Origin of the sequence: Pseudomonas reinekei (genome assembly GCF_001945365.1) — a bacterium.
Taxonomy (GTDB): Bacteria; Pseudomonadota; Gammaproteobacteria; order Pseudomonadales; family Pseudomonadaceae; genus Aquipseudomonas; species Aquipseudomonas reinekei.
In genome coordinates, this window is record NZ_MSTQ01000006.1 from 1 (window position 1) to 113,945 (window position 113,945).

Annotated in this window: 109 protein-coding genes, 1 tRNA gene and 1 pseudogene (1 of these 111 running past the window's edge); 73 read left to right on the forward strand and 38 right to left on the reverse strand. The window is 58.0% G+C overall.

What is annotated here, in order from left to right; genetic code table 11:
• Positions 1-252: 252 nt before the first annotated feature.
• The 6 genes from BVK86_RS11275 (at position 253) to BVK86_RS11300 (ending at position 6,614) form a co-directional block, all read left to right on the forward strand.
• Positions 253-558 (forward strand): DUF3649 domain-containing protein, encoded by a 306-nt coding sequence (locus BVK86_RS11275; protein WP_075946520.1) that lies wholly within the window; start codon positions 253-255, stop codon positions 556-558.
• Positions 555-2,132 carry a PepSY-associated TM helix domain-containing protein gene (locus BVK86_RS11280; RefSeq protein WP_075946521.1) on the forward strand — a complete coding sequence of 526 codons (1,578 nt, stop codon included), beginning with the start codon at positions 555-557 and terminating at the stop codon, positions 2,130-2,132. Before BVK86_RS11275 ends, BVK86_RS11280 begins: the two co-directional genes overlap by 4 nt.
• On the forward strand, positions 2,133-2,459 hold the full coding sequence (locus BVK86_RS11285; protein ID WP_075946522.1) for a DUF3325 domain-containing protein: 327 nt from the start codon (positions 2,133-2,135) through the stop codon (positions 2,457-2,459).
• 4 nt (positions 2,460-2,463) lie between these two features.
• Positions 2,464-3,036 (forward strand): RNA polymerase sigma factor, encoded by a 573-nt coding sequence (locus BVK86_RS11290; protein ID WP_075946523.1) that lies wholly within the window; start codon positions 2,464-2,466, stop codon positions 3,034-3,036.
• The gene (locus BVK86_RS11295) at positions 3,033-4,022 is read left to right on the forward strand and encodes a FecR family protein (protein WP_075946524.1); all 990 of its coding nucleotides are present in this window, start codon (positions 3,033-3,035) and stop codon (positions 4,020-4,022) included. The genes BVK86_RS11290 and BVK86_RS11295 overlap by 4 nt, the downstream gene beginning before the upstream one ends.
• A 165-nt stretch (positions 4,023-4,187) precedes the next feature.
• A complete protein-coding gene (locus BVK86_RS11300; protein WP_075946525.1) occupies positions 4,188-6,614 on the forward strand; it encodes a TonB-dependent siderophore receptor in 2,427 nt (808 codons plus the stop codon).
• Between the two features lie 115 nt (positions 6,615-6,729).
• On the opposite strand, the gene BVK86_RS11305 is transcribed toward BVK86_RS11300, so the two are convergent.
• Positions 6,730-7,605 carry an AraC family transcriptional regulator gene (locus tag BVK86_RS11305; RefSeq protein ID WP_075946526.1) on the reverse strand — a complete coding sequence of 292 codons (876 nt, stop codon included), beginning with the start codon at positions 7,603-7,605 and terminating at the stop codon, positions 6,730-6,732.
• A 138-nt stretch (positions 7,606-7,743) separates the two neighbouring features.
• Here BVK86_RS11305 and BVK86_RS11310 point away from each other — a divergent pair, with 138 nt between their 5' ends.
• The gene (locus BVK86_RS11310) at positions 7,744-8,646 is read left to right on the forward strand and encodes a DMT family transporter (RefSeq protein ID WP_075946527.1); all 903 of its coding nucleotides are present in this window, start codon (positions 7,744-7,746) and stop codon (positions 8,644-8,646) included.
• Positions 8,647-8,697: 51 nt separating this feature from the next.
• On the opposite strand, the gene BVK86_RS11315 is transcribed toward BVK86_RS11310, so the two are convergent.
• Entirely contained in the window at positions 8,698-9,672 is a 975-nt protein-coding gene (locus BVK86_RS11315; protein ID WP_075946528.1) for a 2-hydroxyacid dehydrogenase, read from the reverse strand.
• Positions 9,673-9,867: 195 nt separating this feature from the next.
• Here BVK86_RS11315 and BVK86_RS11320 point away from each other — a divergent pair, with 195 nt between their 5' ends.
• Positions 9,868-10,104, forward strand: a complete 237-nt coding sequence (locus BVK86_RS11320) for a hypothetical protein (protein ID WP_075946529.1) — start codon at positions 9,868-9,870, stop codon at positions 10,102-10,104.
• Between the two features lie 139 nt (positions 10,105-10,243).
• Here the strand turns inward: BVK86_RS11320 and BVK86_RS11325 are convergent, their stop codons facing one another.
• The 5 genes from BVK86_RS11325 to norR form a co-directional block, all read right to left on the reverse strand.
• Entirely contained in the window at positions 10,244-10,993 is a 750-nt protein-coding gene (locus tag BVK86_RS11325) for a YkgJ family cysteine cluster protein (RefSeq protein ID WP_075946530.1), read from the reverse strand.
• Positions 10,994-11,076: 83 nt separating this feature from the next.
• A complete protein-coding gene (locus tag BVK86_RS11330; protein ID WP_075946531.1) occupies positions 11,077-11,403 on the reverse strand; it encodes a hypothetical protein in 327 nt (108 codons plus the stop codon).
• A gap of 44 nt (positions 11,404-11,447) precedes the next feature.
• Positions 11,448-11,930: a GNAT family N-acetyltransferase gene (locus BVK86_RS11335; protein WP_075946532.1), complete on the reverse strand. Its 483-nt coding sequence runs from the start codon at positions 11,928-11,930 to the stop codon at positions 11,448-11,450.
• A 3-nt stretch (positions 11,931-11,933) separates the two neighbouring features.
• Positions 11,934-12,836: a chemotaxis protein CheV gene (locus BVK86_RS11340; RefSeq protein WP_075946533.1), complete on the reverse strand. Its 903-nt coding sequence runs from the start codon at positions 12,834-12,836 to the stop codon at positions 11,934-11,936.
• Between the two features lie 134 nt (positions 12,837-12,970).
• Complete coding sequence (gene norR, locus BVK86_RS11345) at positions 12,971-14,521, reverse strand: nitric oxide reductase transcriptional regulator NorR (protein WP_075946534.1); 1,551 nt, start codon at positions 14,519-14,521, stop codon at positions 12,971-12,973.
• Between the two features lie 156 nt (positions 14,522-14,677).
• Here norR and hmpA point away from each other — a divergent pair, with 156 nt between their 5' ends.
• From hmpA to BVK86_RS11395, 9 genes are all read left to right on the forward strand, one after another.
• A complete protein-coding gene (gene hmpA / locus BVK86_RS11350; RefSeq protein WP_075946535.1) occupies positions 14,678-15,859 on the forward strand; it encodes an NO-inducible flavohemoprotein in 1,182 nt (393 codons plus the stop codon).
• A 253-nt stretch (positions 15,860-16,112) separates the two neighbouring features.
• Complete coding sequence (locus BVK86_RS11355; protein WP_075946536.1) at positions 16,113-16,622, forward strand: disulfide bond formation protein B; 510 nt, start codon at positions 16,113-16,115, stop codon at positions 16,620-16,622.
• 828 nt (positions 16,623-17,450) lie between these two features.
• A complete protein-coding gene (cyoA, locus tag BVK86_RS11365) occupies positions 17,451-18,386 on the forward strand; it encodes a ubiquinol oxidase subunit II (protein ID WP_075946537.1) in 936 nt (311 codons plus the stop codon).
• Between the two features lie 3 nt (positions 18,387-18,389).
• Positions 18,390-20,420: a cytochrome o ubiquinol oxidase subunit I gene (gene cyoB, locus BVK86_RS11370; protein ID WP_075946538.1), complete on the forward strand. Its 2,031-nt coding sequence runs from the start codon at positions 18,390-18,392 to the stop codon at positions 20,418-20,420.
• A 3-nt stretch (positions 20,421-20,423) separates the two neighbouring features.
• Complete coding sequence (locus BVK86_RS11375; protein ID WP_075946539.1) at positions 20,424-21,047, forward strand: cytochrome o ubiquinol oxidase subunit III; 624 nt, start codon at positions 20,424-20,426, stop codon at positions 21,045-21,047.
• Positions 21,047-21,382, forward strand: a complete 336-nt coding sequence (gene cyoD / locus BVK86_RS11380; RefSeq protein WP_007916940.1) for a cytochrome o ubiquinol oxidase subunit IV — start codon at positions 21,047-21,049, stop codon at positions 21,380-21,382. The genes BVK86_RS11375 and cyoD overlap by 1 nt, the downstream gene beginning before the upstream one ends.
• A gap of 10 nt (positions 21,383-21,392) precedes the next feature.
• The gene (cyoE, locus tag BVK86_RS11385) at positions 21,393-22,280 is read left to right on the forward strand and encodes a heme o synthase (RefSeq protein ID WP_075946540.1); all 888 of its coding nucleotides are present in this window, start codon (positions 21,393-21,395) and stop codon (positions 22,278-22,280) included.
• A gap of 137 nt (positions 22,281-22,417) precedes the next feature.
• Positions 22,418-22,762: a PI-PLC domain-containing protein gene (locus BVK86_RS11390; RefSeq protein ID WP_075946846.1), complete on the forward strand. Its 345-nt coding sequence runs from the start codon at positions 22,418-22,420 to the stop codon at positions 22,760-22,762.
• Positions 22,759-23,073: a helix-turn-helix domain-containing protein gene (locus BVK86_RS11395; RefSeq protein ID WP_075946541.1), complete on the forward strand. Its 315-nt coding sequence runs from the start codon at positions 22,759-22,761 to the stop codon at positions 23,071-23,073. Before BVK86_RS11390 ends, BVK86_RS11395 begins: the two co-directional genes overlap by 4 nt.
• Before the next feature lie 61 nt (positions 23,074-23,134).
• Here the strand turns inward: BVK86_RS11395 and BVK86_RS30115 are convergent.
• Together BVK86_RS30115 and BVK86_RS11405 are read right to left on the reverse strand one after the other, a co-directional pair.
• Positions 23,135-23,260: pseudogene (locus BVK86_RS30115) on the reverse strand (DUF3077 domain-containing protein); the annotation flags it as partial.
• Between the two features lie 48 nt (positions 23,261-23,308).
• Positions 23,309-24,727 carry an aminotransferase-like domain-containing protein gene (locus BVK86_RS11405; protein ID WP_075946542.1) on the reverse strand — a complete coding sequence of 473 codons (1,419 nt, stop codon included), beginning with the start codon at positions 24,725-24,727 and terminating at the stop codon, positions 23,309-23,311.
• 151 nt (positions 24,728-24,878) lie between these two features.
• On the opposite strand from BVK86_RS11405, the gene BVK86_RS11410 reads away from it, so the two are divergent.
• The 10 genes from BVK86_RS11410 to BVK86_RS11455 all read left to right on the forward strand — a co-directional run bounded on the left by BVK86_RS11410 (position 24,879) and on the right by BVK86_RS11455 (position 34,173).
• Positions 24,879-25,979 (forward strand): MFS transporter, encoded by a 1,101-nt coding sequence (locus tag BVK86_RS11410; RefSeq protein ID WP_075946543.1) that lies wholly within the window; start codon positions 24,879-24,881, stop codon positions 25,977-25,979.
• A gap of 42 nt (positions 25,980-26,021) precedes the next feature.
• Positions 26,022-27,302, forward strand: coding sequence for an ATP-grasp domain-containing protein (locus tag BVK86_RS11415; protein WP_075946544.1), 1,281 nt, complete (start codon positions 26,022-26,024; stop codon positions 27,300-27,302).
• Positions 27,303-27,364: 62 nt separating this feature from the next.
• Positions 27,365-27,859 (forward strand): RidA family protein, encoded by a 495-nt coding sequence (locus BVK86_RS11420; protein ID WP_075946545.1) that lies wholly within the window; start codon positions 27,365-27,367, stop codon positions 27,857-27,859.
• An 83-nt stretch (positions 27,860-27,942) separates the two neighbouring features.
• Positions 27,943-28,428, forward strand: coding sequence for a cupin domain-containing protein (locus BVK86_RS11425; RefSeq protein ID WP_075946546.1), 486 nt, complete (start codon positions 27,943-27,945; stop codon positions 28,426-28,428).
• 210 nt (positions 28,429-28,638) lie between these two features.
• On the forward strand, positions 28,639-29,283 hold the full coding sequence (gene yfcF / locus BVK86_RS11430; protein ID WP_075946547.1) for a glutathione transferase: 645 nt from the start codon (positions 28,639-28,641) through the stop codon (positions 29,281-29,283).
• Between the two features lie 32 nt (positions 29,284-29,315).
• A complete protein-coding gene (locus BVK86_RS11435; protein WP_075946548.1) occupies positions 29,316-30,656 on the forward strand; it encodes a KamA family radical SAM protein in 1,341 nt (446 codons plus the stop codon).
• Positions 30,657-30,679: 23 nt separating this feature from the next.
• A complete protein-coding gene (locus BVK86_RS11440) occupies positions 30,680-31,552 on the forward strand; it encodes a branched-chain amino acid aminotransferase (protein ID WP_075946549.1) in 873 nt (290 codons plus the stop codon).
• Between the two features lie 21 nt (positions 31,553-31,573).
• On the forward strand, positions 31,574-32,332 hold the full coding sequence (locus BVK86_RS11445) for a TauD/TfdA family dioxygenase (protein ID WP_075946550.1): 759 nt from the start codon (positions 31,574-31,576) through the stop codon (positions 32,330-32,332).
• Between the two features lie 66 nt (positions 32,333-32,398).
• Complete coding sequence (locus BVK86_RS11450) at positions 32,399-33,358, forward strand: diiron oxygenase (protein WP_075946551.1); 960 nt, start codon at positions 32,399-32,401, stop codon at positions 33,356-33,358.
• A gap of 14 nt (positions 33,359-33,372) precedes the next feature.
• Positions 33,373-34,173 carry an N-acyl homoserine lactonase family protein gene (locus BVK86_RS11455; protein ID WP_075946552.1) on the forward strand — a complete coding sequence of 267 codons (801 nt, stop codon included), beginning with the start codon at positions 33,373-33,375 and terminating at the stop codon, positions 34,171-34,173.
• Between the two features lie 42 nt (positions 34,174-34,215).
• Here BVK86_RS11455 and BVK86_RS11460 read toward each other — a convergent pair whose 3' ends face one another.
• The 4 genes from BVK86_RS11460 to BVK86_RS11475 all read right to left on the reverse strand — a co-directional run bounded on the left by BVK86_RS11460 (position 34,216) and on the right by BVK86_RS11475 (position 39,084).
• Positions 34,216-35,646: an aminotransferase-like domain-containing protein gene (locus tag BVK86_RS11460; protein WP_075946553.1), complete on the reverse strand. Its 1,431-nt coding sequence runs from the start codon at positions 35,644-35,646 to the stop codon at positions 34,216-34,218.
• A 327-nt stretch (positions 35,647-35,973) separates the two neighbouring features.
• Complete coding sequence (locus BVK86_RS11465; protein WP_075946554.1) at positions 35,974-36,678, reverse strand: hypothetical protein; 705 nt, start codon at positions 36,676-36,678, stop codon at positions 35,974-35,976.
• A 169-nt stretch (positions 36,679-36,847) separates the two neighbouring features.
• Positions 36,848-38,368, reverse strand: coding sequence for a sensor histidine kinase (locus tag BVK86_RS11470; RefSeq protein WP_075946555.1), 1,521 nt, complete (start codon positions 38,366-38,368; stop codon positions 36,848-36,850).
• Positions 38,365-39,084, reverse strand: a complete 720-nt coding sequence (locus tag BVK86_RS11475) for a response regulator transcription factor (protein WP_075946556.1) — start codon at positions 39,082-39,084, stop codon at positions 38,365-38,367. The genes BVK86_RS11470 and BVK86_RS11475 overlap by 4 nt, the downstream gene beginning before the upstream one ends.
• Positions 39,085-39,234: 150 nt before the next feature.
• Here BVK86_RS11475 and msrB point away from each other — a divergent pair, with 150 nt between their 5' ends.
• Both msrB and msrA read left to right on the forward strand, forming a co-directional pair.
• Positions 39,235-39,753 carry a peptide-methionine (R)-S-oxide reductase MsrB gene (gene msrB, locus BVK86_RS11480; RefSeq protein ID WP_075946557.1) on the forward strand — a complete coding sequence of 173 codons (519 nt, stop codon included), beginning with the start codon at positions 39,235-39,237 and terminating at the stop codon, positions 39,751-39,753.
• A gap of 42 nt (positions 39,754-39,795) precedes the next feature.
• Positions 39,796-40,503, forward strand: coding sequence for a peptide-methionine (S)-S-oxide reductase MsrA (gene msrA, locus BVK86_RS11485; RefSeq protein WP_075946558.1), 708 nt, complete (start codon positions 39,796-39,798; stop codon positions 40,501-40,503).
• A 110-nt stretch (positions 40,504-40,613) separates the two neighbouring features.
• Here the strand turns inward: msrA and BVK86_RS11490 are convergent, their stop codons facing one another.
• A complete protein-coding gene (locus tag BVK86_RS11490) occupies positions 40,614-41,519 on the reverse strand; it encodes a LysR family transcriptional regulator (protein WP_075946559.1) in 906 nt (301 codons plus the stop codon).
• Between the two features lie 102 nt (positions 41,520-41,621).
• Between BVK86_RS11490 and BVK86_RS11495 the strand changes: the two genes are divergently transcribed.
• Positions 41,622-42,797 (forward strand): aspartate aminotransferase family protein, encoded by a 1,176-nt coding sequence (locus BVK86_RS11495; RefSeq protein WP_075946560.1) that lies wholly within the window; start codon positions 41,622-41,624, stop codon positions 42,795-42,797.
• 213 nt (positions 42,798-43,010) lie between these two features.
• Here the strand turns inward: BVK86_RS11495 and BVK86_RS11500 are convergent, their stop codons facing one another.
• Positions 43,011-44,927, reverse strand: a complete 1,917-nt coding sequence (locus BVK86_RS11500) for an alkaline phosphatase D family protein (protein ID WP_075946561.1) — start codon at positions 44,925-44,927, stop codon at positions 43,011-43,013.
• A 118-nt stretch (positions 44,928-45,045) separates the two neighbouring features.
• Here BVK86_RS11500 and BVK86_RS11505 point away from each other — a divergent pair, with 118 nt between their 5' ends.
• From BVK86_RS11505 to BVK86_RS11540, 8 genes are all read left to right on the forward strand, one after another.
• The gene (locus BVK86_RS11505; RefSeq protein WP_075946562.1) at positions 45,046-45,309 is read left to right on the forward strand and encodes a hypothetical protein; all 264 of its coding nucleotides are present in this window, start codon (positions 45,046-45,048) and stop codon (positions 45,307-45,309) included.
• Positions 45,310-45,416: 107 nt separating this feature from the next.
• A complete protein-coding gene (locus BVK86_RS11510; protein ID WP_075946563.1) occupies positions 45,417-46,397 on the forward strand; it encodes a quinone oxidoreductase family protein in 981 nt (326 codons plus the stop codon).
• 13 nt (positions 46,398-46,410) lie between these two features.
• Positions 46,411-47,259 carry a TauD/TfdA dioxygenase family protein gene (locus tag BVK86_RS11515; protein ID WP_075946564.1) on the forward strand — a complete coding sequence of 283 codons (849 nt, stop codon included), beginning with the start codon at positions 46,411-46,413 and terminating at the stop codon, positions 47,257-47,259.
• An 87-nt stretch (positions 47,260-47,346) separates the two neighbouring features.
• A complete protein-coding gene (locus BVK86_RS11520; RefSeq protein ID WP_075946565.1) occupies positions 47,347-48,399 on the forward strand; it encodes a beta-keto acid cleavage family enzyme in 1,053 nt (350 codons plus the stop codon).
• Between the two features lie 91 nt (positions 48,400-48,490).
• Entirely contained in the window at positions 48,491-49,807 is a 1,317-nt protein-coding gene (locus tag BVK86_RS11525; protein WP_075946566.1) for an MFS transporter, read from the forward strand.
• Positions 49,804-50,466 (forward strand): DsbA family oxidoreductase, encoded by a 663-nt coding sequence (locus BVK86_RS11530; protein WP_075946567.1) that lies wholly within the window; start codon positions 49,804-49,806, stop codon positions 50,464-50,466. The genes BVK86_RS11525 and BVK86_RS11530 overlap by 4 nt, the downstream gene beginning before the upstream one ends.
• Positions 50,463-50,789 (forward strand): Rieske (2Fe-2S) protein, encoded by a 327-nt coding sequence (locus tag BVK86_RS11535; protein ID WP_075946568.1) that lies wholly within the window; start codon positions 50,463-50,465, stop codon positions 50,787-50,789. The genes BVK86_RS11530 and BVK86_RS11535 overlap by 4 nt, the downstream gene beginning before the upstream one ends.
• Entirely contained in the window at positions 50,786-51,796 is a 1,011-nt protein-coding gene (locus tag BVK86_RS11540; RefSeq protein ID WP_075946569.1) for a YeiH family protein, read from the forward strand. Before BVK86_RS11535 ends, BVK86_RS11540 begins: the two co-directional genes overlap by 4 nt.
• Positions 51,797-51,920: 124 nt before the next feature.
• Here BVK86_RS11540 and BVK86_RS11545 read toward each other — a convergent pair whose 3' ends face one another.
• Complete coding sequence (locus BVK86_RS11545; protein ID WP_075946570.1) at positions 51,921-52,928, reverse strand: AraC family transcriptional regulator; 1,008 nt, start codon at positions 52,926-52,928, stop codon at positions 51,921-51,923.
• Between the two features lie 355 nt (positions 52,929-53,283).
• Here BVK86_RS11545 and BVK86_RS11550 point away from each other — a divergent pair, with 355 nt between their 5' ends.
• The 9 genes from BVK86_RS11550 to BVK86_RS11590 all read left to right on the forward strand — a co-directional run bounded on the left by BVK86_RS11550 (position 53,284) and on the right by BVK86_RS11590 (position 65,651).
• The gene (locus BVK86_RS11550) at positions 53,284-53,850 is read left to right on the forward strand and encodes an RBBP9/YdeN family alpha/beta hydrolase (protein ID WP_075946847.1); all 567 of its coding nucleotides are present in this window, start codon (positions 53,284-53,286) and stop codon (positions 53,848-53,850) included.
• 136 nt (positions 53,851-53,986) lie between these two features.
• Positions 53,987-55,990: a DUF1302 domain-containing protein gene (locus BVK86_RS11555; protein ID WP_075946571.1), complete on the forward strand. Its 2,004-nt coding sequence runs from the start codon at positions 53,987-53,989 to the stop codon at positions 55,988-55,990.
• Between the two features lie 41 nt (positions 55,991-56,031).
• On the forward strand, positions 56,032-57,390 hold the full coding sequence (locus BVK86_RS11560; protein ID WP_075946572.1) for a DUF1329 domain-containing protein: 1,359 nt from the start codon (positions 56,032-56,034) through the stop codon (positions 57,388-57,390).
• A gap of 103 nt (positions 57,391-57,493) precedes the next feature.
• On the forward strand, positions 57,494-58,570 hold the full coding sequence (locus BVK86_RS11565) for a WD40/YVTN/BNR-like repeat-containing protein (protein WP_075946573.1): 1,077 nt from the start codon (positions 57,494-57,496) through the stop codon (positions 58,568-58,570).
• A gap of 16 nt (positions 58,571-58,586) precedes the next feature.
• Positions 58,587-61,106 carry an efflux RND transporter permease subunit gene (locus BVK86_RS11570; protein WP_075946574.1) on the forward strand — a complete coding sequence of 840 codons (2,520 nt, stop codon included), beginning with the start codon at positions 58,587-58,589 and terminating at the stop codon, positions 61,104-61,106.
• A gap of 7 nt (positions 61,107-61,113) precedes the next feature.
• On the forward strand, positions 61,114-62,892 hold the full coding sequence (locus tag BVK86_RS11575; protein WP_075946575.1) for an acyl-CoA dehydrogenase C-terminal domain-containing protein: 1,779 nt from the start codon (positions 61,114-61,116) through the stop codon (positions 62,890-62,892).
• A gap of 19 nt (positions 62,893-62,911) precedes the next feature.
• On the forward strand, positions 62,912-64,555 hold the full coding sequence (locus BVK86_RS11580) for a fatty acid--CoA ligase (RefSeq protein WP_075946576.1): 1,644 nt from the start codon (positions 62,912-62,914) through the stop codon (positions 64,553-64,555).
• Between the two features lie 323 nt (positions 64,556-64,878).
• The gene (locus BVK86_RS11585; protein ID WP_075946577.1) at positions 64,879-65,220 is read left to right on the forward strand and encodes a potassium channel family protein; all 342 of its coding nucleotides are present in this window, start codon (positions 64,879-64,881) and stop codon (positions 65,218-65,220) included.
• 62 nt (positions 65,221-65,282) lie between these two features.
• Positions 65,283-65,651, forward strand: coding sequence for a PH domain-containing protein (locus tag BVK86_RS11590; RefSeq protein WP_075946578.1), 369 nt, complete (start codon positions 65,283-65,285; stop codon positions 65,649-65,651).
• A gap of 130 nt (positions 65,652-65,781) precedes the next feature.
• Here the strand turns inward: BVK86_RS11590 and BVK86_RS11595 are convergent, their stop codons facing one another.
• The 4 genes from BVK86_RS11595 to BVK86_RS11610 are packed head-to-tail and all read right to left on the reverse strand — an operon-like array spanning position 65,782 to position 70,908.
• Entirely contained in the window at positions 65,782-65,997 is a 216-nt protein-coding gene (locus BVK86_RS11595) for a formate dehydrogenase subunit delta (RefSeq protein WP_075946579.1), read from the reverse strand.
• Positions 65,994-68,876 carry a formate dehydrogenase subunit alpha gene (gene fdhF, locus BVK86_RS11600; RefSeq protein WP_075946580.1) on the reverse strand — a complete coding sequence of 961 codons (2,883 nt, stop codon included), beginning with the start codon at positions 68,874-68,876 and terminating at the stop codon, positions 65,994-65,996. The genes BVK86_RS11595 and fdhF overlap by 4 nt, the downstream gene beginning before the upstream one ends.
• On the reverse strand, positions 68,873-70,432 hold the full coding sequence (locus tag BVK86_RS11605) for a formate dehydrogenase beta subunit (protein ID WP_075946581.1): 1,560 nt from the start codon (positions 70,430-70,432) through the stop codon (positions 68,873-68,875). The genes fdhF and BVK86_RS11605 overlap by 4 nt, the downstream gene beginning before the upstream one ends.
• Complete coding sequence (locus BVK86_RS11610) at positions 70,432-70,908, reverse strand: formate dehydrogenase subunit gamma (protein ID WP_075946582.1); 477 nt, start codon at positions 70,906-70,908, stop codon at positions 70,432-70,434. Before BVK86_RS11610 ends, BVK86_RS11605 begins: the two co-directional genes overlap by 1 nt.
• Before the next feature lie 779 nt (positions 70,909-71,687).
• Here BVK86_RS11610 and BVK86_RS11615 point away from each other — a divergent pair.
• The 7 genes from BVK86_RS11615 to BVK86_RS11645 all read left to right on the forward strand — a co-directional run bounded on the left by BVK86_RS11615 (position 71,688) and on the right by BVK86_RS11645 (position 77,111).
• Positions 71,688-72,176, forward strand: a complete 489-nt coding sequence (locus BVK86_RS11615; RefSeq protein WP_075946583.1) for an Hcp family type VI secretion system effector — start codon at positions 71,688-71,690, stop codon at positions 72,174-72,176.
• Between the two features lie 7 nt (positions 72,177-72,183).
• Positions 72,184-73,158: a hypothetical protein gene (locus tag BVK86_RS11620; RefSeq protein WP_075946584.1), complete on the forward strand. Its 975-nt coding sequence runs from the start codon at positions 72,184-72,186 to the stop codon at positions 73,156-73,158.
• Positions 73,158-73,547: a hypothetical protein gene (locus BVK86_RS11625; protein ID WP_075946585.1), complete on the forward strand. Its 390-nt coding sequence runs from the start codon at positions 73,158-73,160 to the stop codon at positions 73,545-73,547. Before BVK86_RS11620 ends, BVK86_RS11625 begins: the two co-directional genes overlap by 1 nt.
• Positions 73,548-73,940: 393 nt before the next feature.
• Positions 73,941-74,306, forward strand: a complete 366-nt coding sequence (locus tag BVK86_RS11630) for a hypothetical protein (RefSeq protein WP_092267198.1) — start codon at positions 73,941-73,943, stop codon at positions 74,304-74,306.
• Between the two features lie 294 nt (positions 74,307-74,600).
• Positions 74,601-74,972, forward strand: a complete 372-nt coding sequence (locus tag BVK86_RS11635; RefSeq protein WP_075946587.1) for a hypothetical protein — start codon at positions 74,601-74,603, stop codon at positions 74,970-74,972.
• 325 nt (positions 74,973-75,297) lie between these two features.
• Positions 75,298-75,864 carry a hypothetical protein gene (locus BVK86_RS11640; RefSeq protein ID WP_083659325.1) on the forward strand — a complete coding sequence of 189 codons (567 nt, stop codon included), beginning with the start codon at positions 75,298-75,300 and terminating at the stop codon, positions 75,862-75,864.
• Positions 75,865-76,364: 500 nt separating this feature from the next.
• On the forward strand, positions 76,365-77,111 hold the full coding sequence (locus BVK86_RS11645) for a hypothetical protein (RefSeq protein WP_075946588.1): 747 nt from the start codon (positions 76,365-76,367) through the stop codon (positions 77,109-77,111).
• A 197-nt stretch (positions 77,112-77,308) separates the two neighbouring features.
• Here the strand turns inward: BVK86_RS11645 and BVK86_RS11650 are convergent, their stop codons facing one another.
• Positions 77,309-77,620 carry a DUF3077 domain-containing protein gene (locus BVK86_RS11650; protein ID WP_075946589.1) on the reverse strand — a complete coding sequence of 104 codons (312 nt, stop codon included), beginning with the start codon at positions 77,618-77,620 and terminating at the stop codon, positions 77,309-77,311.
• A 612-nt stretch (positions 77,621-78,232) separates the two neighbouring features.
• On the opposite strand from BVK86_RS11650, the gene BVK86_RS11655 reads away from it, so the two are divergent.
• Positions 78,233-78,526, forward strand: a complete 294-nt coding sequence (locus BVK86_RS11655; protein WP_075946590.1) for a hypothetical protein — start codon at positions 78,233-78,235, stop codon at positions 78,524-78,526.
• A gap of 225 nt (positions 78,527-78,751) precedes the next feature.
• On the opposite strand, the gene BVK86_RS11660 is transcribed toward BVK86_RS11655, so the two are convergent.
• From BVK86_RS11660 to BVK86_RS11685, 5 genes are all read right to left on the reverse strand, one after another.
• Complete coding sequence (locus tag BVK86_RS11660; protein WP_197678087.1) at positions 78,752-79,876, reverse strand: HNH endonuclease; 1,125 nt, start codon at positions 79,874-79,876, stop codon at positions 78,752-78,754.
• A 158-nt stretch (positions 79,877-80,034) separates the two neighbouring features.
• Positions 80,035-80,742, reverse strand: a complete 708-nt coding sequence (locus BVK86_RS11665) for a hypothetical protein (RefSeq protein ID WP_075946591.1) — start codon at positions 80,740-80,742, stop codon at positions 80,035-80,037.
• Complete coding sequence (locus BVK86_RS11670) at positions 80,739-82,349, reverse strand: RNA-directed DNA polymerase (protein WP_157720443.1); 1,611 nt, start codon at positions 82,347-82,349, stop codon at positions 80,739-80,741. The genes BVK86_RS11665 and BVK86_RS11670 overlap by 4 nt, the downstream gene beginning before the upstream one ends.
• 340 nt (positions 82,350-82,689) lie before the next feature.
• Positions 82,690-83,019, reverse strand: coding sequence for a hypothetical protein (locus BVK86_RS11675; protein ID WP_075946592.1), 330 nt, complete (start codon positions 83,017-83,019; stop codon positions 82,690-82,692).
• Between the two features lie 754 nt (positions 83,020-83,773).
• A complete protein-coding gene (locus BVK86_RS11685; RefSeq protein ID WP_075946594.1) occupies positions 83,774-83,989 on the reverse strand; it encodes a hypothetical protein in 216 nt (71 codons plus the stop codon).
• 1,201 nt (positions 83,990-85,190) lie between these two features.
• Between BVK86_RS11685 and BVK86_RS11690 the strand changes: the two genes are divergently transcribed.
• The 4 genes from BVK86_RS11690 to BVK86_RS11700 all read left to right on the forward strand — a co-directional run bounded on the left by BVK86_RS11690 (position 85,191) and on the right by BVK86_RS11700 (position 90,706).
• The gene (locus BVK86_RS11690; protein WP_075946595.1) at positions 85,191-85,793 is read left to right on the forward strand and encodes a hypothetical protein; all 603 of its coding nucleotides are present in this window, start codon (positions 85,191-85,193) and stop codon (positions 85,791-85,793) included.
• Positions 85,794-85,890: 97 nt separating this feature from the next.
• A complete protein-coding gene (locus tag BVK86_RS29320; RefSeq protein WP_139315763.1) occupies positions 85,891-86,082 on the forward strand; it encodes a hypothetical protein in 192 nt (63 codons plus the stop codon).
• A gap of 140 nt (positions 86,083-86,222) precedes the next feature.
• Positions 86,223-87,089: a GIY-YIG nuclease family protein gene (locus BVK86_RS11695; protein WP_231977954.1), complete on the forward strand. Its 867-nt coding sequence runs from the start codon at positions 86,223-86,225 to the stop codon at positions 87,087-87,089.
• A gap of 176 nt (positions 87,090-87,265) precedes the next feature.
• Positions 87,266-90,706, forward strand: coding sequence for an NACHT domain-containing protein (locus BVK86_RS11700; protein WP_083659327.1), 3,441 nt, complete (start codon positions 87,266-87,268; stop codon positions 90,704-90,706).
• 584 nt (positions 90,707-91,290) lie between these two features.
• On the opposite strand, the gene BVK86_RS11710 is transcribed toward BVK86_RS11700, so the two are convergent.
• The 11 genes from BVK86_RS11710 to BVK86_RS11755 all read right to left on the reverse strand — a co-directional run bounded on the left by BVK86_RS11710 (position 91,291) and on the right by BVK86_RS11755 (position 100,140).
• A complete protein-coding gene (locus BVK86_RS11710) occupies positions 91,291-92,133 on the reverse strand; it encodes a coiled-coil domain-containing protein (protein WP_075946598.1) in 843 nt (280 codons plus the stop codon).
• 92 nt (positions 92,134-92,225) lie between these two features.
• Complete coding sequence (locus BVK86_RS11715; protein ID WP_075946599.1) at positions 92,226-95,120, reverse strand: DUF927 domain-containing protein; 2,895 nt, start codon at positions 95,118-95,120, stop codon at positions 92,226-92,228.
• The gene (locus BVK86_RS11720; protein ID WP_075946600.1) at positions 95,117-95,389 is read right to left on the reverse strand and encodes a DUF3077 domain-containing protein; all 273 of its coding nucleotides are present in this window, start codon (positions 95,387-95,389) and stop codon (positions 95,117-95,119) included. Before BVK86_RS11720 ends, BVK86_RS11715 begins: the two co-directional genes overlap by 4 nt.
• The gene (locus BVK86_RS11725; RefSeq protein WP_075946601.1) at positions 95,386-95,667 is read right to left on the reverse strand and encodes a hypothetical protein; all 282 of its coding nucleotides are present in this window, start codon (positions 95,665-95,667) and stop codon (positions 95,386-95,388) included. The genes BVK86_RS11720 and BVK86_RS11725 overlap by 4 nt, the downstream gene beginning before the upstream one ends.
• Positions 95,664-95,822 (reverse strand): hypothetical protein, encoded by a 159-nt coding sequence (locus BVK86_RS29795; protein WP_167371503.1) that lies wholly within the window; start codon positions 95,820-95,822, stop codon positions 95,664-95,666. Before BVK86_RS29795 ends, BVK86_RS11725 begins: the two co-directional genes overlap by 4 nt.
• 374 nt (positions 95,823-96,196) lie before the next feature.
• A complete protein-coding gene (locus BVK86_RS11730; protein ID WP_075946602.1) occupies positions 96,197-96,538 on the reverse strand; it encodes a hypothetical protein in 342 nt (113 codons plus the stop codon).
• Complete coding sequence (locus BVK86_RS11735; RefSeq protein WP_075946603.1) at positions 96,535-97,143, reverse strand: hypothetical protein; 609 nt, start codon at positions 97,141-97,143, stop codon at positions 96,535-96,537. The genes BVK86_RS11730 and BVK86_RS11735 overlap by 4 nt, the downstream gene beginning before the upstream one ends.
• Entirely contained in the window at positions 97,140-97,406 is a 267-nt protein-coding gene (locus tag BVK86_RS11740; protein ID WP_075946604.1) for a helix-turn-helix transcriptional regulator, read from the reverse strand. The genes BVK86_RS11735 and BVK86_RS11740 overlap by 4 nt, the downstream gene beginning before the upstream one ends.
• 78 nt (positions 97,407-97,484) lie before the next feature.
• A complete protein-coding gene (locus tag BVK86_RS11745) occupies positions 97,485-98,405 on the reverse strand; it encodes a hypothetical protein (protein ID WP_075946605.1) in 921 nt (306 codons plus the stop codon).
• A 243-nt stretch (positions 98,406-98,648) separates the two neighbouring features.
• Positions 98,649-99,890 carry a tyrosine-type recombinase/integrase gene (locus BVK86_RS11750; protein WP_075946606.1) on the reverse strand — a complete coding sequence of 414 codons (1,242 nt, stop codon included), beginning with the start codon at positions 99,888-99,890 and terminating at the stop codon, positions 98,649-98,651.
• A gap of 165 nt (positions 99,891-100,055) precedes the next feature.
• Positions 100,056-100,140: transfer RNA gene (locus tag BVK86_RS11755), tRNA-Leu, on the reverse strand.
• Positions 100,141-100,247: 107 nt separating this feature from the next.
• Between BVK86_RS11755 and queA the strand changes: the two genes are divergently transcribed.
• From queA to BVK86_RS11785, 6 genes are all read left to right on the forward strand, one after another.
• On the forward strand, positions 100,248-101,312 hold the full coding sequence (gene queA, locus BVK86_RS11760) for a tRNA preQ1(34) S-adenosylmethionine ribosyltransferase-isomerase QueA (RefSeq protein ID WP_075946607.1): 1,065 nt from the start codon (positions 100,248-100,250) through the stop codon (positions 101,310-101,312).
• 14 nt (positions 101,313-101,326) lie between these two features.
• A complete protein-coding gene (gene tgt / locus BVK86_RS11765) occupies positions 101,327-102,442 on the forward strand; it encodes a tRNA guanosine(34) transglycosylase Tgt (RefSeq protein WP_162130301.1) in 1,116 nt (371 codons plus the stop codon).
• A 43-nt stretch (positions 102,443-102,485) separates the two neighbouring features.
• Positions 102,486-102,824 carry a preprotein translocase subunit YajC gene (gene yajC / locus BVK86_RS11770; protein ID WP_016773317.1) on the forward strand — a complete coding sequence of 113 codons (339 nt, stop codon included), beginning with the start codon at positions 102,486-102,488 and terminating at the stop codon, positions 102,822-102,824.
• A gap of 64 nt (positions 102,825-102,888) precedes the next feature.
• Positions 102,889-104,754, forward strand: a complete 1,866-nt coding sequence (gene secD, locus BVK86_RS11775; RefSeq protein WP_075946608.1) for a protein translocase subunit SecD — start codon at positions 102,889-102,891, stop codon at positions 104,752-104,754.
• Between the two features lie 9 nt (positions 104,755-104,763).
• Complete coding sequence (gene secF / locus BVK86_RS11780; RefSeq protein WP_075946609.1) at positions 104,764-105,678, forward strand: protein translocase subunit SecF; 915 nt, start codon at positions 104,764-104,766, stop codon at positions 105,676-105,678.
• A gap of 119 nt (positions 105,679-105,797) precedes the next feature.
• A complete protein-coding gene (locus BVK86_RS11785; RefSeq protein ID WP_075946610.1) occupies positions 105,798-106,349 on the forward strand; it encodes a glycine zipper 2TM domain-containing protein in 552 nt (183 codons plus the stop codon).
• 247 nt (positions 106,350-106,596) lie between these two features.
• Here BVK86_RS11785 and suhB read toward each other — a convergent pair whose 3' ends face one another.
• Positions 106,597-107,415, reverse strand: a complete 819-nt coding sequence (suhB, locus tag BVK86_RS11790; RefSeq protein ID WP_075946611.1) for a type III secretion system regulator SuhB — start codon at positions 107,413-107,415, stop codon at positions 106,597-106,599.
• Positions 107,416-107,561: 146 nt separating this feature from the next.
• Here suhB and trmJ point away from each other — a divergent pair, with 146 nt between their 5' ends.
• From trmJ to hscA, 8 genes are all read left to right on the forward strand, one after another.
• Entirely contained in the window at positions 107,562-108,332 is a 771-nt protein-coding gene (gene trmJ / locus BVK86_RS11795; RefSeq protein ID WP_075946612.1) for a tRNA (cytosine(32)/uridine(32)-2'-O)-methyltransferase TrmJ, read from the forward strand.
• 2 nt (positions 108,333-108,334) lie between these two features.
• A complete protein-coding gene (cysE, locus tag BVK86_RS11800; protein WP_075946613.1) occupies positions 108,335-109,111 on the forward strand; it encodes a serine O-acetyltransferase in 777 nt (258 codons plus the stop codon).
• A gap of 234 nt (positions 109,112-109,345) precedes the next feature.
• Positions 109,346-109,837, forward strand: coding sequence for a Fe-S cluster assembly transcriptional regulator IscR (iscR, locus tag BVK86_RS11805; RefSeq protein WP_003227911.1), 492 nt, complete (start codon positions 109,346-109,348; stop codon positions 109,835-109,837).
• A gap of 51 nt (positions 109,838-109,888) precedes the next feature.
• Positions 109,889-111,103 (forward strand): IscS subfamily cysteine desulfurase, encoded by a 1,215-nt coding sequence (locus tag BVK86_RS11810; protein WP_008057730.1) that lies wholly within the window; start codon positions 109,889-109,891, stop codon positions 111,101-111,103.
• 83 nt (positions 111,104-111,186) lie between these two features.
• On the forward strand, positions 111,187-111,573 hold the full coding sequence (gene iscU / locus BVK86_RS11815; RefSeq protein ID WP_056721266.1) for a Fe-S cluster assembly scaffold IscU: 387 nt from the start codon (positions 111,187-111,189) through the stop codon (positions 111,571-111,573).
• Between the two features lie 34 nt (positions 111,574-111,607).
• The gene (gene iscA, locus BVK86_RS11820; protein WP_003227904.1) at positions 111,608-111,931 is read left to right on the forward strand and encodes an iron-sulfur cluster assembly protein IscA; all 324 of its coding nucleotides are present in this window, start codon (positions 111,608-111,610) and stop codon (positions 111,929-111,931) included.
• 8 nt (positions 111,932-111,939) lie between these two features.
• The gene (gene hscB / locus BVK86_RS11825) at positions 111,940-112,461 is read left to right on the forward strand and encodes a co-chaperone HscB (RefSeq protein ID WP_075946614.1); all 522 of its coding nucleotides are present in this window, start codon (positions 111,940-111,942) and stop codon (positions 112,459-112,461) included.
• A 51-nt stretch (positions 112,462-112,512) separates the two neighbouring features.
• A protein-coding gene (gene hscA / locus BVK86_RS11830; protein ID WP_075946615.1) for a Fe-S protein assembly chaperone HscA crosses the window boundary here: on the forward strand, positions 112,513-113,945 show its 5' portion. 430 nt of this gene lie beyond the right edge of the window; 1,433 of the gene's 1,863 nt are visible here — the first part of the coding sequence; the start codon lies at positions 112,513-112,515; its stop codon lies beyond the right edge, outside the window.

A 113,945-nucleotide genomic window follows, 5' to 3' on the forward strand; every position in this document is an offset into this window, starting at 1 on the left:
GCTTGGACTGGTCTCAATACTGGATACGATAACTCGGTTTAATCGCATAGCTTGAACCGCCGTATACGGATCCGTACGTACGGTGGTGTGAGAGGACGGCGGATGTAAATCCGCCTCCTACTCGATTCAGGGTTCACCCTATCAAGTGAGCATTGCTTCACTTCTTTTGCGTATAAGAATCTTTATCATTAGTATTGCGCCTTGCTGGCTTCGTGACATTCACGCCGCCTCACCTGTTCCCAAGGTCGCAACATGAAAGCCAACAGCAAGACACTCCCCGTTTCCTATCGACTGGCGGTCACTTCGCGAGTGCTTGCCGCTGTGTTCGGCGGTTATGGGGTCACGGCACTGGCCAGTGTCTGCCTCACGCTGTGGGTGCCCATGGCACGGGCCGAGGCGGTCGTGACCGGGATGACCAGTTCGTTCCTGGTCTATCTGCTGGCGGTGATCTGGTGCTTTGCCTGTCGAACCGCGTGGCGGGCCTGGTCCGGATTGATCCTGTCGAGCCTGCCGCTGGCGGCGTTGGCGGCGCTGGCTTACTGGATGGAGCGGTCATGAAAGAGGGTTTTCGTCAGGCGATGGCCTGGTTGCACACCTGGGCTGGTTTGATTTTCGGCTGGTTGTTGTTTGCGATTTTTCTCACTGGCACGCTCGCTTATTTCAAGGACGAGACCAGCCACTGGATGCAGCCGGAAATTCCCGCGCGCTCGGTGTCCTCCGAATCGAGTCTGAGCCTGGCGCAGGCGTACCTGCAGCGACAGGCTCCCGGCGCTTCCCGCTGGATCATCGAATTGCCCAACGCCCGCGAGCCCGCACTGTCGGTGCGTTGGCAGCAGGCGCCGGCCAAACCCGGTGAACGCGGTCAACTCACGGCAAAACTGCTCGATCCGCAAACCGGCCGTGAAGTGCAGGCCCGGGACACCCTGGGCGGCGAGTTTTTCTACCGTTTCCACTTCCAGCTGCAAATGCCCTATCCGTGGGGGCGTTGGCTGTCGACCCTCGCGGCCATGGTGATGTTCGTCGGGTTGATCAGCGGGATCATCACCCACAAGAAAATCTTCAAGGACTTTTTCACCTTCCGCCCGCGCAAAGGCCAGCGCTCCTGGCTCGACGGGCATAACGCTTTGGCTGTGCTGGTGTTGCCGTTTCACTTGATGATCACCTACAGCAGCCTGGTGATTTTCATGAGCATGGTCATGCCGGCGAGCATCCTGGCCGCCTACAACGGCGATACCAGAGCTTTTTTCAGTGACGTCTTTCCGGCGACCAATACCTTGAATGCCACAGGGCAACCTGCAGCGTTGCCGCCGTTGGCGCCGATGCTGGAAAAAGCCCGGGAGCAATGGTCGGGTGGGCAGGTCGGGCGTTTGACGGTAAATAATCCGGGTGATGCGAACGCCACGGTGGTGTTGGCTCGCAGCGGTGCAGACCGCGTGGTTCACGACTTCGGCAGCGCCGTGACGTTCAACGGCGTGACCGGGCAACTGCTCGCCGCGACGCCGGCGCAATCGCTGCCAATGGCCATTGCCGGTACCTTCTACGGTTTGCACATGGGCCATTTTGCCGGCCCGTTGTTGCGCTGGCTGTACTTTGTCTGTGGGCTGGCAAGCACGGCGATGATCGGCACCGGGCTGGTGATCTGGCTCGGCAAACGCCAACTCAAACATGCCAGGAGCGGCGTGATGCCCTTCGAGCTGCGGCTGGTGGAAGTGCTGAATATTGCCAGCATATCGGGCTTGGTCGTGTCGGTGGCGGCGTTCTTCTGGGCCAACCGTTTGTTGCCGATCGGCATGGCCGAGCGTGCCGGTTGGGAGGTCAACAGCTTCTTCATCGTTTGGGGGCTTAGCCTGCTGCATGCCATGGTTCGCCGGGGTCGCGTGGCGTGGGTCGAGCAGTTGGCGCTGGCCGCGCTGCTGTTTGGCGCCGTGCCACTGCTCAATGCACTGGCCACGCCGTATCACTTGGGCGCCTCACTGAAAGAAGGTGATTGGGCCATGGCCGGTTTCGATTTGGCTTGCCTGGTCAGCGGGCTTTTTCTCGCCTGGGCCGCCTGGAAAATGCAGCGGGCCGGGAAGACCGAACGCGTGGGCCTGCGTGCCCAGTCGATCACCCTTGAGCCAGAGGCGACCTGAATGTTGCTGGCCTGCTTGCTGTGTTACGGCGGTTTTATCGCGCTTTGTTTGTCCATGGATCGTCACCACGCCCAATTGCTGGGGCGCATGCCGACGCGGGTCATGCGTCGTCGGTGGAGGCGTGCGGGATGGGTATTGCTGGCCGTATCGCTGTGGGCGGCGGTGTCGACGACCGGCTGGGCGCTGGGGTTGGTGGATTGGTTTGCGGTGTTGATGCTCAGTGCCTTGCTGCTGGTCTTGCTGATGCCGTATCGCCCGCGCCTGGCCCTGGCCCTGGCCGGAGCGGGCCTGCTGGCCTGCCCGATTATCGTGTTCGTGCAGCGGTGAATCGATGATCAGCCATCCTCCCGAACCTGGTGAAATCGAGCGCGATGGACAGCCCGGCGATCGCGCACATTTTCTTCAGGTGTTCCTGTCGCAACGTTCGCAAATGGAGGCGCTGGTCAGCCGTCGCGTCGGTTGCCGGGCGACTGCGGCTGATTTGGTGCAGGACTTGTTCTTGCGTTTCTGGCGCCGGCCGTTGGTGCAGGTCGAGGAATTGAGCACCTATCTGCTTCGATGCGCGGGCAACATTGCCATCGACCATTTGCGCAGTGAAGGCACACGGGTGCGTGCCAGCGAAGGCTTGATGGCGCAACCGTCGGACAGTGTGGGTGGCGAACCGCAAGCCGCGCTGGAGGCGGGCAATGATTTGCGCCATGTCGAAGCGGCGTTGCGTGCGTTGCCCGAGCGTACGCGGCAGATCTTTTTGCTCAATCGCATTCATGGCCGCAAATACGCCGAGATCGCCAAGGCCATGGGCTTGTCCCAAAGTGCGGTGGAAAAACATATGATGCGCGCGCTCGAGGCTTGCAAGGCAAGCCTGCGGGAGCCCGAACCGCGCACGCCAGGGAAAGCACTGTGAAAACCATCGAATGCACCTTGCCGACGCCTGCCCAGGAACAGCAAGCGCTGGCCTGGCTGAGCGTGTTGCACGACCAGCCGAGCAGTGGCGACCAGGCCACTTTCAGCCAATGGCTGAAAGCTGACCCCGCGCACGGCGAAGCCTATGCCCGTGCGCAAGTGCTGTGGGAATTGAGTGAAGTGCCGGCGCGCACCCTGGCCGATGAAGACGCCTTTGCCCTGCAGGGTTATCTCAATGCCATTAACCGTTCGCGGCGCAGCAATGTACGGCGTTGGTCCGGTGCGCTGGCGATGGCGGCTTGCCTGTTGCTGATGATCAGCCTCGGCAGTGGGTGGCAGCCGTCGCGCTGGGTCGATGATCTGGGGGCTGATTATGTCTCGGCTCCGGGAGAAATCCGTACCGTCACCCTGGCCGATCAATCGCAAGTCACCCTGGATGCCGACAGCGCCATCGCCGTGGATTTCAGTGGCGGTGAACGCCATGTGCAGGTGCGGCGAGGAGCCGGTTTCTTCCGGGTCACTCACACTGGCGAACCGTTTGTGGTCGATGCCGAAAAGGGCCAGGCAAGGGTCTTGGGCACGCAGTTTGAAGTACGCCTGCTACCCCATGGCGCGCAGGTCACCGTGTTGTCCGGGCGGGTGGGTGTGACCGCGGACAAAAACGCCGCGCAGCACATTCTCACGGCGGGCCAGCAAGTAGCGTACGGCAATGGCTCGGCGGAAAAACGCCACGCGGTGGACAGTGAAGCGCAGTTGGCCTGGCGTCAGGGTTGGCTCAATTACTACAAGGCAACGCTGGCCGATGTGGTGGAGGATTTACGCCGTTATTACCCGGGGCGGATCGTGCTGCTTGACGATGAACTGGCCAAGCGGCGGGTCAGTGGCAGCTTTCCGAGCGAGGATCCGCAAGCGGTGCTGAATTCCTTGCAGGGCGTTTTAGGGTTTGAGCAGCATCAAATCTTGGGGCATCTGATTATTTTGCGCTGAGGCAAATGTCCCCATCGCGAGCAGGCTCGCTCCCTCAGGGGAGCGAACAGCGAGCATCTGAAAATATTTTCAACTTTCTGCTGAGGTAAAACCGAACGCCATTCGTGTAGTGACTGAAACTGCGAGTCATTCGCATCCGTTGCGGTTCTACACAGGTCACGAGTCATGAAGTCCAGGGCAAAATCGGGTTCGGTCAAACAATGGTTGGGTGTTACGGCGCTGGGTTTCTCGGCGTTGACCTTGCTGCCGCTGAGTGTGGCGGTGGCCGCGCAGGCCGGTGCGCAGCAACAGACGCAGTTCAACTTTTCCCTGGCCGCCAAACCGTTGCCCCAGGCCCTGAGCGATTTCAGCCGGGTGACAGGCATCAGTGTCGTCTATACCGATGAAGCACCTTACCGCCTCAATGCCCCGGCCGTCAGTGGTCAAATGAGCGCCGAACAGGCCCTGCAGCAATTGCTCAGCGGATCGGGCTTCACCTTCCGGCGCACCGACGGCCATACCATGGCCCTGGAATCGCTGCCTACCGAAGGCGCGCTGAATCTGGGCGCCACCACCATCACGTCGGTGATGGACCCGTCCACCAGCTACCAGCCGCCCCCTGTCAGTTCGGTGATGCGTACTTCGGCGCCACTTCAGGAAATTCCGCAGACCGTCAACGTGGTCGCAGCCCAGGTCATTCGCGATCAGGCACCGCGCAATCTGGATGATGCGCTGGCCAATGTCAGCGGCATCACCCAGGGCAACACGCTGGGCAGTACCCAGGATTCGGTGATGACCCGCGGCTTCGGCGACAACCGCAACGGTTCGATCATGCGCGACGGCATGCCGATCGTGCAGGGCCGTGGCATGAACGCCACGGTGGACCGGGTCGAAGTGCTCAAGGGACCGGCCTCGTTGCTCTACGGCATTCAAGACCCGGGGGGCGTGGTCAACATGGTCAGCAAGAAGCCGGAGCTTGAGCAATACAACGCACTGACCTTGCGTGGCTCGACCTATGGCGAAGGCAGGAATGGCAGCGGCGGCACGTTCGACAGCACGGGTGCGTTGGGTGAGACCGGGCTGGCCTATCGCATGGTGCTGGACCACGAGGACGAAGATTACTGGCGTAATTACGGCGTGCATCGCGAGACTCTGGTCGCGCCATCGCTGGCCTGGTTCGGTGAAAGCACCCAGCTGTTGTTCGCCTACGAACACCGGGAATTCCTCTCCCCGTTCGACCGTGGCACGGTGATCGACCCGCGTGATAACCACCCGCTGGACATCCCCCGTGATCGCCGTCTCGACGAACCGTTCAATGACATGGAAGGGCGCTCGGACCTTTATCACTTCGAGGCCGATCACGAGCTCAATGACAACTGGAAGGCCCACTTCGGCTACAGCTGGAACCGTGAAACCTACGACGCCAGCCAGGTGCGCGTCACCGCTATCGACACCAACAAAGGCACGCTGACCCGCAGCATGGACGGCACGCAGAATGCGCTCAGTACCGACCGCTTCACCACGGCAAGCCTTGAGGGCAACGTTGATGTCGCGGGCATGCGCCATGACCTGGTGTTCGGCATCGATGACGAGTACCGCAAAATCTACCGTGCCGACCTGATTCGGCAGAAAAGCCTGACCACCTTCAGCTACCTCAACCCGGTGTACGGTCGTGAAGTCGAAGGCACCACGGTCAGCCCGGCCGACAGTGCCCAGACCGATATCCTGCGCAGCGATTCGGTGTTTTTACAGGACTCGATTCACCTCACCGATCAATGGATTCTGGTGGCTGGCGGGCGTTTCCAGGAGTACGACCAGTACGCTGGCAAAGGTGTGCCGTTCAAGGCCAATACCGACAGCAACGGGCAGAAATGGGTGCCGCGCGCCGGCCTCGTTTATCGCTACACCGATGAGCTGTCGTTCTACGGCAGCTACACCGAATCGTTCAAACCCAATTCGACCATCGCCCCGCTGAGCGGCAGCAGCACCGTGCTCGATGGCAGCATCGCGCCGGAAGAAGCGAAATCCTGGGAGGTCGGCGCCCGGCTCGACATGCCCGGGCGCGTCACCGGCAACATCGCCCTGTTCGACATCAAGAAACGTAACGTGCTGGTCGCTAATGCCGAAGGCCCGGTGACGCTCTACAGCGCCGCGGGTGAGGTACGTTCCCGTGGTCTGGAAGTGGATTTGAGCGGTCAGTTGAGCGACCGCTGGAGCATGATCGGCAGCTACGCCTACACCGACGCCGAAGTGACCGAAGACCCGGACTACAAAGGCAAGAAACTGCAAAACGTGGCCAGGAACAGTGGCTCGCTGTCAGCGGTCTACGATTTCGGGCGGATCATTGGCGGCGATCAGCTGCGGGTCGGCGCGGGCGCGCGTTATGTCGGGGAGCGGGCAGGCAACGCCGTGAATGATTTCGAGTTGCCGAGCTACACCGTCGCCGATGCGTTCGCCACCTACGACACCCGGCTTGATGGGCAGAAGGTCAAGTTTCAGCTCAACGTGAAGAACCTGTTCGACCGCACGTACTACACCTCGTCGGCGAGCCGGTTCTTTGTGTCGATGGGGGATTCGCGGCAGGTGACGTTGTCGAGCACTTTGGAGTTCTGATCGGCCACCGTGTCATCGTTCATCGGTGGCAAGCCAGCTCCCACAGTTGATCTCCTTCTCATGAAAGGACGCGGTCCCTGGGGGAGCGAGCCTGCTCGCGATGACGGCGGCACAGTCAGCGCAAAAACGCCTGCCGGTATTCGCCTGGCGCCGCGCCCAATGCCTGCCGAAAACGATTGGTAAAGTGACTGGCACTGGCAAATCCGCAGGCCAGCGCAATCTCGCCCAGCGGCTGCGAAGTCGAACGCAACAACTCCCGCGCCCGGTGCAGGCGTCGCGCCAATACATATTGATGCGGTGGCAGACCGAAGCTTTCGCGGAACATCCGCGCAAAGTGGTATTCCGACAACGCGCACAACGCTGCCAGTTGTCCCAGGCTGATGGCCTGGTCCAGGTGACTGTCGATGTACTCCACCAACAGTCGCCGCTGATGAGCCGCCAAACCACCTTTGAGACGTAACCCTGAGCGCGCACTGACCTGGCTGAGCAAGGCATGGCCGAGAATCTCGTGGGCCAGGCTGCTGGTGAGCAGGCGTTCGCCCGGTTCGTCCCAGTTGAGGGTGATCAACTGGCGAAAACGCACGGCCTGCTGCGGGTCATCGAGAAATGTCTGCTCGCGCAGCTGCAACTCCCGTGGCTCACGGTCAAGCAGGGTCACGCAACCCAGGGCAAATTGTTCGGGGCTGAAATACAGGTGGGCCAGGCGAATGTCGCCATTGATCACCCAGCCTGACTGATGGTCGGCGGGCAGGATGCACAACTTGTCCGGGCCGCCCTTGTTGCCGGGCTGGTCGCGGCGGAAGGTGCCGGTGCCGCCAGCGATGTAGCACGACAGCGTGTGATGACTCGGCGCTTCGTAATCCTGGGCATCGTGGTGATTGCGCCACAAGGCGGCGGACAAGCCGTCACCGAGCTCGGCGCTGTGCTCAAGGCGAGCATTCGGCGAGCGGTTGAGGGCTTGAAAGACTTGCAGGGTATCCAGTGCGGCCATGATCGGTTCTCTCTAACGCCTTGCATCCTACTCTGTAGACGTGCGCCTGCCAGCCTGGCATCTGACAAAAGCGCAAGTTTATGCAAGTGCGCCAAGGCGCCGCGCAGGACACTGGGCACCTATCGAGGAGCCTGTGCCATGAACCTGTCGTTATACCTGTTGACCGTGCTGATCTGGGGGACCACCTGGATTGCCCTGAAATGGCAGCTGGGCGTGGTGGCGATTCCCGTGTCGATCGTCTATCGCTTCGGCCTCGCCGCGCTGGTGCTGTTCATCATGTTGTTGCTCAGCCGCAAGCTGCAGGTGATGAACCGCCGTGGACATCTGATCTGTCTGGCGCAGGGGCTGTGCCTGTTTTGCATCAACTTCATGTGCTTCCTGACGGCGAGCCAGTGGATTCCCAGCGGTCTGGTGGCCGTGGTGTTTTCCACCGCGACCCTGTGGAACGCCCTCAATGCGCGGGTGTTCTTCGGCCAGAAAATCGCCCGCAATGTGCTGATGGGCGGTGCGTTGGGGTTGCTCGGGCTGGGCCTGTTGTTCTGGCCGGAACTCGCGGGCCACACCGCCAGCCCGGAAACTTTGCTCGGGTTGGGCCTGGCGCTGCTCGGCACCTTGTGTTTTTCCGCGGGCAACATGCTCTCGAGCCTGCAACAGAAAGCCGGGCTCAAGCCATTGACCACCAATGCCTGGGGCATGGCATACGGCGCGGCGATGTTGTCGGTGTGGTGCCTGGTCAAAGGCATTCCGTTCGATATGGAATGGAGTGCGCGCTACGTCGGTTCGTTGCTGTATCTGGTGATACCAGGCTCGGTGATCGGTTTTACCGCGTACCTGACGCTGGTCGGCCGCATGGGGCCGGAACGTGCGGCTTATTGCACCGTGCTGTTCCCGGTGGTGGCGCTGAATGTCTCGGCGTTTGCCGAAGGCTACCAGTGGACCGCGCCGGCACTCGCCGGGCTGGTGATGGTGATGCTGGGGAACGTGCTGGTGTTCCGTAAACCCAAGGCACCCGTGATGCAGGGCACTGGCAAGTTGGCGTGAGGGCACCGGAGGATTGACGGGCAGGCGTGCCTGGCGCCTGCCCGTTTTGCTTTAGCCCTTCCAGACTTGCGGGTTCACCAGGTCCTGCGGTCGTTCACCGAGCAGGGCACTGCGCAGGTTGGCCAGGGCGCGATTGGCCATCGCTTCGCGAGTCTCGTGCGTGGCGGAGCCGATGTGCGGCAAGGTCACCGCGTTTTTCAGCTGGAACAGCGGCGACTCGGCCAGCGGTTCTTTTTCGTAGACATCCAGCCCGGCGCCACGAATGCGGTTGGTTTGCAGCGCTTCGATCAGCGCTGGCTCGTCCACCACCGGACCACGGGAAATGTTTACCAGAATGGCGTTTGGCTTCATCAGCGCCAGTTCGCGATGGCTGATCAGGTGTTTGGTTTTTTCGCTCAGCGGCACCACCAAGCACACGAAGTCGGCTTCGGCCAGCAGCTGATCCAGGCTGCGGAACTGCGCGCCGAGTTCCTGTTCCAGCGCGGTCTTGCGGCTGTTGCCGCTATAGAGGATCGGCATGTTGAAGCCCAGACGACCGCGGCGGGCGATAGCGGCGCCGATGTTGCCCATGCCGACGATGCCCAGGGTCTTGCCATGCACATCGCAACCGAACAGCTGCGCGCCGACGGTGGCCTGCCATTGGCCAGCCTTGGTCCAGGCGTCCAGTTCGGCAACGCGGCGGGCGCTGCTCATCAGCAGGGCGAAGGCCAGGTCGGCAGTGCTTTCGGTGAGCACGTCCGGGGTGTTGGTCAGCATGATCCCGCGTTCGCTCAGGTACGCCACATCATAGTTGTCGTAGCCCACCGAGACGCTGGACACCACTTCCAGTTTGGCGGCGCTCTCCAGTTGCGCGCGCCCGAGTTTGCGACCGACGCCGATCAGGCCATGGGCGTGGGGCAGGGCTTCGTTGAACTGGGCATTGATGTCGCCGTTTTTCGGGTTCGGCACGATGATATCGAAATCTTGTTGCAGGCGTTCGACCATCTCAGGCGTGACGCGGCTGAAGGCGAGGACGGTTTTTTTCATGGAGGCGGGCTCGTCGGGCGGGAATGCTTAGCAAGCTACAAGTTTCAGCTGTTCAGCCGCAAGTCCAAAAGGCGCCGCGGTTGTTTTTAACTGATGACTCACGGCTTGAAGCTTGTAGCGGCCCTTCCGTTATACTGGCGCCTTTCGCGGCTCGCTGACCGGGCCCGACACTATGCGCAGCACCCCGGAGCTTTCATGACTTCCCCGAAACAACCGCCGGTCGACGACGTCCCGAGCGACAGCATCGACACCGGCACCGACAGCGAAACCAAAGCCGAAATCCCGGCGTTCAAGTTCCCGTTCAAGCCGGGTGAACTGACGTCCGCCAAGGGCTCCAGCCAGCCGTGGTACAAGAACGGCGCCAAGAACGGCCACACCAAGACCCCAGGCATGGCGCCTCCGGGGACTCGGCGTTCGATGGGTAAGCGTTAAGCGCCAGGACTTGCATCGCTCAATCTGCCGCCATCGCGAGCAATCTCGCTGCCACATGTGATCGCATTCTCATGAAAGAACGCGTCACCCTGTGGGAGCTTGCTCGCGATGAGGCCATCATTGGCGCAGAAGTTTTGGTTCAAGCCGCCCGCAATGAAATAAACGCATAGTTCGTCTGCGCATCTGTCGCCACCTGCGCTCCGGCCGCAACAACCTGCCCGGCAATCTCTTCTCCCGAGACATGGAACTGCCACTCGCTGCTCCACTCTGGCAGTGTCTGCCCGGTCAGTTCGTCGATGATCGTTGCGAATTCATTCATGTCCGGCAGATAAGCGGTGAATCCGTCACCTTTCAGCGCGGTGGTTCGAAACCCCAGTAACGCGCAAATCGCGTCCTTCATGTGGATGTCATCGCGATCGGCCTGGCGGGAACGCATGATCAGCTCCGACAGTTCCCGGTCGGCGAGTTCACCGCCGACTATCAGGTCCGGGCCTTTTTCCCAGGACTCGGGCGGGCATTCCTTCAATCCCGTGTTGAGCGCTATGTGCGGATTGATTTCCATCGGATAAATGCGACACACCAGGGGCCGACGCTCATAGATGCGGCAGCGGTTGTCTTCGTCAAGATTCCGGCAGGGGCCGACGTTGTAGGCCGCGAAGGTGATCGCGACATAGGCATCGGCCTCGGCGCTGCGAACCAGGGCCGAGCGGCGTTCAGCGTGTTCACGCTGTTGCACCGGCAAGCCCAGGCCGTTGTTCAGGAAGGCCTCGACCAGCACGATGACTTGGCCACCATCGGCTGCCCACATGCGGGCCTCAGGCAAGGTCAGGGACACATGATGGTCATTGCAGCATTTGCCGCAGCCTACGCAGGAAAACGTCGTATTCATTGAGCGGTCAGTCGCATCCGAGGGTATGAATCGGCGACAGAATGCCGCCGTACAAACCGCTATCGAAGCAAGTTATGCGCCACTCACTGCGCCTTGGCCGCCGGGCGGATGGAGTCCCACTCGGTGACGTAGGCGGTTTTGCTTTTCTTGTTGTACAGGCACAGCTCGGTGCCTTGTGCGCCTTTCATGTGTTTTTGCGGGTACTGGCCTTGCAGCAGAAGCGCGGTGTAGCCCACCCGATCATCGAATTGCGCGGCGTTGCCGACGGGTTTGGCTTCTTTCAGGCCACTGGCCTTGGTGCAGCTGGCGAGCACGGTTTTGTCGTAGGCGGCCCAGGCGTCAGGGCTGGAAGCGTAGGCCTGGGAGGTGAGGGCGGTGAGGCAGAGGGTGATCAGGGTGGCGGCTTTCATGGTTCGCAAATCCTTGGGCAGGTGAGGGCCAAGGTGTGAGTCTGTCAGACCGGCACTGGTTCCCGGTGCACCTCACACATTCCGATACTTTCGTACAAGCGTCGAGCCCGCAGGTTGTCCTCCAGCACCTTCAAATCCACAAAACCTTCTCGCCGCTGCTGAAACACGGTGAAGGCCTGCATCAACAACGCGCGCCCCAGGCCTTGGCCTCGAGCCCGTGGATGCACCACCAGGTTCTTGATGTAAGCACTGGTCCAGCACTGGCACACGCCAACCACGCCTTCGGCATCCAGGGCGACGAAGCACAGGGCGGGATCGTATTCTGGATCGGTTTCAAACCGTTGCTGCCAGCGTTTCAGCGCCGGCACCCGACCGCCACCGTCGCGGTAGCCCAACTCCATCAAGCGATGGACCGCTTCGCCGAGCTCGGGGCAATACTCGATCAATTGAATGCCGCTCGGCCAGTCGAACACAGGCACAACCTCCGCGAGGTCGCGCCGCATCAACCAGCAATAGTCCTCGGCCATGACTCAGTGACCCTGTTCGGCCACAGCCTTGGCCGCGTCGATCAGGCACTTGGTCAGTTCCGGCGAAGAGAACTTGGTCAGCACTGCGTTCGCTCCGGCCAGTCGCGCCTTTTCGCTGTTCATCGCGCTGTCCAGCGAGGTGTGCAGCAGCACGTAGAGGTGCGCGAAGTCCGGGGTTTCGCGCAGGGTGCGGGTGAAGGCGTAGCCGTCCATCTCGGACATTTCGATGTCGGAGACAATCAGGTTGATCTGCTGCGCGGTGCCTTGCAGGTCCAGCAGGCAATCGATGGCTTCCTTGGCGCTGCGTGCGGTGTGGCATTGCAAGCCGAGGTTGCGCAGGGTGTGCACCGATTGCTGCAAGGCGACCTGGCTGTCATCGACCACCAGAATCCGCGCGCTGCCCAATATTTCGGCGTCTTCCATGCTGAGCTCGGTCGGCGCCTGTTCGATCTGCACCGGGGCGATGCCGTGGATGACTTTTTCGATGTCCAGCACCTGCACCAGCGTGCCGTCGACCGAGGTCACCCCGGTGATGTACGAGCGCCCGCCGCCAGAGCCGAAGGGCGGCGGGCGGATGTCGGTGGTCAGGCAGTGGACGATCTTGCTCACCGCCTGAACGTGCAGGCCCTGCTTGGAGCGGCTGACATCGGTGACGATCAGGCAACCGCCGTTCGGATCGTTCAGCGGACGTTCGCCGATGGCACGGCTGAGGTCGATCACCGACAGCGATGCACCGCGCAAGGTGGCGATACCCTTCACGTGCGGGTGCGACTCCGGCAGCTTGGTTAGCGCTGGGCAGGGGATGATCTCGCTGACTTTGAGCAGGTTGATCGCCATCAACTTGCCGCTGCGCAAGGTAAACAGCAGAAGCGAAAGTGAGTCTGCGCGGGCTTTGGTGGAGGACATAAAAACCTTCTGTGGAAAAAGGTGGCGGGCGATCGCGGGGATCGCCAACAGCTATCGATGCCGGGTTATCGACTTGTCGGGCACAGGCTTTAGGTTAATTACCGGCTGCCAGTCAATGGAGCGCCACAGCGGGGTTACTTCATGCCCAACCTTTTGGCCATGCGCCCAAGATTCGCCCGATCCAGCCCTAGCTCACGGGCGGCACTTGCCCAATTGTTGTTGTGACGCTCAAGGCACGCGCCGATCAACTGCCGCTGATAATTCTCTGTCGCCTCGCGCAAATCACCCGTCACCAAGGCCATCGCGGCGGCGGCTGTTTGCTCGGTCGGGGCTTCGATGCTGCCGTTGGGCAGGTCCAGATCAGCTGCGCTCAGGCTGAGAATCTTCGGCCGCTCCTTGCAGTTACCCAGGGCCTTCAACGCGCTGCGGCCGATCAGATGTTCCAGCTCGCGCACGTTGCCGGGCCAGTCGTAGGCGAGCAACGCGGCTTGGGCGTCGCTATTGAGGCGCAGGCTGTTGAGGCCCATGCGCGAACGGTTCTGCTCCAGAAAGTAACCGCTGAGCAGCAGCACATCGCGGCCCCGGTCACGCAACGCTGGCACTAATAAAGGATAAACACTGAGGCGGTGATAGAAGTCGGCGCGATAGCGGCCGCTGCGCACTTCCTCGGCCAGGTCGCGGTTGGTCGCAGCGATCAGTCGTACGTCGACCTGATGTTCCTTGTCCGAGCCCAAGCGCTGCAACTGGCCGCTTTGCAACACACGCAGCAGTTTGGCCTGAACCGTTAACGACAGCTCACCGACTTCATCGAGAAACAACGTGCCGCCGTTGGCCAGCTCGAATTTGCCCCTTCGATCATTCATCGCTCCGGTGAAGGCGCCGCGCACGTGGCCGAACAATTCACTTTCCACCAGCGTATCGGGCAGCGCGGCGCAGTTGAGGCTGATGATCGGCTTGTCGGCGCGCGGGGAGGCGGCATGGATGGCCTGTGCCACCAGCTCCTTGCCGACCCCGGTTTCCCCGGTGATCAGCACCGTCAGGTCGCTGCCGCCCACCAGATTGATTTCCTCCACCAGCCGTTTGAGCGCTTTGCTCTGGCCAATCATTTCGCGGTTCTGCTGGCCGCTGGCCTGGCGATAGACCTCGGCGCGCTGGTGTTCATCTTCGACACGATTGTTCAGGCGTTCGATGCGCTCTACGGCGTTGACCGTCGCGGCGGCGAGGCTGGCGAATGCTTCGAGGGCGTCCAGTTCGATCGGTTCGAATTGCTCCGGATCGAGGGCGTCGAGGGTCAGCAAACCCCATGGGCGCTCGTCGATCAGCAACGGGCATCCCATGCAATCGTGGACTTCCAGATGTTCATCGAGGCCATCGACCAAGCCGTCGTACGGATCGGGCATGTCGCTGTCGGCGGCAAAGCGGGTGGGGCCGGGGTTGCTGAGCAGCGCTTCGAAGCGCGGGTGTTCGCTGACCTTGAAGCGTCGGCCGAGGGTATCGGTGCTCAGGCCGTCGACGGCCAGCGGCACCAGCCATTCGCCATCGAGGCGCAACAAGGCAGCGGCATCGCAGGGCAGGAGGGCGCGCATGGCTTCGAGCAGGCGTCGATAGCGCTCGCCTTCCGGCAGTTCGCGGGACAGGTCCGAAACCAGGGGCAATAGGGCGGTAAGCAATGATTTTGCAGTCATAGTGACTCCATGTAGTCGGTGTGACTATAGGTCAAGCTGTGTCGTTATGACTATCAATTTCTTAAAGTGTTGATTTATAAGGTTTTAATTGTTGGCACGGAACCTGATAAGCATAGGGCAACAGTTAAGAAACCCTCGTTGCTCAGGAGTCACTTTATGCTTAGCGTTCAAGACCGTGCCATCGTTAAATCCACTGTGCCGCTGCTGGAAAGCGGTGGCGAAGCCCTGATTACCCACTTCTATCGCAAGATGCTGTCCGAGTATCCGCAAGTCCGCCCGTTGTTCAACCAGGCCCACCAGGCCACGGGTGACCAGCCTCGCGCACTGGCCAACGGGGTGTTGATGTACGCACGCCATATCGACCAGCTCGACCAGTTGGGTGACCTGGTGGCGAAGATCATCAACAAGCACGTGGCCCTGCAGATTCTCCCGGAACACTACCCGATTGTAGGCACCTGCCTGTTGCAGGCAATCGCCGAAGTGCTCGGCGAAGAAATCGCCACGCCGGAAGTGATCGCTGCCTGGGGCGCGGCTTACGGTCAGCTGGCGGACATCCTGATCGGCGCTGAAACCAGCATCTATGACCAGAAAGAACAGGCGCCGGGCGGCTGGCGCGGGGCGCGGGAGTTCATTGTCGCGGCCAAGATCGAAGAAAGCGCGGAAATCACCTCGTTCTACTTCGAACCGGTAGACAAAGGTTTGATTCTGGCCGCCGAACCGGGTCAGTACATCGGCATGAAATTGATCCTTGATGGCGAAGAAATCCGTCGCAACTACTCGCTGTCGGCCTTGGCAAACAAAGGCCAGTACCGCATCAGCGTCAAGCGCGAGGCCGGTGGTCGCGCCTCCAACTTCCTGCATGATCAATTGCACGTGGGCTCGACCATCGATCTGTTCCCGCCATCGGGCGAGTTCACCCTGACCGCCAGTGACAAACCGTTGGTGCTGATCAGTGGCGGTGTAGGCATCACCCCGACCCTGGCGATGCTCGAAGCGGCGCTGCAGACCGAGCGGCCGGTGCACTTCATCCACTGCGCGCGCAACGGCAGCGTTCACGCCTTCCGCGACTGGATCGATGGATTGGCCGAGCGTCATCCGCAGCTCAAACGCTTCTACTGCTATGCCGAAGATGACGGCGTGAGCCCGGCGGCGCACAAGGTCGGACTGTTGAGCCTGGAGCAACTGGGCGAATGGCTGCCGCAAGAGCGCGACGTGGATGCTTATTTCCTCGGGCCGAAAGGCTTCATGGCGGCGATCAAGCGTCACCTCAAAGCCTTGGGTGTGCCGGAGAAGCAAAGCCGTTACGAGTTCTTTGGCCCGGCTTCGGCGCTGGAGTAACCGGTTTGCCGCGCAGAGCGTCACGGCTCTGCGCGGCACCTTTATCGCGAGCAAGCTCGCTTCCCCCGGGGCCGCGCCGCAAGCAACCCTGGGGAAGCGAGCTTGCTCGCGATTGCTTCACCTCGGTTTCATTTCTTGAAACCTTCAAAAGTTAATCCCTTCTTAACCCGCTTATCGTCTATTCCCCCGACATCCCCCGGCACGCGCCCAGCGTGTAGACTGGCGGGCATTCGATACCTTGAAGGGAAACGCGATGAGCGAGGAAACAATGCGGTTGGGCCGTGAACGGCGCTTTCTGGTGTTGCTGGGCATCATCTGCCTGGCGTTGATCGGCGGCGCGCTGTACATGCAGATCGTACTGGGCGAGGCGCCATGCCCGCTGTGCATCCTGCAGCGTTATGCGTTGCTGTTGATCGCGATTTTCGCCTTTATCGGCGCGGCCATGCGCAACCGTCGCAGCATCACGATTTTTGAGACCCTGGTGGTGATTTGCGCACTTGCCGGCGTCGGTGTGGCGGGGCATCACGTCTATACGCAGTTCTACCCGGCCGTCAGCTGTGGCATTGATGTGCTGCAACCGATTGTGGACGGTTTGCCGCTGGCGAAGATCTTCCCGCTGGGCTTCCAGGTCGATGGTTTCTGCTCCACGCCATACCCGCCGATTCTCGGTTTGTCGCTGGCGCAGTGGGCCTTGGTGGCCTTTGTGCTGGTAGTGATTCTGGTGCCGCTGCTGACCATCCGTAACCGCAAAGCGCTGCACTGAGATTCTCCATCCCATGGTTTTGTAGAACAAAAAAACGCCCCGGTCCTCACAGAGAGGGCCGGGGCGTTTTTGTGTTTTCAAAGGTCCGCGAAAAAGACCCTGACGCGCGGCAATAAGAGGTGCGACATGTGTGCGACATGTTGTCACATCTTGAGTGGCGCAGCAGCGCTCAAGGCAGCGGATTGGCACGCGATGTTGCAATGAAATCGGACTGTTTCGCGGGATGTCGACTTGGCCCGTTACCTGTCTGAAACAGGCAGTTTTAACACGGTCTGGCGATTTGCCGGAGCCCTTGTCAGATGGGGGCTGGGGCCAGGTGGAGTGTCGTCGCCGAGGCATTGATACTGTCTGAAATGGGTGTGGTAGACCTACATTTTTTGGTGTTTTTGTTGAGAATTAATTTCGATAAGATGCGCCGCTTTTACGTATTCGGCGAAGCATTGTTGCGACTCGGGATATAAATTATTTCGGGATGAGACATGGTTTAAAAAACGCTACATAACTACAATCGCCCGCACTGAATTCCCGGCGCTGCTCACCCTTAAAAGTGTTTGAGCAGAATCAGGGTGTCGAGAGGCCGGGCGGCTTCATGCGACTCCCAGGTGTCGGTGCCTCCAACTATCCGCACCAAATGGAATTGGTCTGTAACAAGGCCTTTGACCACGAATTCGAATAAGAACTCACCGCTGGCCCAGGATTTGTCGAAACGCGTCTGACGCTCGACGGGCAGCCCTTATTCAATCCAAAGAAAATGCCAACCCTTGGCAGGGTGAAGTGTTGGCGATCAAAACCCAACTGCATTGCGCAAGCTGCTTTAGAGGTCGTGAGATGAGTAAAAACAGGTACCCCAGACTACTAGGCTTATTGCCGCTGCTCGGCACGTTGTTGCTGGGAGGCTGCAACATGACCTTGCTCAATCCCACGGGCCAGGTTGGCCTGGAACAGAAAAACCTGATCATCACCGCAACGCTGCTGATGCTGTTGGTCGTGGTTCCGGTCATCGTCATGACCTTCCTGTTCGCCTGGAAATACCGCGCATCCAACACCAAGGCGACCTACACGCCCAAGTGGAACCACTCCACCAAGATCGAGATCGCGGTGTGGACTGTTCCGGTGTTGATCATCATTGCCCTGGGTTACATCACCTACAAGTCGACCCACGAGCTGGACCCGTATCGTCCGATCGAATCCGACGTGAAGCCGGTGACCATCGAAGTGGTCGCGCTGGACTGGAAGTGGCTGTTCATCTACCCGGAACAAGGCATTGCCACGGTCAACAAGATCGTGTTCCCGGCACACACGCCAATCAACTTCAAGATCACCTCTGACGCTGTGATGAACTCGTTCTTCATCCCGGGCCTGGGCGGCCAGATCTACGCGATGGCGGGCATGCAGACCAAGCTGCACCTGATCGCTGACCGCAACGCTGAAATGGAAGGCATCTCCGCCAACTACAGCGGTGCCGGTTTCACCGGTATGAAATTCAAGGCTATCGCAACTTCCCAGGAAGATTTCGACGCCTGGGTAAGTGAAGTCAAAAAGGCACCTAAACAGCTTGAACAAGCTGAATACGCAGCCCTTTCCAAGCAGAGCCAGAACAACCCAGTCGAGCTCTACTCCTCGGTGACGCCGAACCTGTTCCAGACCATCGTCGACAAGTACGAAGGCATGAAACCGGGCCCTAAGGTGAAGCACGAGAAGAAAGAGAAAGAAGTGGCCGCTACGGACATGAACTCGCATTCAGCTGCCGGGGCAGAGGAGTAAACGATGTTTGGTAAATTAAGTTGGGAAGCGGTCCCGTTCCACGAGCCGATCGTAATGGTGACCATCGCCATGATCGCGCTCGGTGGTCTGGCACTGTTCGCTGCAATCACCTACTTCAAGAAGTGGACCTACTTGTGGACCGAGTGGCTGACGTCGGTCGACCACAAGAAAATCGGCGTGATGTACATCATCGTCGCCATGGTCATGCTGCTGCGCGGCTTTGCCGACGCCATCATGATGCGTACCCAGCTGGCCATGGCCACCGAGGGTTCGCCTGGCTACCTGCCACCTGAACACTATGACCAGATCTTCACCGCTCACGGTGTGATCATGATCATCTTCATGGCGATGCCATTCTTCACCGGCCTGATGAACCTGGCAGTGCCGCTGCAGATCGGCGCGCGTGACGTTGCCTTCCCGTTCCTGAACTCCCTGAGCTTCTGGCTGCTGGTTTCCGGCGTCGTGCTGATCAACCTGTCCCTGGGCGTCGGCGAATTCGCCAAGACCGGTTGGGTTGCCTATCCGCCGCTGTCGGGCCTGCAATACAGCCCCGGCGTGGGGATGGATTACTACATCTGGGCGCTACAGCTATCCGGGTTAGGTACGACGCTGACGGGGGTCAACTTCCTCGCTACCGTGCTGAAAATGCGTACCCCTGGCATGAAACTGATGGACATGCCGATCTTCACCTGGACCTGCACCTGGGCCAACGTTCTGATCGTGGCTTCGTTCCCGATCCTGACCGCCACCCTGGCACTGCTGACGCTTGACCGTTACATGGATTTCCACATTTTCACCAATGAACTTGGTGGCAATCCGATGATGTACGTCAACCTGTTCTGGGCGTGGGGTCACCCTGAGGTGTACATCCTGATCCTGCCGGCATTCGGCATTTTCTCGGAAGTCATCTCCGCCTTCACCGGCAAGAAACTGTTCGGTCACCACTCGATGATCTACGCCTCGGGCGCGATCTCGGTACTGGGCTTCATGGTTTGGCTGCACCACTTCTTCACCATGGGTTCGGGTGCGAGCGTCAACGCCTTCTTCGGTCTGGCGACGATGCTGATTTCCATCCCGACGGGTGTGAAGCTATTCAACTGGCTGTTCACCATCTACCAGGGCCGTCTGCGTTTCACCAGCCAGGTGCTGTGGACCCTGGGCTTCATGGTGACCTTCGCCATCGGCGGCATGACCGGCGTACTGCTGGCCATCCCGGGTGCTGACTTCGTTCTGCACAACAGCCTGTTCGTGATCGCGCACTTCCACAACGTGATCATCGGCGGTGCGGTATTCGGTTACATCGCAGGTTTCGCCTTCTACTTCCCGAAAGCGTTCGGCTTCAAGCTGCACGAAGGCTGGGGTAAAGCAGCGTTCTGGTTCTGGATCTCGGGCTTCTTCGTCGCCTTCATGCCGCTCTATGCACTGGGCTTCATGGGCATGACCCGTCGTCTGAACGCCACCACCAACCCTGAGTGGGTGCCGTACCTGTACGTCGCCATGTTCGGTGCGGTGATGATCGCCTTCGGTATCGCCTGCCAACTGATCCAGCTGTACGTCAGTGTGCGTGACCGCAACAAGCCAGAAAACATGTGCGAACACGGTGATCCGTGGAATGCCCACACGCTGGAATGGTCGACCTCGTCGCCACCACCGTTCTACAACTTCGCTGTGCTGCCTAAGGCCGACTGCATCGACCCGTTCACCGAAGCCAAGGAAGACGGTACCGCGTACCAGCGTCCGGCCAAGTACGAGCCGATCCACATGCCGAACAACACCGCCACTGGCGTTGTGATGGGCGCGCTGTTGACCGTCTTCGGTTTTGCCATGATCTGGCACATCTGGTGGCTGGCCATCGCCAGCCTGGTAGGCACTGTCGTCTACTTCGCGATCCACGCTGCACGTGACGACCAGGGCTATATGGTCCCGGTTGAAACGATCGAGCGCATCGAAGCCGAGCAGCACAAGCGTCTGGTTGCGGCAGGGAAAATCCCGGCCACCGCCACCCGTGTTGAAACCTCGTTGGAACAGGCTTAAACCATGTCGAACTTAGTGACCAATGTTGGACACGCCCATGGTGACCATGGGCACGATGACCACCACCACGACTCGGGCGAGATGACCGTATACGGTTTCTGGCTCTACCTGATGACCGACTGCATTCTGTTTGCGTCGATCTTCGCGGTATACGCGGTACTGGTTAACAACGTAGCGGGTGGCCCGTCGGGCCACGACATCTTCGAACTGCCCTACGTGCTGGGCGAAACCGCTCTGCTGCTGTTCAGTTCGATCACCTACGGCTTCGCCATGCTGGCGTTGTACAAGGGCAACAAGAAGGCGGTGCTGACCTGGCTGGGCATGACCTTCCTGTTGGGCGCAGGCTTTATCGCGATGGAGATCAACGAGTTCCACCTCTTGATCTCCGAAGGCTACGGCCCTAGCCGTTCAGGTTTCCTGTCCGCGTTCTTTACCCTGGTCGGTACTCACGGTCTGCACGTGTCCGCCGGTTTGATCTGGATGGCGATCATGATGTATCAGGTGCAGAAAAAGGGCCTGACGTCGACCAACAAGACTCGCCTGAGCTGCCTGAGCCTGTTCTGGCACTTCCTGGACGTGGTCTGGATCTGCGTCTTCACCGTTGTCTATCTGATGGGGACCCTGTAATGGCTAATGCACACTCCCATGACAGCCATGATGCTGGCCACGGCAGCGTAAAGTCGTACGCCATCGGCTTCATCCTGTCGGTGATCCTGACCGTCATCCCGTTCGGTCTGGTGATGTACCCGAGCCTGCCGAAGGCCACCACGCTGGCAATCGTTCTGCTGTTCGCAGTGATCCAGGTGATCGTTCACCTGTATTACTTCCTGCACCTGGACCGTTCCATCGCTCAGCGTAACAACGTGATCGCTTTTGTCTTTACGGCCATCGTGATCGTGCTGCTGGTTGGCCTGTCGCTGTGGATCATGTTCAGCATCCACACGTACATGATGGCGAAGTGAGGTAGACCCGATGTCGCTCAAGCACTTTATCCAAATCACCAAACCGGGGATCATTTTCGGTAACGTGCTTTCTGTGGCAGGCGGGTTCTTCCTGGCCTCGAAAGGGCATGTCGATCTGGCCGTGTTTCTGGCTGCCATGATCGGCACTTCCCTGGTCGTCGCCTCCGGTTGCGTGTTCAACAACTGCATCGACCGCGACATCGACATCAAGATGGAACGCACCAAGAACCGGGTGCTGGTCCAGGGCCTCATCTCCCTGAAACTGGCCCTGGTCTATGCGACCGTCCTGGGTGTTCTCGGCGTTGCGTTGTTGTACAAGGTGGCCAACCCGTTGGCCGCTTTGTTCGCCGTGATCGGCTTCGTGATCTACGTCGGCTTCTACAGCCTGTACCTCAAGCGCAAGTCGGTTCACGGCACGCTGGTGGGCAGTCTGTCGGGCGCCATGCCGCCGGTGATCGGTTATGTCGCGGTGAGCAACACCTTCGACATGGCCGCACTGACCCTGCTGGTGATGTTCAGCCTGTGGCAGATGCCGCATTCCTACGCCATCGCGATCTTCCGCTTCAACGATTACCTGGCCGCATCGATTCCGGTGCTGCCAGTCAAGCGCGGGATTCAAGTGGCCAAGAAGCACATCCTGCTCTACATCCTGGCGTTCCTCGTGGCGACCTTGATGCTGACCTTCAGCGGCTACGCCGGCATGAGCTACCTCGCCGTCGCCGCGGCCATGGGCATGTACTGGTTGTACATGGCCTGGACCGGCTACAAGGCAGTGGATGACACGGTCTGGGCACGCAAGCTGTTCGTGTTCTCGATCTTCACCATTACCGCGTTGAGCGTGATGATGTCCCTGGACTTCAAAGTGCCGGCCGAACTGTTGCTGACGTACGCGCCTTAAGCTTCAAAGCTGCACCGAAAAGCCTCGCCTTCGAGAGAAGAGCGGGGCTTTTTGTTGGGGGCTAATCGCTAGGGTGGTTCGTCAGGAAATTGATTTGTAGATTGCTCGACTATAAGCAATTTGCATATAGTTTGCCGGTGCGAACCGTATTCTTCGAAACAACCACCTTCACTGCCGCCGTTGGAAATTATCTGACGGACGATGAGTATCGTGCCCTGCAGTTGTACATGCAGATGAACCCGCAAGCGGGGGATGTTATGCCCCGAACCGGTGGCTTTCGAAAGCTTCGATGGGCGGATGGACGCCGAGGGAAAGGCAGACGAGGTGGCTTGCGAGTTATCTATTATTGGCTTATGAATGATGGTCAATTCTGGATGTTTGCAATTTATGACAAGGATGAGCTTCAGAGTTTGACCGCCGACCAAGAAAAGGCGCTCAAGAAAGCGATAGAAACAGAGCTAAAAAAACGAGGTACCGCATGAAAAAACGCGACCTGTTTGCAGAATTGATGCAGGGCGTTGATGAGATGGCGGCTCAACGCGAAGGCAAAATTACGCTGCGCAATACGTCCATCGAGGACATTCCGGCTCCTGAAGTAGGGGCGCAAGAAATCGTTGCGCTACGGGAAAAGCTGCACATGTCTCAAGCGGTTTTTGCCAAACGTATTCGAACCAGCCCCAGCACCTTGAGAAACTGGGAGCAGGAAAAGTCAAAGCCCAACGCTCAGGCTGCCTTGTTAATCAGGCTGGTGGAGAAGTTCCCGGATATGGTGGATCGACTTGCAGTGGTTTGATTGAGTCAGCGAACACCTGAAAAGCCCCGCCTTCGAGAGAAGAGCGGGGCTTTTTCATGCACGCGCGATTGTTACACGGTGCATCGAGCACCTTCACCACGTCGTCGATGATGGTTTTGCTCATGTCCTGCAAAAAATGCGAGGTCCAATTCTTGTGCTGGCCGGGATCGGATTGGGTGCCGCAAATCCTGTGGGAGCGAGCAGGCTCGGTCCCACAGGGATAGGGGGTTGTCAGTTATTTGTGTGGTTTGTCCAGCAACCGGAAAAACCGCTCCCGCACCTGCACATGATCACTGTGCGCCACGTTGAAACGCAGGAACCGATTGCCCTCCGGCCCTTTGCTGAGCAAGGTGCCCGGCGCCAGTACCAGGTCGATTTCCAGACCCTTGATGGCCAGGGATTCGGCGTTGTATTCATCGGGCAATCGCGTCCAGATGTACAACCCTTCCCCTGGCAGCGAAGACACCGAACACCCGGCCTCGCCCAGCCACGCCGCCACCCGGCTGTTCGACTCATAGAGCCGGTCCACGGTGCGGCGCATGTGTTTGGCATAGCTGCCGTCGCTGAGCATGGTGCAGATGATCTGCTCGGCCATTTCCGAGGTCATGCCGCCGCAGGCCATTTTCAGCGTCACCATGCGTGCCGCCAGTTGCGGCGACAACACCGCGAAGCTGACGCGGCTGTTGGCGGTCAGGGTCTTGGAGAACCCGGAGACGTAAGACACCGTGTCCAGCCCGCCCGCGGCCAGGCGCGGCGTTCGGCGTTGCTGCATGTCGCAGTACAGGTCGTCCTCGAGGATGTGGAAATTGTAGCGATGGCTCAACTCGAGCAAGCGATAAACCTGCGCCGAGGTGAACGAGTGCCCGGTCGGGTTGTGCAGGGCGTTGTTGGTCATGTACAGCACGGGACGGTGGGCGATCAGCAGTTGCTCGAACGCGTCGAGGTCCATGCCGTCGCAATCGCGGCGGATGGTGATGACCTTCGCGCCGTGCCAGGTCAGATTGGTGTGCATCGTGAAGTAGCAAGGGTCGTCGAGCAGCACCGTGTCGCCGGGTTTGACCAGCAGGCGCATCAACATGTCGATGGCTTGGACGGTGTTGGCGGTGGTGATGATCTGCTCCACCGGCGCCTCAATGCCCAGGCTCGCCATCTTCACCCGCAACGCCTGGCGCAGTGGCAGATAACCGCTGGCGTTACCGTATTCGCCCATGCGCAGGGTGGTCGCGCGAAGTGTACCGCGCACAGCTTTGAGCAATTCTTCGGCAGGCAGCCAGGAGGAGGGCAGAAAGCCGGCCCCGGGGCGCAGTGCGCCGTTGTCCAGCAACACGGCGCGGCGGACCACGCTGAGGGTGTCTTGCGGCAGCAGGTCCGGCCCGGCGTTGGCCGGAAGAGTGCTGCTGGAACGGTGCACGTAGTGCCCCGAGCCCTGACGTGAAACCACCAGGCCTTTGGCCCGCAAACGGTCGAGGGCGTCGACCACCGTGGATTTGCCCACGTGCATCAAGTCGGAAAGTTCGCGAATCGGCGGCAGCCTGGAGCCGTGGGGCAGGCCGCCCTGGCTGATCGCTACGGTCAATTGATCGACGATCTGCTGCACCAGCGGCACACCCGGCTGGAACTCGATAGCGGCGATCACTGCGCGCTGAGCCTGCATTTTACTGGTCTCTCTGGCAGTAAAGTTCGTTTGATTCTATACGAACTTGCTCTGATCAAGACAAGCATCTCTTTTTACTATGACTTTGGAGAGTTTTCGGATTGTCGACCTGTTGCCGGTCGTTCAGTCGCCAAGGTTCAAGAGGTGCTGCATGAGCGTAGAAACAACCGCCGCCGTGGCGAAACCGGTGATCAACCTGCGGTTGTTCACCATTCGAATCATCACGGCCGTGGCGCTGTTCGCGGTGTTGGGCAAGGCCAACGTCTGGCTCGATACCGCCACCAACAGCATTCTGGCCCTCGGTTATCGGGCCTTGTTACTGCTTTTGCCATTGACGTTGCTGGTGCTCGGTCGCCGCTCCCTGAGCGTGACGCTACTGTGCGCGGCCGCCGGCCTGGTGCTGCTGGCCGTCACGCATAACCAGGGCGTTGTCATGTTTGCCGCAGCGTTGTTTGCCTACGGCATTGCGATTGCCGGTTACCTGATCAAGAGCGAAGCGGCGCAGACCAAGGAGGGTGCAGCGTATAACCGCGTGGCCATGAACATGGGCAGTCTGCTGGCCGGTCTGATCCTGCTGTCACCGCTGTTGACCCCGGGCATGTTTTTCCTCGGCGCCGCCAGTTTCGTCCTGTTGTGCCTGCCCATCGCCATGGGCGCGACGTTCACCACCGAAGCCGCGGTGGCGCGTCCGGCCAGCAAGGACGGCAGCGGTTGGGCCAACAAACTGCCGTGGGTCATCGCCGGCATCATCATGGGCATCAAGCTGTTTGGTGTGTTCTCGATCCTGCCGCAAGCGATCCTGCTCAAGACCGGCGAACTCCCCGCCTGGTACGGCCTGATGCTGATCCTCAACAGCGCCGTGGTGGTGTTCGCGCAAGTGCCGGTCATGAAGCTGATCGAGAGCACCGGGCGCTTCAAGGTGCTGACTGTGATCGCGATCATCGTCGGCGGTTTTGCAGTGCTGTCTTCGCCTGCGGCATTCCACGTCGAAACCCTGGCCGGCGCACTGGTCTGGGTGGCGCTGTTGTCGATCGCCGAATGCGCGTTCAGTCACCTGGATTACTTCTCGGTCAAGCAGAACAACATGTTCGTCAAGGAAGTGTCCCTGGGCGTCGGCGCGGGTTTGACCGTGTTGATCATGCGGGTCATGCCGCCGCCCTACAACGCGCTGCTGCTGGCCGCCATCGGCGCTGCCGGGATTCTGGTCTGGTACTGGCTCAACCGTAAGTCGATCGCGTCGCTGCATGACTGAGTCATCGCCGTTTCGGATTTTATTTTGCAAGTCGGGGGGTTTATGAATACGACTTCGTGCGTAGTGGTGGTGGGGTACAACGGCAGTCGGGTTCACGACATCCAGAAGCTGCGCGATCTGTGCAAGTCGCTGTACAACGCCCGGTTGATCCTGCTGGTCGAGAAGATCCAGCCCCAGGACGATCAGGTGGCTGATCACGTTTGCACGACATCGCTGGCCGAGCAAGACGTGGCGGCCTCGCTCGAACTGGTGGTCGGTTGCCTGAATGCCGATCGGTGGAAGCTGATCGGCGTGCTGCCGTTTTCCGATCGTGGCGTACTGCTCGGCGCGGCGCTGGCCAGTCATTTCGGCCTGCCCGGCATTACCCCGGCCGAGGCACGGGCCGGGCTGGACAAACAGATTTTCCGGCAGCTCGAAGCATCCGCCACGGAGGCCCCAGAGGATTACCGGCCGATCGTCTCCACCCGCATCGAGAGCCTGCCGGAATTGCGTCAGCGGGTGATCGAACTGGGCGGCAAGGCGTTCATCAAGCCGGCCTGCGAAGGTGCCAGCCGTGGCTGCCGGGTGATCCGTCACCCGTCCGAATGCGACGAAGCCTGGCAAGCGCTCAAGCCCTATCGCGAGGGCGGCATCGTCCTCGAAGAACTGATCCAGAACGCCCGGGAATACAGCTGGGACTACGTCGCCGGGAGCACCTGGATCACCGAAAAAACCACCACCGATGGCGCCTACCGCGCCGAAATCCAGCAAGTGGTGCCTGCGCCATTGCCGGCAGATGCCCAGGCGCGGCTGATGGCTGCAGGCCGACACATGGCGGGCTTGGTTTCGCAGGACAACGGGGCCTGGCACAACGAAGTTTTCCACAGGGCCAATCACCGTACCTCGGCCGTGGAAACCAACATGCGTCCCGGAGGCATGCATATCTGGGACCTGGCCCGAAAGGCGTTTATCGACTTCGACCCGTGGGAACGCTGGGTTCGCTGGGCGGTGGAAGGTCACGTCGCCAGCGATGATCCGGTGCCGCGCGGCTATTGCGGCATACGCCTGTTGCGGGCGAACAGCGGCGGCATCCTGCGCGATGTTCCGGACATTCAGGCGCTGGCACGCTCGCTGAACATCGAACTGGTGGAAGCGGTAGTGACCAAGCGCATTGGTGATTCGGTCAGTGCCCTGGTGAAAGACAACTTCTCGTTCATCGGCCACATCGTCTTGTTCAACGAGCAGTACGAGCGCCTCAGCCTTGACCTGTCGCGTCTGGCCGAAGCCATTGAATCAAGGGTCGGGATCACCAGCCTGGCAACACCGGCCAGGGCGGTGGGGTGAGTGACGGGTCAAGCAGCAACGATCGATGTTTTTTTGCAGTATTGATCAAGAGGGTTCAGTAAATGATTTCACACATGACCTGTGATGAGCGCTTCATCGCTCTGGCGCGGGAATTCGACTATGACATCTACGGCGAGAACACCGCTGGCGGCCATTACGCGCCGTTGATCCGCCATCACGACGAGTTATACATCAGCGGTCTGGTGCCGCGCATGAACGGCAAAATCCACTACCCGGGTCGGGTCGGGCGTGATCTCAACATGGGCGATGCGCAAGCCGCTGCCAGCATCTGTGCGATGCGCGGCCTGGCGTTGATCGTCGATGCCATTGGTTCGCTGGACAAGATCAAGTCGCTGATTCGGGTAACGGTGTATGTGCGATGCACGGAAGATTTTGTCGACCTCAGCGAAGTCGCCAACGGCGCGTCAGATGTGTTCAGTCACGTACTCGGTGATGCCGGTAAACATACACGCACCACCGTTGGTGTTTATCAACTGCCAAAAAATGCGCCGATTGAAGTTGATATGATCGTGGCGCTGCGACCTTCGGCGTTATAAGTGAAGTTGCCCGGCTTTACACTGTTGAAGAGTTAGCCTAAGGTCGGCTAACTCCATTCGGCAGAATAAGTTGGAAGCAGAAGATGAATAACGTTCAGGGTGCGTTTTTTTCATATAAGGACTTTCGCCAGAGTCTGGATCGGCAGCCGATAAAACCCCGGGTGTGGTCAGCTGCCGAACTTGGCGATATGCGCCAGACCCTTGAGGCCAGTGACGTCGATATCGTTGCGCTGGCCCACGATAATTCCCTCGAAGGTTGCCAGCTGACGCCCGGCATGGCGGTGTCCATGCAATGGCTGGTGCCCGGTTCCACCCTCGCTGGCCATGCCCATGCCTGGTGGCATCTGTTCATCATCCAGTCCGGTTGCGGCGCGTTGTCACTCGGCGATGCGGACGCGGTCAACATCGGCCCCGGTGATGTATTACTGGTGCCCGCCTGGACCCGCCACGGCTTCGTCAACACCAGCAGCAGCGAGCCGCTGGCCATGCTCAACCTCAGCAACATGCCGCAAATGGCCCTGCTGGCCAATCACGCCGACAACGTTGGCCTGATCCCCCGCCCGCTGTAATTTCCCGTCTGCTGCACGCCAGGGAGTCCGCTTTTACGGACTCCCTTTTTTGGTTTTGCGCGCCTGCAAATGGTCTGGTCGTGAGTGACGTTTCCTGGATTTCTGTATCGATAGAAACAGGTAATTTCTGTATCTGTTCAGCCGCTGAGCAACTTAATACGATCGCTTCAACTGCAACGGATTAATGTGCTTAGTGCAAGGGAGCGTTCGATGGAAAGTACAAAGTTAAAGCTGTATATCGGTGCAGACTATGTCAGTGCCTTTGCGATGTCGGCTTATGTGGCATTAAAGGAAAAACAACTTTCCTTTGAACTTGTGACGGTGGATTTGAAGGGGCGTGAAAACTATCTGGAAAGTTACCGCGATCTCTCCCTGACCTGCAAAATCCCTGCATTAGTTCACGAAGGCTTTGCTTTGTCGGAATCCTCAGCCATTGCCGAGTACCTGGAAGAGCTCGCACCCGGTGCAAAAAGACTTTACCCGCAAGACATCAAGCAGCGTGCCCGTGCCCGTCAACTGCAGGCCTGGTTGCGCAGCGATTTGCTGGTTCTGCGCAGAGAGCGTCCGTTTGATCTGGTGTATTTCGGCAAGAAAGACACGCCGCTGTCCGACGAAGCCCGGGCCGCTGTCGAGCGCCTGGTGTTCGCGGCCGACCGTTTGCTGGGGGAGGGCGCCGAGCATCTGTTCGGTGACTGGAGCGTTGCCGACACCGACCTGGCGATCATGCTCAATCGCCTGGTGGCCAATGGTGACGCGGTGCCTGCGCGATTGGCGGCATATGTCCGCCGTCAGTGGGATCGCGACAGCGTCCGGGCCTGGATGGACATAGAGCGCAAAGCGCCGGCCATCGTGTAGCAACCGTCAGGGCAAACACCAGGAGCGCTGCCATGCAAGGAATGTCGGAGCAGGAAAGATACAAACCCTACAACGCTCGCACCATCCGCGACACACCTTATTGGGACAGGTTGACCCCGGCATTGCAGGAAGCCATGACCGTCGTGGCCCGGGTCATGCCGTTTCGCACCAACGAATATGTACTGGGCACGCTGATCGACTGGAACAACATTCCCGACGATCCGATTTTCCGCATGACGTTTCCCCACAAAGACATGTTGCTGGCGGAGGAATACGCGTCACTCAAGCACCTGATCGAGCTGGACGATTCAGCCGCGATCAAGCGGTGTATCGAAGCCATCTGGTTGCGCATGAACCCGCACCCGGCCGGGCAACTGACGCACAACAGCGCGACGCTCGACGGCAAGGTCCTCGCGGGCATTCAGCACAAATACCGCGAGACGGTGCTGTTTTTTCCCGGTGCCGGCCAGACCTGCCACGCGTACTGCACCTTCTGTTTTCGCTGGGCGCAGTTCATCGGCGAGGAAGAGCTCAAGTTCAATGCCCGTGAATCCCAAGAGCTGGTGAACTACCTGCGGGTGCACAGCGAAGTCACCGATGTACTGATCACCGGGGGCGACCCGATGATCATGAATACCCGCTCGCTGGCGGGGTACATCGAGCCGCTGCTGGATTTGCCGCAGCTGAAGAGCATCCGCATCGGCACCAAATCCGTAGCGTACTGGCCGCAGCGCTTCGTCAGTGACAAGGACGCCCCCGATCTGCTGGCACTGTTCCAGCGCATTGTGGCGGCGGGGAAAAACCTGTCGATCATGGGGCATTACAACCACCCGGTGGAGATCCGCCAGGACATCGCGCGCCAAGCCGTCGAACGCATTCGCGCCACCGGTGCAACGCTGCGCATGCAGGCGCCTGTGATCCGCCACATCAACGAAAACCCGGCCGATTGGGCGGACCTCTGGACCGAGGGCGTACGGCTCGGGGCGGTGCCTTATTACATGTTCGTCGAACGCGACACCGGCCCCAGCCATTACTTCGCGATGCCGCTGGCCCGAGCGTTCGAAATCTTCCAGGCGGCCTACCGCACGGTGTCGGGGCTGGCGCGCACGGTGCGCGGGCCGTCCATGAGCACGTTCTACGGCAAGGTGTTGATCAACGGCATCGAGACAGTCGCCGGAGAAAAAGTCTTCGTGCTGCAGTTCCTGCAGGCACGCGATCCGCAGTGGGTGTTGCGCACGTTCTATGCGCGCTTCGATCCCCACGTGACCTGGTTCGATGACCTGCGCCCGGCGTTTGGCGAACGGACGTTTTTCTTTCAGAACGAACCCCAGGCAACCCCCGAATTGATACCGGTCCTGCTGCAAACGGCGTAGGACGATTTATAGGAGAGAGGGACATGAGCGGTATCCCGTTTGATCAGCGCGAAGGATTGATCTGGCTCGACGGCGCGTTCGTCGAGTGGTCCCAGGCGCGCCTGCACGTATTGACCCACGGCCTGCATTACGCGAGCACGGTGTATGAAGGGGAGCGCGTGTACAACGGCAAGATCTTCAAACTGCGCGAGCACACCGAGCGGCTGTATCGCTCGGCGCAACTGATGGATTTCGCCCTCCCGTTTGAACCCGCTGAACTGGAAGCGGCCAGCCACGAACTGCTGCGGCGCAACGGCGTGGTCGAGGGGTATTTGCGACCGGTAGCGTGGCGCGGCAGCGAGATGATTTCCACCTCGGCGCGTTTCAACCGCGTGCATGTGGCCATCGCTTGCTGGCAATGGCCGAGCTATTTCGACCCGGCGGCACGCATGGCCGGCATTCGCCTGAAAACCGCGACGTGGCGCCGCCCGCCACCCAGCAGCAGCCCCTTCGAAGCCAAGGCTTCGGGGCACTACCAGATCGCCACGTTGAGCAAGCACGACGCCGAGAACACCGGTTACCACGATGCGCTGATGCTCGACTGGCGCGGTCACGTCGCCGAAGCCACCAGTGCCAATGTGTTCTTCGTCAAAGGCCGGACGTTGCACACGCCGGTGGCGGATTGTTTCCTCAACGGCATCACCCGCCAGACCGTGATCGAACTGGCAAAGGCACTGGATTATCAAGTGATCGAACGCACGATTCTGCCGACGGAACTGAGCGATTTCGATGAGTGTTTTCTCACCGGAACCGCCGCCGAAATCACCCCGGTGCAAAGCATCGACGAGCAGCTCTACCGGCCGGGCAATGCCTGCCGCGATTTGATCGCCGCTTACACCTCAACCGTCAACGCCTGATAAACAGCCAGGAACCTCGCCATGCCAAACCAAGGGATTGTTGCGTCTACACCTTATGTTTCACTGGGCCATCGTCATGAGCAATTATCGGCGCAGGGCTGGACGGTGCTTACCCCCGGGGAATTTGCCCACGATGTTGTAGGAACCCTGCAAGCGTTCGGTTCGGTCATACCGCAGTTCAACGGTCAGGTCGCCTTTGCCATCACCCGCAAGCCAGGGTATGAGGACTTGCCTTACTCCCAGAGCATGAACGGCATCGGCCCGCACACCGAAGCGCCGGTGTATGGTCCGCCACCCCGTTATCTGGCGTTGCATTGCCATAAACAGGCCGCGTGCGGTGGAGGGCACACCGGGCTGGTGGACGGTTATGAGTTTTTAAAGTCGCTGGAGCGGTCCGAACCGGAACTGCGCGAATGGCTCGACGACACGCCCGTGGAGTTCGTCGCCACCGCCAAACCAGGCGAGCCGGCGCAGACCCGGGTCAAGGAGTACATCCTGACACCGACCGAAGAAGGCGACATTTTTCGCTTCAGCTACAACCAGTTTCACTATGGCGACGTGAACCCGTCGAAGGACGCGTTGCAGCAATCGCAAGTGACCCACAGCAGCTCGCCACTGGCCAGGTTTGCGGCGCTGGGTGAAGCCTATTTCATCGAGCACAACACACCGGTGCTGATTCCCGACGGGTGCCTGTTGATTTGGGATAACTGGCGGATGATTCACGCCCGCAGCCGATACACTGACCCGGCGCGCCACCTGACCCGCTACTGGCTGGCCTGACTTTTCCGTCGCCTTTCATTCTTCAGGCGTACCCCTCGCGGGTACGCGTCTTACAGGTATTGCGTCATGCAAACAGCAATCGAGATTGCCGAGGTCGATCATCAACTGATCGTGCGGCTCAACCAGGCCTGGACCAAACGCGCCACGGTGTGTTCGCCGGACAAAGGCCAGATCAACGAAGTGTTCGACCCGGTGCGCCCGGATTACCCGGAGTGCATGGTGCCGTTTTTCCATCACCCGGCATTCCAGGCCTTGAGCGAAGCGCTTAAAAGCAGCGTGGTGACCTGGGGCTGGATTGGCTACAACCTGCGCACCGTGACCGCCGAGGAACACGTGGTGAACCCGGCGCTGAGCGTCATCGCCAACCAGTATCTGGGCAAGGACGACTGGCATTTTCGCGAGGCCATGCAACAGACGCTGATCGACGAGCATTACCACACGCTGATGCACCTGCGGGCCATCGAGCGGACCAGGCTTGATCGCGCGCTGGATCAGGATCTGGACTTGCCGCCCTCCGTCACTTACCTGCGCCTCAAGGCCCTGCGTGAAACGTTGCCCGAGCAATGGCAGCGGGATCTGGCGGCAATCACCTTCGCGGTGGTGGCCGAGATCAGCGTCAATGCCTATCTCGATTTGCTGGCCGATGATCAGACCATCCAGCCGCAAAACCGCCGCGTGGCCGAGCTGCACAACCGTGACGAGTATGCCCACAGCAAAGTGCTGGCCGAGGTGGCCAAGGTGATGTACGCCAACATGCCGCCGGTTCAGCGCGAATTTTTCGCACGCAACCTGTCGGTGGCGCTGAGTGCTTTTATCGCCCAGGACTACTCGATGTGGGAGGCAATTCTGACGCAGCTCGGCGTCGAGGAAGCGGCGTTGATCATTGCCGACACCCGCGAGAGCAACAAGAACGCGACGATCATGCGTGATTACAGTGGCCTGCATAAACTGGCGCACGACCTGGGCATCAGCGAGCTGATCGACTTCGATTTTCGCCCGACCCTCAAAGCCACTGCGGTGGCCTGAATCCGGAGGTGTGCATGTCCGTTCCTGTGTACGAAGTGTTCGCCATCCGCGTCGGCGCCAATGCCCAGCGCACCGCCCGGGAGAATTTTCTCTACGACGCCTGCTGTGGTGATCCGAATGCGCCGATGCCGCTGGATTACTATTTCTGGGTCATTCGCAACGCGCAGCAGGTGATCGTGGTCGACACCTGTTTTCAACCGGCCACGGCGGACCGGCGCAATCGCCAGATGTATCGCCTGCCGGAAGAATCCCTGCGGCAACTGGACATCGAGCCGGCGCAGGTCGAGCACTTGATCCTCACGCATTTGCACTGGGATCATGCCGGCAATCTGGGACTGTTTCCCAAGGCCACGGTGCATCTGCAGGAAGCGGAGCTGCGCTTCTGCACCGGGCCGAAAATGGCCCATCACACGGTCAACAAAACCTACGAGGTCGAGGATGTGATGTCGGCGCTGCCGCCACTGTTCGAAGGGCGGATGCGTTTGCACAACGGCACGGTGCAAGTGATGCCTGGCGTCACGCTGCATGCGGTGGGCGGTCACACGCCGGGCAGTCAGGTGGTGCGGGTCAACACCGCGCGCGGCTGGATTGTATTGGCGTCGGACGCCGCGCATTTGTGGGTCAACATTCGCGAACGCAGCCCGTTTCCGATCATCGATGACCTGGCGCAAAGCCTTGAGGCGTTCAGCGAAATCGATCGCCTGGCCGACAGCGAAGATCACGTCATCCCCGGCCACGACCCACTGATCGCCGAGCGGTTCCCGCACTGGAACGACGACCCGCACATCATCAGCCTGCACCAGCCCCCCATCTGAAGATCACCTCTGACCCTGTGGGAGCGGGCCTGCTTCCACAGGTTAGCCCTGATTTTTTAGCAGGCGTCCCAACGTCTGCAATGCTTCATCGATCCTTGGCGAATACGGTGTTCCACAGCCAATGCGCACAAAGTTCTTGAAGCGCTTGGCGTTGGAAAAGATATCCCCAGGTGAAATCTGGATGCCGACGTTCAACGCTTCCTGAAAAAGCGCCATGGACGAATGCTGCACAGGCAATTCCACCCACAGCAACGTGCCGCCTCGCGGGTTGGTCACTCGGGTGCCTTCGGGAAAGTAGCGCAGGATCGCAGCGCTCATGTGCTGGCGCTGCTGGGTCAGGGTTTTCCTCAGGCGCCGCAGGTAGCGTTCGTACGATGGCGTGCCCATGAAGGCACTGACCGCCAGTTGCGACAGCTTCTCGCAGCCTCGGGTCTGGGTGTGCTTGAGCATTTCCACGCGGTCGTGCCACTTTCCGGCACTGATCCAGCCCAGGCGCAGGCCCGGCGCCAGGGTTTTATTCAGTGAAGCGCAATAGATCACGTTGTCGGTGCGGTCCCAGTGCTTGAGGGTGGACAGCGGTTGTTCGGTGTCCACCAGGTCACCGTAGGTATCGTCCTCGATCAGTACCGTATCGTGCTCGGCACAGAGCTTCACCAGCCGCGCCTTGTGGGTGTCGGGCATGATGCTGCCCAACGGGTTGTGCAGGTTGGGGATGACGATCAGCGCCTTGATCCGCTCCGGGCCTTGCAGCAGGTGTTCCAGCGCCGGCAACTCAATCCCCGCGTGGGCCGAGGCCGCGACTTCCAGCACCCGCAGGTTCAGGCTTTCGAGAATTTGCAGCAGGCCGTAGAAGGTCGGCGACTCCACAGCCACGGTATCGCCGGGTTGGGTCACGGCACGCAGGGCCAGGTTGATCGCTTCGGTGGCGCCGTGGGTGATCACAATGCGATCAGCCGTCAGGTGGGTCTTGGCGGTCAGCATCCGGCGGGCAAGGACGTTGCGTAGCGCACTGTTGCCGCAGGTCGAGCCCGTGGTGTCGAACAAGTGCTGATCCTGGCGCAAGGCCTTGATCATATTGTCCTGCAAGACCTTCAACGGGTAGAGCTGAGGGGCGCAGTAGGCGCTGGCCAGGTTGACCTTGATCGTCGCCTGCTGACTGGCTTTGAGCACCGTCGACACGTGCTCATGTATGCCGACGTAGACGCCTGTATCCAGCGGTGGGGGCTGGATGAGCGCAACGGGTCTGGTCGGCGTGTCGGGCTGACGAATGTAGTTGCCCGAGCGCGGTCGGGCTTCCAGTACGCCATAGTCTTCAAGCTCGCGGCATACCTGCACGGCGGTCGACAGGCTGACGGCGTGTTTTTCCATCATCAGCCGTATCGAGGGCAGGCGTTCGCCGGTTTTCAGGGTGCCGCTGCGGATCGCGTCCAGATAATGATTGGCCAGCTGACGGTAGAGCGGGAGCGTGTTCATGATGACCTCGGCAGTCGCACCACTGAGGTCTTGGGCTGGAAAGTGAGTTGACGCTCCCTGCAGGCGGACCCGTGGTGCTGATGGGTGAAGGGAAGAGTTGTCCTGCTGTCGATACTGGAAGACTAATCATGGTTTTGCTCGAATCGCGGGCAATAAAAAGCCCCGCACGGTGGCAGGGCTGTGTGTGAATCTCTGAGACACCTGTGGCGAGGGAGCGTGCTCGCGCTTGAGTGCGGGGCACTCACAAAAAACGGCGGGTCATGTCAGATTTTTTGGGGCCGCTTCGCCGCCCAGCGCGAGCAAGCTCGCTCGCCACAACGGGATCTGTTACTGCGCGGCGATGCTGTAGCCGTCGAACGCCGTCTGCTGTTGCAGCGCGGTGATGATGTTCTTGCGGTTGACCGCTTGTTCGGTACCGGCATTGTCCAGGAACGTCTCGCTTTCCAGTTCCGCGTCGTCGCCTTCGCCAACGAAGGTGAAACCGAGGAATTCCAGGGCTTCACGGTCCACGCTCAGGCGCGAGCGCGGGGTGCGCAGGGGCAGGGTGACGCTGATGCCGTCCTTGCTGATGGTGAACACTTCGACTTCTTTCTTGGCCTTGGCGGCCTTGCTCTTGCCACCGCTCGGGTTGCTGATGGCCTGGTGGGTCTGGTTCAGCACTTTCAGGGCCAGGCCGTAGACGATTTCCTGGAACGCCGGGTCGTCCTTGAAGCTGGACAGGATACGGCCGATCGAGAACTTGCTGCTCAGGTCTTCGAGGGCGGCGATGTCGGCGGCCTCGGCGTCCTTGAGCTGCTTGAGCTGGCCCATCAGTTCGTAGGCTTTGTCATCGTCGAAGCTGTCGTGGGCCTGACGGATAGCGGCACGCAGTTCGCGGATCTGGTCGCTTTCGCGGGTCGACTGGAAAGCGTCCAGCACCATCTCGCTGATGGTTTTCGCCTGGGGCACGTGTTGTGAAAGATTGATGGAGTTTTCGTATTCCGCTTTGGACGACAAGGTGACTACGGATTCAGCGGTATTGGAATCGGACATTGAAATTTCACTACTTTTTTCAGCTTGAATTGGGTCGATAAAGCTCGGGGGGCTTTTTCAGGTCGCTTAATCTATTGGACCGGGGCAGCGTTGTCACGAACCAACGGGCCAACGGACAAAATCACGCGCATCGCTGCCAGCGATGGCAGCCTGCCAGGCGCCACCGTTCTCAAGCCTGGTTCGGTGTATTGAGGTTCATCGACCGCACCGCCAGTGCCGACGCCGTCTCTTCATCAACCGGCAACGAGAACCGGAATGTCGCCCCACGCCCCGGTACGTCGATCAACTGAATCTCGCACCCATGCAATTGCAGGATGCGGTGCACGATCCGCAGTCCCAAGCCGCCATCGCGCCGTGCGCCGCCGATGTTGAACGGGCGCAGGAACAACCCCTCACGCAGTTGCGGCGCGATGCCCGGCCCACTGTCGCTCACGGTTACTTCGATATACGCACCTTGCGGGCGCAGGCCCAACTCCACCTCGCCCCCCGCAGGCGTATGGCGTAAAGCGTTGTCGAACAGATTGGTCAGCACCCGCTCGATCAGCCCCAGGTCGGCGCAGGCCGCTGAAACGTTCGGCGCGAACGTGGCCTTCAATTCGATCTGACGCGCTTCGGCGGTGAGCTCGAACTTCTGGAAGATGTCCTGGGCCAGATCGGTCAGGGAAAACCGCTCCAGCACCGGTTGCACAAAACCGTGTTCCAGGCGCACCAGTTCCAGCAACGACTGCGCCAGCCCACCCACTTTGTGGCTCTGATCCAGGGCGATGCCCAAATAGCGACGACGGTCGGCGGGGGACAGCGTGGCGTCCTTGAGCGTCAGGGTTTCCAGATAACCGTGCAGCGAGGCCAGCGGCGTACGCAGGTCGTGGGAGATGTTCGCCACCAGTTCACGGCGCTCCTGATCCTGGCGGGTCAACGAGCGCCACTGCTCACCGAGGCGCGCCTGCATCTGCCGGAACGTGGCGTCGAGGATCGCGATTTCATCGTGGCTGGCGGTTTTTTCCACCGTGACGGGCAGGGCGGGGGTGACCGGCACCCCATCAATGTCGAACTGGCTGACGGTGTCCGTCAAACGACGCAACGGCCGGGTGATCAAGGCAAACGCGGTGAGACCGGCAATCAGGCACAACAGCGCCACCAGGCCAATCGACAGCAGGGCGGTATTGAGTGCGGCGCTGGTGGCACCGCGTTCGGCCAGTCGATCGTGGTCTTCACCGAGCAGCACCACGTAGAGATAACCGGCCGGTTTGCCATTGACCTTCAGCGGCGCGGCGCTGAACACCTTGCGCGCATCGACACTGCGCGGGTCGTCGCCGAGAATCGGCAGGGAATCGCCGCGCAGCAGGCGCTGGATAGGCGACAGGTCAACCTTCTCACGGCGAATCCGCCCCTCGGGCGCGGCGCTGCCGACAATCTTGCCCTCGGTGTCCAGCAGGTACACCTCGACGCTCGGGTTGACCTGCATCAGCTTGCTGAACAGATCGCGCACGGCATTGGGCATCAGCCCCTGGGTGTCCATCAGCACCGTGTCATTGGCGATGTGTTGCGCAAGATCCCGGGACAAGCCTTGCACCACTTCCTGTTCATGCAACTGGTTGGAGCGCACCTGCATCCACGCCGACGTGCCGCAGCACACCAGCAGCAGCACGGCGAACACCAGTGACAGGCGCTGCGTGAGGGTCAGCCTCATGGCTGGGGTTCCTCCCCGGTGGCGAATTTGTAGCCCCGGCCCCACACCGTGAGGATACGCACCGGTTGCGCCGGGTCGGCTTCGATCTTGGCGCGCAGGCGGTTGATGTGGGTGTTGACCGTGTGCTCGTAGCCTTCGTGGCTGTAGCCCCATACGGCATTGAGCAGGTCCATGCGCGAAAACACCTTGCCGGGTTGTCGGGCGAAGAAGTACAGCAAGTCGAACTCCCGGGGCGTGAGGTCCAGGCGCCGACCGTCGAGGGCGACTTCGCGGGTGATCGGGTCGATGGCCAGGCCGTCGATGTTCAGGCTGCCGGCGTCCATCTTCAGGTTGCGCGCCATCGCATCGACCCGGCGCAACAGGGCTTTGACCCGCGCCACCAGTTCCAGCATGGAAAACGGCTTGGCCAGGTAATCATCGGCACCCAGTTCGAGGCCGAGAATGCGGTGCACTTCGCTGGAGCGGGCGCTGGTGATGATGATCGGCGTGTAGCGGGCCATGGCCCGGGCACGGCGACAGATCTCCAGGCCATCGACGCCGGGCAGCATCAGGTCGAGGACCAGTGCATCCCAGTTGCCTTGCTGCAGCAGGCGCATGCCTTCAGTGCCATCGGCGCTGTGCACCACCTCGAACTGTTCATCTCGCAGATGCAGGCACATCAGGTCGGCGATGTGCTGATCGTCCTCGACTACGAGGACTCGTTTGGTCTGTTCCATCCAGCTCAATCCTTCGGCGCATTGAGCGCATTGTGCGGGTTTTTCAGCGCCCGAGTTATCACGAATTGTTTAACTTCCCGTGAGGATTTGGCGATCCTCCCAAGCCTAGGCTGTGTTCCATGAAACACCCTGGTTTTTTGGGAGACGAGCATGTTTTCACGACGGCAACTTCTTGTAGCGAGCGGCGGGTTCGGGCTGGCAGCCCTGGCGATTGGCCTGTTGCCGAAGTTTTCCACAGGCGCGGCATTGATCAGCGAAGCCAGCGCAGCCGAGGCGTTCGAAGTCACCCACAGCGACAGCGAATGGCACGCGATCCTCAGTGACGAGCAATACGAAATCCTGCGCGAAGAAGGCACTGAGCGCGCCTACAGCAGCCCGCTTAACAACGAACATCGTGACGGCACGTTCGCCTGCGCCGGTTGCGGCCTGCCGCTGTTTTCCTCGGCCACCAAGTTCGACAGCCACACCGGTTGGCCGAGTTTCTGGGCGCCGCTGGACAAGGCCGTGGCCACCCGGCAGGACCGTAGCTTCGGCATGGTCCGCGAAGAGGTGCACTGTCGACGTTGCGGCGGGCACTTGGGCCATGTCTTCGATGACGGGCCGAAACCGACCGGCCTGCGCTACTGCATGAATGGTCTGGCGATGAAGTTCGTGCCCCGCGACGTCTGATTTTTGCCTGCCTGCCCCTTGGATAACTCTGGAGTTTCTGACATGAAAAACCTGCTCACCTGGCGCCGCACGCTGCTGGCACTGGCCACTGTCGGCGTTATCGGCCAATGTTCCGCGTTCTCGTTGACTGGCGCTGAAGACGCGGTGGTCATTGCGCCGCCGGCCCTCGACGAAATCTCCCACGCTCAAAGCGAAACGGCGGTGTTTGCCGGGGGGTGTTTCTGGGGCGTGCAAGGCGTCTTTCAGCACGTCAAAGGGGTGAAAAATGCGGTGTCCGGTTATGCCGGCGGCGCCGCCGACACGGCTCAGTACGAGCGTGTCAGCAACGGTAATACCGGGCATGCGGAATCGGTCGAAGTGACCTACGACCCGAGCCAGGTCAGTTACGGCACCTTGCTGCAAATCTACTTCTCGGTGGCGCACAACCCGACCGAGCTCAATCGCCAGGGGCCGGACACCGGCACGCAGTACCGCTCCGCCCTCTTCACCAAAAGCGCTGAGCAGGCAAAAGTCGCCCAGGCCTACATCGCTCAGCTCGACGCAGCCAAGTCGTTCAGCCAACCGATCGTGACCAAGCTGGAAAGCTACAACGGTTTCTATCCGGCGGAAGAAGAGCATCAGGACTTTCTGACCGAGCACCCGACCTATCCGTACATCGTGATCAACGACCTGCCGAAGGTGAAGCAGCTCAAGCAGCTGTTCCCGGAGCGCTATCAGGACAAACCGGTGCTGGTGAAGGACGGGATCTGAGGCGTTATCCGCAGATCACGTTTTTGCCAGCGATTTTCGAGCGGTACAGCGCCTGATCGGCCCGGGCCATCAGGCCGGTCTTTTGCATTACGCATGACGCATTTGGCCTGCTAGTGCTTGCCCCACTTCTGCACCGCGAATTCGACGAAACGGCGCAATTTCGGCAAACGGTGGCGATCCTGGGCGTAGACCAGATGCATCGGCCGACTCGGCGGGCAGTAATCGGGCATCAACGCTTGCAGTTTTCCGTCCCGCAGATCCTGTTCGACCAGCGCGTCGGGCATCATCACGATGCCCATGCCGGTCAGCGCCGCCTGATGCAGCCCGGCCGAGCTGTTGATCAGCATCGGCCCGCCGACCCCCACGCTGACTTCGCCATCAGGCCCGGTCAGACGCCATTCCTTTTGCACCGATTGCCAGTCATCCCCCGCCGGATAGGCAAAGGACAGGCAGTCGTGCTGGCGCAGGTCTTCAGGCGTTTGCGGCGTGCCGCGACGGGCCAGATACTTCGGTGAGGCGCACATGGTCAGGGTGTAGTCGATCAATGGCCGGGCGATCAGGTTGGAGGGCTCCAGGGCGCCGAGTCGAAACGCCACATCCAGGCCGTTTTCCACGAGGTCGGGGCGCCGGTTAGTGAGAACCACGTCGAGTTTCACCCGCGGGTTTTGCAGGCTGAACTCACTCAGCGCCGGTGCCAGGCGCTCGGTGCCGAAGGTCAGGGGCGCGGTGATGCGCAGGATTCCGCTCGGTTCGTCGAGGGTCTGCTCGGCCAGCCGCTCGGAATCGGCCACCAGCCCCAGCACTTCCAGGCACCGCTGGTAATACGCGACCCCGAATTCGGTCAGGTGCTGGCGCCGCGTGGTGCGGTGGATCAGGCGCACACCGAGGCGCTGCTCCAGGGCCTTGAGGTGATTGCCGACCATGGTCGTGGACATCTCGCACTGAAAAGCGGCGGCCGTCATGCTGCCGCTCTCCACCACTTTGACGTAGACGTTCATTGCCTGGAACAGATCCATTATCAAACCCAGCTTTTAAATGATTGAAGTTTTTAAGCGTTTATCCAGCTCAGGTGGCTAACCATACTGCAAAAACACCGACCCTTGCTGGAGCTTGCCGTCATGACCGCCGCCTGCCTGATGAGCACTTATCAACCCTTGGCCCTGAGTTTCAACAAAGGGCTGGGCACTCGCCTGTGGGATCAGGCCGGCCGCGAATACCTGGACGCGGTGGCCGGCGTGGCGGTGACCAACGTCGGTCATTCCCACCCGAAAATCGTCGCGGCCATCACCGAACAGGCCGGGTTGCTGCTGCACACGTCCAACCTCTACAGCATCGACTGGCAACAGCAATTGGCGCAGAAACTGACGCGGCTGGCGGGCATGGACCGGGCGTTCTTCAATAATTCCGGGGCCGAGGCCAACGAAACGGCGCTGAAAATCGCCCGGTTGTACGGCTGGCACAAGGGGATTGAAGAGCCGCTGGTGGTGGTCATGGAGAACGCTTTCCACGGTCGGACCCTTGGCACCTTGTCCGCCAGCGATGGCCCGGCCGTGCGCCTGGGCTTCAACAAACTGCCAGGGGATTTCGTCAAAGTGCCGTTCGGAGATCTCAAGGCACTGGAGAAACTGCAACAGGCCCACGGCGCGCGGATCGTGGCGATCCTGATGGAGCCGATCCAGGGCGAAAGCGGCGTACAACTGGCGCCGCCCGGTTATCTCAGGGCGCTGCGCGAACTGTGCAACCGGCGTTCGTGGTTGCTGATGCTCGACGAAATCCAGACCGGCATCGGTCGCACCGGGCAGTGGTTTGCGTTCCAGCACGAAGGCATCGTCCCGGACGTCATGACCCTGGCCAAAGGCTTGGGCAACGGTGTGCCGATCGGCGCCTGCCTGGCCCGTGGCAAAGCCGCCGAACTCTTCACGCCGGGCAGCCACGGCAGCACCTTCGGCGGTAATCCGCTGGCCTGCCGCGTAGGGTGCACCGTGCTGGATATCGTTGAAGAGCAGGGGCTACTGGAAAGCGCCCGGCTTCAGGGCGAACGGCTGCTGGACAGATTGCGCATGGAGTTGGCCGACAATCGCAATGTGCTGGCGATCCGCGGGCAGGGACTGATGATCGGCATCGAACTCAAACAACCGATCCGCGACCTGAGCCTGATTGCGGCACGGGATCATGGGTTACTGATCAATGTCACACGGGGGCAGATCATTCGGCTGTTGCCGCCACTGACCATTGATGAACGGGAGGTGGGGATGATTGTCAGGGGGGTGAGTCGGGCGATTGTTCAGTGGTGATATCTGAGCAGGTTGATTCGTTTGAGCCCGGCCTTGTCGTTTTGCTGAAACCAGATGATCTGAATATCGTCGAATCCACTTCGGGACGTTTCCATGAGCGACACCGATCAAGTGTGGGAGCGAGCCTGCTCGCGAAGGCGGTGTGACAGTGACCACTCAGGTGACTGATAGATTGCTATCGCGAGCAGGCTCGCTCCCACCGTTTTTTTGCGGTCATTCGTCGATTTCCGGGGCAACCATCCGCGTCTTCGGCGCCCCATTCGAGTTGAGCTGAAAAATAGCCTGCGGCTGTCCTTTCTCATTAAAGAACACCTGCCCGATCCCCGCCGAATTCCACAGCCGTTCGCCGGCCTCGGCGTGTTCAGGAACGTGCGGCACGATGCGCATGCGCCGACGTTTGGTCAGCCAGTTGAGCGGCGAACGCGGCGAGTACAGCCAGCGGTTGAGGCGATCGAACCATTCCAGCAGTGAGGGCGGAAATTCGTTCTTGATGCCGCTGCTGGTGATCTGCCAGATGTGCGGCCCAGCCTTGCGATGGCGGATCAGCACTTCGTAGACGAAGGAGTAATGCACGTCGCCGGACAGCACCACGTAATTACCCGGTGTGCGCGAGTGGCGGAAAATGTTCAGGATCACCTGGGCCGCGCCGCGATGGGCCATCCAGTTTTCCGCGTCCACCAGCAGTGGATACCCGAACCAGCTGAACACCCGTTGTACCGTTTCGATCAGTTTCACCCCGAACACCGGCGCCGGCGAAACGATGATGGCGCTGGGGTGATCCAGCAATTCCTGTTGCAGTTCGCTGAGGGCCTCCCAGTCGAGCAGGCCCGAAGGCTGTTTGAGGTTCATCTCGCTGCGCCAGCGCCGCGTTCGGGTGTCGAGCACCACCATGGCCGGCGTGGTGGGCAGCACGTAATGCCAATGCTGGAAACGCAAAAGCTCGTCGATCAAACCGTCCTGGACGTCGCTGTCCAGATAACGGTCGTGCCCGGTGTCGCTGAAGGCGCGGGCCGCTGCCACGACATCGACAAAAGCGTCCGGGTTATTGCCCCAGCCCTGGCACAGCATGTAAGCGATCAACGCATTGCCGATGATGCGTCTGGAGAACGGATGGCCGTAAGCCGTTTCCTCCCATTGCGCGGAAAGATTCCAGTCGTCGGTGATGTCGTGGTCGTCGAAAATCATCAGCGTCGGCACATGCGCCAGCGCTCGCGCGACGTTGCCCAGGCCAGCCTTGAAGCCGTCGATGCGCGTCTGCTCCAGCGCATACCGCTCACGTCGTTCCTTGATCAGTTTTGGCGGCTTTGGCGTAATCAACGTCCAGGGTGTCGGCGACCAGACGAGCAGGTACATGGCCATGACTTCAGCGAAAGTCACCAGGTGATTGTCGGCACTGCTGCTGGTGAAAATCGGCTTGCGCGCACCGCCGAAGAAACGATCGCGCAGGGTTTCGTTGCTCTTGAGGGCCGGCAGCAAATCGGCGCGGTGGTAGTAGCAGGCAGCATGGCCGTACAGCGCGGCGCTGTCGCTGACCACGGCACCTTCGAGGTGCTCGCCGAACAGTTCCAGCCGCTCGATCAAGGCATGAATGGCTCGCAGCATTGGCCCTGCGACATCGTCGGCGTAGACCTGGTCGCCGCTCATCATCAACAGCGCGGGGCGATCCCCGGCTTGGTGTTCTTGCGCCAGCAGGTTATCGACGCACAGCAAACCGTCGGTCGCCGGGTGATGCGGCTTGCGGCAGGAACCGTGGAGCAACTGATCGATGCGCGAACGCAGGACAAAGTTCGGGCAATCGGCCTCGCCGTACAGCAGGTGCGGCGCCCAATCGGCGATGCCTTTCCCGTCTTCCAGTAGCAGGTCGTAGGCGATGCGTTCATCACAGGGCAGGACGGCGTCCAACGCCACATCGATCAAATGCACAAAGGCGTGCGTACCTACCGCAATCACCGTGCATTGCCCGTCGTCGAGACGGATATCGGCGACGCCCTGCAAACGCAACGTCAGCTCCAGCGCACGGGACCCCACCAGCCACATCACCAGTCGCGACGGCTCAAGCCGCCGCAACAGCGGGCCGGCGAGTACTGGAGGCAGGGAATGATCATCAGGCAGTGGCAGCGTTGCGGACATCCGGGTTCCAAACTCTTGGGGCATAGAGGCGGGGGATGATAGCGCAGGTGACGACGGGGCAGGCTAAAGTGAGTCAACGATGCAGCTTCATTCCTATGTCGATCGAAGAGAGGAACCCATGAACAAATTCATCCTGCCAGCACTGGCCATTTTGCTGCTGGCCCAATCCCCGGCCCATGCCATCAACGACAAGTACCGCAAGCAACTGGAGAAGTCCGGCTGTACCCAGATGAGTGAGTTGCAGGGTTGTGATATTCACAAGACCAAGGCCGAAAACGCCAAGGCCGGGTTTACCAACCCGGCCGCCCCAGCCGCCGACGAAAAAACCAAGGAACAGACCCCGGGCACCAAGGAGGGAGCCGCCTCGCCTGTCACCAAATGAAAAGCCATTGTCGTCTGATGAGAAGCGTCTCAACAGGCCTCGTCCTACAGTCCAATCAGCGCAATTCGATGCAGCACGCCCATATTGCAGATTGGAGAATAAGAAAAATGGCTAAAGCCGTACGCTTCTACGAAACCGGTGGTCCTGAAGTCCTGCGTTATGAGGACGTTGAAGTCGGCGACCCCGGTCCGGGCCAGGTGCGTCTGCGCCATGTGGCGGTCGGCCTGAACTACGCCGACACCTACTTTCGCAATGGCACTTACCCGATCCCGATGCCCAACGGCATGGGCGTCGAGGCGTCCGGCGTGGTCCAGGCTGTCGGCGAAGGCGTGACCAACGTCCAGGTGGGGGATCGCGTCACGTACACCGGTTTCCTCAACACCCTTGGCGCCTACAGCACCGAGCGCCTGATCCCGGCCGCGCCGCTGATCAAGCTGCCGGAAACCATCAGTTTCGAAACTGCCGCCGCCATGACCATGCGCGGGCTGACCTCGTCGTACCTGATGCGCCGCATCTACGACTTCAAGCAAGGCGACACGATTCTGCTGCATGCCGCCGCCGGTGGTGTCGGCCTGATCGTTTCGCAGTGGGCCAAGCTGCTCGGCCTGAACGTGATCGGTACCGTGTCCACCGAGCAAAAGGCTGAGATCGCCAAGGCTCACGGGTGCGACCATACGATCAATTACAGCCATGAAGACGTCGCCGCTCGCGTTCGTCAACTGACCGATGGCGTGGGCGTCAACGTGGTGTTCGACAGCGTTGGCAAGAACACCTTCATGGGCTCGCTGGATTCGTTGAAACCCCGTGGCCTGATGGTCTGCGTGGGGACGGCGTCCGGGCCGATCCCGGCGTTCGACCCGGTGATGCTGGCGATGAAAGGTTCGCTCTACCTGACCCGTCCGGCGCTGGCCAATTACATCAGCGACCCGGCGGAAAAAGCCGAGCTGGCGGGCGAGTTGTTTGACCACGTTGGCAGCGGTCGCATCAAGATCGAGATCAACCAGCACTACGCCTTGCAGGATGCGGTGCAGGCGCACCGGGATCTTGAGTCGCGCAAGACCACTGGCTCGTCGATTTTCGTCATTTAAGGAGCGGCCAGCCATGAAAGTCGAACAATTGACCTGCAGCATTGGCGCCGAGCTGATCGGCGTCAACCTGGCTGACGCGGTGCATGACGACGGTCTGTTTGCCGAGATCCGTGCCCAGTTGCTCAAGCACCGCGTGGTGTTCCTGCGTGATCAGGACATCACCCGCGCCGAGCACGTGGCCTTCGCCCGTCGTTTCGGCGAACTGGAAGATCATCCGGTGGCCGGCAGCGATCCGGAGCATCCGGGGTTGGTGCAGATCTACAAGCGACCGGACCAGCCGATGGACCGCTACGAAAACGCCTGGCACACCGACGCCACCTGGCGCGAGGCCCCACCGATGGGCTGCGTGCTGCGCTGCGTCGAGTGCCCGCCGGTGGGCGGCGACACCATGTGGGCCAACATGGTGCTGGCGTACGAGAATTTGCCGGAAGACGTGAAGCTGAAGATCGCCAATCTGCGCGCCCGTCACAGCATCGAAGCCAGCTTCGGTGCGGCCATGCCGATCGAGAAGCGTCTGGGCCTCAAAGCGATGTACCCGGACGCCGAGCATCCGGTGGTGCGCACTCATCCGGATACCGGCGAGAAGGTGCTGTTCGTCAATGCCTTCACCACCCACTTCAGCAACTACCACACCCCTGACCGGGTGCGTTTCGGCCAGGACGCCAACCCGGGTGCGAGCGAACTGCTGCGCTACCTGATCAGCCAGGCGTACATCCCCGAGTATCAAGTGCGCTGGCGCTGGAAGCCCAACAGCATCGCCATCTGGGACAACCGCAGTACCCAGCATTACGCGGTCATGGATTACCCACCGTGCCATCGCAAGATGGAGCGCGCCGGGATCATTGGCGACAAGACGTACTGATCCACCGTTTCTGCATTCGCTCTCGTAAACACGCCTGCCCGGCGCGACCCCGGGTGGGCGGGACAATCATAAGAACTGGAGTAACTCATGCAATTTTTCGACGATTCCCTGCACCCGGAAACGATGGAAAAGGTAGTCATTACCGTGGCCCCGTACGGCCCGGAGTGGATGCCGGAAGATTTCCCTGAAGACATCCCGCTGACCATGGACGAGCAGGTTCAGAAAGCAGTCGAGTGCTATGAAGCTGGCGCCACCGTGCTGCACTTGCATGTGCGTGAACTGGACGGCAAGGGCTCCAAGCGCCTGTCGAAATTCAACGAGCTGATCGCCGGCGTGCGTGAAGCCGTGCCGGACATGATCATCCAGGTTGGCGGCTCGATTTCCTTCGCCCCGGAAAGCGACGGCGAAGCGGCCAAGTGGCTGTCCGACGACACCCGTCACATGCTGGCCGAACTGACCCCCAAGCCGGATCAGGTCACCGTGGCGATCAACACCACCCAGATGAACATCATGGAGCTGTTGTATCCCGAATACCTGGAAGGCACCTCCCTGGCCAACCCGTTGTACCAGGCTGCCTATAGCGAAATGACCGTGCCGGCAGGCCCGGCCTGGGTGGCCGAGCACCTCAAGCGCCTGATGGACAACGGCATTCAGCCGCACTTCCAGCTGACCGGCATGCACGCCCTGGAAAGCCTGGAGCGCCTGGTGCGCCGTGGCATTTACAAAGGCCCGCTGAACCTGACCTGGATCGGCATTGGCGGCGGCTTCGATGGCCCGAACCCGTTCAACTTCTTCAACTTCATCCACCGCGCGCCGGACGGTTGCACCCTGACTTCCGAGTCGCTGCTGAAAAACGTCATGCCATTCAACACCATGTCGATGGCCATGGGGCTGCACCCGCGTGTGGGCAATGAAGACACTATCATTGACCACAAGGGCGATCGCTTCGGCTCGGTGGCGCAGATCCAGCAAACCGTGCGCATCGCCCACGAACTGGGTCGCGAAATCGCCACGGGCAAAGAGGCCCGCGAGATTTATCGCATCGGTGTGAAGTACGACAGTATCGAAGAAACCCTGTTGGCCAACGGCATGGCCCCCAACCGCAAGGCTGGGCAAAAAGGCGTGCCGCAACGCGGCTGACCGACACGGCGAACGAGTGGCCGTGACCGCTCGTTCGGCGCTTTGCTACACGCTTGATAACAACAATAAAACGAAGCTTTGAGGAGGCTGCATGGCCTTTCACCCAATCGCCGACGACGATGACTCCGGTGGAGTTGTGGTTGCGCGCCAATATGCCTGGATCGTCTTCGCCCTGACGTTTGGCCTGTTGATTTCCGATTACATGTCGCGCCAGGTGTTGAACGCGGTGTTCCCGCTGCTGAAAAGCGAGTGGGCACTGAGCGACGGTCAGCTCGGCCTGCTCAGCGGCATCGTGGCGTTGATGGTCGGGTTGCTGACCTTTCCGCTGTCGCTGATGGCCGACCGTTTCGGCAGGGTCAAGAGCCTGGCGCTGATGGCGATGCTCTGGAGCCTGGCGACCCTGGGCTGCGCGCTGGCCCAGGATTACCAGCAGATGTTCATCGCGCGGTTCATGGTCGGCGTCGGCGAGGCCGCCTATGGCAGCGTCGGCATCGCCGTGGTGATTTCGGTGTTCCCGAAACACATGCGCGCCACCCTGGCCAGTGCCTTCATGGCCGGCGGCATGTTCGGTTCGGTACTGGGCATGGCCTTAGGCGGTGCCATTGCCGCGAAGCTGGGCTGGCGCTGGTCGTTCGCCGGCATGGCGCTGTTCGGCCTGGTGCTGGCGATGCTCTATCCGCTGATCGTCAAGGAAGCTCGCATTGCCCCGCAACGCGCCGCCAAGGCGGCCGCAGCGGTCAAGCGACCGCTGCGCACGTTGTGGTCGAGCCGTTCGGTGGTCGCCACCTATGTCGCCAGCGGCTTGCAATTGTTCGTCGGCGGCACGGTGATGGTGTGGATGCCCAGCTACCTCAACCGCTACTACGACATGCCCACCGACAAGGCAGGCGGCATGGCGGCGATCATCGTGTTGTGCAGCGGCGCGGGGATGATCCTGTGCGGCATGCTCAGTGATCGCCTGTGCCGGCACTCGCCGGAGCGCAAGGTCAGTCTGGCCATCGGCTTCTGCCTGGGCAGTTGTCTGCTGTTGTCGGCCGCTTTTGCCTTGCAGGCAGGGCCGTTGCAACTGGCGCTGATCTGCCTGGGCATGTTGATCGCCACCGGCACCACCGGCCCTTGCGGGGCGATGGTCGCCAACCTGACGCATTACTCGGTGCACGGCACGGCGTTCGCCACGCTGACCCTGGCCAACAACATGCTGGGGCTGGCGCCGGGGCCGTTCATCACCGGTCGGGTGTCCGATCTGATCGGCTTGCATGCCGCGTTTCAACTGGTGCCACTGGTCAGCCTCGCGGCAGCCGCGGTGTTCTTTTATGCCAAGTGTCACTACCACAAAGACATTGCCCGACTTCAGGGTCAGTGCGTGCCTGACCCCGTCCATGAAGCCGGGATAGAGGTGAAGTTGTGAGTCGTCGTTTACGTATTGATGTGTTTTTCGATTTTATCTGCCCGTGGTGCCTGATCGGCAAACGCCAGCTGGAGCATGCGCAGGTGCAGTTCCGCAGTCGTCATCCGGATGTGCAGATCACCACGGTGTGGCATGGCGTGCAGTTGCTGCCGCAGTTGCCGGTAGAAGGTGAACCCTTCGCCGATTTCTACCGCAAGCGCCTGGGCAACGCCGACGCCATGACCATGCGTCAGGCCCAGGTGCAGGAGGCGGCCCGTGCGGTTGGACTGCCGATTGACCTGAGCCGCATCGCCACGATGCCCAACACCGCTGACGCCCATCGTTTGTTCCAACGTGCCAGCGAGCTGGGCAATGGGGCGCAGCGGGAAATGTTGCTCGAGCGACTGTTCGCCGCGTACTTCCAAAGACGCGAAAACCTCGGTTGCCGTGAGACCTTGCTGGCCATTGCCCGCTCTTGCGGCATTGACCCGGACGCGGTGGCCGACTGCCTGAAAGGCGATGCCACGCCGTTTGCCGGAGCCCCCGGCGCCACCAGCGGCGTACCGAGCTTCCAGCTCGACAACCGCATGACCGTGATCGGTGCGCAGCCTGCCCAGGCGCTGCTCGGGGCCATGCACGAAGCCCTCAAGGAAAGCGAGCGCGAGCGGCAGCCGGCATGACCCGGCGCATTCCCGTACCTGCCGGCAAATACCCGCAGGCCGGAGGTCGTGCGCTGTTCGAATTCGAAGACAAAAGCCTGGCGTTGTTCAACGTCGACGGGCAGCTGTTTGCCATCGACGACAGTTGCCCGCACCAGGGCGCCTCGCTGTGTGGCGGGCGTCTTGAAGGGCGGGTGATTCAGTGCTGCGCCCATGGCCTGCGTTTCGATTTACGCAGCGGTTATCTGCTCAATTCCACGCTGGTCAAAGTCACGAGCTACCCGGTCGAGATCATCGACGACCAGGCGTTCATCGTTATCACTTGCGAGGAGGTCGCGCCATGAGCGCCATCGCTCTGACCCGTATCCACAGTCGCACGCGCGAACTGGCGCCGGGGTTTATCGTCAGCCTGATCGTGGCTGCCGCTGCGTCGTTTTTGTCCGAACATTACGGTGCGCCGGTCATGCTGTTCGCCTTGCTGCTGGGCATGGCCCTGAATTTTCTCGCCGATGACGGCCCGTGCAAGGCCGGGGTCGAATTCACCGCGCGCACGGTGCTGCGCATCGGTGTGGCGTTGCTGGGGATGCGCATCACCCTGGAGCAGATGGCGGCGCTGGGCTGGAAGCCGATTGCGCTGGTGGTGATTCTGGTGGTGGTGACCATTGGCGTTTCTGTGATCGCGGCCAAGGCCCTGGGATTTCAGCGACTGTTCGGCATGCTGACAGGCGGCGCGACGGCGATTTGTGGGGCTTCGGCGGCGTTGGCGCTGGCGGCGGCGCTGCCGAATCATCCGCAGAAAGAGCGAGCGACGTTGTTCACCGTGATTGGCGTGTCGGCGCTGTCGACCCTGGCGATGATTGTTTATCCGATGATCGCCAACTGGCTGGAGTTGTCGCCGCAGGTGGCAGGCGTGTTCCTCGGCGCGACCATTCACGATGTCGCCCAAGTGGTTGGCGCCGGCTACAGCATGTCTACCGAGACGGGCGACACGGCCACGGTGGTCAAGCTGATGCGCGTCGCCATGCTGCTGCCGGTGATCGTCACTGCCGCGATGATCACCCGCCTGCAGGGCGCCGATCCGACCGGCAAGCGGCCGCCGTTGTTGCCGTGGTTTGCGGTAGGGTTTCTGATGCTGGCGTGCATCAACAGCACCGGTTGGGTCGCCCCGGCGGTGCAGGGCTCGGTCAACGAACTGTCGCGCTGGTGCCTGGTGATTTCGATCAGTGCGCTGGGCATGAAGACCCGTTTGAAGGAGCTGGCAGCGGTCGGGATCAAACCGATTTTGCTGATGGTGGGGGAGACGGTATTCCTCGTCGTGCTGGTGCTGCTCTTGCTGCGCTGGGGATTCTAGGACTCACACAAAACCTGTGGGAGCTGGCTTGCCAGCGATAGCGGTCTGACATTCAGCATTGATGTCGACTGACACGGCCTCATCGCGAGCAAGCTCGCTCCTGCATGGGATTGCTTTTTTTCTGTCAGGACGGTTTCTGCTTCTGCGCGCGCCATGTCGCCGGCGGCATGCCGAACTGGCTGATAAACCACCGGGTAAACGAGCTCGCCATCGAATAGCCCAGCATGTCGGCAATCCGGCTCAGCGGATAATTCGGGTTGTCCAGATATCGCAGCACCAGATCGCGGCGTACGTCGTTGATCACGTCATTGAATGCACAACCATCGTCCTTCAGGCGACGTTGCAGCGTGCGCACGTTCATGCCCTGGCTCTGGGCGACTTGTTCGATGGTGGCGCGGCCCATCGGCAGCAGCAGGTAGATGGCCTTGCGCACTTCGAACAGCATTGAGGTGCCTTGATGACTCTGCAGCGAGTCGAGGTAGCTTTGTGCGTAACGGGCCATGGCCGGGTCAGCGTTGGGGTTGGTCATGTCGAGGCTGGCGTCGGAGCAGACGATGCCGTTGAACTCGCTGCCGAACTCCAGGGTGCAGCCGAACAGCCGTCGATGCAGCTGCAGATTGTCCGGCGCCTGGTGCATGAAGTTGACGCTGTAGGGATGCCAATGCGAGCCGAGCAGCGCCGAGCACAGGCGAAACATCACGCCGATGGCCAACTCGGTGGCCTGGCGGCTGGGCATCGGCGTTTCAGTCACCACCTCTTCGCGAATGATCACCATCTTGCCGGCCTCTTCGATGAAGATCGCCAGCGAGTCATTCATCAAGTGCCGGTAATGCACCACCACCTGCAAGGCATCGCGCAGGGTGCGCTGATGGCTGAGCAACAGGCTGACCACGCCGAAGTCCGAAAGCTGGCGCGACTCGGCCATGCTCAGGCCGAAAGTCTGGCAACCGCTGGCGGCGGCCGAGTCCTCCAGCAAACGCACAGCGGAATCGATGGGAATGCGATGTTCGGGGGCCAGTAATTGAGCCCTGCTCAGGCCAATGGCGGCCAATGCATCGCGCGGGTTAAAGCCCAGATACTGGGTGACCTCCAGGTAGTTGGTCAGTACAGCGGCGCGAACAAGCTTGGGCATGCGTGGGTCTTCCCTGGGCCGATGGCGAATGGCATGAGCGTGGCGACTATATCCAGCGCATCGACTGTTGAACAGTTGTCTTGTCGTCGATGGATTTCACGCTGAGCGCCGTCGAATCAGCGCAGCTGGCGGGAGTAATCCAGCCTCATCCGTTGATTACAGTGACCCTGCGCCAACCTGCGAGGTTTTTCGACCAGCGGTCGAGGCGATAAAGTGTCGGACAATTTGTCATCAAAAGAAAAGTGCCTGACGTCCAATGTAAAGCGCCTCGAGTGGGCGCTCTTTAATGTCGACCCTACAAAAAGCCCCTGGCGAAACAGCCAGTCGAGATATCGAGAAAGCGAAGGTGTTGACCGTGGACAAATTGCAAACTGCCGCCACCGTTCTGATCGTACCGGGTCTGCGCGAGCACGTTGCCGAGCATTGGCAAACGCTGCTGCAAGCGAAACTCGCCAAGGTGCGCAGCGTGCCGCCGCTGGACACCGACAAGCTCGACTGCGGTGCCCGCGTACGCGCTATTCAGCACGAACTGGAGCAGATCGACGGGCCGGTGATTCTGGTTGCCCACAGCGCTGGCGTACTGATGGTCGCGCATTGGGCGGCGCAGTTCAGCCGTCCGATCAAGGGCGCATTGCTGGCCGCGCCACCGGACCTCGATGCGGTCTGGCCGGCCAACTATCCGTCTTCCGAAACCCTCAGCCGCGAGGGCTGGGACCCTCTGCCACAAGGCCCGCTGCCGTTCCGCAGCATCGTGGCCGGCAGCACCAACGATCACCTGGCCAGTTTTTCCGCCGTGTCACGCATGGCTGAAAACTGGGGCGCCGAATTGCTCGATCTGGGCGATGTCGGCCATCTCAATCCGGCCGCAGGATTTGGCCACTGGGCGCAAGCCGAGGCACTGATCCTGCGATTGGACCAATAAAACAGGACCGCTAATACAGGAACCGGCAGGCACCACGCCAGCCGGCATTTGCCCTCACTCCTGAAACGTTGACCCGAAGAGGTCCGCGAGAGGGCGGCTGCGCTTAAAACAAATACAAAAAGGCGGAGACAACGCAATGCACAACAACAAGAGTCACGGGTTGACCCCTTCACGCTACAGCTTGCTGGCCTCGGCCATTCTCGCGGCAACGGTGCCGATGGCCCATGCGGCCGAGATCGAGACAGGAAACCCGGACTGGACCGTTCGCCTGGACAACACCGTCAAGTACAACTACGGCGTGCGCACCGAAAGCGCCGACAAACGCCTGTTGGCCACCCCGAACAACAACGACGGTGACTACAACTTCCGCAAGGCCGGCACCAACATCACCAACCGTGTCGACCTGTTGACCGAGATGGATGTGGTCTACCAGAACCACATGGGCTTTCGCGTCAGCGCCGCCAGCTGGTACGACAAGGCCTACGAAAACGCCGGTTCCAATTCCAACCCGTTCGTCAACGGCAACGGTTCGACCTCGGGCCTGATCGCCAACGATCCGCGTCTGGCGGGCGTGACCCGTGACAACGTCGGCACCGGCAGCCCGCACCTGAGCAACTACGCCCAGCGCTATTACACCGGCCCCTCGGGCGAAATTCTCGACGCGTTCGTGTTCTACAGCACTGAAGTGGGCGAGGAGTCGATACTCAGCGTCAAGGCCGGCCAGCACAACGTGTTCTGGGGCGAGACGCTGCTCAACCCGGTGCACTCGGTCAGCTACGGTCAGTCGGGCCTTGACCTGGCCAAACTCGCCGCATCGCCGGGCACTGAAGCCAAGGAACTGTTCGTCCCGCGTAACCAGCTGTCGATGTCGTTCACCGTCAACCCGGAATTGACCGTTGGCGCCCAGTACTTCCTCGATTGGGACGAAGCGCGCCTGCCGGAAGCGGGCACCTATTACGGCGGTTCCGACCTGGTCGGTTTCGGCGCGCAGTCGTTCCTGCTCGGCAACACCAACGCGGTGGTTCCGGGCAGCCCGCTCGGTTGCGGCCTGGCGCCGTGCAACGGCTTGACCAACGTCCGTCGCGGCCATGACCTGACGCCGGACAAGCGCGGCGACTGGGGCGTCATGGCCAAGTGGTCGCCGGCCTGGCTCGATGGCACCCTCGGCGTCTACTACCGCGAAACCTCGGAAATCCTGCCGCAAGCCTGGCTCGATGCCCGTGGCGTGTCCTCGGCCAATGCCAACGGCACCCGCCCGGCCGGGCAAGTGCCTGCGGTGATCAACACCCTCAACTCGCTGAACACCGCCACCTATCAACTGGCTTACGCCGACAACATCAAGGTCGTCGGCCTGAGCCTGTCCAAGGACGTCGGCGGGGTGAGCGTGGGTTCGGACCTGAACATCCGCCACAACATGCCGCTGGCGAGTATTCCGGCGATTGTCAGCACCAACAGCCCGTTGGGCCTGGGCCAGGGGCTCGGCTTGCTGCCGGCGCGTACCGCCGCCACCGGCGTGGTGTATGACACCCCGGAAAAAGGCGACAGCATGGCCGCCACCGGCGACACCCTGCACTGGACGCTCAATGGCCTGATGACCATTGCCGATACGCCGCTGTTCGATTCCGCGACCCTGCTCGGCGAGCTGTACTACAGCAACCTGCTCAAGCTCGATAGCAAGAACGAGGCGCTCTACAAAGGCAAGGACAGCTATCGCGGCATCGACGCGCCGACCCGGGACAACTGGGGCATCGCAGTCAACTTCACACCGACCTGGTACCAGGTGTTCCCCGGCGTCGATCTCAACGCGCCGATGTCGGTCAACCTCGGTCTCGATGGCGTGTCGCCGGTCTCCGGTGGCGGTGCCAAAGACACCGGCAACTACGCCATCGGCCTCGGGGCCGTTGTGTACAACAAATACTTTGTCGACCTGAAGTACGTGGACTCCTTCGGCAAAACCGACAAGTGCAACGTCAGCGGCGTGAGCACCGGCCCGACCGGTGGCGACGGCTCCACGCCGAACGCCTTCAGCGGCAACGAAAACTACGCCTGTTACGCCGGTGGCTACTCGGCCTTCTCCGGTGGTGGTGCAACGACTGAGGACCGTGGCGCCGTTTACCTGACGATGAAAACCACTTTCTGATTCACCACTGATTTGCTCAATGCAAGCAGGAGAATAACAACATGAAATTCGCACAAACCGTGTTGGCCGTTTCGCTGGCCATGGTCCTTGCCGCCCAGGCACAGGCCGCTGTTTCAACCCAGGAAGCTGCCAAGCTGGGCACCAGCCTGACGATGGTGGGCGCCGAAAAGGCGGGGAACGCTGATGGTTCGATTCCGGCCTACAACGGTGGCCTGACCACGCCGCCCGCCAGTTTCAAATCCGGCGACAGCATGCGCCCGGACCCGTTTGCCAATGAAAAGCCGTTGCTGGTGATCGACGGCAAAAACGTCGATCAGTACAAAAACATGCTCAGCGCCACCACCGTCGAATTGGCCAAGCGCTTCCCGACGTTCCGGGTCGATGTGTTCCCGACCCACCGTACCGTCTCGCTGCCCCAAGCCATTCTGGATAACGGCGTGAAGAACGCCAGCGGTGCCAAGTCCCTGGAAAACGGGTTGGCCATCGACAATGTGCTGCCGGGCGTACCGTTCCCGATTCCACAGTCGGGCAACGAAGCGATGTGGAACTTCCTGCTGCGTTATCAGGGCGTGAGCATCAACTCCAAGTATGACTCCTGGAACGTTGACTCCGCAGGCGTGCCGAGCCTGGCGACCACCGGGCAGGCGTTCATTTCCTACCCGATCTACGAAAACCTGTCGCAGCCGATCAGCAGCGCCGACGTGTACTACCAGATGAAGCTGTCGTACACCGGCCCTGCACGCCGCGCCGGCGAAGCGGTCATGCTCAAGGACGCCGCCAACCCGCTGCAGCAACCGCGTCGCGCCTGGCAATACCTGCCGGGTCAGCGCCGGGTGAAACTGGCACCGAACCTGGCCTACGACACGCCGAACCCGGGCACAGCCGGCGCAGGCACCTACGACGACGTGTTCGTGTTCAACGGTGCGCTGGATCGCTACGACTGGAAGCTGGTGGGCAAGCAGGAAATGATCGTGCCCTACAACACCTACAAGCTGACTTACGCCCAGGATCCGAAGTCGCTGACCACCGCCAACCACCTCGCGCCGGACTTCGTGCGCTGGGAAAAACACCGCGTGTGGGTCGTCGAAGGCACCCTCAAGGCCGGTGCCCGTCACATCTACGCCAAGCGCCGCTTCTACCTCGACGAAGACAGCTGGACCGCTCTGGCCTCGGATCAATATGACGCCCGTGGTCAGCTCTATCGCGGCTCCTTCGCCTTCCTCAGCCAGAGCTACGACAAGCAGGTGCCAGACTCCACGCCTTTCATGATCTACGACCTGGTGGGCGGCTCCTACAACATCAACGGTGTCGTCGGCCCTTACGGCGGCATCAAGTACATCGACCCGCTCTCCAAGGCGCAGTGGTCGTCGGAGTCACTGGCCGGCGCCGGCATTCGCTAAGCCACGATCCACTGTGGGCGCGAGCCTGCTCGCGCCCACAGACGGCATGAACGCCAGGTACACGAAAGTGTGTCCCGGCGAGGTTTTCCGAAGAGGACGCGGTATGTGTTCGTATAAAAATTATCTGCAACTGGCGTTCGGCGTTGTGCTCGGCATCATGCAGGGCGTCACCCACGCGGCGGAATACGTCGACGTGCTGGACCTGCCCGCCAGGGTCAGTGCCTTGGCCATCAACAGCCCGTTGTCCGGCATGGCCCGCGCCGGTGAGCGCGTGATCGCCGTCGGCCAGCGCGGCCATATTGTGTTTTCCGACGACGCCGGCAAGCATTGGCAACAGGCCGCCGTGCCGGTCAGTGCCGATCTCACGGCCGTGAATTTTCCGACCACCACCCAAGGCTGGGCGGTGGGCAACGACGGCGTGGTGCTGCACAGCAGCGACGCCGGCGCAACCTGGCATAAACAGCTCGACGGTCTTCAGATCGGCGCTTTGCTGGTCGAACACTATTCGGCACTGGCCAGTGCCGAACCGGGCAACGAGCAATGGCCGTTGCGGGTCGCCGAGGGCCAACGGTTGACTGAGCAGGGTGCGGACAAACCGCTGCTCGATGTCTGGTTCGCCAACGACAAAGTCGGCTACGTGGTCGGCGTGTTCAATCTGATCCTGCGCACCGACGACGGCGGCCAGAGCTGGGCGCCATTCCAGGATCGCACCGACAACCCGCAAGGTTTCCACCTCAACGCCATCGCCTCCACCGGCGACGCCCTATACATCGCCGGCGAACAAGGCCTGTTGCTCAAATGGGTTGACAACGCCCAACGCTTCGCCGCTGTGCCGACGCCTTACCAGGGCAGCTTCTTCGGCGTACTCGGCAAACCGGGCGAAGTGCTCGTCTATGGCCTGCGCGGCAACGTCCTGCGCAGCACCGATGGCGGCCTGAACTGGACCGCACTCGAGACCGGACTGCACGTCAGCATCACCGCTGGCCTGATCGATGCGCATGGCAATTACCGCCTGTTCACCCAGGGCGGGCAGATGCTGGTCAGCCAAGGCACGGGCGCGCAAATGCGCCTGTTGCGCCAACCGGTGTCGACGCCGGTCGCCGGTGCCACCCAGTCCGCCGCGGGTGCGTTGGTGGTCGCGGGCAGCCGTGGCACCCAGACGCTAGCCCTCGAACCCTAAGAGCGAGAATCCAGACATGGGCAATATCAAACAAGACGCCATGCCGGTGATCCGCGAACTGCGGGATTTCGACCAGCACTCCGGCAACCTCCTCGAACGGTGGGTGTTCAACTATCGGCCGTTGTTCATGCTGCTGATGGCGCTGGCCACCGTGGTGCTGGGCTTCATGGCCGTAACGCGCCTGGAGCTGCGCCCCAGCTTCGAAAAAATGATTCCGCAGAGCCAGCCCTACATCCAGAATTACCTGGAAAACCGCCAGTCGTTGCGTGGCCTCGGCAACTCGGTGCGGGTGGTGGTCGAGAACACCCAAGGCGATATTTTCGACCCCGCGTACCTCGACGTACTCAAGCAGGTCAACGACCAGCTGTTCCTCACCGAAGGCGTCGACCGCGCGTGGATGAAATCCCTGTGGAGCCCCGCGGTGCGCTGGACCGAAGTCACCGAGGACGGTTTCCAGGGTGGCCCGGTGATGCCCGACACCTATTCCGGGCAACCTGAGCAGATCGAACAACTGCGCCAGAACATCTCCCGCGCCGGTCTGGTCGGCAGCCTGGTGGCCAGCGACTTCAAGTCGAGCATGTTGATCGTGCCGCTGCTGGACAAAGCCGCCGCCGGTGGCCAACCCATCAACTATCACGCGTTCTCGCAGATGCTCGAAGAGCAGCTGCGCGACAAGATCGAATACGCCGGCGACAGCGCTGCGCGTCAATCCGGGGAGGAGGGCAAGGGCCAGTACAAGGTGCGGGTGATCGGCTTCGCCAAACTGATGGGCGACCTGATCGACGGCCTGATCCAGGTGATGATGTTTTTCGGCCTGGCGGTGATCACGTCACTGGCAATCATCTACGCCTACACCCGTTGCGTGCGCAGCACTTTGCTGGTGGTCGGCTGTTCGCTGATCGCGGTGGTCTGGCAACTGGGCATCGTCGCCTGGCTCGGCTATGCCATTGACCCGTACTCGGTGCTGGTGCCGTTCCTGATCTTCGCCATCGGCGTGTCCCACGCGGCGCAGAAGATGAACGGCATCATGCAGGACATCGCCCGCGGCACCCACAAACTGATCGCCGCGCGCTACACCTTCCGCCGTCTGTTCATCGCGGGTGTCACCGCGTTGCTGGCGGATGCGGTGGGTTTTGCGGTGCTGATGCTGATCGACATTCCGGTGATCCAGGACCTGGCGATCACCGCCAGTATCGGTGTGGCCGTGTTGATCTTCACCTCGCTGCTGCTGATGCCGGTGGCGCTGTCCTATGTCGGCGTCGGTGCCAAGGCGGCCGAACGCGCGCTGAAAATCGACACCCGCGCCGAACACCACAAAGGCTTCGGCAAACTCTGGGACTTGCTCGACCGCTTCACCACGCGCAAGTGGGCCACGGGTGCCGTATTGGTCGCGGTGCTGATGGGCATCGGCGGTTTCATGGTCAGCCTCAACCTGAAGATCGGCGACCTCGAAAGTGGCGCGCCGGAGCTGCGTGCCGACTCGCGCTACAACCGCGACAACGCCTACATCACCCAGCATTACGCGCTGTCCAGCGACCTGTTCGCGGTGATGATCAAGACCGCGCCGGAGGGCTGCCTGAACTACAAGACGTTGGTGCTTGCCGATCGTCTGGCCTGGGAGCTGCAGCAGTATCCGGGCGTGCAGGCAACGACTTCGCTGGTCAACGCCGTGCGCCAGATCACCGCCGGCACTTATGAAGGCAACCCCAAGCTCAACAGCATCCAGCGTAACCAGGACGTGCTCAACTACGCCGCGCAGCAAGCCTCGGTCAACTCGCCGGAGCTGTTCAACAACAACTGCTCGCTGATGCCAGTGATCACCTTCCTCAAGGATCACAAGGCTGAAACCCTGGACGCGGTGGTGGCCATCGCCGACCAGTTCGCCAAGGAAAACAGCACTGAAGATCGTCAGTTCCTGCTGGCGGCTGGCAGCGCTGGCATCGAAGCGGCGACCAACATCGTCGTGCGCGAAGCCAACCGCACCATGCTGCTGTACGTCTACGCGGCGGTGACGCTGTTCTGCCTGATCACCTTCCGCAGCTGGCGCGCCACGCTGGTGGCGCTGTTGCCGCTGGTGCTGACTTCGATCCTCTGCGAAGCGCTGATGGTCGCCATGGGCATCGGCGTGAAAGTCGCGACCTTGCCTGTGATTGCCCTCGGCGTGGGGATCGGCGTCGACTACGCCTTGTACCTGCTCAGCGTGCAATTGCACTTCCAGCGTCAGGGCTTGCCGCTGTCCCAGGCCTACCGCAATGCGGTGTCGTTCACTGGCCGGGTGGTCGGGCTGGTGGGCATCACTCTCGCCGCGGGCGTGGTGTGCTGGGTCTGGTCGCCGATCAAGTTCCAGGCCGACATGGGCATCCTGCTGACCTTCATGTTCCTGTGGAACATGCTCGGCGCGCTGATCCTGATTCCGGCGCTGTCGTACTTCCTGCTGCGTGAACGGGTGCCGCAAACCGCACCCGTCACGCCCGCCGAAACCACCGAATCCACTGAACGTCCGGGTGTGCCTCATGCCCTGACCACTTCCGAGTAAGCCCACAATGTCTGACTACAAAGCTCCTTTGCGCGACATGCGCTTCGTACTCAACGAGGTTTTCCAGGTGTCCCGGCTGTGGGCCAAATTGCCCGGCCTGGCGGACGTGATCGATGAAGAAACCGCCGCCGCGATCCTCGAAGAGGCCGGCAAGATCAGCGCTGAAGTGGTCGCGCCACTGAACCGCGCCAGCGACGAACAGGGCTGCACCTGGAACAACGGCGCGGTCAGCGCCGCGGAGGGTTTCATCGCCGCGTATCAAGCGTTTGCCGAAGGTGGCTGGGTCGGCGTCGGCGGTGATCCGCAGTTCGGCGGCATGGGCATGCCCAAGGCGATTTCGGCGCAGGTTGAAGAGATGGTCAACTCGGCCAGCCTGTCGTTCGGCCTGTACCCGATGCTCACGGCGGGCGCCTGCCTGTCGATCAACGCCCACGCCAGCGAAGCGCTGAAAACCAAGTACCTGCCAAACCTGTACGCCGGCACCTGGACCGGCTCGATGTGCCTGACCGAAGCCCATGCCGGCACTGACTTGGGCATGATCCGCACCCGCGCCGAGCCGCAGGCGGACGGCAGCTACAAGGTCAGCGGCAGCAAGATTTTCATCACCGGTGGCGAGCACGACCTGACCGAAAACATCATCCATCTGGTGCTGGCGCGTCTGCCCGATGCACCGGCAGGCCCGAAAGGCATTTCGCTTTTCCTGGTGCCCAAGGTGCTGGTCAACGACGACGGCTCACTGGGCGAACGCAACGCGCTGTCTTGCGGTTCCATCGAGCACAAAATGGGCATCAAGGCTTCCGCCACCTGCGTGATGAATTTCGACGGCGCGACGGGCTGGATCGTCGACGCCCCGAACAAAGGCTTGGCGGCAATGTTCACCATGATGAATTACGAGCGCCTGGGCGTGGGCATTCAAGGCCTGGCGCAGGGCGAGCGTTCGTATCAGAACGCCGTCGAATACGCCCGTGATCGCCTGCAAAGCCGTGCGCCGAGCGGTGCGCAGCTCAAGGAAAAAGCCGCCGACCCGATCATCGTCCACCCCGATGTGCGCCGCATGCTGCTGACCATGAAAGCCCTGAACGAAGGCGGTCGCGCGTTCTCCAGCTACGTGGCCCTGCAACTGGACACCGCCAAATACAGCGAAGACGCCGTCGTGCGTAACCGCGCGCAAGAACTGGTGTCGCTGCTGACGCCGGTGGCCAAGGCCTTCCTCACCGACATGGGCCTGGAGACCACCCTGCACGGTCAGATGATTTTCGGTGGCCACGGCTACATCCGCGAGTGGGGCCAGGAGCAACTGGTACGTGACGTGCGCATCACGCAGATCTACGAAGGCACCAACGGCATCCAGTCCCTCGACCTGGTCGGGCGCAAAATCGTCGGCAGCGGCGGGGCGCTCTACCGCTTGTTCGCCTCGGAGATCCGCAACTTCACCGCCAATGCCTGTGCTGACCTCGGCGAGTTCACCCGGCCGTTGAACGCCGCCGTCGACACCCTCGACGAACTGACTTCGTGGCTGCTCGACCGCGCCCAAAGCAACCCGAATGAAATCGGCGCGGCTTCGGTCGACTACCTGCACGTGTTCGGCTACACCGCCTACGCGTACCTGTGGGCACGCATGGCCAAGGCGGCCATGAGCACCCCTTCCACGGACGACTTCTACGTCAGCAAACTGGCCACCGCGCGCTTCTACTTCGCCCGCTTGTTGCCGCGTATTCACTCGTTGAGCGCCTCGGCCAAGGCGGGCAGCGAATGCCTGTTCGCCCTGCAAGCCGAGCAGTTCTGACCGGACAAGGACCCCCCTCATGATGGCGACAAAAATAATTCCACCCGCCGACGGCGCCTATGCCTACCCGCTGCTGATCAAGCAATTGCTGCTGTCCGGCGTGCGCTACGAGCCGGGACGGGAAATCGTCTACGCCGACAAACTGCGCTACAGCTACCAGACGCTCAATAAACGCATCCGCCGCCTGGCCAACGCGCTGACGGCGGCCGGGGTCAAGGCCGGCGATACCGTGGCCTTGCTCGACTGGGACAGCCACCGCTACCTGGAATGCTTCTTCGCCGTACCGATGATCGGCGCGGTGCTGCACACGGTGAACATTCGCCTGTCGCCGGAGCAGGTGCTCTACACCATGAACCACGCCGAGGATGATCTGGTGCTGGTGCATGATGATTTCCTGCCGCTGGTTGAACAGATTCACGGGCGGCTGACCACGGTGAAAGGCTTCCTCCAGCTGACCGATGACACGCCTGCCGCGACGTCTTTGCCGGTGCTGGGCGAGTATGAAAACCTGCTGTCCGAGGCGTCCGACCAGTACGACTTCCCCGACTTCGACGAGCACTCGGTGGCGACCCTGTTCTACACCACCGGCACCACCGGCGACCCGAAAGGCGTGTACTTCAGCCATCGCCAATTGGTCCTGCACACCCTGAATGCCGTCGGCACCCTGGGCGTTTATCAGGGCCAGCCACTGTTGCGCTCCGACGACGTGTACATGCCGATCACACCGATGTTCCACGTGCATGCGTGGGGCGTGCCGTATGTCGCCACCCTGATGGGCATCAAGCAGGTCTATCCCGGCCGCTACGAACCCAACAGCCTGGTGCGTCTGTATCGCAAAGAGAAGGTCACGTTCTCCCACTGCGTGCCGACCATTTTGCAGATGATCCTCCACTGCGAAGAGGGCAAGGCGACCCGTTTCGACGGCTGGAAAATGCTCCTTGGCGGCAGCGCCCTGACCCTCGGCATGGCCAGCGAAGCCAGCGCCAAAGGCATGCTGGTGCACGCCGGTTACGGCATGTCGGAAACCTGCCCGTTGCTGTGCCTGACCTACCTGCGCGACGAAGACCTCGCGCTGCCCCGCGAAGCCCAATTGCCGATCCGCATCAAGACCGGCACGACGGTGCCGATGGTCGACCTGAAAATCATCGACGCCAACGGGAGCGACGTCGCCCACGACGGCGAGTCCCTCGGCGAAATCGTGGTGCGCGCACCGTGGCTGACCCAAGGTTATTTGAAAGACAAGGACAAGGGCGCCGAACTCTGGCACAACGGCTGGCTGCACACGGGCGACATGGCTTCGATAGATGAATTGGGCGGTGTGGAAATCAAGGACCGCATCAAGGACGTGATCAAGACCGGTGGCGAGTGGATCAGCTCCCTGGAACTGGAAAGCCTGATCAGCGAACACCCGGCGGTGATGTCGGTCGCGGTGGTGGGCATCGTCGACGAACAGTGGGGCGAACGCCCGATGGCGATGGTCGTCAGCGAGCCGGGTCAATTCCTGGACCGCAAGATCCTGGAGACCCACCTGCAAGCCTTCGTCGACGGCGGGCGCATCAACAAATGGGCGATCCCCAAGCAATTCAAGTTCGTCGCCGAAATCCCCAAAACCAGCGTCGGCAAAATCAACAAAAAACTGATCCGCGAAAGCGAAGCGAACTAGGCGCTACATCCTCGGCCGTGGCAGGGTCGAGGGCATGCGTTGTTGCGGCGGGATGATCCTGCCACTGTCACTGTTCATGGGCGGCCTCGCCTGGTCGTCCTGGCTGGAATCATGGCAGGACGATCCGCCGAGGGCCACGGCCACCGCGAGCAGGAGCGGCGCGAACAAGTGCTTGGACATGGGGGATTCTCCGGTGCCGGGTCATTGCAGCTTAATCGCTGTTGCGCCGATGCCACGGTCCGTTGGTCCGGCCATCGTTGTCCCATTCCTGTGCCAAGCTGTTGGGATGCCCATTCGCCTGCCGCCCACAGGAAGCCCATGACATGAAACTCGTCCATACGTCGCACATCCGTCGAGAGTTTTACAAAGCCGTTGGTTATTACCTTCGAATCGTCTGGCCGATCCTCTCCACCATGCTGGTGGTCATCGTCGCGTTCGGCCTGATCATCAGCTACCTGGAAGGCTGGGCCCCGTTCGATGGCATTTACTTCGGCTTCGTGACCGGCCTGACCATCGGCTATGGCGAACTCGTGCCGAAGCTGGCGCTGTCGCGGCTGCTGGCAATATTGCTCGGGTTCAACGGCGTGCTGTTGACTGCAATTTTTGCGGCGATCAGCGTGCGGGCGATCGAGACTGCCGTGCGGGTAACAGGCGCAGACAAGTAAAGCAGGCCGAATGCCACGAAGTCGTGGTTAGATGCGGGTTTTGACCCCATAGGGAATGACCCATGATCGACTTCAACAACAAAGGCTTCTTCAAGCTCAAGCAAAACGACGAATACGCCGAACGCGTGACCGCCCTGTTGCTGGATGGCGAGCACGTCATCGACTCCTATAAATCCATGCGCGACGGCGTGGTGTTCACCAACAAACGCATCATCGCCGTCAACGTGCAGGGCCTCACGGGCAGCAAGAAAGACTTCACCTCGTTGCCGTACAAAAACATCGTGGCGTACTCGGTGGAAACCTCGGGCACGTTCGATCTGGATTCCGAGCTGGAAATCTACTTTTCATCGCTGGGCAAAGTGAAATTCGAATTCACCGGCAAGACCTCGATGGTCGAAGTTTCCAAACTGATCTCCCAACACTTGCTCTGAACTGAGCAGGACACACCCAACCTGTAGGAGCCGGCTTGCTGGCGATAGCGGACACAAGGCCAACACAGATATCGCCTGACAAACCGCCATCGCCAGCAAGCCGGCTCCTACAGTTGTGGTTTTTTTGTCGCTACCAACCCGCCCCACTCACCGCCGCCTGCACCAACGGATGCAAATCCGCCCCTTTATGCTCCACCTGCCACGCCAGCAATTCCTTGCGCATGCTCGGCGCCCAGAACATCTGCAGGTGATTGCGCACGCTGAGCACCGCCTGTTCCTGGTCCGGTTGGGTGGCGAAGAATTGGGCGATCTGGTTGGCCATCTTGATCAGGTTGTCCATGCTCATCGGCGCACCTCCGCTTTATCGCCACGGGCGTGGCGGCGATCCTTGAGCAAACGGTCCTGTTCGTCGCTGAACGCCTGGAAGCGCTTCTGCCATTCCGAAGGGTGATACACGCGGCTGACTTCCACGGCCGTGACCTTGTACTCCGGACAGTTGGTCGCCCAGTCGGAGTTGTCGGTGGTGATCACGTTGGCCCCCGATTCCGGGAAGTGGAACGTGGTGTACACCACGCCCGGCGCGACCCGTTCGGTAATCCGCGCCCGCAGCACAGTCTGTCCGGCGCGGCTGCCGATGCCGACCCAATCACCTTCATTGATGCCACGGCTTTCGGCGTCGGTCGGATGGATTTCCAGCCGGTCTTCATCATGCCAGGCAACGTTCTCGGTGCGCCGTGTCTGCGCCCCCACGTTGTACTGACTGAGGATGCGCCCAGTGGTCAGCAACAGCGGATAACGACTGTTGACCTTCTCCTCGGTAGGCACATACCCGGTGAGCATGAAACGCCCCTTACCGCGCACGAACTCCTCGATGTGCATGGTCGGCGTGCCGTCCGGCGCCGCCGCGTTGCACGGCCATTGCAGGCTGCCGTGACGCTCCAGTTCGGCGTAACTGACGTTGGTGAACGTCGGCGTCAGGCTGGCGATTTCATCCATGATTTCTGACGGATGCTTGTAGTGCATCGGATAGCCCAGAGCATTGGCCAGCGCCACCGTGCCTTCCCAGTCGGCCTTGCCACCCAGTGGTTCCATCACCTTGCGCACCCGCGAGATGCGTCGCTCGGCGTTGGTGAAGGTGCCGTCTTTTTCGAGGAACGAGCTGCCCGGCAAAAACACATGGGCGAACTTGGCGGTTTCGTTGAGGAAAATATCCTGCACCACGATGCATTCCATGGCCGACAGGGCCGCGGTGACGTGCTGGGTATTCGGATCGCTCTGGGCGATGTCCTCACCCTGGCAATACAGGCCTTTGAAACTGCCGCCCAACGCCGCTTCGAACATGTTGGGAATGCGCAGGCCCGGCTCGGATTGCAGGGTGACGTTCCACGCCTGTTCAAATTGAGTCCGTACCGCTTGGTTGGAAATATGCCGGTAGCCGGGTAATTCATGGGGGAAGGAGCCCATGTCACAGGAGCCCTGAACGTTGTTCTGCCCCCGCAGCGGGTTCACGCCCACGCCCTCACGGCCGATGTTGCCGGTGGCCATGGCCAGGTTGGCAATGCCCATGACGGCGGTGCTGCCCTGACTGTGCTCAGTCACCCCGAGCCCGTAATAAATCGCCGCATTACCGCCAGTGGCATACAAACGCGCAGCGGCACGGATGTCGGCAGCGGGCACACCGCAGATCGCGCCCAGCACTTCTGGCGAATTTTCCGGCCGGCTGACGAACGCGCGCCAATTGGCGAAATCACTGCCCTCGCAACGGGCGTCGATAAAGGCCTGATTGAGCAAGCCTTCGGTGACGATCACATGGGCCAAAGCATTGAGCATGGCGACGTTGGTACCGGGGCGCAGGGCCAGGTGATATTCAGCGCGGGCGTGCACCGAATCCACCAGATCAATGCGTCGCGGATCGATCACAATCAGCCGCGCCCCTTCACGCAAGCGGCGCTTGAGCTGAGAGGCAAACACCGGGTGCGCATCGCTGGGGTTGGCGCCCATCACCAGAATCACATCGGCCTGCATCACCGAATCGAAACTCTGAGTGCCGGCGGATTCGCCCAACGTCTGCTTCAAACCATAACCCGTCGGCGAGTGGCAAACCCGCGCACAGGTGTCGACGTTGTTGTTGCCGAACGCCGCACGCACCAGTTTTTGCACCAGATAGGTTTCCTCGTTGGTGCAGCGGCTGGAAGTGATCCCGCCAATCGAATCGCGGCCATACTTCTGCTGCAACCGACGGAATTCGCTGGCGGCGTAGGTCAGCGCTTCATCCCAGCTGACTTCCTGCCACGGGTCGTGAATGTGTTTGCGGATCATCGGCTTGGTAATGCGATCCGGGTGCGTGGCGTAGCCCCAGGCAAAGCGGCCTTTGACGCAAGAGTGGCCGTGGTTGGCCTGGCCGTTCTTGTCCGGCACCATGCGCACCAGTTGGTCGCCTTTCATCTCGGCACGGAACGAGCAGCCCACGCCGCAATAGGCACAGGTGGTGATCACGCTGCGCTCGGGCTGGCCCAGTTCGACCACGCTTTTTTCCATCAGGGTCGCGGTGGGGCAGGCCTGCACACAGGCGCCGCAGGACACGCATTCCGAATCGAGGAAGTCATCCCCACCGGCAGCGGCCACCCGGGATTCAAACCCGCGCCCGGTAATGGTCAGGGCAAAAGTGCCCTGGGTTTCTTCGCAGGCACGTACGCAACGGTTGCAGACGATGCACTTGCTTGGGTCGTAGTCGAAATACGGGTTGGACGTGTCCTTCACATCGGCCAGATGGTTGTCGCCTTCATAGCCATAACGCACTTCCCGCAGGCCGACCTGGCCGGCCACGGTTTGCAGCTCGCAGTTGCCGTTGGCCGAACAGGTCAGGCAGTCCAACGGGTGATCGGAAATGTACAACTCCATGACATTGCGCCGCAGGGTCGCGAGCTTCGGCGTCTGGGTGTGCACGGTCATGCCTTCGGTGACCGGCGTGGTGCAAGACGCGGGATAACCACGCATGCCGTCGATCTCCACCAGGCACATGCGGCAGGAGCCGAAGGCTTCCAGGCTGTCGGTGGCGCAGAGTTTGGGAATGGTGGTACCCAGCAGCGCGGCGGCGCGCATCACCGAAGTGCCTTCGGGCACGCTGATGCTGCGGCCGTCGATGTTCAAGGTAACTTGCACGTCGCTGTCGCGGGCCGGGGTGCCCAGATCGATATCGGTTTTCGGGTCGAAGAGAGTAATCATTGCTCGGCCTCCGAGGCTTGCAGACCGAAGTCGGCAGGGAAGTACTTGAGGGCGCTGACCACCGGGAAGGGGGCCATGCCGCCCAGCGCGCACAGCGAACCGTATTGCATCGTGTCGCACAGGTCCTTGAGGATGATCGCCTGTTCATCGCGACCACCCTGGTCCGGCGCGGCCAGCATTCGGTCGATCACCTCGACGCCGCGAGTCGAACCGATGCGGCACGGTGTGCACTTGCCACAGGATTCCTCGGCGCAGAACTGCAAGGCGAAGCGCGCCATCTGAGCCATGTCCAGTGTGTCGTCCGCCACCACCACACCACCGTGCCCCAGCATGGCGCCGATACCGGCGAAAGCCTCGTAATCCAGTGGCGTGTCGAATTGCGACGGCGGTACCCAGGCGCCGAGCGGGCCACCCACTTGCGCGGCCTTCAGCGGCCGGCCACTGGCGGTCCCGCCGCCGTAGTCTTCCACCAGTTCCCGCAGGGTCAGGCCAAAGGCCCGTTCCACCAGACCGCCGTGACGAATGTTGCCCGCCAACTGGAAAGGCATGGTGCCCAGGGAACGGCCCATGCCGTAGTCACGATAGAACTGCGCGCCCTTGGCCAGAATCAACGGCACCGAGGCCAGGGTCAGCACGTTGTGCACCAGCGTCGGCTGGCCAAACAGGCCCTTCAAGGCAGGAATCGGCGGCTTGGCGCGGACCACCCCGCGTTTGCCTTCCAGCGAATCCAGCAACGCGGTTTCCTCACCGCAGATGTACGCACCGGCACCGACCCGCACGTCCATATCGAAGGCCAGGCCGCTGCCGCCGACGTTGGCGCCGAGGTAACCGTTCGACCGGGCAATCTCTAGCGCGTTGCGCAGGATGGCCACGGCATCCGGATACTCCGAGCGCACATAAATGTAGCCGTAGGTGGCGCCGACGGTAATGCCCGCGATGGCCATACCTTCGATCAGCAGGAAAGGGTCGCCCTCCATCAACATGCGGTCGGCGAAAGTGCCGGAGTCGCCTTCGTCGGCGTTGCACACGATGTACTTCTGCGCCGCTTCGGTCGCGCGCACCGTGCGCCATTTGATCCCGGCGGGGAAGGCCGCGCCGCCACGGCCACGCAGGCCCGAATCGAACACCTCAGTCGCAGTCTGTTCGCCACCGATTGCGATGGCTCTTTTCAAACCCTCGAAACCGCCATGATCCCGGTAATCGTCGATGTGCAGTGGCTGGGTGATGCCAGCGCGGGCGAACAACAGGCGCTGCTGAGTTTTCAGATAGGGCAACTCTTCCACCAGGCCCAAGGCCAGTGGATGAGAAGACGGGTCGCCTTTGAGCGCTTCGAGCACAGACGGCACATCAGCATCTGTCAGCGGACCGAAGCCGAAACGGCCTTGCGGCGTGTCCACTTCCAGCAGTGGTTCCAGCCAGTAAAGGCCCCGCGAGCTGGTGCGTTTTATCTCCAGCGGCACAACGCGTCCCCGGGCATGGGTGATAAGGGCTACCACAACTTCTTCTGCACCCACGGCACGGGCGACCGAATCACCAGACACATAGAAAGCTGGCATCACGCGTCCTCCCGGCAAGCATCAAGCAACGCATCCAGCCGCTCGGCACTGAGCCGCGCATGCACCTGCCCATCCAGTTCCAACGCCGGCGAACAGGCACAGGCCCCCAGGCAATACACCGGCCGCAAACTGATGCTGCCATCGGCGCTGCTGCCGTGATCGTCCAGTTGCAGACGCTCGCGCAACTGCGCAGCGAGCTCCTCGGCACCACGGCTCTTGCACGACTCGGCCCGGCACAAACGCAGAATGTGCCGAGCGGGCGGGGCGGTACGGAAGTCATGGTAAAAACTGATCACCCCGCGCACCTCGGCCTGACTCTGGTTCAGCGCGTGGGCAATCTCGGGGACGGCAGTATCGGGGATGTACCCGATGCGTTCCTGAATATCATGAAGAATGGGCAACAGCGCACCCGCAGAGCCTTTGTGGCGCTCCAGCAGGCTGTTGACCACAGACAGGTGCAAACTCTCATCAGGCATTCAGCAATCCTCACGGTCACGGACAAACCAGAAGGTCGTCGGTCGTCCGAAAGTGTCGGCTGCGGCATTCACACCACGTCACGGTATCGTGGCATTGTCAGGCCGATGGCCAGGGCACCCTTGGCGGGCATCTTGTTGTGCCCGACGCAGTCTTCGCCGCGCCTCTACCGGGCATAAAGGGCAGCTTGCCACGCCGCTATTGATCGAACTGCACCAAAACGACGTGTTCGGTTCTGCCTACGACTATCCATTCAGTCTAGATGAGTGCCGCGTGGGGCGTTCATTCACTGGCCAAATGCCCGGAGGGCGTGTCGAGAGGGATGTATAGCAAGCATTACAGGTGAGAAGAAGCATCAGAACCATGGGCATTCTACGGAGCAGATGCGATGAGGCATTCCCTGTGTGCGAGCCTGCTCGCGAATGCACCAGCCCAGCCACCATCAATGCTGAATCAGTTACCTGGCGATACCTGCTCAGTCGGAGTGAAGAAACAACAAAACCGTGGGCATTCTACGGAGCAGATGCGATGAGGTATTCCCTGTGGGAGCGAGCCTGCTCGCGAAGGCGTCAGACCAGCCACCACCCATACTGAAACTGTCCCCCAAACCCACTCCAATGGTTAGTGAGTGGAAACGTCCTACATCCAACTGCCAAAACAGAGTCGGAAACATCTGATTCTGTTTTTTGGCGATGTCTGAATGAGTCAACGCTGATCCCGAATGGCGTAGATTTCCTGCTCCTTTAAAAAGACAAACAACCCACTGCCAAGGAGCGGTTTTATGGCGTTTGACGCTTTTATCAAGATTGAAGGTATTCCGGGCGAAGCGCTGGACGAAAAATACCGTAACTGGATCGAAGTGAGTGGCTACAGCTTTAGCACTTATCAAAGCACCTCAGCCACCGCCAGCTCTGCCGGTGGCGCTACCGCCGGCCGGACAACCCTGAGCCATTTCACGTTTACCAAAACGCTGGACAAATCCAGCTGCAAACTGATGGAAGCCAGTTGCGCCGGTGAGCACCTGAAAGAGGTCACCTTGGTGCTTAGTCGGGCGGGTACCGACAAGCTCAAGTACTACGAGATTGTGCTAGAGGAAGTCATCATCGCCGATTACACGCAAAATGCCGCAGTCGGCATTCCCGTTGAAATCGTGCAACTGAATTACGGCCGCATTAAAACCGTGTACACCCAGCAAAAACGCAGCGATGGTGCAGGCGGCGGCAACATCGCGGGTGGCTGGGATCGCATTAGTAATAAAAGATATTCGTGAGGCGTAGATGACAGAGCCTCTAGCGTTTATCAACTCACGAACCCAGTCTTTCGAATCCCTCAAGGCCGAACTGCGACTGACCGGCATTGCAAGAAGCAAGTTTGATGCACTCAACAGCCATATCGCCAATACTGCGGTGTTGGCGGGTGAATTAGTGATCATCGGTGATGTGACGACCTCATCCAGTACCCATCAAGAGGCGTACTTGATGAGCAAAGCCAGGGATATTCACATCGCCCTGCTGACTAATCAGGTCGACGCCGACGACTTCTTTCTCGACAACTTCGAACTGCTGCAGGAGGTACTCGACTATGGCGCTATCGGCGCCGGGGCTGTCAGTGATGGGTGGAGCAAATACATGGCCGCGATCAAGGCAACGCTAGAGGAGATCGAACAGGCCCATGAGAACTATCTGCGCAGCGGATCTATTACAGCCAGAGACAGGTTCTACAGCGAACGCGCCAGGTTATTCATCAAGTTGGAGAAACAGCTGGACAATGTTGCCTCTTACGGCTCGGGATTGCGTTCCCAAGGTTCGATCAAACGAATGTTGGGAATTTCGACCAAAAGGTACATGAGTACTGGCGAGATTGCCGGCTATGCGCAGAAGGTCAGTGGCGTGGCCAGGGCGGCGAAGTTGATCAAGCGAGGAGTTTATATCGGCACTGCCCTGAGTTTTGCCTCCGCCGGGCTGAAGATTAAGCAGGCATGTACGTTGGGGCGGGAGGATGAGTGTACGAAGGCGAAGTATGTTGAGGGTTCTTCTCTGGTTCTTAGTTTAGCTGGTGGCAGCGGTGGGGGATTACTTGGCGGTCTCGCAGCTTCGTACGGATGTATAGCGATATTGGGTTTGACTACTGGAGGCGGCGGCGCACTGGTGTGCAGCGTAATAGGAGGGGTAGTGGGAAGTAAGGAAGGCGAAAAGCTCGGGAGTGCAGCAGGTGAAAAATTCGGTGAGTTTATTTACGGAGAATTGATGTAATGAGTTCGGTTTCTTTGGGACTCCTAGGATTTTTCATTGGTATGCCACTGATAATTATCCTCGTGTGGCTAATTTATATGGTTCATGTCTATACGGAAAAAGCAGAGGCACTGCTGTCAAACAGTGGTTTTGTAAAAGCTAATTTCAAAGCATTTGATCAAGCTGGCTTATTGGGGAAAGCTATGCGCAATGGCTTCATTACTTTGGTGTTGATAAATCCAGATCTTTTGGCGAAAAGGGGGCTTGTTAATCTGAGTGAGGTCAAAGAATTTCCAAGAAGAATAAAGCGAATTTTGGTTGTTTCATGGGGGTTGTGTTTCCTGTTTACGAGTGCTCTTATGGTTCTAGGGTTTTACATTGAGTATGTTGATAAGTCGGCTGGTGTATAGGTGTTGTTACGATATTTGGTGAGTGAAAGTAAAGTTGTTTGCTGTTTGCTTTTATTGTGTTTGGGGGGGGGCTTTGTGAGGTGAATTAATTAAGAGGGGTGATTGGCATGATTTTTTATAAATTCCTGCTGTGTCGTACTCAAGATGGTCAGATATGTTTTATAAAAAGTCGCTGGGTGGGTATTAGTCCGAGCGTATAGGCCTTCGAGGCGTGGGTGGATTCGGTTGAGCTGTTACAGAGGCAGGATGGTCTAAGCATTATTTGCCGTTAGCGTAAGTCCAGAGACGCTAGCTTCATGACGAATTGGAGCAAATTTAGGTGGTTGGGTTGTGGGTGAGTGCAGTGAAAAGTTTGGAAAGGTAGTGAGAAGTTATTTATGAAATCTTGCCATAATGAATAATGTTGTGCTGGCGATTGTCGTGATATCGATATTTTTCCTTGGGGTTGTATCAACGTTCTGGATTATTTTGTCTTCGTATCGTTTTACTGAGCTGTTAGAAAGTTACCTGGATAAAAGTAAATTTGTAGCGAGTAATCGCAAGGTGCTTTTCCATGCAGGTTTGGTGGGGCTGCTCATCAGAAACTGTGCAATGGCACTGATGTTTCTGATTCCTCGAATCTGTGAAAAGCGTGGACTTATAGAAAAGGATGAGTTGTTGAATCTACCCATTCACCTGAAACGAAAATTGTTGGTGCCATGGATGATTAGCGGATTCACATTATTTGCGGCTTCTATCTACCGTTTTTTTGTTCTTTGATTCTAAGGAATAATTGGATAAGGTTTACTTGGGTTGGCTTTATTGTGTTTGGAGGGGGCTTTGTGAATTGTGTTAAGTAAGTTGGGTTGGTTCAAATATACTATTGGCTAGAAATGACTGAGCGAAAAAAAGCGAAAAAAAAGGGGACGGATTTATTTGCTTGAAAATAAATCCGTCCCCTTTTTTTCTTAGCTTGTGCAATTATTGGGGGCGGGTTAGGTGGATGGGCCGGGGGGAAGTTGGTGGTATCGCTGGAGAGCGAATTGGTGAAATATTATATGAGGGCGCTTTACTATGGCTGAGGTTGTATTGGCCTACACTGCGTTAGTTGCAATGATATGCTTATTTTTTACGTTATGCTGGATATTTATGTTCTCTTACCTATATACCGGGTTAATTGAAAAATATCTTAGTAAAAGTAAGTTTGTTGCGATTAATCGAGAAGGTTTGTCAGGCTTAGGATTACTAGGCACAGTTATTAGAAATTGTTCAATTGCTTTAATGTTTTTGATTCCTAAGTTTTGCGAGAGACGGGGTCTTATTGAAGAGAATGAGTTGGAGAATTTACCGCTTGATCTCAAGAGGAAGTTGTTAGCGCCGTGGATCACTGGTGGCGTATTCTTTTTTGCGATTTTCCTTTATTCGCTTTATGTCGTTTGGTCCTAAAGTGTGTTTTTGAGTCAATTTTCCTCGGGCTGGCGTTGCTTGGATTAGCACATTAGTAGGGGATTAGCGGCAAGTTATAAATGATAAAAAATCGGACAAAAAAAGGGGGTAGATTTCTTTCTTTGAAATAAATCTGTCCCTCTTTCTCGCTTGGCGGTCTCGCAGCTTCGTTCGGATGTATAGCGATATTGGGTTTGACTACTGGAGGAGGCGGCGCACTGGTGTGCAGCGTAATAGGAAAGGGTAGTGGGAAGTAAGGAAGGCGAAAAGCTCGGGGGGCAGCAGGTGAAAAATTCGGTGAGTTTATTTACAGAGAATTGATGTAATGAGTTCGGTTTCTTTGGGGCTCCTAGGATTCTTCATTGGTATGCCACTGATAATTATCCTCGTGTGGCTAATTTATATGGTTCATGCCTATACGGAAAAAGTAGAGGCACTGCTGTCAAACAGTGGTTTTGTAAAAGCTAATTTCAAAGCATTTGATCAAGCTGGCTTATCTCTATGGAAAAATAGAGCAATGAATGACGTTCACATCGGTTTGATATTTTTAATAATACTGAGTCCACTTTTGCTTTTGATGGTGTGGTTGATTTATGTTGTGCAAGTTCACACCGAAAAAGCGGAAGCGTTTTTGTGTAATAGTCATTTTGTGAGCGTTAACAAAGCCGCATTTTCTAATATGGGGATTTTTGGGAAGTTTATGCGTAGTGGGGTTCTCACTATGGTTTTGATTATGCCGGGGATTTCCGTGAGGCGAGGTATCGTCAATGCTGCTGAAGTCGAACGATTTCCGAAAGCTTTAAAAAGGATGCTAGTGATCTCGTGGGGGGGGTTCTGGCTATTAAGTATTGCTTTTATTGTGTTTGGGGTCTTTGTGAAGTGTGTTAAGTAGGTTGGGTGGGTGCAAATAGACTTCTGGCTAGAAATGACTGAGGATAAAATCCTCTAATGATTATTAATCTCTGTCGTGTCGTATGCAAGGTCGTCGAATAAAATAATTTCTGAAAAAAGGGGAGAAAAAAGGGGGCGGATTTATTTGCTTGAAAATAAATCTGTCCCCATTTTTTCCTGCGCCAGCGCTGTCGTTGATTCTGCTCTCAGTTGGTACGTTATCTGGTGCTGTAGTCAATCACTATCGTTCTTCTTGCAAACAGCTATTTAGGGACGTAATGAAAGTCAGTCTGTGGGCTGGGTTTATTTTGTATTTCGTATCTATTTTCTTTGGCAAAGAACTGCGCTATAGGCTGTTTGATTAGAGTTGGTAATGTTCTGCATCAAACCCCAACCCCCATCATGCAGAAAATGGGGCCTACCCCTTGGGCTGCCAGTGGACAGCAAATTGGCAAAATAGTAGCGTCGCGCCACTGTCTTCAACTCTGTAATGGACTACACATGCTCACTGTCGCTCCAGCCTCGCGTCTGTTCTGCGCAATCACTTTCGCCGTCGTGATGACCCCAGCGTTCGCCGACTGGGAAGAATCCCCGGAGTACGCCTGGAAAACCTACCTCTCCGATTGCCAGCAATTACAGCGGGATGTGACCGATGTACAGAACGGGCGCAAGATGGCCATGGATGTCTTGCCCAACATCCAGGGCTTTCTGCGGACCATTACGGTACACCGCAAGAACCTGGCGCAGCCAAGCCTCGGCTCCCCCGATTACGTCCGTTGTGAAAGCGTCGTCTCCCAAGCCAAAGACACAGTGGCCAAGGGCAGTGCTGAAAACGACGAGGCGATGGATCAGCATTTCCGCCAAGCCCAGACCGAGCACCTGAACTCCCCGGAATACAAACGTGCTCGCTCTCTGGGCTTCACCGACGTCGGCGAAATCGGTGACCTCGACCAGCACGCCGAACTGGATGGCGAAGCAAATCTGAAAACCTTGATGCTCACTGTCGACTTTGGCTGCGGCCGCCATTTCCGCGCCGCGCATTACGTCAAACCCTACGTGGTGTACACCGTCCATCGTTCGGATGGCAGCTGCGGCGTCTACAAGCACGTCGCCGTGCTGGGCGGTGAAAAAGTGGAGCGAGGCGACTTTATTGATGAAGAAGGGATTTTTCAGTACGTGGGGTGGAAGAAATTGCCCAGTGCGGATGGCTTTCCCATCGACGTTCGAGTCGTAAAAGCGCTGAAGTAACCCGCAGGTTTTCTCTGGCGCAGGATGGCTGGCGATAACGCCAGCCCAACCACCCACAATGGCGAAAATGCACTGAGAACTCGCTGCCCACCGCAATACCCTGTGGGAGCTGGCATGCCAGCGATAGCGCTCACTCAGCCACCCCAAATGCCGAATCAGCCACCACCCTCACAAACCACCCCCACAGGCCTCAACCACTAACCCTCAGCCTTAGCCCCCGCCCGCTTGGACACCGGCACAAAAGCCCGATCCCGCGTCAGCACCTTCACCGCATCATCCACCAACGCCTTGCTCATCGAAGTCAGATAATGCGCAGCCCAGGCGTGACGGTCAGAGTCTCTGGCATAAGCAGCATCTTCAGTGAGCGTCTTGGCCAGAAACAGAAAGTCGGAGGCCATGGACAACGCATCACCAAGAGGAACCCCGCGAGTGACGTGAAACAACGCTTGATCCGCGCAGTAAATCGCAGGCGTCAGGCCAATGGTTTTGAGTTCAGTTTGGTCGGTCATTGGCCACCTCCGAGGTTGGAGAGGCAATGGGGGAGGGGGTTACGCGATTGGGAATGGCGTAGAGGGGAAAGCCAAATTTTGTACGGATCCATACTGCGCATTGCAAAGCTCCTTAATTTGAAGAGCTGCCACAATTCGTTACCAAGCAAATGGGTGGCAGCTGTGCGCAGGTTGGTAAACCGGGAAATCAAGGAAACCGGCACGTCCGAAGACGTCCCACGCACAGCCGCCATAACGCAGATCGCAGGCGAAAAAAAGCGCCTGCGAACGCATGGCGCTGTTGCGCAGTGATTTTCCTCGGGTTACCAAGCCCGGTCGCTGAATTGGCAGCGACGGTGGGAGGGTAGCGTGCAGGTCCCCTTCCTGCAACCTGGGAAATCTCACACGCATACTGCTTGAGGTGAAAGGAGTGGTCCGTCACCTTTTTTCAAGCCGTTGGATGGATGGTGGCGATAGCTTTCTTTTCATTAGCAGCTAGACAACTCCTTATCCCACTGGTCAAATTCGGGATTGGGTGGGGATTCCTGGCTGTACTTTTGACACCCCGCATGGCGAGATCAATTGCCGCCCTGCATTACCAACGTTTATGTCTCTCATTAGGAGTACGAGATAATGGAACTCAGTTCTTTCTATCTTACCATTGTCTCAATTGCCGTCGGGCTGGTTTCCGCAGCAAGCTGGCTGCGCGCAAGTGTGATTAAGGTCAGCCATGAAAAAGCGATGAAGTCCCGTGAGAAAGAAGCCAGAAAGAGAGGAGAAAAACCAAATTACGCATCCGTAAGCTTGGATGGATGGGATATGTCAGCGACTTTTTCGGCACAGTCAAAGTGGAATGCTACTGGTGCTTTCTTTGCAGCAATATCTATCTTGCTACAAGCTACGGTGCAGATGCTGAGCAACTTCTAACATCGTTTATACCGATATACTCAGTAACGACCACCCAGCCCCGACGAACACGTAGTCGACAGATGAAAGCGGCCGCTATAGTGCTATTGCAGCCCTTTGCGATAGACTGCACTCGGCCAGGAGCTGTCGCTGGTGATAGTATGCAAACAACCAAGATTCGACGTTAACAACTGTCTACGGAGCTAGGTGCGATTACACACGCCTTCGCAGTCCTTTCAATACCTTCTACATAGACAATCTAAAACGTTCTATTTTTCCCGCCAAGATTTCTTCTGGGCGTCTCCCGTCTGATTTAGCCATTAGCATTGCTTTAATATCCTCATCATCCAAAATAATTATGAGCTTTCGATGAATGAGCCATTGTTCTCGCAGGGTATGTTCACATCCAGAGCTGTCGCCGCCTTGTCGAGAAACAATTAAACCAAAGAGGCCAGCTCCATGAGATTTTAGATAATTTGCTAGCTGGAGAACATCTTGCTTCTTGACTTTTCTAGTGTAATTTTTTGCATCAATCACTACATAATCAGCCTCATACTTCTGCCGCATAAAACTCCAAAATCCCTCTTCGGTATAGTTGGGTACAATGAGGTCGCGGCGGTTAGCTTCTGATTTATCCGAAAGTTCTGGTATAGGCTTGGCAAGCGGTGGCGTAAAAAGCAATTCAATAATTTCCCCCACCAGATCTTGGTAAACATAGCAGTCCTTTCGCCCTGGTGCACAGGACTCTAGAGATTTAATTAGCCTTTGTTCCTCAGTTAAACCTTTAGGTCTAGCATTAAGTGCTGAAAATAATGCTTTGTAGTAGCTCGTAGATGTCAAGCATATTTGTGCAGCAAAGTTTCTGGTGATGTAATTCAGATCCCAAATATCAATATTTGCAGCCCTTAATCTCTCGATATCAGACTCGCCCAATGAAACCGGAGTGGCAAAGATCTTGCTGCATTCGCCATAAGCGGCTTGATATTTATCAAGCTGAGAGATTACGTTATCTATAAATAACGATCCGCTTCCAAGCGATGTCTTACATTCAATCAGTAACCGTTTCGTATATTTCGCGCCCTTATGGTCCACCAGAATATCTGCTCGATATCTGGTCTCCCTACCCAATACGGTATCAACCCTCAAGTTACTATACGCCTTGTGGTGTCCAAGCAATTCCGCAAGAAACCTAACAAACTCGGCTTCTCTAGGCTGATGGCCCACCACTTGGTTGCAACTGGCACAAATTGTAAGCAGGTTGTTGAAGACAAGTCCTCCGCCTAAGTTTTTAGGGCGAAAATGAGATAAGCTTGATGTATTGGTGGATGCTAGTGAACCACAGTAAAAGCATCGCTGTTCGTTTTCTGCCAACTTTTTTCTCCGTAATGCTCACTGATTCACCCCTTGCATTGTGGGCGTTGTGATAAGGTCTTCTCGTTCCTACAGCCTCAGTCTAATGAGGCTGTAAGGCGAAAAAAAACAATTACAATTTCCTGCGAAGATAGAGTTTCGGCCAGGTAAGTAATGCCTTATCTAGAGATCGCAAGTTGCGTCATACTTCCTGCGATGTTCGACAGTACATCACTCGCACGCATACCGCTGAGTTCCACGCATAACCTGTCTAGAGTACGCTCCCAGTAGTATCCATTTCGAGGGTTGAACAGGCCAACTTTCGAAAAGCTTAATTCTCCCTTTGAAAAAGCCAGGCTGGAGTATATTAAAAGCTGCTTAACATCGCTCACCCTAAACCCCCGGTCTCCGGCCTTTATCTCATAAAGACAATCTTTATATATGAGGTCTCCTTCGCAAGCAGATACCACACCACAACCAGAGAACTTTGGTCTTATATCAAAGTTCTTATTATCAGGGAAGGATAACATTAAGTTTCGAGTCAATCCAAAAATTTCTTCCTTGCACAAGTCGTCAAGAAATAATGCAGCCGACCCTTCGTTTTTCGTAATTCTAAGGATGTATCCAGCAACACTCTCGATACTCTGCTGAGCAATTGACAGTATCACTTCCCTCTTCGGTTGTAGACCAGCGCATCTAGCTCTGCTGAAAGTTTCAAATGCCAATTCATTTAAAAAGCCTCTTAAGTTTACTGGTGCTACATTATCAATTGGCAGTACTTGGCGAACAACTTTTAAGTTTTCTCGACGCCAATAAGTATCGGCGAGGGGTATGATTTCGTGCCATAGCGATGTAAAGCTGGAAGCAAAATGCTGTTCAGATATCATACTGGAACTCTCCAGCCTTGAGGGTTCTTCTGCTTTGAGTCTGCTGCCCAAGTGAGTATTAGTTTTTCAAAATCATTCAGATCTTGCTTTACAGAGTCGCGCCAATGCTTTCCTTCATCCTCGAGTATATAAGAGCTAATTAACATGGCTCTACGCTCCCATACAGTTAGCGTAGAATAGCTTTTTCGACAGTTTGATACCCAGTGATCCGCACCTCGATGCGCCATCATGAGAATGATGTCTCTCTTTATCATCATACTTAAAGGTTGCTTGTAAAGTAATGATAGCAGCCTTTCCGACTCTTCCGAAAAGTCAGCGGAAAGAACCCTTAATGTATATGATAAGTTTGTGGGTACTTGAGTTATATAAGAGCCAGAAGAAATAAGCCCGCGCAGCTTTAGAAAAAGCTCCTCTTTTACATTGGGTTCTAGAGTTTCAAGCAGTCCGCGGCACAAAAGCATTACCGCTGGATAAATAGGGTACAAAAGATCCAGGCTATTTATAAGTGACTTAACGGCGTCATTTTGCACCGCTGGCTTTAGGTGTTTCAATGCAGATATCAGTCTCCTGGAAAGCCCCTCGTCAATACGGCTCTTAGATAGCTCCCGACCAAGCATGCCAACAATATCAAATTTTGATAATTCAGCCTTAAGTTGCTCGTAGTCGCTTTCAGCAGTTTGAGAGTAAGGATCGAAATAGACGCGAAGTCGTCTAAATGCTCGCTCCTCTGTATCGCGTTCAGCTTCATGTTCCTCAGGAGCCGAAAATTCAGATGTTGATAAAAACTCTTTCGAGGTCATTATTCTTGTTTTCGTTTTTTGCAGCGACAAGCCTTCATTTGTTAAAAGCAGGTCATTAAGCGAAATTAATGCAGAGTATGCTTCTTCTTTGTTTTTCGCAAAAATAACAAAGTCGTCCACAAAACGACAAAAAATGATTGATTCGCTTATTAGAAGTCGATCTACTCTATTCAGTAGAAGCTCGCTGAGAATTCTCGCGGCAGCTCCTCCTACTGGTAAGCCATATGAAACATTGTCAGATATTGATTGGAGTATCGTCATGATGCGCTTGATTATGTCGCCATTATTGGTGGCTTTCTTAAGTGCGTTCTCCAATCGGTGGTGGTAGATTCGTGGGTAAAAATCGGATATGTCGCATCGAAGTACGTAAGAGTTGTCATGCGCATGTGCAACAGATGCATGTTGAAACTTCTGCCAGCCAACCTCCTTATCAAATAGTGACCCTGTATCCTTGTCCGGTTTAAATCTATAAGAAAAGACTATGTCAGAGCCTAATCTTTTGGACTCTATCTCTTCCGCAATCGTTAGCACTAGAGCTAGTAAGTAAGCATTCCAAATCGGATCTATCTGTGTGCCCCATCTGAACCCGCTATACCCGACCACTGAAAGATTTTTTGCCGTCAGGATGGGGATGTTTTTTACTGCGGCATCAAAATCCTTATCAATGCTTTCCAGGACAGCGATAACACCATCAGCTTTGTCATTGAATATGTGATTTTCGATAGGATAAGGAAATATATCTGTGTCACCAAATTTGGCAACATTCTTAACGGCCAGCTTAAAAATATCAGTTTTTATGATTGGCACACTCTTCTCCATGAGTTTGCTGTTGAAGGGAAGCAATGTACGTCTTCAACCTAGCGATTAATTTTATTGTAGCGCCGCTTTTTTTACAAAAAACTGTAAAAACTAAATCTCATCTGGCTAACGCAGAAAGAGAAAAGTGGCTCTTCCCCTTGCGCCTGCATTCGACACAGCCTCACGTACATAGCATAGGATGGGCATTATTCCAATTACTGAACTGTGGAAAAAGGGGATGACTGGAAGGGGGGCTGGAAAGGGTAGGGATTTGTCATTGGATAAGATGCGGCGACTAACGTCGGTCCGGTTCATGGGCGTTCCCGCTTTTTAGGTCACCCGTCTTCGTTCATTGAATGTCTTTCAAATAATCCTTAAGCGCAACGAGCGGAGCATCAAGCTCCTCCATCGCCTGAATCCCGGCAAACTCCCCCGCCAACCTCCCCAACTCCCGCCCCAACGGCTTATCCACACCCCCAACCGCCTCCAACGCCAACCCCACACACTCACCCACCTTCACCTGAATCCCCTCAACATCCCCCCGCCGCACCAGCAACTCAAACACATCCCGCTGGTAATCGCCCATCACCAGATCATCCCGCAAAATCGGGCTCGAACCCTCCGTTTCATAAGCCAGTTTGAGGGAGAAGAGGGCGACGGTTTCCAGGTGTAATTCCATGGGGGGAATCCTTGTGAAATGTTCCGGCGGTGCGGGTGGTGTGTAAGGGCAAGGGGCAAAAGCATCGCCAGCAGGCTGGCTCCCACAGGGGTGTGTGGGGTGTCAGGGGCTTTATTGCGGGCGAAAAAAAAGGCCTTGCTAAGCAAGACCTTTCTTAATGTTGGTGCCCGAGGGAGACTCGTGTGCACTATATAAATCGTGGTCCGCAGCCTATTTTAACCCAAAGGGATACAACTGGGGATACACGCTGGCAACTACTAGACGCCTCAAGGGCGTTTATCTCGGTAGGTATCTCAAAATCAGTTTCGCTTGCTGCTCGTAGCCGTGAGTTTGAAGATACTGGACGAACACGTGCCAAGGCGGAATATTGCTCATGTAAGGATTGGCATCGGCACCCGCAAACATTCCTCCGCCTGGACCTGTAAATAGTCCACCTCCAGGTCCTGTAAATAATCCGCCTCCAGGCCCAGTGAACAGTCCGCCCCCGACACCAGTGAACAGTCCGCCACCAACCCCCGTGAAAAGTCCACCGCCTACGCCGGTAAACATCCCACCCCCGACGCCGGTAAACATTCCTCCACCTACACCGGTGAACGCTCCTCCACCAACGCCGGTAAACAAACCGCCACCGACGCCTGTGAATCTACCGCCACCTACGCCAGTGAACTGATTACGTGGCCATTTGTTTGTCGTCACGTTTCTTCCCTATGTCGTGGTTATTCGCAATGAGAGGTCATGCGGGGCATGCCATCAGTTAGGTTCTACTTTCGGCCGAAAGGGAAATGATTGCCAAGTTGATGAATCCGGCGTTCTCATCAAGGGTATTTAAAGCGCCTCGCACATTTTCAGCTACTTCGGTGGAGCCTCGCTCCTCTACCCACTTTGAAAGCTCTTCGATCGCAGCACCCAATGCGAGCTGGTTGTTATTGAGGCGCCGAAGCAAGGACGGGAGTACAGATTTGTCTTCCATGATAATTCTCCGATTGACGTTGCAAGCGTAGCTGCTTAAAGGAGGTGTGAAGTCCGTTCGTCAAAAGCTGCTGGGGACCCTGAGGTTTTGTTAGGTACACGGGGTCGGAAACCCGCGGGATCTCGGTAGTGGGAGGCCTCCCAGCTTACTGAAATTTCAGTCATTGAAATCGAAAGCATTTGGTTGAAAAAAGACCATCGTTACTGCATCGGTAACGATGGTCTTTTGTGTTGCTGATTCCGCACACCTCGGGCTGTCAACCGAGTCAACCTGTCAACCTGTCAACCAATGTAAAAAAAACAGCCACTACCAAGATCGCGCGGGTTTTATGCCCCGTGTCAGTCAGAAATACTCAGGGTCCCCGGTGACCTCCCAGCATCTGTGCATTTGCACTGGTGAACTGCGTGTTAACCCGGTTCACCTGTTCACTAAGCTGGGCACCTGTCCGCTAACAAAGTCCGGCGGGTTACTCGCCCCGTGTCGAGGGTAATTCCTCAGGGGCCCCGGCACAATTTGGGTGCCTGTTAACCTGAGTTAACTGTTAACCGAATTTTTTCTTTGGCCAGCCCCCTGAGCTCGCGGGTTTCCGACCCCGTGCTCTTAAGCTAACTCCAGGGGCCCCAGCAATGTCGGTGTCTTGATTGCCTCATCTCCCCCTGTTAGTCGTTGGCAGATGGCTCCTTCCAAGAGTCTTGGCGATCGGCGAACCAGCGTTCGAAATTTGCATTGGTCTATACCAAGCCAGTATTGCTTTCGCTGGCGGCGATATACCACACGGGGCGTGGGGGGGGCTAGAAAAGACGTGTTACGGGTGTTACGAGTGTGACAAGTTAAGTTAACTAATTGAATTTATTGAGTTTAAGTGGTGCTACACATCGTTTGTCTTTCACGTGCGTTGGGTGTTACAAGCCAATTGGTGTTGCAGCTGAGCTTTCAAATTTGGGGTAAGCCAAAGGTCGAAACCAGCCAATAGCAGCCAGTAGACAGGATGATGGCAAATCAGTAGCGTTGCATGGGCTGCTACCGAAACGATGGGCTGTCATGATTTTCCGGCCATGTCGCACTTCTCATCGAATGATATGTTGTTTGCAATGACCACTTCTAGGAAAAGAGAGATTTACAGAATCACAAGGACGTTATAGGTCATTACGACTGAAAATGTGAATGGCTTGTCGCCCAATTGGTTTGTTAGGAGCTAAGCATGGAAAAAGTTCCGCTGAATAGGCAACAACTTGAAGAGCTGGTTTCAATTAATGTCAGCTTTTTTGGGTTGGATATATCTAGGTTCAGCATGGTCTTCCTTGCACAGACTATCCAAATGGATATTAATCGAGTAATTAATATCCATCAGATGATGGACGAAATTAGATATCTGGAAGGTCTAGGCGTTAAGTCACAAACCAAAGAGGCCACAGCTTTTAATAAAGAACCTCTCAAAGGATTGATGAAAACTCATTTCACGGATGCGACCTTTATTTTAAAAAACATTGGTATTCATATGGGTTTGCTTAGTGGGGGTGGTAAAAATCTAGATAAGCTAATTCATGAGGCATTTGACAAAAATACGTCAGGTGTAGTTGATGACGAGTTTATCAACTATATTTCAAACGGAATGACTGTCGGCGCGTTGAAGGAACGGGCAGAGAATAAAAAATTAACTGGAGAGTGGATTGTTTTTCAAGAGTATGAAAAGAAAAACTACTATCTCACGCTGGCCGCACACAATGAGGGTGATAACAATATTTATAAAAGAGTGATTGACTGCTATGAGTTGGACTACCCCTTTCTGCGAAGAAAGCTTTAAAGCGAGCGTTTGGCTAAATCCGAAACGTTCGAGACGATAATGCAGACAGAAAGAAGTTAAACGCGCGGATAAGCGCCCACTAATAAAGGAGCCGCACTTGGACGAAGAAATCAGTTTTGAGCATGAAGGAAAAATGTACACCAGCTCCTACTGTGTTCAAGGAGATGATCTGATCGTTTATCTTCCTGATGGTAGCCTGCGGACAACTACACTGCGTGGTCTAGACCCTGAAACTGCGGCATTGACCCATTTACGAGGGTTTGTGCTGCACTCAAAAAATCTGACTTAAAAGATAGGCAACAGTCCCCTTCTAAGGGTGCGCTTGTCGGATGGTCATCCTGAATGGCTGTCTCTGGCCAACGAGTAGCCCTAACCGGCTACACCACCCAATAAGACGACCTAGACGGCTTACGCACTGACATGGAATCCTTGAGCCACGTAGTTCATCCTTTTAAGCAGAGCCAAACCCAAATGCTTATGCAGCTTCTGACCAGTCTCCTGCCTTCACTCACAATCCAAAATACCAAGGTTCATCTTGCACAACACAATGGGGTTGAACACCCAATGGATGTTTACCTTGTAGGCGATTTCGACGATTGGCAGTCGTGGCAGACCCGAAGGAATTTCGAATGCGAGTACTTGATTGGTCTGGTCGAGCTACCCGGCACCAAAAAATGGTTACTGGCGGGTGTTTACGATTCACTCAAAGTCAACGAGTCGAAGGGCATTAAAGAGAATCGTGACTTTGTGTACGACTACCGCCGTGTGCCTGAATTTGTCGACCTGGAAGGTCGTTTGATACTCGACTACACGAAGCCACGAGGGAACTACCTTTGGCTGGAGACGTGCCTGAAAAGCATGGTTGTATCCTCGATGCTGGAAAAGCCTATGACAGTGGGCAGATTTCCCGGCTTCAAGGAAGTAGATATATCCCATCGGGAACTGAGGCTGATCGTCAAGCAAGGATTGGAGTCATGGCAGACAGCGCTTTCCAGCGTAGCAGGCGTGTACCTTATATCTGACCGTACCGAAGGTGAGCATCAACTATACGTAGGTTCCGCGACCGGAACAGGCGGTTTGTGGGACCGCTGGGTTAACTACTCCAATAGCGGGCATGGTGGGAACACCCGCATACGAGATTTGCACACTAAGCGTGGCAATGATTTCGCAGAGAATTTCAGGTTCAGCATCCTCGAAATCGCTGACAAACACACCGGGAAGGACGAAATGATGCAGAAGGAAATTCACTGGAAACGCCGCCTTCTGACCCGCGACAGCGGTTTGAACGGAAACTGAAGGGGCGGGCCGATGATCCTGCTGGCATTTTGGGCAGCGAAAAAAGGGGGGGTGCCCCTTTTTCGACTTAGGAGGGGCGCTCAGTTAGAGTTCAATATGAAAAAAATAGAAAATAAAAAAGCATTAAATACTTGAGTTTGCAACCGCATTTGTTAAATACAGGGAGATAGTCAAAGATGACAACAGTAGGACAGCGAGTAAAAGCGGTTCCATCATTAAGCAAAATACTTGCCCCTGGTACTGAGGGGGGTAAAGAGTTTGGTAGGATAGTTGGATTATTACTGCTCAATGACGCGAAACGTAGGGGGGAAGAATTCAACCTGTTTGATGATGCTTCAGGAGATTTTGAAGGACTAGACGGCTTTTCACGAAAAAACCAATCTGGAAGTGCCATAGGTTATCAATATAAATTTTTCCCATCACCTTTGAGTAGTGATCATCGCCAAGAAATTGTTAAGTCATTGGTGAGTGCTCTAGAGCGCAATGACACTCTGCATCTGGTGAAATGGGTGTTGGTAACTCCGGACGATTTTAAAAATTCAGCTCAGCGGAAGGGAGGAGGAGACGTTGAATGGTTTGAAAAATTAAAGTTGAAGTATAAGGATAAACTGGAGCTAGACCATATTGGTCATTCAAAACTTCAAGATTTGTTCCTTCAGACGCACCACTTATGTTTGTATTACTATCCTGGGCATGTAAATTCAGGTGCCGAAAGGCGAAAAACTATCCATGAGCTAAGAGCTCAGTATGATGAAAATATGCGCCGCAGATATGGGCGAATTGAATTCGTCGGCATGTCTGTATATAAAGAGGAAACATCCAGAAGAATTCCTCTTGAGGATATTTACATTCCATTGTCTTTGATCTCTGAGCGTGAGAGTGAAGAGACAGATGAAACACCGAGGATCGACGCGCTGACACTTTTAAGTCCTGGGGCTCGATCTGTGATATTAGGTGATCCGGGGTCTGGTAAGTCTACTTTATTAGCCTTTTTAGCATTGGCAGGTATTAGTGATGGGCTACAGTCTCGGTGCGGTTATTTGGTAGATGGCAGGTTAACTATAGTCGTCACTTTACGACGCTATGCAGATGAATTGAAGATCAACAAAGATTTATCCATTCTTGAATACGTTAGGAAGGTTGCAGAGGCCGACTTTAATTTGAGTGGTTTGACGCCGGAATTTTATGAGTATTATCTAGAGAGTGGGCAGGCAGTTATCCTTTTTGATGGGCTGGATGAGCTGCCGGGATACCACTTTAAAAATATTGTAAGGCATCGAGTTGAGTCGTTTACATCAAATTTTCCAGGTAACACAATTATTTTATCTTCAAGGATAGTTGGTTATGAAGCTGAGTCGAGATTCGATGATTCGTATAGTCATTTTCGAGTTGCAAAGCTAAAAATTGAAGAAATTAAAAAGTTTATTAGCGACTGGTACTCTGTGAGAGTTGAAGACTCAAACGAGCGGGATCGGAACGCAAATGACTTAATAAAAGTAATCGTGTCTCCTGAAAGTGATTCAATCAGGGCTTTAGCTAGAAACCCATTGCTGCTCACAATTGTTGCCCTTGTACATAGAATTGATGCGGTGTTGCCTGATCAGCGAGTAGTACTTTATCAGAAGTGTACAGAGACCCTGTTGAATACATGGTATAAGGCAAAGCGTAATGATGAGGAAGTGGTTAAGGGGAGAATCGAGCAGCGTAATAGAGTTCGAGTTGAGTCAATTGCTTATTGGATGCATACCAAAAGCATTGGAGCACAAGGGCGTTCAGTTGCGGAGCATAAAGAGCTCTTGGTTTTCTTAACTGACCATATAAAGCAGTATGAGACTTTGAAGGATTCTGATGATCATGCCGAAGATCAAGCTGAGGCGTTTCTTTCTTTCATAAAAAATTCTGCTGGCTTACTTGTTGAGGCCGGTGATGGACTATATAGCTTTATTCACCTTACTTTTCAAGAATACCTGTGTGCAACATATCTTTTGGCCTTCGGAGAGACTAGAGGAGCTCAGTCGATTTGGGATGAATTGCATGGTGCATTGCAAAATCCACGATGGAGGGAAGTAGTTCGATTATTAGTTGCAAGCCTAAAGTCCTCTTCTGGCAAGTCATTTTTTATTGATAAGCTATTAGATGAGCCTAGCACAGCTAACCCGAGGGATACGGCGCTGTTGCTTACTGGACTTCTAAGAGACTCTATTGAAGCCGCAGAGCTTCGTGCTGAGGATATATTTGTCGTGACCCATAATGCTCTCGCCTCATGTGAGGGTATAGAAGATTTTGTAGATTTAAAACAGTCTATTGAAGGGCTTGTTCAAAAAGATGCTGTTAATCTCGCGCACGCATTGTCTGCATTCAATTCGTTATTTGAAAATGCTTCTAGCTACAAAATTCTGAGGCTGGCGTTAATTAACTATTCGTTGGGTTATCCGGCCTTGGAAGAAAGCTGTTCCATTCGTGATGTTTCTTTGTCGGCAGCTAGCAGTCTTGTACTTAATTCATTGGTTTTATCAAAGCCAAGCATGAGAGTTGAAGAGTGTTCATTAAATAAGTTGAAGTATGTCTACAGTAAGTGGGCTACCAAAAATGCTGAGGCAAACGCGGCATCTACTGTGGGGCTTGGCGTTTTGATGCTCCTTGATCCATCTAATCAGGCGGAAAAACTATTTGAGCGGGAACTGTTTCTCATGTTCTCCAAAAATTTTGGCCCACATCATGATCATGGTTTACACCTTGTGGCAATCGCTAGCGCGTCGACTGCTATGCATCCTGCGATGGCCACAGCATTAAACAATTCTCTTCGTGGCTCTAAACATACTACCAAAAGGCAAGTAAGGTCGTTTTTGGAACTAGCCATAAAAATATGGCTTACTGATAACTTAGCGCGACCAACAAGTGTGGCAAAGTTTTTTAATGCTTTAGATCATAGTAAAGCTTCGCAAAAATCAGGGATGATGGTCGATGATGAACGGAAAGTTGTGCGTCCAGGTCGGAGTACATTTTTCCCTATAGCAGATTTAAGAGGAGCACTCGTAGGATTTAATGGTTCGCGCAATGAGTCTTATTGGGAGGGGCTCAGAAAAACGGATGTTTTTTCACATTACATAACACCATCTTTAGAGGTTGCTCTTGATGAAACTTTTGATTTTCATTGGAGCGAAGCTTTTAAGGGGTCACTGAAGTCATCTTTGCCAATGAGTTTTAAGAAGTATTTTGATCCTGATGAGTGGGCAGCTTTAGAGTCTAGGATTAAAAGTGCCGCCTATACCGCTGATGATGTAAATTTCGCTGCGTGGCTAATATTGTTTGATGTATGGGTATACCTACGCAAAGGCTATAGTGAGGAAAGTAAGTCTCCGATTTCAGATTTGATTTCCGTCGCACGTCAATCAGATGAGCCTAAAATAAAGCTAGCAATCGTGCTGCGCGGCTGTTTTCTTAATGGGGTAGAATCTGCTGGGGAACTTTCAAAGTTGCTGGCTTCTGACGAACGAGTGATGGAGATTTTAGCAAAATCGGGGTGGCCTCTCGAAGATGAAATTGTCAAAGCGAAGACCAGAAAGATAGATTTTTTACATGAGAATGAAATGGAGATTGATGTTCTCGAAAATTAGTATTGATCCAAGCTAGCATGTATTGTTAGCTTGGTTTTTTTGTGCTTCGTTAGCTGGAGGAGATTCAAATGAAACGCGAAGCGCCAGCTAAAGGCTAGCGATCACTCGGTGTATACTTGACGGTTTTATTGAGCCGTATCTACTGTGTACTAGAACTGTGTTGGTAGGGATATTGACCAGGGCAGTTTCTGGGGTCGCACCGAGAAGACTAGGAGGGCCAGGTGTTGCCAGTGTATTGATGGATTGCAAGGCTCCACGAATCTCGCTTCTTCATAATGATCAATCTGCCGTGCCTGTAAATTTTTAATACAATGGAAGCTATCGCTTTTTCTCATCTCCGCTGTTTCAATTTTTGCTCGATTAGCCTCATTTCTGCCTTGATCGCAGCGATGGTGAGCCTCTGCATCGCTGTGCTTTTCCCGACTTTGGTATCCATGATCTTGAGTAGGGCAGTAAGGTGAGCTTTTCTCGCTATAGACGTTTCGGATATGGGCGAGCTGTTTTGTGTCGCTGCGTTCATTGCTTCGATCCTTGGCGTGATTTAAACAGCCCGCGAAAGCAGGCTGTTTCAGGTGTGTCGGCAGTTACATCGAAAGCAAATCTCGCGTGCGATGTTGGCTTCCCCGATCTGCGAGATCGCTCCACCTCCAACTGCCAGAGTTTTCACCTTGTTGAGGAATATCGAGCTTGAAGAGTGATACTGGATCCCGGTTGATCATGCGGGAAGCAGCGTAAAGCTTTCCGCCCACGTCGAGCAGCGCTTTGGCCGCTTCATTCCACTGTTCCTCCAAAACGTCATGAGCGAGGTGTAAGGCCTTTTTCTCGATCTTTTGTTGCTCTTTCTGAGCCTCGGTGATGTGTCGATCAATGGTGATCAGCTCCTGCTCCAGGGCAGTGATGATCAGGTGTTGACGACGATGTTGTTCGGTCGCGGCAGTGAGGTTTTTTGCCGCTTTCTGTGCGTCACTGTTGGCAGCTTTTTCGCCCTCCACATCGCCCCATGCCACAGCCTGCGCGTAAGCGGTAGCCGCGAGGGTCTCCGCTTGGCGTGCACTGGCTATTTCCTCTTGCGCTTGCTGACGCACTTCCTCCAAGCGAGTACTGAGGCTTTGCCGTTTTTCATTGAGTTCGATCTCATCCGCCGCCCAGTTCGCCATGCTGGCAATGAAGTCCGCCATCAGGACGTCGCAATTGGCAAGGTCCTCACGGCGACGGATCTTCCGATCTAAAAGTTCAGCGTTGAACGTGCGCGAATCAAAAACCCTTTTTAGCTCGTTGTACTTGTTTTGCAGCTCGCGTTTCCGGTCCGGTTCGATGGGGTCTTCACTTTCCAGCACGACCTCAAGTGGCAGAAGTTCGGCGCGCAGTGGTTCTGCCTCGCTCAGCAATTGATCGCGACGGTCTTTCAGTTCCTGAATCTCGTTCATTTGTCTTATCTCTCTTCAATTCGATTATGGGTTGGTTGAGCGGCTGGCGAGGCCGGAATGAGCCGGCGCTACCTCAGTCAGTAGGCTGGCCGTCAGGCGGCCTGAGCCTCGCTTTCATCCGTACCCGGCACGGTCTTCACCACATAGCAACGCTGTGTGCCCATCCCGGGTAAACGGATGGAGCAGGAGGCTTTGCCGTTGGGACCTGGTTCAAGGACGCCACGGCGGATCAGCTCCTTGTTCACGGCATTGAGGTTCATGCCCTTGAACACTTCGGAGCGCCAAGCTTCGGGCAACACGTAGTAGGTGTTGGTGGTGTGCAATGCATCGCCCAAGCCGTGCTCCAGCGACTTGCGAAAACCCAGGCGGTCGATGGTGCGCGGGCCGTGCTCATCGATCTTCGCGGCCGCGGACTCCCAACGCGTAAAGCGACTCTCACCGAAACGCTCGATGACTTGGCGCAACCGTGCCAGGATCGCGTCCCCTTCGAGATTTCCGGCGCCGCCGCGCTCATTCAGCCAGGCACTCAGGCACACACGAGCGGCAGTGGTGGCGGTGCCGTCTGGCCAGCCAGTGATACCCATAGCGGTGGCCAGCTCGCCTGCTGCGGCAGCCAGACCAAAGCGGGCCGCCGCACGATGCGCCTGACCGCTGGCCGAAGCAGGAAGTGCCTTGGCAATGAAGCCTTCCAAGGTGTGGCGCAGAATCGATGACCAACCATGCAGTTTGCCGGGCTCACAAAGGGCCGACAGGAAGGCGGTGAGTGGTGTGCCGTAGTACTTGGCTACCCGTGCCTTGAGCGCATCGGAGAGGGCCGCCGCATCATCAAAACCGTTCAGTACATCAAACATGCCAAGGCCTTTGCTGGCGTCCGCTGGCACGGCAAGCATCCGCACCTCCATGCCGGCTTTCAGCTCCTTGTTGGCTTCGGCCATGTGCTGCGCCAAGGTCTTTTCGCCGGTCGAAAGAAACAGCAAGCGCCACTCCTGCACCTGCCGGCCCGCTTGTCCTCGATCATTGGCGCGAGCTTTCCCGGTGCCATTGCCGAGCATGTATACCGTTTCACCAATGATGCGCGGGTCGCACATGCCGATTTCATCCAGCACTAGGAGACCGTCCGAATGCGCGGCGGCGATGGATTCCAGCGCGTTATCCGTCGAGCGCCATGAGCGCACCAGCCGCGGCCCGCCGTAAATCGAGGCGGCCACTTGCAGGTGGGTGGTCTTACCGCCCGAGCTGTCGCCATAGAGGTGAAAGCCGCCGGACTCGTGGCCTAGCATGTGCAGCAGTGGGCCGGCGAACGCCACGCTGGCCACAAACGCCAAGCGGTGATTACCGATGCATAGGGCGCCGATCTGTTCTTGCCACTGCTCCAGAGTGCCGGCTTCGCTGATGGGCGGCAGCTGCGCGCCGGCCTCATAGAAGTGCAGGTGTTCGGCGTGTGAGCCGACCTGCTGTTCGGGCAGCAAGAAGGCGCTGTCATGCCAGCCCAAACGGGTGACCAGTCGTGCGCGTTGCGCGCTGTCGAAGCCGCCGAGATAACTCTGCAGGTCGTTGCGGGCATTGCGCCCGGATCGACTGCCGGCCAGACGCAGACCCATGTCCACCAATGGGCCTAGCACGTCTTTGCCGAAGTCGCCGGTCATGGTCCGCGCCGGAATGTTCCAGCGCTTCTTTGCACCGTCCGGATCGTCAAACTCGACCAGCAAACCCCAGTTATGGCCCTGGGCATCACGAGTGCGCGCCAGGATCTCCAGTGGCGAGCACACGGGGCGCGCCTCGCCATCGTCACCGGAATAAAACACCCCGTCCGGCGTCAGTCGGAAGCCGCCGGGCAGCAAATCGTTTTTAGGTTTTGCGGCACGCTTGGTCGTTGGCTTGGCTTTGGCTTCAGGTGGCTCGGCCGGGGCTTTCTCCGGCGAAACACCGAACAGTTCACCGCTGCGTTCCAACTCGGCGATGTGCGCTGCCGTCCAGCCTTTGGCCTGGGCATCGGCCGCGTCGTCGCCCTTATCCCATTGACCCTCCTTCGTGAAAATCGGTTGATTGTTCTTGAGGGTGGGCTTGCGTTTGAAAACATCCAATGCGATCGCGCGCAACGACGCTACACCGATCTGTTGCAGGTGTTTGGCGACGGCATCCATGCAGCTTGTGCCGCTGGTATCGTTGTCTGGCCACAACACCACGGAACGACCTTTGAGCGGCGTCAGGTCAGCTTTGTGCCAAGAGTTCGAGCCGTTCGGCCAGCACGTGGCCACGTAGTCGGGCAGCAGATCCGTCGCAGCGTCGGCGGCCTTTTCGCCTTCGCACAGAATGACCGGAGCCTCTGCGCGTTGCGCCAGTTCATCCAGGCGCAGCAGGGGACGCGGCTCCGGCAGACCTTGCCAACGCCATTGCTGCGTTTGACCGTCGGCCCGTTGGCACCAGGTCAACGGCGCAAACACTTTACGTGATTTGCCGTCTTCATCCGGGCCCAACTCGAAGCGATAGAGCGCCATCACCGGGTGGCCCTGAGCATCGCGATACATCCAGACTTTGGACGGCGCGCCGTGTTGCCGATGCTTGGACGGGCACTTGCTCATGGCCTCGGCCGGGATCGGCTGAATGGCCAGCCATTCCGGAGTTTGGCTTTTGCTGGGGCTCGATTTCGATTGAGTCGCCCCAGCGGTAACGTGCAGCAGATCCGCCAGTTTGTTGCAGGCTTCGACGTCGGTGCCGCCCTCCAGATAGCGCACCAGATCGATCAGGTCGCCACCTTTGTCGCCGGTCGCAAAATCCGCCCACGTGCCCTTGCTCAAGTTGACCTTGAGCGAGCCGGCGCGCTTGTCGGCGCGGGTTGGATTCGGAGCGGTGTATTCCTTACCGCCATCCACACGCTTGCCGTTGGGCAGCCAGTGCGACAGGACGCGATCGACGTCTTTTAGTGCGGCGTTTTTTACGTCGGCGAAGCTAGGCCGTTTTGCAGTGCTAGTCGGGCGTTGGCTCATGTGTCTGCCCTCGATAGGAACAGGGCATCGCTGATGTCATCAATCAAGGCTTTGGCCATCTCGCCCAGGTACACCGCAGGCCAGCTGAAGCGTTCTCCCTTATCGCTCATGGCAGCGTCGAAACTTAGTTCATTGGCGTAGTGCTGCAGCAACGAAGCCATCTCCAACGCTTCCTCGACTGGAACACCGGCATTCACTCGAAAGAGTTTCAAGTTAGTAGCGTTGACGCGCGAAAAAGTGGCGTTCCCCAGCGTGATGGAAGTGCTCATAGCACACCGCCTTTCTGCGCTGCAGGAATCGAGGTGGTGTCACCGTGCAAGGCAAGGGTTTTGATCAGCCCGAGGGTGCCGCGTACATCCCAAATGACGGCGGCGATGACATGGTTGGCTAGGCGCGATTCGCCTTCAAAGTGGTCTTCAAGCAGGGTCAGCACCGAATCGGCACGAGCGATTGCGCAGGTGATGGCGTCAATGGGAACACCAGCTTCTACTCTTGAATCTACGCAGAGCAGGTCTTCGGGCAGGGAAAAATACATGGCGTCGTTCATTGGGCACCACCTGCGGTTTCCAGTGCGCGGGCTTTGGCCATGTGAGCGTTGTAGCGGGTGAGGCGTGTTGCGAGGCTGGAATTGGCGTGTAAAGCGGCGAGAGCCATTGCACGGTGTGCAGCGGCGCGTTTTTTGGACGGATCGATGGTGATCATTTGATGTAGCTCCCGAATCAGAGGAGCCACCACAGCCTGCCGCCAAGCAGGGATGGGTGGCGAATTGCGCAAGATTGGCGGACCGGTGATTCAGGAACCCGGCGCACCCGAAGGTGCTCCTGCGCAACTCGCCATAACGCATAATCGCGGGCACAAAAAAAGCGCCTGCAATTGAGTATATGGCGCTGTTGCGCCTGAAATCATTCGACCCGCCAAGGTCGGTCGCTGAATTTGCAGCGACGCTCAGAGAGTAACGTCCCATTTTGGAAAGCGCAACTGCGCAGAAAGCTTGTGCATTTTTCCGATGCGGCATAACTTGTTTGGGCATGTAGATTTACCTCAACGCCTCCGGATCGCTCCCGGGGGCGTTTTCGTTAGTGCAGGGTAGTGACGGGGCGGACGAGCGTGAGCCATTGCAAGTGGCTACCTTGGTCTGCGCGTTGCCGAATCTGCTGGAGCGCTTCGGGATTGCGCAGCAGGTTGGGAATTAGTTCGCGAGCGTCGTTGATCACCACGTCTGCTGGTGGCTGAACCGCAAGCAGCGTCCACTCCAGGTTCTGCCACAGCACGACCAGCACCTGTGCGCCGGCTGCGATCGCCTGATCACGGAGCGCAAGCAAACGCTGACGACCTTTGATCTCTGCGGTAGAAGACGGAGACGCTTCAAGTGCTCCGAAAAGATCTAAGGCTTGGTGAGGTAGAAAGGTCGGAGTCATGCCGCCTCCTGCGTGCTGGTGAACAGCGGTTGCGGCGTTTCACCTTTGAGCCAAGCCAGGATTTTGCTGTCCTCGACGCACCGTCGGCGGTGTTTTACCGCGAGCAGTTCACGCTGCTGTGCCAGGCATTCGTTCACGTAGCCGGACAGGTCCGAGGTCAACTTCAATTCACGGTGAAGGCGTTCGCTTGCAGTTTTTTCCTCGGCAAGATCCTGCTCAGTGATGCGTTGCCACACCGCCGGATCGTTCGCGTAGCCGGCCGACTGGTCGACCAGCCAGTAAGTGACCCAGTCGGTCAAACCCAGCGATTTCAGCTCGGCGCGGCGGCCCTCCTTCATCGCGAAATGGCCGGTGCCGTGGATGCTGGAAAACTCCCTGCGTACCGCGTTTATGCGGATCAATTCAGGCAATTCCCATGGATTGGGTTTAAGTGGAAGGACCAGGCCATCAGGGTTGAAAAAGAAGGCCTCTTGTTCTTCCCCGTTCCAGCTCACACCCGCAATCGTGCGGTGCCGCCAGTTGATTTCCCCGGTTTGATAGAGGCGAAATCCGATGCTGTAGGAGTCGAGAAATGGCCCTTTGAATGGACTGTAGTTGCGCTTCATGCGGCCACCTGGTCACGCGCCTCGATTCGGCTGCGTGTCCATGCCTGCACTTCGGAAAGAACCCAGGCGACAGGGGCGCCGCGTGCGTTGCTGTTGCTCAATTTGACGGGCAGGGGAAAGTTGCAGTCAGGGCGCTGCATGAGCTTGTAGATGGTTGGGCGAGCAAGGCCTACCATCGCAATGACTTCGTTGATACGAATGAGGGTTGTTGCGGGGTCGCGAGCTGGGGATTTGGTATTAATTGTTTGGATGGAAGAGGTCATAGTCGTGCCTATATGGTGAGAGACAGGCACAGACTAGAGAGGGGAAAAAAAGCAAACACGGTTTGCTTTTAATGAAATTTATCGAGGTAAGTATCCACCCATGATCAGGTATTTTTTGACGGTAGGCTCAGACGCTATGCCCTCCTGTTCGACTAATGCTTTTTTCAGCTCCCGCTCTGAAATCGTAGGATTGGCCAAAATGTGACGATCAGCTGCCTTACAAACGCGCTCGCGGAGATCCGCTGCATTCTGCTGCTTTACCGACTCCGGCTTCCTATTGGCCTTACCCGCCGCCGCGCCTCTTTGCGAGGCTTTGGCGGAAAACGCTTTACTCAGCGCCTCGTTTAGAAAGCTGGCCACATTGAAGTTACCCCTCGATACGTCGATGTCCTCAACTTGTCTGTAGAGGCTCGCCAGCATGATCGCCTTGTCGGCATTGCCCATGAATGTGCGGAAGGATTCACGAGCGTCAATTTCCCCGCCTGGATCCTTTAGTCGCTCCTTTTCGGCCAGTGCGCAATATTTCTTGGGGTCTGTTACTTGCATTTGGGCTATGAGGTCTGCGTCCAGGTCGAAGACGTAGAGTTCCGTTTCAAAGAGCCAGTTGGCGAGAACTTGAACCGCTTGAATGCTCTGCACGAGGGTGTAAGTCGCCACGAGTTGCGAGTCCGCAGCGTTGCGATCAATGCTATGAAACCGTCGTATGACACTCGGCAGTGAGGCTGCATCGGCGTAGCTGGCATGTTCCTCGATCTCGTCGCGTAGTCGAAACATCGTAGCGACCACCGACCCTGCTCGATCAGGATAACGGCCATCCTCAAGCCAGAATGAGGTGGCGTAATTGGCCAGCTCCAGCGCCTCTTTGAAATGCTCGCGAAACGGCGAATACAACGCTAACTCACGCACGGCCTGTTCGATGTCGTCTAGTTCCCACAGCAAATTACTGACATCGAAGCCAGCAATCTCCAGGCGGCCAATCGGCATATTCTCATCGTCCATCCACCGCCCCCTGGCCCCGCTGTGGGTAACGGATGCAGCGTTTTACGACAAGGGCTCCCTCGACCAACAGGGAGATGGCTGGGCAAGTATTGTTACACGATTCGACCGCGTAACACGTCGTGTAGCGTTGAGAATTTTTTGGTGTAGCTCGAGATAAGTCTCTTATATTCAATAACTTACAGGTTGTCGCAACACCTGTAACACGCGTAACACCGTTTTTTGGGGGGGAATGGATAATTGGTTTCATATCACCTTTCCAAATTGGCCTTGCACGACATTGCCAACTACTAGCTCATCAAGATGATCTGCGTACCACTGCATCATGGTTACTCGTTTTTCAAGGTATTGTGCTTTGTTGTACACCCCTGAGATGCCTTCCTCTTTGTGAGCAAGTTGCGCTTCGACGTGTTCTTTTGGCCAGCCATGTTCTCGAAGCAATGTGCTCGCGGTGTGCCGAGTGCCGTGCCCAACGAGGCGGCCTTTATAGCCAATGGTGGCGAAGACCTTATTGATCGTGTTTTCGCTAATGGTCGGATTTTTGGCTCCGACCCCGGGGAAGAGCCAACGACTGCGACCGGTTAAGCAGTGCAGCTCTTTCAGCGCTGCAACAGCTTGGTGGGGAAGGGGGCATACAAAATCCCGACGCATCTTCATCTTGGTGGCAGGCGTGGTCCAAATGGCTTTCTCAAGGTCGAATTCCTTCCATTCAGCCAAGCGGACCATCCCAGGCCGTGATGCCGTCCATACACAAAGCCATGCCGCAGTGCGGGCCGTCAGCCTGCTCGGGGTGTTTTTGAGTGCCAGGAGGAAATCAGCCAGTTCAGGCTCCAGCAAATGGGGATGCTGTTGAGTCTTAGGGGCTTGGGCCGCAATATCGCGAAGGCGGCTGCCCGGATCGTTTTCAGTCAGACCTAAGCCGATGGCTCGCCCGAAGATCTGATTTATCCAGGTGCGACACTTTTCCGCCACGTTGTGTGCGTCTCGGGCTTCGATGGATGCCTGGAGCTCTGCGCAATCGGTACGGGTGATTTCGTCTAAAGGCTTGTCTCCCAGTGCTGGAAGTATGTCCTTGTCGAGGTAGGTGCGGATTTTGTTCAGGGTGGAGGATGCGAGACCCTTTTCCTCTTTCGCCCTCAGCCATGCATCAGCAGCAGCTCGAAAGGTTCGGGTTTTTGCGGCATCGATAGCAGCTTTCGCGGATCGCTTTTGTTCAAGGGGATCGGCACCGCTACTCACTACTTTGCGTAGATCGGCAGCTTTGTCTCGTGCCAACGCACCACTTACTTCCGGGTAACCCCCGAGCCCCATCCAAGCCCAATTGCCCGCCGGACGTTTGTAGCGAAGCTGCCAGGATTTACCACCATCAGGTTTGACCCTGAAGTAGAGGCCATTTCCGTCCAGCTCCCGGTATTCCTTTGATTCCGACTCCAGTCCCGCAAGTGTTGTATCTGCGAGAGGGCGACGCTTGATGTCTGCGCGCTTCATCCTTGTATCCCAAAGTTCGGTATTTTTCTCAGGATACAAGCAGGGATACAGGGATACAACGGATAAGGGGATACAGAGGTAGATAGTCAGACACAAAAAAACCGGCTCAAGTGGCCGGTTTCTTTGGGTCTGAGAGTCTGGTAGAGACTTTCAGATACTGCTATATGGTGCCCCGAGGGAGACTCGAACTCCCACTCCTTTCGAAAACGGATTTTGAATCCGCCGCGTCTACCAATTCCGCCATCAGGGCTCAATGGCGGCGAAGTATAGAGATGAGATTACCGTCGGTCAATCAGGTACATAGAGAATTTTCACTATTTCGGCTAGACTTCCGGCCCCTGCTAGACGAACCCCATCATGCGCGTTGCTGACTTTACTTTCGAACTCCCAGATTCGCTGATTGCCCGCCATCCTTTGGCCGAGCGTCGCAATAGTCGCCTGTTGACCCTGGATGGGGTCAGCGGCGCTTTGGCACACCGTCAATTCACTGATTTGCTGGAGCATTTGCGCCCCGGCGATTTGATGGTGTTCAACAATACCCGGGTGATTCCGGCGCGACTGTTTGGCCAGAAGGCTTCCGGCGGCAAGCTGGAAATCCTGGTGGAGCGGGTGCTCGACAGTCATCGCGTGCTGGCCCATGTGCGCTCCAGCAAGTCGCCCAAGCCGGGGTCGAAGATCCTTATCGACGGCGGTGGCGAGGCCGAGATGCTGGCGCGGCACGATGCGTTGTTCGAGCTGGGCTTTGCCGAAGAGGTGTTGCCGCTGCTCGACCGTGTCGGGCACATGCCGCTGCCTCCTTATATAGATCGCCCGGATGAAGGCTCGGACCGCGAGCGTTATCAGACTGTGTACGCCCAGCGCCTGGGCGCGGTGGCGGCGCCGACGGCGGGGCTGCATTTCGATCAGCCGTTGCTGGAGGCGATTGCCGCCAAGGGCATCGAGACGGCGTTCGTGACCCTGCACGTCGGCGCCGGCACGTTCCAGCCGGTGCGCGTGGAGAAGCTCGAAGACCACCACATGCACACCGAATGGCTGGAAGTCGGCCAGGACGTGGTCGACGCCGTGGCTGCGTGCCGCGCTCGCGGTGGCCGCGTGGTGGCGGTGGGGACCACCAGCGTGCGTTCCCTGGAAAGCGCCGCGCGCGATGGCGTGCTCAAGCCGTTCAGCGGCGATACAGACATTTTCATTTACCCTGGCCGGCCGTTTCATGTGGTCGATGCTCTGGTCACCAACTTCCATTTGCCCGAATCCACGCTGTTGATGCTGGTTTCGGCGTTCGCCGGTTATCCGGAAACCATGGCTGCCTACAAGGCCGCGGTCGGCAACGGGTACCGCTTTTTCAGCTACGGTGATGCGATGTTCATCACGCGTAATCCTGCGCCGACTGCCCCTAAAGAATCGGGCCCCGAGGAAACTGTATGAGTCGCACCTGTCGTATGTCTTTCGAGCTGCTGGCCACTGATGGCAAGGCTCGTCGCGGTCGTTTGACCTTCCCGCGCGGTACCGTCGAGACCCCGGCCTTCATGCCGGTGGGCACGTACGGCACGGTCAAGGGCATGCTGCCACGGGATATCGAGGCGACCGGCGCTGAGATCATTCTGGGTAACACCTTCCACCTGTGGCTGCGACCGGGCACGGAAGTGATCAAGAAGCACGGCGACCTGCACGATTTCATGCAGTGGAAAGGCCCGATCCTGACCGACTCCGGCGGTTTCCAGGTGTTCAGCCTGGGCGCCATGCGCAAGATCAAGGAGGAGGGCGTGACCTTCGCTTCCCCGGTCGACGGCGCCAAGGTGTTCATGGGCCCGGAAGAGTCGATGCAGGTCCAGCGTGACCTGGGCTCCGACATCGTGATGATTTTCGACGAATGCACGCCGTACCCGGCTGATGAAGACGTCGCCCGCATTTCCATGGAGTTGTCCCTGCGTTGGGCCAAGCGTTCGAAAGAAGCCCATGGCGACAACACGGCGGCGCTGTTCGGTATCGTCCAGGGCGGCATGCACCAGGACCTGCGCATGCGCTCGCTGGAAGGCCTGGACAAGATCGGCTTCGACGGCCTGGCCATCGGCGGTCTGTCGGTAGGCGAGCCCAAGCACGAAATGATCAAGGTGCTGGATTATCTGCCGGGCATGATGCCGGCTGACAAACCTCGTTACCTTATGGGCGTTGGCAAACCGGAAGACTTGGTTGAGGGTGTGCGCCGCGGTGTGGACATGTTCGATTGCGTGATGCCAACCCGTAATGCCCGCAATGGGCATCTGTTCATTGATACTGGCGTGCTGAAGATCCGAAACGCGTTCCATCGCCATGATGATTCGCCGCTCGATCCAACCTGCGATTGCTATACCTGCCAGAACTTCTCCCGCGCTTATCTGCATCACCTGGACAAGTGCGGCGAAATGCTGGGAAGCATGCTCAATACCATCCATAACTTGCGTCATTATCAAGTGCTTATGGCTGGTTTGCGCGAGGCTATTCAACAGGGTACATTGGCCGCCTTTGTCGATGCCTTCTACGCCAAACGCGGGTTACCTGTTCCGCCTTTGGACTGAGTTTCCTGACCCCAAGATTCAACATTTGCAACTGGAGTGCTAAATGAGCTTTTTTATCTCTAATGCCATGGCTGACGCTGCTGCACCTGCTGCTGCGAGCCCAATGGGTGGCGGTTTCGAGTGGATTTTCCTGGTCGGCTTCCTGGTCATCTTCTACCTGATGATCTGGCGTCCACAGGCCAAGCGCGCCAAAGAGCAGAAGAACCTGCTGAGCAGCCTGCAGAAAGGCGACGAAGTTGTGACCACCGGCGGCATCGCTGGCAAGATCACCAAAGTGGCTGACGATTTCGTTGTTCTGGAAGTTTCCGACACCGTCGAAATGAAATTCCAGAAAGGCGCCATCGCCGCCACGCTGCCAAAAGGCACGCTCAAAGCGATCTAAGTTTCAACTTCATATTCAATCGACGGGGCGCGCAAGGCGCCCCGCGTCATAAACGGGCGGCGTGATGCTGAACAAATATCCTCTGTGGAAATACATTCTGATCCTGGCGGTGCTGGCGGTCGGTCTGATTTATTCCGCTCCCAATCTTTATCCTGATGACCCGGCCATTCAGGTCAGCGGTGCAAGCACGGCGCTGCAGGTCAATCAGGCTGATCTGGATCGTGTGAGTGCTGCGCTCAAGGAATCCGGGATCAACGTCAAGGCTGCCACGCTGGCAGAGGGCGGCAAGGGGGGTCTGATTCGCCTGACCAAGGCTGAAGACCAGTTGCCGGCCAAAGACGTCGTGCGCAAGGCATTGGGTGATGACTACGTCGTCGCGCTGAACCTGGCGCAAACCACCCCGCCATGGCTGCGCAACCTCGCTGCGCACCCGATGAAGCTGGGTCTGGACTTGTCCGGTGGTGTGCACTTCCTGCTGGAAGTGGACATGGACAAAGCCCTCGACGCACGCCTGAAAGTCTACGAAGGCGACGTCAAGAGCCTGCTGCGTAAAGAGAAACTGCGCTATCGCAGCCTGCCGCAGCTCGATGGCGCCATTCAGCTGGGCTTCACTGATGAAGCTGCCCGCGAACAGGCCCGCAGCCTGATCCGCAAGAATTTCAACGATTTCGACATTGTTCCGGCCGACCTCAATGGCCAGCCGGTACTGCGTCTGGCGATGACCCCGGCCAAGCTGGCGGAAATCCGCGAATACTCCATCAAGCAGAACTTGACCACGGTGCGTAACCGCGTCAACGAGCTGGGTGTTGCCGAACCGATCGTCCAGCGTCAGGGCGCCAATCGCATCGTGGTTGAGCTGCCGGGCGTGCAGGACACCGCCGAAGCCAAGCGTATTCTCGGCAAGACGGCCAACCTTGAGTTCCGTCTGGCGGCTGAGCCTGGCGCTTCGAAAGCCACTTCCGAAACTTTCGAGTTCCGCGAGGGCAATCGTTCGGCGCAGATCGAGCGTGGCCTGATCATCACGGGTGACCAGGTCACCGACGCCAAGGCTGGCTTCGACGAGCACGGCAGGCCGGAAGTGAACATTCGTCTGGATGGTCACGGCGGTGAGCTGATGAGCCGTGCGACCCGTTCGAACGTTGGTCGCAGCATGGCGGTGATCTTCATCGAGCAGCGTCCGGTGACCACTTACACCAAACAAGTGGTCAACGGCGTCGAGAAAGACGTGCCGGTTCAGACTTTCAAGGAAGAGAAGAAGATCATCAGCCTGGCGACCATTCAGTCGCCGCTGGGTGCGCAGTTCCGCATCACCGGCCTGAACGGCCAGGGCGAATCGTCCGAACTGGCGCTGCTGCTGCGTGCCGGTGGTCTGGCTGCACCGATGTACTTCGCTGAAGAGCGCACCATCGGCCCGAGCCTGGGTGCGGACAACATCACCAAAGGTATCGATGCATCGCTGTGGGGCATGCTGTTCGTCTCGCTGTTCATCATCGCCATCTACCGCTTCTTCGGCATCATCGCCACCGTCGCTCTGGCGGTGAACATGGTAATGCTGCTGGCCTTGATGTCGCTGTTGGGTGCAACGCTGACCCTCCCGGGTATCGCCGGTATTGTGTTGACCATGGGTATGGCGGTCGACGCCAACGTGCTGATCTTCTCGCGGATTCGTGAAGAGATCGCTGCAGGCATGACCATCCAGCGGGCAATCAACGAAGGCTTCGGCCGGGCATTCACCGCGATTCTCGACGCCAACCTGACCACCTTGCTGGTCGGTGGCATCCTCTTTGCCATGGGCACCGGCCCGGTGAAGGGCTTCGCAGTGACCATGTCCCTCGGGATCTTTACCTCGATGTTCACGGCCATCATGGTGACCCGCGCGATGGTCAACCTGATCTTCGGCGGTCGTGACTTCAAGAAGTTGTGGATTTAAGGGGCTGCCATGTTACGTACAATCAACTTCATGGGCGTTCGCAACGTTGCGTTCGGCGTCACATTGTTCCTCACGCTGCTGGCCTTGTTCAGCGTAGCGACCAAGGGCATGAACTGGGGCCTGGACTTCACCGGTGGTACGCTCATCGAGCTGACCTACGAGCGTCCGGCCGATGTCACCAAGGTGCGCGAGCAGTTGGTAACCGCCGGTTATCACGACGCCATCGTGCAGAACTTCGGTGCGACCACCGACCTGCTGGTGCGTATGCCTGGCGAAGACCCGCAACTGGGTCAGATGGTAGCCGAAGCCTTGCAGAAGGTCGGCGGCGAGAACCCGGCGACGGTCAAGCGCGTCGAGTTTGTCGGCCCGCAGGTCGGTGAAGAGCTGCGCGACCAGGGCGGCCTCGGCATGCTGATGGCGCTGGGCGGCATCCTGATCTACCTGGCTTTCCGCTTTCAGTGGAAGTTTGCAGTCGGTGCCATCGTTTCCCTGATCCACGACGTGATCGTGACCATCGGTATCCTGTCGTTCTTCCAGATCACCTTCGACCTGACGGTGCTGGCGGCGGTACTGGCGATCATCGGTTACTCGCTCAACGACACCATCGTGGTATTCGACCGGGTTCGTGAGAACTTCCGGGTGCTGCGCAAGGCCAGCCTGATCGAGAACATCAACATCTCGACCACGCAAACCCTGCTGCGGACCATGGCGACCTCGATTTCCACGTTGCTGGCGATCGCGGCGCTGCTGTTCTTCGGTGGCGATAACCTGTTCGGCTTCTCCATCGCCCTGTTCATCGGTGTGCTGGCGGGTACTTACTCGTCGATCTACATCGCGAACGTGGTGCTGATCTGGCTGAACCTGAGCACTGAAGACCTGATTCCTCCGGCGAATACCGAGAAGGAAGTCGACGACCGTCCTTGAAGGAAGTTTCCTCAAGCGATGTAGTCTAAAAAGGCGCGAGTTGAACTCGCGCCTTTTTTTATGCTCCAAGGCTGGGAGAAGCGCGGACATGTTCCGCGGGTGATGGTCAGGAGGTTCATGTGAACAAGTCGATGCTGGTTGGTGCGGTATTGGGTGCTGTCGGTGTGACTGCCGGGGGTGCTGTGGCCACCTACAGCCTGGTTAAAGATAACGGTCCCGAGTACGCGCAAGTGCTCGCCGTTGACCCGGTCAAGACACAAATCAAGACTCCGCGTGAAGTGTGCAAGGACGTCACAGTCACCCGGCAGGCGCCGGTGAAAGATCAACACCAGATCGCCGGTACCGTGGTCGGTGCACTGGCGGGCGGTCTACTGGGTAACCAGATCGGCGGCGGCACCGGCAAGAAGATTGCCACGGTTGCGGGCGCGGTCGGTGGTGGTTATGCCGGTAACAAGGTTCAGGAAGGCATGCAGGAGCGTGACACCTACACCACGACCCAGACCCGCTGTAACACGGTGAACGATATCAGTGACAAGGTCGTTGGCTACGACGTTCGATACTCGCTGGATGGCAAGGAAGGCAAAGTGCGGATGGATCGCGATCCGGGGAATCAGATTCCTGTGGATAAGGAAGGCAAGTTGATCCTGTCGCAGAACGAACCGGCTCAGTAATGAGCGCCGCTTAAAAAGAAGCACCCTGCGGGGTGCTTTTTTACGCCCGCGATTGAAGCATCACGCACGATCCAATGTGGGAGCGAGCCTGCTCGCGAAATCGGTCTGTCATTCAAAACCAATGCTGACCGGTGCACCGCCTTCGCGAGCAAGCTCGCTTCCACATCGGGGGTTGTGGTGTGTCAGGAGGTGGATCGCAGGCATAAAAAAAGCACCCCGAAGGGTGCTTTTTTCTGTCGCTTGAAGCTTAGCGCTTCAGCGAGGCCGGCAGGTGCGGCTGGATCGCCGTCAGGACTGCCTTGAAGCACTTGGTGTTACCGGCAACGACGTGGCCTTTTTCAAGGAAGTCGTGACCACCGGTGAAATCGCTCACCAAGCCGCCGGCTTCCTGGATCAGCAGGGCGCCTGCAGCCATGTCCCACTCGGACAGGCCCGACTCCCAGAACGCGTCGAAACGGCCGGCAGCCACGTACGCCAGGTCCAGGCTCGCCGAGCCAGCGCGGCGGATGCCGGCGGTCTGGCCAACCAGGGCACGGAACATGCCCAGGTAGTTGTCGAGGTTGTCCATCTGGTCGTCACGGAACGGGAAGCCAGTACCCAGCAGGGCGCCTTCCAGGCTGGTGCGGCCGCTGACGCGCAGGCGACGACCGTTCAGTTGAGCGCCGCGACCCCGGCTGGCGGTGAATTCTTCCTGGCGAACCGGGTCCAGAACAACGGCGTGCTCAAGACGACCGCGGTATTTGCAGGCGATGCTGACAGCGAAGTGAGGAATGCCGCGCAGGAAGTTGGTGGTGCCGTCCAGCGGATCGATGATCCACAGGTACTCTTCGCCTTCGATGCCGGAGCCGGCGTGCAGGCCAGTCTCTTCACCCAGGATCGAGTGGTTCGGGTAAGCCTTGCGCAGGGCGTCGATGATTTTCTGTTCAGCGGCGCGATCCACCTCGGATACGTAATCCTTGGCGTCTTTTTCGTCGACCTTGATGGTATCCAGGCGCTCGATGGAGCGGAAGATCAATTCACTGGCGCTGCGGGCGGCGCGCAGCGCGATATTCAGCATGGGCTGCATGGATGTGTCACCTAAGGTTGTTAAAGAAAGCCGGGCATTCTATCAGAAAGTTTCTACAGGAGAAGGACGACGTTCGCTTTCATGGCTTAACGGTAGGTTCAGCTGTAAGATTCCGCTCCCGATTATCGTGTTCGAGAGCGCCTCCCTTGCTGCAAAACATTCGTGTCGTCCTGGTCAATACCAGCCATCCGGGCAACATCGGCGGGGCCGCGCGTGCCATGAAAAACATGGGCCTGTCGCGGCTGGTGCTGGTCGAGCCTCGTCTGTTCCCGCACCACGAAGCCGATGCCCGTGCTTCCGGTGCCGGTGACATCCTTGAAAACGCGCAAGTCGTCGCCACCTTGGAAGATGCCTTGGTCGGCTGCAACCTGGTGCTTGGCACCAGCGCCCGCGACCGGCGCATTCCCTGGCCGTTGCTCGATCCCCGCGAATGCGGAACGAAAGTGGTCGAGGAGGCCGTGCAGGGCGCCCAAATCGCTCTGGTGTTCGGTCGCGAAGATTCCGGTCTGACCAACGAAGAACTGCAGCGATGTCATTATCACGTGCACATCCCGTCAGACCCTGAGTTCAGCTCGCTGAACCTTGGGGCGGCGGTGCAGGTGTTGAGTTATGAAGTGCGCATGTCCTGGCTCACGGCCCAAGGCCAGCCGAGCAAGGTCGAGAAGGAAGAAGTGGCCTCGGTCAAAAGCGCTGAGCTGGCGACCATGGATGAGCTTGAGCGATTCTATGAGCACCTGGAGCAAACCCTGGTGGCTATCGAATTTCTCGATCCGGAAAAGCCACGGCACTTGATGGCGCGCCTGCGCCGGTTGTACGGACGCAGCTCGGTCAGCCGGGCGGAAATGAATATATTGCGTGGCATCCTCACGGAAACCCAAAAAGCGGCCCGTGGTGAGCTTCTAAAGCGGAAGGATTAATGATGTTTGAGCGTTTGCGTGAAGATATCCAAAGCGTATTCCATCGAGACCCGGCGGCGCGTAACGCTTTTGAAGTCCTGACTTGCTACCCGGGCATGCACGCCATCTGGATTCACCGTTTGTCGGCAATGCTGTGGCGCGCCGACCTGAAATGGCTGGCGCGGCTGGTATCGAACTTCGGTCGCTGGTTGACCGGGATCGAGATCCATCCGGGTGCCAAGGTGGGTCGACGCTTCTTTATTGACCACGGCATGGGTATCGTCATCGGTGAAACGGCTGAAATCGGCGATGACGTGACCATTTATCAGGGCGTGACCCTGGGCGGCACCAGTTGGAATAAAGGCAAACGTCACCCGACGCTGGGCGATGGCGTTGTGGTCGGGGCAGGCGCCAAGGTGCTTGGCCCGTTCACTGTGGGTGCCGGGGCCAAGGTCGGCTCCAACGCCGTGGTGACCAAGGAAGTGCCGCCAGGTGCCACGGTGGTGGGCATTCCGGGGCGGATAATCGTCAAGCCCGACGAAGAGCAGAGCGCCAAGCGCAAAGCCATGGCCGAGAAGATCGGCTTCGACGCCTACGGCGTGACTGAAGACATGCCGGACCCTGTGGCGCGAGCCATCAACCAGTTGCTTGACCATCTGCAAGCGGTCGACGGGCGTCTGGAGGGGATGTGCGGCGCGTTGAAAGAACTGGGCAGTAATTACTGTGCGAAAGATCTGCCTGAGCTGCGCGAAGAAGACTTCGCCTGTGTGAAGGATAAGGATCAGAGCCAGGCCAGCTAGGCCGCGTCGATCCCTGCGCGAGGCTCGCTCCCGCATTGGCATGCATTTTCAAGTGTGTGCGAGCCTGCTCGCGAAGAACGATAACGCGGTACTGCTGGCTGTACATGTCCAGCCTTTGCTATGATGCGGCCGCTCTTTTGCGGGTAAACCTGACTAAAGTACTAGGTCTTATAGTTGACTTAAATACTCGGGAATTGCATACTCGCCCCATTCCGAACTCCGTGGTAATTGTCCATGCGACTGACTACAAAAGGCCGATACGCCGTGACCGCCATGCTCGACCTGGCGTTGCACGCGCAGCACGGGCCCGTGTCCCTGGCCGATATCTCCGAGCGCCAAGGCATCTCCCTGTCCTACCTCGAACAGCTTTTTGCCAAATTGCGCCGCAGCAATCTGGTGTCCAGCGTCCGCGGTCCGGGCGGTGGTTACCAATTGTCCCGCGACATGCAGGGCATCCAGGTCGCCCAGGTGATCGATGCGGTGAACGAATCGGTCGATGCAACCAAATGCCAGGGCCAGGGCGATTGCCACTCCGGTGACACGTGCCTGACTCACCACTTGTGGTGCGACCTGAGCCTGCAGATCCACGAATTTCTCAGCGGTATCAGCTTGGCTGACCTTGTGACTCGCCGTGAGGTGCAAGAAGTAGCCCAGCGTCAGGATCAACGCCGTTGCAACAGCAAGGCGCCACGCCTGGACAAGATTGAAGCGTCCGCCGTCGAATGACAGCCACAGAGCTAAGCGGCACGCCAGCCAGCCTGATTTAGGAGATAGTCCATGAAATTGCCGATTTACCTTGATTACTCTGCGACTACCCCGGTTGATCCGCGTGTCGCGCAAAAGATGAGTGAATGCCTGCTGGTCGACGGAAACTTCGGTAACCCGGCGTCCCGTTCCCACGTGTTCGGCTGGAAAGCTGAAGAATCCGTCGAAAACGCCCGTCGTCAGGTGGCCGATCTGGTCAACGCCGATCCGCGTGAAATCGTCTGGACTTCCGGCGCCACCGAGTCCGACAACCTGGCAATCAAGGGTGCGGCACATTTCTATGCCACCAAAGGCAAGCACCTGATCACCACCAAGATTGAGCACAAGGCTGTCCTCGACACCATGCGCCAACTGGAGCGTGAAGGCTTCGAAGTCACCTACATCGAGCCTCGCACCGACGGTCTGGTCACTCCAGAGATGATCGAAGCCGAGCTGCGTGACGACACCATCCTGGTGTCGGTCATGCACGTGAACAACGAAATCGGCACCATCAACGACATCGCTGCGATCGGTGAATTGCTCCGTTCCAAGGGCATCCTGTTCCACGTCGACGCTGCTCAGTCCACCGGCAAGGTTGAGATCGACCTGCAGAAGCTGAAAGTCGACATGATGTCGTTCTCCGCCCACAAGACCTACGGTCCGAAAGGCATCGGCGCCCTGTACGTCAGCCGCAAGCCGCGCGTACGTATTGAAGCGACCATGCACGGCGGCGGTCACGAGCGCGGCATGCGTTCGGGCACCCTGGCCACGCACCAGATCGTTGGCATGGGTGAAGCTTTCCGCGTAGCCAAGGAAGACATGGCAGCCGAGAACGTGCGCATCAAAGCCTTGAGCGACCGCTTCTACAAGCAGGTCGAGCACCTGGAAGAGCTGTACGTCAACGGCAGCCTGACCGCCCGCGTTCCGCACAACCTGAACCTGAGCTTCAACTACGTTGAAGGCGAGTCGCTGATCATGGCGCTCAAGGACCTGGCGGTTTCGTCCGGTTCGGCCTGCACCTCGGCGTCCCTTGAGCCTTCGTACGTACTGCGCGCCCTGGGCCGCAACGACGAACTGGCGCACAGCTCGATCCGCTTCACCTTCGGCCGTTTCACCACCGAAGAAGAAATCGACTACGCCGCGCAGAAAGTCTGCGAGGCCGTTACCAAGCTGCGCGCTCTGTCGCCGCTGTGGGACATGTACAAAGACGGTGTCGACATTTCGAAAATCGAGTGGGCGGCACACTGATTTCAAGTCGCCGCGAACCGGCCCCGCGCACCATGGTGACGGGGCTTAAAGAGCGACTCTCTGATGAGTGAGGATTGAGAATCATGGCTTACAGCGAAAAGGTCATCGACCACTACGAAAACCCGCGCAACGTCGGCAAGATGGACGCGCAAGATCCTGATGTCGGCACCGGCATGGTCGGCGCGCCGGCTTGCGGCGACGTGATGCGCCTGCAGATCAAGGTCAACGATGCTGGCATCATTGAAGATGCCAAGTTCAAGACCTACGGCTGCGGTTCGGCTATCGCTTCCAGCTCCCTCGCCACCGAGTGGATGAAGGGCAAGACCCTGGACGAAGCGGAAACCATCAAGAACACTCAGCTGGCTGAAGAGCTGGCCCTGCCGCCGGTGAAAATTCACTGCTCCGTACTTGCCGAAGACGCTATCAAGGCGGCTGTTCGCGACTACAAGCAGAAGAAAGGCTTGATCTGATTTTCGAGTTTTGGCGACGAGTAAGGAGTCACCGATGGCTATCAGCATGACAGAAGCGGCTGCTCGACACGTGCGGCGCTCCCTCGACGGGCGCGGCAAAGGTGAAGGGATTCGTCTGGGTGTTCGCACCACAGGCTGTTCCGGCCTTGCCTACGTGCTGGAGTTTGTCGACGAGGTGGTGGCAGAGGATCAGGTGTTCGAAAGTCACGGCGAAAAAGTGATTATCGACCCGAAAAGCCTGGCCTACCTGGACGGCACCGAGCTCGATTTCGTCAAGGAAGGGTTGAACGAAGGCTTCAAGTTCAACAACCCCAACGTGCGCGGTGAATGTGGCTGCGGCGAAAGCTTCAACATCTGAGGCTTGTCGTGGGTACTCCTTGTCATTTCGCATTATTTGAGCTGCAACCGAGTTTCAATCTGGACCTCGACCAGCTGGCTACGCGCTACCGTGAGTTGGCGCGCAGCGTTCATCCGGACCGCTTCGCTGACGCTTCCGAGCGTGAGCAGCGGCTGGCGCTAGAGCAATCCGCGAGCCTCAACGAGGCCTACCAGACGCTCAAGAGTCCACCCAAACGCGCGCGTTACCTGCTCGCCTTGAAGGGGGGCGAGCTGCCGCTGGAGGTCACGGTGCATGATCCGGAGTTTCTTCTGCAACAGATGGCGTTGCGTGAAGAGCTCGAAGACCTGCAGGACAGCGCCGACCTCAATGGCGTTGCCGTCTTCAAGCGTCGCCTGAAGGCTGCCCAGGATGAACTGAACCAAAGCTTCGCAGCTTGCTGGAACGATGCCGCGCAACGCGAACAGGCCGAACGCCTGATGCGGCGCATGCAGTTCCTCGACAAGCTCACCTACGAAGTGCGCCAGTTAGAAGAGCGCCTCGACGATTAACCCAGTGCCGCTCCGGTCGCACGCCTGATATACAGATAAGTCCTGATAACGATGGCCCTACTGCAGATCGCCGAACCCGGCCAAAGTCCTCAACCGCACCAGCGTCGTCTGGCTGTGGGGATCGACTTGGGCACTACCAATTCGCTGGTCGCTGCGTTGCGCAGTGGTCTTTCCGAGCCTTTGGCTGACGCAGAAGGGCGGGTCATCCTGCCGTCTGCCGTGCGCTACCACGCCGATCGCGTCGAGGTGGGCGAATCCGCCAAGCTGGCTGCCGCCACCGATCCCTTGAACACCGTGCTGTCGGTCAAGCGCTTGATGGGTCGTGGTCTGTCCGACGTCAAGCAATTGGGCGATCAACTGCCGTACCGCTTCGTCGGTGGCGAGTCGCACATGCCGTTCATCGACACGATCCAGGGCCCGAAAAGCCCGGTGGAAGTGTCCGCCGATATCCTCAAGGTTCTGCGTCAGCGTGCTGAGGCGACTTTGGGCGGCGAACTGGTGGGCGCGGTGATCACCGTTCCGGCCTATTTCGATGATGCGCAGCGTCAAGCCACCAAGGATGCGGCCAAGCTGGCCGGTCTCAACGTGCTGCGTTTGCTCAATGAGCCAACCGCAGCCGCTGTGGCGTATGGTCTGGATCAACACGCCGAAGGCCTGGTTGCGATTTACGACCTGGGCGGCGGCACTTTCGATATTTCGATTCTGCGCCTGACCGGCGGTGTCTTCGAAGTGCTGGCTACCGGTGGCGACAGCGCCTTGGGCGGCGATGACTTCGACCACGCCATCGCTGGCTGGATTATCGAGAGCGCCGGTCTGTCCGCCGACCTCGATCCGGGCGCGCAGCGTAATCTGCTGCAAACCGCTTGTGCGGCAAAAGAAGCGCTGACCCATGCTGCGGCCGTTGAAGTTGCCTATGGCGACTGGAAAGCCGAGCTGACCCGTGAAGCCTTCAATGCGCTGATCGAGCCAATGGTCGCCCGCAGCCTCAAGGCCTGCCGTCGTGCGGTGCGTGATTCCGGCATCGAACTGGAAGATGTGCATGCCGTGGTCATGGTCGGCGGTTCGACTCGCGTACCTCGGGTTCGCGAAGCCGTCGCCGAAGCCTTCGGTCGCCAGCCGCTGACTGAAATCGACCCGGATCAAGTGGTGGCTATCGGTGCCGCGATCCAGGCTGATACGTTGGCCGGCAACAAGCGTGACGGCGGCGAGCTGCTGCTGCTTGACGTGATTCCGTTGTCCCTGGGGCTGGAAACCATGGGCGGCCTGATGGAGAAGGTGATTCCGCGTAATACCACCATCCCCGTTGCCCGCGCCCAGGACTTCACCACCTATAAAGATGGCCAGTCGGCCATGGCGATCCATGTATTGCAGGGTGAGCGCGAGCTGATCAGCGACTGCCGTTCCCTGGCGCGCTTCGAGTTGCGCGGCATTCCAGCGATGGTGGCCGGCGCGGCGAAGATTCGCGTGACCTTCCAGGTCGATGC

Excerpts from the sequence above, each read along its gene's own strand:
- BVK86_RS11275 (WP_075946520.1), top strand. The coding sequence starts at position 253 with ATGAAAGCCAACAGCAAGACACTCCCCGTTTCCTATCGACTGGCGGTC.
- BVK86_RS11280 (WP_075946521.1), top strand. The coding sequence starts at position 555 with ATGAAAGAGGGTTTTCGTCAGGCGATGGCCTGGTTGCACACCTGGGCT.
- BVK86_RS11285 (WP_075946522.1), top strand. The coding sequence starts at position 2,133 with ATGTTGCTGGCCTGCTTGCTGTGTTACGGCGGTTTTATCGCGCTTTGT.
- BVK86_RS11290 (WP_075946523.1), top strand. The coding sequence starts at position 2,464 with ATGATCAGCCATCCTCCCGAACCTGGTGAAATCGAGCGCGATGGACAG.
- BVK86_RS11300 (WP_075946525.1), top strand. The coding sequence starts at position 4,188 with ATGAAGTCCAGGGCAAAATCGGGTTCGGTCAAACAATGGTTGGGTGTT.
- BVK86_RS11305 (WP_075946526.1), bottom strand. The coding sequence starts at position 7,605 with ATGGCCGCACTGGATACCCTGCAAGTCTTTCAAGCCCTCAACCGCTCG.
- BVK86_RS11310 (WP_075946527.1), top strand. The coding sequence starts at position 7,744 with ATGAACCTGTCGTTATACCTGTTGACCGTGCTGATCTGGGGGACCACC.
- BVK86_RS11315 (WP_075946528.1), bottom strand. The coding sequence starts at position 9,672 with ATGAAAAAAACCGTCCTCGCCTTCAGCCGCGTCACGCCTGAGATGGTC.
- BVK86_RS11320 (WP_075946529.1), top strand. The coding sequence starts at position 9,868 with ATGACTTCCCCGAAACAACCGCCGGTCGACGACGTCCCGAGCGACAGC.
- BVK86_RS11325 (WP_075946530.1), bottom strand. The coding sequence starts at position 10,993 with ATGAATACGACGTTTTCCTGCGTAGGCTGCGGCAAATGCTGCAATGAC.
- BVK86_RS11330 (WP_075946531.1), bottom strand. The coding sequence starts at position 11,403 with ATGAAAGCCGCCACCCTGATCACCCTCTGCCTCACCGCCCTCACCTCC.
- BVK86_RS11335 (WP_075946532.1), bottom strand. The coding sequence starts at position 11,930 with ATGGCCGAGGACTATTGCTGGTTGATGCGGCGCGACCTCGCGGAGGTT.
- BVK86_RS11340 (WP_075946533.1), bottom strand. The coding sequence starts at position 12,836 with ATGTCCTCCACCAAAGCCCGCGCAGACTCACTTTCGCTTCTGCTGTTT.
- norR (WP_075946534.1), bottom strand. The coding sequence starts at position 14,521 with ATGACTGCAAAATCATTGCTTACCGCCCTATTGCCCCTGGTTTCGGAC.
- hmpA (WP_075946535.1), top strand. The coding sequence starts at position 14,678 with ATGCTTAGCGTTCAAGACCGTGCCATCGTTAAATCCACTGTGCCGCTG.
- BVK86_RS11355 (WP_075946536.1), top strand. The coding sequence starts at position 16,113 with ATGAGCGAGGAAACAATGCGGTTGGGCCGTGAACGGCGCTTTCTGGTG.
- cyoA (WP_075946537.1), top strand. The coding sequence starts at position 17,451 with ATGAGTAAAAACAGGTACCCCAGACTACTAGGCTTATTGCCGCTGCTC.
- cyoB (WP_075946538.1), top strand. The coding sequence starts at position 18,390 with ATGTTTGGTAAATTAAGTTGGGAAGCGGTCCCGTTCCACGAGCCGATC.
- BVK86_RS11375 (WP_075946539.1), top strand. The coding sequence starts at position 20,424 with ATGTCGAACTTAGTGACCAATGTTGGACACGCCCATGGTGACCATGGG.
- cyoD (WP_007916940.1), top strand. The coding sequence starts at position 21,047 with ATGGCTAATGCACACTCCCATGACAGCCATGATGCTGGCCACGGCAGC.
- cyoE (WP_075946540.1), top strand. The coding sequence starts at position 21,393 with ATGTCGCTCAAGCACTTTATCCAAATCACCAAACCGGGGATCATTTTC.
- BVK86_RS11395 (WP_075946541.1), top strand. The coding sequence starts at position 22,759 with ATGAAAAAACGCGACCTGTTTGCAGAATTGATGCAGGGCGTTGATGAG.
- BVK86_RS11405 (WP_075946542.1), bottom strand. The coding sequence starts at position 24,727 with ATGCAGGCTCAGCGCGCAGTGATCGCCGCTATCGAGTTCCAGCCGGGT.
- BVK86_RS11410 (WP_075946543.1), top strand. The coding sequence starts at position 24,879 with ATGAGCGTAGAAACAACCGCCGCCGTGGCGAAACCGGTGATCAACCTG.
- BVK86_RS11415 (WP_075946544.1), top strand. The coding sequence starts at position 26,022 with ATGAATACGACTTCGTGCGTAGTGGTGGTGGGGTACAACGGCAGTCGG.
- BVK86_RS11420 (WP_075946545.1), top strand. The coding sequence starts at position 27,365 with ATGATTTCACACATGACCTGTGATGAGCGCTTCATCGCTCTGGCGCGG.
- BVK86_RS11425 (WP_075946546.1), top strand. The coding sequence starts at position 27,943 with ATGAATAACGTTCAGGGTGCGTTTTTTTCATATAAGGACTTTCGCCAG.
- yfcF (WP_075946547.1), top strand. The coding sequence starts at position 28,639 with ATGGAAAGTACAAAGTTAAAGCTGTATATCGGTGCAGACTATGTCAGT.
- BVK86_RS11435 (WP_075946548.1), top strand. The coding sequence starts at position 29,316 with ATGCAAGGAATGTCGGAGCAGGAAAGATACAAACCCTACAACGCTCGC.
- BVK86_RS11440 (WP_075946549.1), top strand. The coding sequence starts at position 30,680 with ATGAGCGGTATCCCGTTTGATCAGCGCGAAGGATTGATCTGGCTCGAC.
- BVK86_RS11445 (WP_075946550.1), top strand. The coding sequence starts at position 31,574 with ATGCCAAACCAAGGGATTGTTGCGTCTACACCTTATGTTTCACTGGGC.
- BVK86_RS11450 (WP_075946551.1), top strand. The coding sequence starts at position 32,399 with ATGCAAACAGCAATCGAGATTGCCGAGGTCGATCATCAACTGATCGTG.
- BVK86_RS11455 (WP_075946552.1), top strand. The coding sequence starts at position 33,373 with ATGTCCGTTCCTGTGTACGAAGTGTTCGCCATCCGCGTCGGCGCCAAT.
- BVK86_RS11460 (WP_075946553.1), bottom strand. The coding sequence starts at position 35,646 with ATGAACACGCTCCCGCTCTACCGTCAGCTGGCCAATCATTATCTGGAC.
- BVK86_RS11465 (WP_075946554.1), bottom strand. The coding sequence starts at position 36,678 with ATGTCCGATTCCAATACCGCTGAATCCGTAGTCACCTTGTCGTCCAAA.
- BVK86_RS11470 (WP_075946555.1), bottom strand. The coding sequence starts at position 38,368 with ATGAGGCTGACCCTCACGCAGCGCCTGTCACTGGTGTTCGCCGTGCTG.
- BVK86_RS11475 (WP_075946556.1), bottom strand. The coding sequence starts at position 39,084 with ATGGAACAGACCAAACGAGTCCTCGTAGTCGAGGACGATCAGCACATC.
- msrB (WP_075946557.1), top strand. The coding sequence starts at position 39,235 with ATGTTTTCACGACGGCAACTTCTTGTAGCGAGCGGCGGGTTCGGGCTG.
- msrA (WP_075946558.1), top strand. The coding sequence starts at position 39,796 with ATGAAAAACCTGCTCACCTGGCGCCGCACGCTGCTGGCACTGGCCACT.
- BVK86_RS11490 (WP_075946559.1), bottom strand. The coding sequence starts at position 41,519 with ATGGATCTGTTCCAGGCAATGAACGTCTACGTCAAAGTGGTGGAGAGC.
- BVK86_RS11495 (WP_075946560.1), top strand. The coding sequence starts at position 41,622 with ATGACCGCCGCCTGCCTGATGAGCACTTATCAACCCTTGGCCCTGAGT.
- BVK86_RS11500 (WP_075946561.1), bottom strand. The coding sequence starts at position 44,927 with ATGTCCGCAACGCTGCCACTGCCTGATGATCATTCCCTGCCTCCAGTA.
- BVK86_RS11505 (WP_075946562.1), top strand. The coding sequence starts at position 45,046 with ATGAACAAATTCATCCTGCCAGCACTGGCCATTTTGCTGCTGGCCCAA.
- BVK86_RS11510 (WP_075946563.1), top strand. The coding sequence starts at position 45,417 with ATGGCTAAAGCCGTACGCTTCTACGAAACCGGTGGTCCTGAAGTCCTG.
- BVK86_RS11515 (WP_075946564.1), top strand. The coding sequence starts at position 46,411 with ATGAAAGTCGAACAATTGACCTGCAGCATTGGCGCCGAGCTGATCGGC.
- BVK86_RS11520 (WP_075946565.1), top strand. The coding sequence starts at position 47,347 with ATGCAATTTTTCGACGATTCCCTGCACCCGGAAACGATGGAAAAGGTA.
- BVK86_RS11525 (WP_075946566.1), top strand. The coding sequence starts at position 48,491 with ATGGCCTTTCACCCAATCGCCGACGACGATGACTCCGGTGGAGTTGTG.
- BVK86_RS11535 (WP_075946568.1), top strand. The coding sequence starts at position 50,463 with ATGACCCGGCGCATTCCCGTACCTGCCGGCAAATACCCGCAGGCCGGA.
- BVK86_RS11540 (WP_075946569.1), top strand. The coding sequence starts at position 50,786 with ATGAGCGCCATCGCTCTGACCCGTATCCACAGTCGCACGCGCGAACTG.
- BVK86_RS11545 (WP_075946570.1), bottom strand. The coding sequence starts at position 52,928 with ATGCCCAAGCTTGTTCGCGCCGCTGTACTGACCAACTACCTGGAGGTC.
- BVK86_RS11555 (WP_075946571.1), top strand. The coding sequence starts at position 53,987 with ATGCACAACAACAAGAGTCACGGGTTGACCCCTTCACGCTACAGCTTG.
- BVK86_RS11560 (WP_075946572.1), top strand. The coding sequence starts at position 56,032 with ATGAAATTCGCACAAACCGTGTTGGCCGTTTCGCTGGCCATGGTCCTT.
- BVK86_RS11565 (WP_075946573.1), top strand. The coding sequence starts at position 57,494 with ATGTGTTCGTATAAAAATTATCTGCAACTGGCGTTCGGCGTTGTGCTC.
- BVK86_RS11570 (WP_075946574.1), top strand. The coding sequence starts at position 58,587 with ATGGGCAATATCAAACAAGACGCCATGCCGGTGATCCGCGAACTGCGG.
- BVK86_RS11575 (WP_075946575.1), top strand. The coding sequence starts at position 61,114 with ATGTCTGACTACAAAGCTCCTTTGCGCGACATGCGCTTCGTACTCAAC.
- BVK86_RS11580 (WP_075946576.1), top strand. The coding sequence starts at position 62,912 with ATGATGGCGACAAAAATAATTCCACCCGCCGACGGCGCCTATGCCTAC.
- BVK86_RS11585 (WP_075946577.1), top strand. The coding sequence starts at position 64,879 with ATGAAACTCGTCCATACGTCGCACATCCGTCGAGAGTTTTACAAAGCC.
- BVK86_RS11590 (WP_075946578.1), top strand. The coding sequence starts at position 65,283 with ATGATCGACTTCAACAACAAAGGCTTCTTCAAGCTCAAGCAAAACGAC.
- BVK86_RS11595 (WP_075946579.1), bottom strand. The coding sequence starts at position 65,997 with ATGAGCATGGACAACCTGATCAAGATGGCCAACCAGATCGCCCAATTC.
- fdhF (WP_075946580.1), bottom strand. The coding sequence starts at position 68,876 with ATGATTACTCTCTTCGACCCGAAAACCGATATCGATCTGGGCACCCCG.
- BVK86_RS11605 (WP_075946581.1), bottom strand. The coding sequence starts at position 70,432 with ATGCCAGCTTTCTATGTGTCTGGTGATTCGGTCGCCCGTGCCGTGGGT.
- BVK86_RS11610 (WP_075946582.1), bottom strand. The coding sequence starts at position 70,908 with ATGCCTGATGAGAGTTTGCACCTGTCTGTGGTCAACAGCCTGCTGGAG.
- BVK86_RS11615 (WP_075946583.1), top strand. The coding sequence starts at position 71,688 with ATGGCGTTTGACGCTTTTATCAAGATTGAAGGTATTCCGGGCGAAGCG.
- BVK86_RS11620 (WP_075946584.1), top strand. The coding sequence starts at position 72,184 with ATGACAGAGCCTCTAGCGTTTATCAACTCACGAACCCAGTCTTTCGAA.
- BVK86_RS11625 (WP_075946585.1), top strand. The coding sequence starts at position 73,158 with ATGAGTTCGGTTTCTTTGGGACTCCTAGGATTTTTCATTGGTATGCCA.
- BVK86_RS11630 (WP_092267198.1), top strand. The coding sequence starts at position 73,941 with ATGAATAATGTTGTGCTGGCGATTGTCGTGATATCGATATTTTTCCTT.
- BVK86_RS11635 (WP_075946587.1), top strand. The coding sequence starts at position 74,601 with ATGGCTGAGGTTGTATTGGCCTACACTGCGTTAGTTGCAATGATATGC.
- BVK86_RS11640 (WP_083659325.1), top strand. The coding sequence starts at position 75,298 with ATGAGTTCGGTTTCTTTGGGGCTCCTAGGATTCTTCATTGGTATGCCA.
- BVK86_RS11645 (WP_075946588.1), top strand. The coding sequence starts at position 76,365 with ATGCTCACTGTCGCTCCAGCCTCGCGTCTGTTCTGCGCAATCACTTTC.
- BVK86_RS11650 (WP_075946589.1), bottom strand. The coding sequence starts at position 77,620 with ATGACCGACCAAACTGAACTCAAAACCATTGGCCTGACGCCTGCGATT.
- BVK86_RS11655 (WP_075946590.1), top strand. The coding sequence starts at position 78,233 with ATGGAACTCAGTTCTTTCTATCTTACCATTGTCTCAATTGCCGTCGGG.
- BVK86_RS11665 (WP_075946591.1), bottom strand. The coding sequence starts at position 80,742 with ATGATATCTGAACAGCATTTTGCTTCCAGCTTTACATCGCTATGGCAC.
- BVK86_RS11675 (WP_075946592.1), bottom strand. The coding sequence starts at position 83,019 with ATGGAATTACACCTGGAAACCGTCGCCCTCTTCTCCCTCAAACTGGCT.
- BVK86_RS11685 (WP_075946594.1), bottom strand. The coding sequence starts at position 83,989 with ATGGAAGACAAATCTGTACTCCCGTCCTTGCTTCGGCGCCTCAATAAC.
- BVK86_RS11690 (WP_075946595.1), top strand. The coding sequence starts at position 85,191 with ATGGAAAAAGTTCCGCTGAATAGGCAACAACTTGAAGAGCTGGTTTCA.
- BVK86_RS11700 (WP_083659327.1), top strand. The coding sequence starts at position 87,266 with ATGACAACAGTAGGACAGCGAGTAAAAGCGGTTCCATCATTAAGCAAA.
- BVK86_RS11710 (WP_075946598.1), bottom strand. The coding sequence starts at position 92,133 with ATGAACGAGATTCAGGAACTGAAAGACCGTCGCGATCAATTGCTGAGC.
- BVK86_RS11715 (WP_075946599.1), bottom strand. The coding sequence starts at position 95,120 with ATGAGCCAACGCCCGACTAGCACTGCAAAACGGCCTAGCTTCGCCGAC.
- BVK86_RS11720 (WP_075946600.1), bottom strand. The coding sequence starts at position 95,389 with ATGAGCACTTCCATCACGCTGGGGAACGCCACTTTTTCGCGCGTCAAC.
- BVK86_RS11725 (WP_075946601.1), bottom strand. The coding sequence starts at position 95,667 with ATGAACGACGCCATGTATTTTTCCCTGCCCGAAGACCTGCTCTGCGTA.
- BVK86_RS29795 (WP_167371503.1), bottom strand. The coding sequence starts at position 95,822 with ATGATCACCATCGATCCGTCCAAAAAACGCGCCGCTGCACACCGTGCA.
- BVK86_RS11730 (WP_075946602.1), bottom strand. The coding sequence starts at position 96,538 with ATGACTCCGACCTTTCTACCTCACCAAGCCTTAGATCTTTTCGGAGCA.
- BVK86_RS11735 (WP_075946603.1), bottom strand. The coding sequence starts at position 97,143 with ATGAAGCGCAACTACAGTCCATTCAAAGGGCCATTTCTCGACTCCTAC.
- BVK86_RS11740 (WP_075946604.1), bottom strand. The coding sequence starts at position 97,406 with ATGACCTCTTCCATCCAAACAATTAATACCAAATCCCCAGCTCGCGAC.
- BVK86_RS11745 (WP_075946605.1), bottom strand. The coding sequence starts at position 98,405 with ATGGACGATGAGAATATGCCGATTGGCCGCCTGGAGATTGCTGGCTTC.
- BVK86_RS11750 (WP_075946606.1), bottom strand. The coding sequence starts at position 99,890 with ATGAAGCGCGCAGACATCAAGCGTCGCCCTCTCGCAGATACAACACTT.
- queA (WP_075946607.1), top strand. The coding sequence starts at position 100,248 with ATGCGCGTTGCTGACTTTACTTTCGAACTCCCAGATTCGCTGATTGCC.
- tgt (WP_162130301.1), top strand. The coding sequence starts at position 101,327 with ATGTCTTTCGAGCTGCTGGCCACTGATGGCAAGGCTCGTCGCGGTCGT.
- yajC (WP_016773317.1), top strand. The coding sequence starts at position 102,486 with ATGAGCTTTTTTATCTCTAATGCCATGGCTGACGCTGCTGCACCTGCT.
- secD (WP_075946608.1), top strand. The coding sequence starts at position 102,889 with ATGCTGAACAAATATCCTCTGTGGAAATACATTCTGATCCTGGCGGTG.
- secF (WP_075946609.1), top strand. The coding sequence starts at position 104,764 with ATGTTACGTACAATCAACTTCATGGGCGTTCGCAACGTTGCGTTCGGC.
- suhB (WP_075946611.1), bottom strand. The coding sequence starts at position 107,415 with ATGCAGCCCATGCTGAATATCGCGCTGCGCGCCGCCCGCAGCGCCAGT.
- cysE (WP_075946613.1), top strand. The coding sequence starts at position 108,335 with ATGTTTGAGCGTTTGCGTGAAGATATCCAAAGCGTATTCCATCGAGAC.
- iscR (WP_003227911.1), top strand. The coding sequence starts at position 109,346 with ATGCGACTGACTACAAAAGGCCGATACGCCGTGACCGCCATGCTCGAC.
- BVK86_RS11810 (WP_008057730.1), top strand. The coding sequence starts at position 109,889 with ATGAAATTGCCGATTTACCTTGATTACTCTGCGACTACCCCGGTTGAT.
- iscU (WP_056721266.1), top strand. The coding sequence starts at position 111,187 with ATGGCTTACAGCGAAAAGGTCATCGACCACTACGAAAACCCGCGCAAC.
- iscA (WP_003227904.1), top strand. The coding sequence starts at position 111,608 with ATGGCTATCAGCATGACAGAAGCGGCTGCTCGACACGTGCGGCGCTCC.